Origin of the sequence: Aeromonas piscicola (assembly GCF_000820005.1) — a bacterium.
Classification (GTDB): Bacteria; Pseudomonadota; Gammaproteobacteria; order Enterobacterales; family Aeromonadaceae; genus Aeromonas; species Aeromonas piscicola.
Genome location: NZ_CDBL01000080.1, coordinates 1 through 114625, shown reverse-complemented (window position 1 = coordinate 114625; position 114625 = coordinate 1). Strand labels below are relative to the sequence as shown.

The following is a 114625-nucleotide window of genomic DNA, read 5'->3' as shown; positions in this document are numbered from 1 at the left end:
AGCTCCAACCTGAGCGATCTCATCAAGACGCCGGAGGCAGCAAAGGGCAGCGAGCCCGCGCCAAATGGCCAGAGCCAGCCCCCTGCGAGCAATGGCCAGACTTGGCAGATCAGCTTGCAGGGTGTGGTGCTGGAGCAGGCCAGCGCCCTGCTGCAGGACGATCGCGACGGCACCATTTCCCGCCTCGAACAGCTCGACCTCAACCTGGGTCAGCTGGTGGTGGATCAGTGGGTGCCTGTGACCCTGGCAGCCAGGGGCTCGCGCGGGGATCTTGCCTTCGATATCAAGGGACAGACTCAGCTCAAGCTGGCCCGGGAGGAGACAGCCAGCGAACTCAAGGAGCTCAGCCTGAGCGGCAGCCTGAGTGCGCCGACGCAGCGACTCGATGCTTTCTCCCTCAAGGCTGACCGGCTGGCACTGGGGCAGTGGAGCAGCCTCACTTTGAACCTGAGCGGCGCACAGGGGGCTGCGGATAAACCGACCCTGGCCGGCACCTTGGAGGGCACCCTCAAGGCGCGGCTCGATCAGGGGCAGCAACTGCTGGAGGTGTCGGATGCGGTATTGGCCGCCAAGCTGCAAGGCTCGGCCCTGCCGCGCCCGCAACTGGATCTCAAGCTGGCCGGCTTTGCCCGCGCCGAGCTCGACAAGCAGACCATCACCCTGAGCAAGCTGGTGCTGGATGCCGACAAGACGCTGCTGAGCGGAGAGGGGGTTGTGCGGCTTGGCGCCGTGCCCAGGGTCGCGTTCGACCTCAAAGGGGAGAAACTGGATCTCGACGCCTGGCTCGGCAAACCGGCAGCGACCCAGGCGGCAGCGTCGGCTCCTTCGGCTCCCGTGAAGGCGATGGACAAGAGCGCCGCCCCCGCCACTGTGGCCCGGGCACTCTCGGCGGTGGAGCCCGATCTGAGCGCCCTCAAGGCGTTTGATCTGGCCGGTCGGCTGCAACTGGGCAGCCTGCGGCTGAAGGGACTGGACTTGAGTGACGTGGATCTGCAGCTCACCCTGGCCGGTGGCCAGCTCACTCTCAAACAGTTCAGCGCAGGGGTGGCCGGTGGTCAGGTGACGGCGAGCGGCGTGCTTGATGCCCGTCAGCAACCTGCCCGCTACCAGGTACACAAGCAGGTGCTGGGGGTGAATGTGCGCCCGTTGCTGCAAACTCTGGCCCAGAGCGATCTGCTGGAGGGCAAGGGGGATCTCGAAGCGCAGGTACAGGGCTCGGGACTGTCTGAGCAGGCGCTGCGCAGCCTGATGCAGGGCAAGGTGAGCCTCAAGCTGAGCGATGGTGCCCTGCACGGCATCAACCTGGCGGAGATGATCCGCGAGGCGCGGGCCACCCTCACCGGCAAGGGGGTCGAGCAGGTCAAGGAGGCCCGCAAGACCGACTTCAGCGCCCTCACCGTCAGCTTCCTGATTGCCAACGGCGTGGCCCGTACCGACGATATCCAGCTGTTTGCTCCGGCCCTGCGGGTGAAAGGCGAGGGCCAGACAGCCCTGGTGCCGGAAACCCTGGATTTCCTGTTCCTCACCTCCATCGTCGAGAGCAGCAAGGGCCAGGGCGGCAAGGATGTGGATGAGCTCAAAGAGATCACCATACCGGTGCGCATCGGCGGTCACTGGCAGGCTCCCAGCTACCGGCTTGACGTGAAGGCCTTGCTCGGCAACAACAAGCTGCTGGAGGAGAAGGCCCGCAAGGAGGCCGAGCGCGGCCTGAAAAAACTGCTGGGGGACAAGGCCGACAGCGAAGGCGTCAAGGGAGTGGCGGATCAGCTGCTCAAGGGGCTGTTCAAATAGGTGACGGTTCAAATGCGCCGGCGAGAGCGGCGCCAATGCCGTTAGCGGTTGACCGGATGTCAGTGCCATTGAAAAATGGCGCTGACATTTTTTCTTGGGGCGATGCGCGCGATTGCGCCGTTGCCATCTATTGCACCTCCCCTATCCGGAGCCATGCCGAGTTGAACCCATGCGCCTGATCCTGCTGCTCTGCTCCCTGATCTGCTACGGCATGGCGTATCCCGTGCTGGCCGGGCCGCTGGCGGACAGTCTGGCTGGTGAGCTGGCCAAACAGGCACCGGAACATATGCTGCCCCTTGACAAGGTACAGCGGCTAGACCGCCGAGTGGTTGCCGCTGCTGCGGGCACTTTGCAAAGAGGGGCCTGTGCCCTCGGCCAGCTGGTTCGTTGCTCACCCCGTCTATCCGCTGGGCGGCTCCAGCGCGGCCCGCTGGCTGGCTCGTTATCCGACTGTGGAGCTCGACGATCTGCTCCATGTGCGGGAGCGGCGCGATCAGTTGGGGCTGCTTGGCGAGCTCGATGATGACAACCTCGATGTCCTGCTGCGGGGCGAACGCTGGCTGCTGCAATCCGGCCAGCTCTGGCTGCTTGCCGATGGGCAGTGGCGTCGCTATGGCGCCGGGCAGTGGCAACCGCTGGCCGAGCGGCTCGGCGTGATGCTGGAGAGCCGCGTCGATGGCTCCTGTCAGGAGCGGGTCGGCGTGCTCTGCTTCAACGAGCGCCCCACGCTGCATTGGCAGTGGCTGGCGCTGGCCAGCTTGCTTGGTTTCATCCTGCTGCTGGGGTGGGCCAGCTGGCAGCGCTGGCGCCTGCTGCGGGAGCGGCGCGTTGCGTTGCAGATGCTGACCCACGAGCTGCGTACCCCCATCATGGCGCTTTCCGGCATCAGTGAGGAGTTGCGCCACGATTTCGACCGGCTGCCCCCTTCCGCCCAGCAGAGCGTGGGACAATTGCTGGGCAGTGTCGCCCGCCTGCATCAGCTGGCGCAGGCCAGTCGCCACTATCTGGCAGCAGAGACTCTCGAGGATGAGCGGGTGGCGGTCAGCCTGGCCGAGTGGCTCACGCTGGCCTGCGAGCGGCATGGCGCCATCTTCTGCCTTGAGCGGGAGATGACTCTGGCGCTCCCCTTCTACTGGCTCGATCTCGCCCTCGACAATCTGCTGCGCAATGCCAGCCAGCATGGCCGCGCGCCGGTTCGGGTCAGCGCCCGCTGGCAGGCGGGGCGGTTGATTCTCGCAGTCAGCGATGGTGGCGAGCTGCCGAATTACCGGCTCGCCACTCTGCTGCGCCGTGGTGCCCGTGCTGACGGCCTGGGGCTGGGACTTGCCATCGTGCGCCATCTGCTGCGCCGTCTTGGCGGGCGCCTCGCCCTATCCGGCCCACCGACTACCTTCACCCTGACACTGCCCTGCCAACTCTGGAGCGACATCGAATCATGAAGACCATCTTGCTTGTCGAAGACGAGGCGCTGTTGGCGGAGAACCTGCAACGCTATCTGACCCGCGAGGGGTATCGTTGCCTCTGGTGCGACACCCTGACTGCGGCGGAGCAGCAGTGGCTGGTGGCAGATCTGGTGCTGCTTGATCGCACCATGCCGGAGGGGGATGCCCTCGACTGGCTACCCCAGTGGCTGGCGCGCAAGGCGTTGCCGGTGATCGTGCTGACCGCCCGGGTGGAGGTGAGCGATCGGGTTGCCGGGCTCGATGCGGGTGCGCGCGACTACCTGACCAAGCCCTTCTCCCACGACGAGCTGCTGGCGCGGATCCGTGCCCAGCTGCGCCAGCTGGGGGACGGCACTCAGGTGGTGGGCGGCTTGCAGCTCCATCCCGCCCGGATGCAGGCAAGCTGGCAGGATGCGGAGGTGAGCTTCACCCCCACCGAGTTTGCCCTGCTCACCCTGCTGGTGCGAATGGCGGGGCGGGTGCTGAGTCGGGAGGAGATCCTCAACCGGGTGTGGGGCTATCAGGCGTTCCCCTCCACCCGTACTGTCGATACCCATATTCTGCAACTGCGCCAGAAGTTGCCCGGGCTGGCCATCGAGACGGTGCGCGGTATCGGCTACCGGCTGGAGGTGGCGCAGTGAGTCGCGCAACGCTGGCTGTGCTGATGTTGGCTCTGAGCGGCGGCCTTCTTAACCTAGGCCTTCTGAACGTAAGCAGCGTGATGGCAACGGAGAATAGTGCGATAACAGCGCACGTCGACCCGCTGCAACCGGCCACCCTGGCGCTGTTGCAAGGCGATAACCGGCACGCCTGGCAATCTTTGCAGCAGGCGTGGCCCGCACTCAACAGCGATGCCGAGCGTCGTAGCTGGCAGGGAATGCTGGCTGCGCTAAGTGCCCGGCACTGCGGCAAGGATTTCCCCCTCACTCTGCCTGATGGGGTGAGCGAGCTGCGGCTTGAGCTGATCCAGCGCGATGCGCCGCTGCTGCGGGACTATCGGGTGCAGCTGACCGGGGAGGGGCCCATCAGCGCCGCTGAACTCATCGATCCTGCTGGCCGCAATCGGCTGGCAGGTGCCCATTGGGAGACGGAAGGGAATAAAGGGGTCAGGGTCGTGGGGGCCGATCTGCCGACGCCTTTGCCAGCCGGGCTCTATCAGTTGCGGTTGGCGGTGGCGGGCAAGCACTGGCAGGTGGCGCTGCCTTTGCCTGCGCTGCAGGATCTGGACTGGCTCTCTCGCTCGCCGCAAGCGGTGGCCAATCCCCCCGCCAACCCTGCTTCCTGTACGCCGCTCTGGCTCGATCAGGCGGTGCTGGCCCGCCCGCAATACTCCTTGCTCTGGTGGCACCGCATTGCGCCTGATGAGCCGGTGAAGTGGCCAGCCGTTACCCCCGACAGCTGGCGCACCCTCTCGCTGGTGCAGACCAGCCAGCGTGGTCAGCTGGTGTTGCAGCTGAGCCACAGTCAGGCAGGGCCAGTGGACTAATGAATGTCGTGATGGTCAGGTCCTCGCAATCCTGACATTGGCCTGACAATCGCAGGCTGTCGATCTGCTGAAATGGCGATTCCCGTGTGTTATCAGGAATCACAGACCATGACTCTTCTTCCCGAATTAGCGAGCCGGATACGCCCGCTGCTGCTGTTGGCGCCGCTGTTCTCCCTGCTCTCACTGCCTGCGGAGGCGCTGACCCTGGCCAACGAGCAGTGGCGTATCGAGCTGGATCCCGCCACTCTGGCGGCCGAGGCTGTGCTGCCATCGGGCCAGCACCTTGCCATCTCTTCCCCCGGCCCGCGCCAGCGGGTCACTGCCCTGCAGCAGGAGGGGGAGCGCGCCAGCTGGCTGACCCGTACCGATGGCGAGGTACGGGCGTTGGCCCGCCTTGAGGGCAACCGCCTGATCCTCACCCTGAGCCGCGCGACCACTGGCGAGCTGGTATGGCCGCGGGTTCCTGCAGGGGCACAGGCACTGATGCTGCCGATCCACGAGGGATTTCGCATTCCGGCTACTCACACTGCGTGGCGCAAGGCGCTGGTTGAGGAGTATCAGGGGATCAACACCACGGATAATCTGACCTTGCCGCTGGTCGGGCTGGATCATGGGGAGCAACAGCTGGCGATCCTCTTTGCCAACCCTTTCAACAACCGGCTCACCTTTGCTCCGAAGCAAGATGGCATTGCCCTCACGGCGACCCACAGCGTCAATCGCCTTAATCAGGCTGACCCCTATGAGGTGGAGGTATCGCTGCAGCCGGGCAACGACTGGCTGGCGGCGGCCAAGGCCTATCGCAGCTGGTTGCAGGCGCGGGGCGAGCTGGTCTCTCTTGAGAGCAAACTGGCGGCGGTGCCGGATGGCAAACGGCTGATCGGTGCCTCTCACCTCTACCTCTGGGGCGAGCGACTGCTGGTGCCGCAGGATGTGAAGAGCTGGCCCGAGCTGCGCCGCCTGATCCCCGCCGACTGGCTCAAGGGGGAGAGCAAAGCGGCGCTGCAAGCGCCCGATCTGGCCCGCAATCGCTACCTGCAAAATCTGGTGCTGGCCGGGGTGGCTCAGGCGCTCGCGCTGCGCCATCCGGGTCAGCAACCGGTCGATTTCACCGCCCGGCGCGCGCTGGCGGCAAGGCAACTGGGCGCTGCGCTTAACGATCCGCAAAGCTGGGGTGATGGTAGCTCGGCCAAGATGATCGCGGCCCTCAAGCAGGCAGATCTTCCCAGACTCTGGCTGGGGCTGCCCCAGTGGACGGCGGGCTTTGCCGCGCCACAGGGGATTGAACTTGCCAAACAGGCGGGCTATCTCATCGCACCTTACGACTCCTACGATACGGCGCTGCCGGAGGGTAATCGCCAGCAGAGCTGGCTCACCGCCCAGATGGGGCAAGATATCTATCTGCGTTGCGGCATCATGCAGGAGAATGGCCGGCGCAAGAGCGGCTTTCAAAACAGCGGCGTCTACACCAATCAGGCCTGCGTGCGCCCGGTGATGGAGCAGCGAGTGCCCAAGTTGCAGCAGGCGAGCCACTACAACAGCTGGTTCCTCGATGTGGCGGCGACCGGCATGGTGTTTGACGACTTCGATCCGGCCAAGCCGACCACCCAGGCGCAGGATGCGCAAAACCGGATGGCCGGGATGGCGTGGATTGCCAAGCGTCAGGGCGTGCTGGTGGGCTCCGAGGAGGGCGGGGCGGTAGCCAACCGCACCGCGGCCTTTGCCCATGGCCCCCAGACCAGCGGTTTTGGCTGGCAGGATCCCGATATGCGCCGCAACAAGCGCTCCCCCTACTATCTGGGGGCCTGGCATCCCGAGTTTCAGCCCGATTACTTCTTTCGCCAGAGCCGTCTCAAGCCCGAGTATCAGGGGCTCTACTTCGATCCGGCGCTTCGGCTACCGCTGTTCCAGAGCGTCTTTCACGACAGCATAGTGACCACCCACCACTGGACGATGGACAGCCTCAAGTTCAAGGAGAGCCGTCAGGTCACCGAACTGTTGCAGCAGCTCTACAACGTGCCGCCCCTGCTCAACCTCGGTCTGGATAGTGCCGGTACGCGCATTCCCTACCTCAAGGGGCTCGATGCCTTCTTCCGCCCGCTGCACCAGCGGCTCTACAACCACCCGCTCACCGGTTTTCGCTGGCTCGACAAGCGAGGAGAGGTGCAGCAGAGCGAGTTTGCCGATGGCACAAGATTGGTGGCCAACTTCGGCCCGGCCACCGAGCTGGCAGGGATGAAGCTGGCAGCTCAAAGCGTACTGGCGCTGCTGCCCGATGGCCGGCAGCTGCAGTTTGTTTCGCAAGCTGATGGTGCGCGTTAATCCGGGATCCTGGTTGTTATGTGTTCAGAGGATGATGCGGTAGAACTTTTCATGTATAGATGAACGTTCCGAGAAATTAATGAGAGGTAGTTCTGATGATTGAAAGCGACGTGATTATAGAGGTAAACCATCCGGCGTGGCCGCTGGTCTGGCAGATCTATGGGGAGAGTTTTCCCCGCTACGAGCAGCGCCAGTCACAGCATCAGCCGCAGAAGATGCGGGATCCTCGCTATCACTGCCAGATCTTTTATCAGGACGGCCTGCTGCTCGGCTTCATCTTCTGGTGGGCTTGCGGCGAGCAGATCTATATCGAACATCTGGCCATCAACCCGGTGCTGCGTGGCCGCAACTACGGCAGCCGTCTGCTGGCCGAATTTTGCGAACAGGCGGGAAAAACCGTCATTCTCGAGATCGATCCGCCAGAGGATGAAATTGCCATTCGCCGCTTGCGTTTCTATCAGGGGTTGGGTTTTTGCCTCAACGATTATGCTCATGTGCACCCGCCCTATCATCCTGACTATCAAGGTCATGCGCTACGGGTGTTGAGCTACCCAAATCCCATCAACCCCGCTGAGTACCAGCAGTTCAACCGGATGCTGGTGACGCGGGTGATGGATCATGGCGTGACTGCCTGACCGGCATCCTGGCTTGCCCGCTATCGGCTAGTATCGGAGACCGACAATCAGGGTGAAGAACAAGGAGGTTCAATGAACAGGAATGTGCTGATCACGGGTGGCAGCCGGGGGATAGGGGCGGCCACAGCCCGCCATCTGGCGGGGCAGGGTTATCACCTCTGCATCAACTATCGGCGTGATCGGCAGGCTGCCGAGGCGCTGGTGGCGCAGATCCGGGCCCGCTATCCGGTCGCCTGCATAGCGGTGCAGGCGGATATCAGCGTCGAGGCCGAGGTGGTGCGCCTGTTCGAGGAGATGGACGAGCGGCTCGGGGTGATCACTCATCTGGTCAACAACGCCGGTATCTTGCAGCCCCAGATGAAGGTGCTGGAGATGAGCGCCGAGCGCATCAACAAGACCCTGACCACCAATGTGACCGGCTATTTTCTCTGCTGCCGTGAGGCGGTGCGACGCATGACGGAGGGCTGCGCCATCGTCAACGTCTCCTCGGCTGCCGCTCGTCTCGGCTCGGCGGGTGAATACGTGGACTATGCCGCCTCCAAGGGGGCCATAGACGTGCTGACCAAAGGCTTGTCGCTGGAGGTGGCGGCGCAAGGGATCCGGGTTAACGGGGTGCGTCCGGGTTTTATCTACACGGAGATGCATGCCGACGGCGGTGAAGCCGACCGGGTGGAGAGGGTGAAAAGCCAGATCCCGCTACAGCGGGGCGGTCAACCAGCCGAGGTGGCTGCCGCCATTGCCTGGCTGCTGTCGGATGAAGCCTCCTACGCCACCGGCACCTTTATCGATCTTGCCGGAGGGCGATAAGCATCTGGTGCAGACTTGGTTGAGGGGGGCGGAATTAATCCGCCCCCAAACCAAGATTATTCGTAGACGGCAGTGGCCGTCAGTAACTGGTCGGCAAAGGTGAATATTTCATCGATTGAGCCGATGGGATGCCGGGTTTCTTTTTTATCGGCATCAAATAATCCAAGATATTTCTGCTTCGAATTGAAATGTAACCGGCAAAGCGGCTTGCGGTTATTATCGTCGAGCAGGATGCCAAAATAACTCTGGGTGTCTCTTGCCGCGATCCTGGTTACATCAAATTGTTGTCTCAGGATAGCTTTGACGACGTTGAAGCCTTCTACTTCCTCAATGCTGGTATCTATCTTCGATTTTTCTTCATTATTCGTCTCAGGCTCATTGTTATCGCTTGATGTGGCACTATCAAATGCAGGTTGAATGGCCGAGGCACTGACACTGCTACCAATCGCAGATTTCAATCTGGCATTGATGCTGTCATTGAGGAATTGGCTAAGAGCCTTCTTGGTGATATCGGTAAAGGACTGTTTTACCCTTGCGGTAAGTACGCCGTCATAGATCCGTGATGCAAAGAACTTAACAAAATCCTCTTCTGGCGAGCCAAACTGCTCGGCTAGCAGTCTCTTGATCTGGCTGAGATATTTTAGCTCTCCTGCTGCATCGACCACAGATTCCACATCGAAGGAGGTCTTCGTCAGCTTCAATACCTCAGGCACTATGTGTTCATCGATATCTTCCAGATCCAGCGTTAAAAATGGTTTTTCATCCATTTTGTTTGGCGCATCAAGATCGGTATAGAACTCATATTGTGCACCATTGGTCAGAATGCCGATCCGAGCATTGGTGACTGAAAAATAGCGAAAGAGTTGACCCGAGTGCTTGGCTGACAGCTTTTCACTATATTTTTTGCACTCAACCAGTATTTGCACCTGTCCATCTTTGAGAATGGCGTAGTCAACTTTCTCCCCTTTTTTGATTCCCGTATCTGCGGTGAATTCCGGAATCACTTCCGTGGGATCAAACACATCATAACCGAGTACACGGTTGAGAAATGGCATGACAAACGCGTTCTTGGTCGCTTCTTCAGTGGTGATCATAGATGACTGTTGAGCAATCTTTTTGGCGAGACTCTGTAGCTGTTCTGAAAAATCCATTTTTTCCTCTCTGCATGGAGACTGGGGCTGGCACTGTTGAGTCGATATTCATCCCCGTCATATCTGACCAGAAACAGGGTGATGACATAGACACAGGGTATCTCTGCTTATATTCAGCAAAGTGCCATACGATGCCAAGGTTGGCATGCCTGAAACAGGATCCAGCTCACCGCTATTGAGTGTTATATGAAGGAAAGCTGGGCCAGGGGCTGATATTCATATTGAAAAGGGGCGCTGAAGCGCCCTTTTCATTGCTCCGGCCAAGCCTTGCTTCACTCCGCTAACAGCCGTTGCCAGACCGCCAGCACATGGCCGCGCTCGGGCTGCAACTGGTCGTCACCCACCTTGCGGGAGATCTCCGAGAGGTTGAGGCGATGGCCCCGGTTGCGGATCTCCAGATAGGCCTGTTTCAGCCCCTCCGCCTGCTCCAGGGTCAGTACCCCCACCATGACGCACTCATCAATGATGCGCACATTATCGGACCAGCGGGTGAGGGGCTCTGGCTCGCCACTGGCGTGGGCCAGCACCAGATATTGGGCGATGAATTCGATATCCACCATGCCACCTGGGGACTGCTTGAGGTCGAACTCGCCGGCACCGGCCTTGAGCAGGTGATTCCGCATCTTGTGGCGCATCTCGCGCACCTCTTTGGCGAGCGTCGGCAGATCCCGCTCCTTGGCCAGCACGGCGCGGCGGATGCGGGCAAACTCGGCGATGACAGCTTCGTCCCCGTAGATGGGGCGGGCCCGCACCAGCGCCTGATGCTCCCAGGTCCAGGCCTCGTGCTGCTGGTACTGCTCATAGGCCGAGAGGGACGAGACCAGCAGACCCGAATCGCCGGAGGGGCGCAGCCGCATGTCGATCTCGTAGAGGATGCCGGATGGGGTGCGGGTGCTGAACAGGTGCAGGATCCGCTGGGCGAGGCGCAGGTAGAACTGGCGGCTGTCGATGGGCTTGCGCCCGTCGGTGTAGCTGTTGGGATCGCCGCCGTGCAGGAAGACGAGATCCAGATCCGAGCCGTAGCCCAGTTCTATGCCGCCCAGCTTGCCGTAGGCCACCACGGCGAAGCCGCGCTGGCCGCTCACCGCCACTTCGGGCGGCACCCCGTAGCGTTCGCTCATCTGGGCCCAGGCCTGATTGACCACCTCTTCGGCGATCGCCTCCGCCAGCCAGGTGAGGTGGTCGCTCACCTTCATCAGCGGCAGGGCGCCGGCGATGTCGGCCGCCACGATACGCAAGAGCTGCACCTGCTTGAACTGGCGCAGCGCCTCCATCTGCTGCTCCACATCCTCTTCGGGGATGCGCAGCAGGAACTGGCGCAGCTGGGGCTTGTACTGATCGAGCGGGGTCGGGTGGTAGAGGTGCTGGGGATCGAGCAGCTCGTCCAGCAAAATCGGGTAGCGGGCCAGCTGCTCGCTCACCAGATGGCTGGCGTCGCACAGCCGTACCAGCTGGCGCAGGGCGCCCGGGTTTTCCGCCAGCAGCTGCAGATAGGCGCTGCGGGTGAAGATGCGGGTCAGCAGCTCGCACACCCGCTCGAACAGGCGGGCCGGTTGCTCGCTGGCGACCACCAGCCGCAGCAGCTCAGGCATCAGCCAGTCCAGGGCGATGCGCCCCTGCGGGCCCACCTGACGACGTTTGTACTCCTCCTTGAAACGCAGCAGGGCGGCGCAGAGCGGAACCGGATCCTGGACGCCCTGCGCTATGAGCAATTTCTCCAGCTCGGCGGCATCGAGCTCGGTGCGCCAGAGATCGAGCCAGAGCTGTTCCAGATGGGCGGGTGCCTCCTTCTCTTCGCCAACAACGGCGGCAAACTCCTGATGGACGGCGGCCATCTCCTCATCCAGATGAGCCATGAAGGTAGCCCAGTCGGCAAAACCCAGAGCAGCGATCAGCCGCTGGCGATCCCGCTCCTCGGTGGGCAGGGTCTGGGTCTGCTGATCGCCGATCTCCTGCAATATGTTCTCGACCCGGCGCAGGAAGCGGTAGGCCGTCAGCAAGCGGTCGCAATGGGCGGATTCGAGGGCGCCGCACTGAGCGATGGCGGCCAGCGCCTCCGGCAGATGACGCACCCGCAGGGCGGGCTCGCGACCGCCGCGAATCAGTTGCAGCGCCTGGGCGATAAACTCCACCTCGCGGATGCCGCCGGCCCCCAGCTTGATGTTGCCCTCCAGCCCCTTGCGGCGCACCTCGGCGGCTATCATCGCCTTCATCTGGCGCAGGCCGTCGATGACGCCGAAGTCGATGTAGCGGCGAAACACGAAGGGGCGCAGCATCTCGGCGAGTTCAACTGCGTGCTCGCACTGGGGCCCCAGTACCCGCGCCTTGACCATGGCGTAGCGCTCCCAGTTGCGGCCGTGGTGCTGGTAGTAATCCTCCATGGCGGCAAAGGAGATGGCGAGCGGGCCCGCGTCGCCGAAGGGGCGCAGCCGCATGTCGACCCGGAACACCTGACCATCCTGGGTGGGTTGGTGCAGCGCATTGATCAGCCGCTGCCCCAGCTTGATGAAGAAGGGCTGGTTGGCGAGCTCGCGCCGTCCGCCTACCGTGTAGCCGTTCTCGGGGAAGGTGAAGATAAGGTCGATATCCGAGGAAAAGTTGAGCTCGCCGCCGCCGAGCTTGCCCATACCGAGGATGAGCAGCGGCTGCGGGTTGCCATCCCCGTCCATGGGGGTGCCCAGCTCGCTGCACTGTTTGGTGTAGAGCCAGTCGCGGGCGGAGCAGATGAGAGCATCCGCCAGCTTGGTGAGGTGAATAAAGCTCTCTTCCACCGCCGAGTGCCCCAACAGCTCGCGCCAGGCGATCACCAGCATGCGGCTGCGGCGGAACTGGCGCAGGGTGCGCTTGAGCGCCTCTTCATCATCCACCTCGGCGAGCAGAGCGGTCAGATCGCGCTGATAGGCGGGCCAGCGTTCTGACCGCTCAAGATCCCCCGAGGCGAGGATCTGCGTCACCAGTTCGGGCTGCTTGATGAGCGAATCGGAGACAAAATCGGAGAGGCCAAGCAGGGTCAGCAGGGTCTGGCGAATCGCATCGGGCAGGGCGCCATAATCGGGCGCCAGCTCGATCAGCCGTTGCCACTGGCGTTGGGCCTGATCCTGCAGCAAGGGCGCAAGAGAGGAGGGGAGGGAGAGAGAAGAAAAATGCTGGGCCACGGTTGCCGTCCTTGTGGTTAACGGGTCTGCAGAGTGAATGAAAACGCTGGCAGCCAATCTAGCACTGTCGCGCGGCTCGTCACAGTACGACAGAGGTCAATTAGACCAAGGGGTTCAGTGACCTGCGCCAAGGACAATCAAGTCGCGGACACCCTCATCAGGCACTGTCACGCCCCTGCGTCACAGCGCAGGGGCGTGCTGCATGGCCACGAGCCGCCTGCGTGACAGAACTCAAGGGCGCAGATAAATCTCGGGATCGTACTTTTCCATCAGGCTGGCCGGTTTGCGCGGCGGCTCGAAGCCAAAACCGGCATAGAGGCCGTGGGCATCCGAGGTCGCCAGGCTGAGGCGGCGCAGCCCCTGCAATTGCGGGTGAGCCAGAATGGCCGCCACCAGCGCCTTGCTGTGGCCCCGGCCGCGATGGGCGGGCAGCACGAATACATCCGCCAGATAGCCGAAGGTGGCCCTGTCCGTGATGACCCGGGCGAAGGCCACCTGCTGACCGGCGACGTAGCCGCCGAAACAGAGGGAGTGGTTGATGGCTCTCTGTACCGTCGCCAGCGGAATGCCGAGGCACCAGTAGGCCTCCTCGGACAAAAATCGGTGGATCAAGGGCACGTCTAGCCGCCCTTTGTCGTCGCTTATCTCAAGTTGGGAGTGATCTTGTGGCTGCTGCATCCTGGCTCCTTGCCGTGACATGAATGAGAAAGGCCCCTCGCGGGGCCTTCCAGTTTACTCAAATCGCGGTCTCAGGCCAGTTTGAAGGCAGTACTATCCAGGGGCTGGCTGTGGTGTGGTGCGCCATCCGCTCCTGTGTCCTGTCTGCGAGGTGACGCCCGTCAGGCCAGCTTGAAGGCCTGAATGATGAGTACTATCCAAGGGCTGGCTGTGGTACGCCATCCGCTCCTGTGTCCTGTCTGCGAGGTAATGCCCGTCAGGCCAGCTTGAAAGCCTGGATATGGGTATCCAGGGTCTGGCTGTGGTGCTCCACCAGCTCGGAGGCTTCCTGCAGCTCCCGCAGGACGACCACGGATCCTTCCACCACCTGCTTGACCTGCTCCAGGTTGCCGCTCATCTCCTCGGCCACCGAGCTCTGCTGCTCGGAGGCTGCGGCGATCTGGCGGTTCATGTCGGCCACCCCCTGTACCCGCTGCACTATGGTGGCGAGCTGATCACCGGCCTGGGTCACCTGCTCCACCCCCTTGTCGGCCTGCTGTACGCTCTTGGCCATCAGTTCGGCGGCCTGGCGGGCATTGCCCTGCAACTGTTCGATCATCTTCTGGATCTCGACGGTGGCGGCCTGGGCCCGGTTGGCCAGCTCGCGCACCTCGGATGCCACCACGGCAAAGCCGCGACCCGCCTCACCGGCGCGGGCGGCCTCGATGGCGGCATTGAGGGCCAGCAGGTTGGTCTGCTCCGAGATGCCGCGAATGGTATCCACGACGGATCCAATCTGTTCGACCCCCTGCTCCACCTGATTGACCACGGTGGAGGAGCGCTGGATGTTGCCGGAGAGGGTATCTATGGTGCTGACGGTGGCCGCTACGCAGCGGCTGCCCTCTTCGGCCAGCAGGCTGGTTTCGGCGGTGGCGTGGGAAGCCTGCTCCGCATGAGCGGCCACCTCGCGAATGGCGCCCACCATCTGGCTCATGGCGCTGGCCAGCTGCTCTATCTGGGTGAACTCCTCGCTGATGGCCTCGTTGGCCTCTTCCATGCAAAGGGTGACCTGGGAGGCGATGTCGTTGAGCTCCTTGCAGGCGACGCGCTGGGTGCCGAATACCTGCTTGAGATTCTCCTGGGAGTGGGCCACCGCCTTGGCGATGTCACCGAACTCGTCGCGGGACTTGAGCAGCACCTTGTGGCTCAGATCCTTGCGGGCGAAGCGTTCGAGCAGGCCTACCAGATAGTGCACCTGCTTGACCATGAGGCGGGAGCCAGTCAGCAGCAGCACCACGAAGATGACCCCCATCACGGCGGTTTCCATCACCCCGGTCCAGAGCAGGCGATCGGCAATGGCATTGGCCTTGTCGGCATCTATGCCCTCGCTCAGCAGGGTGGTTTCCAGATTGCTGGCGTCGAACCAGAGTTTGATCAGCAACAAAACAGTACTGAACACCATGAGCAGTACCACTTTGGGTACCAGCCGGATATTGCTCATTCGCCGCTCCAGCGGGTTTAACTGCATAATATTTCTCCTTTTAATGGCCGGTTTTCCTTTGTCCTCAGGACTATCGGCATTATCTTCTTTTTTATTAATTCGCACCGTGCCTAAAGTAGGAAAGTGTATGCGACATCACTTAACTCACCTGCGCGCCATGGATCTGCTGATGGCGTTTCTGTCGGTGATCTCCGTTGCGCTGGTTTGCGCCCGCTGGTGGGGCCATTCGGACTGGACCCCCCAGACCCTGCAGCTCTTCTATGACGTCGACAGTCTGATCTGCTACTTCTTCCTCGCCCACTTCGCCTATGGCTGGGTGCGGGCCCGCGACAAGCTGGCCTTCTTCAAGGCGAACTGGTTCTATCTGCCGGGCAGCCTGCCCATGGTGGAACAGCTGCGCTGGGCGCGATTGATCCAGCTGTGGCGTGTTTATCAGCTGTTGCGGGATCAGCCGGATCTGCTTGGCATGTTCCGTCGCGAGCGCAACGAGACCACCCTCTCGGGGATACTGTTCCTGTTCTTCCTGCTGCTGGGGGTGGGCTCGGGCGTCATGTATCTGATTGAATCGGGTCAGCCCGGCAGCCAGATCCAAACTCCTTACGATGCCTTCTGGTGGACCCTGGTGACCCTATCTACCGTAGGTTACGGCGATCTGGTGCCCAAGACGGAGCAGGGGCGCTTCGTCGCCAGCCTGCTGATCCTGTTCGGGGTCGGTCTGTTCGGTGCCATCAGCGGTTTCATGGCCAGCCTGTTTCTGCAGCTGGGGCGGGGGGATGGCGAACTGGAGAAGTGGCGGCATCACCAGAGTGCCCAGCAGGATCTGCTGCTGCAGGAGCTGCGAGCCCTGCGTGCCGAGGTGAAGGCGCTGAAACAGAAGTAGCCTACGGCGTCTGGAATGGTCGCGTGGGGGAGGGGACAAGTTGCGAGCCAGCTCTCAGCTCGGGGGGAGGCGTTTTTCTTTGCTTGTCCTTTGACCCGCTGGCGGCTTAACATTCGGCCAGTCACCTAACCAAATGAAGAGAATCGATCGACCATGCGCGCCCTTCTCGGGATCCTGATCTGCTTGTGTGCCCAACAGGCACTGGCCGATACCCGTTATGTCTCAGACAACATCTTTACCTTTATCCACAATGGTCCGGGTACCCAGTACCGGATCCTCGGCAGCGTCAAGGCTGGTGAACCGCTGGAAGTAAAGGCGGTGAACAACGAGGCCGGCTTCACCCAGGTGGTGGACGGTCGTGGCCGCGATGGCTGGATCAAGAACAGCGAGCTGCAGGGCGAGATCAGCCTGCGCGAGCGGCTGCCCCAAGTCCAGAAGGAGCTGGAGGAGCTCAAGGCTCGCCTGCAGAACCTCAACGGTGACAACGAGCAACGCTTCACCGAGAAGGATGGCAAGATCGCCGAGCAGAGCAAGGAGATCGCCAGCCTGAAGGCCCAGCTCGCCAGCCAGAGCGAGGAGATGGGGAACCTCAAGGAGCAGAACGACGCCCTGACCCAGAGCTATGACAATCAGGAGCACGACATGCAGATGGACTGGTTCATCCGCGGTGGTGCCATGGTGGGCGGCGGTATCCTGCTTGGTATCCTGCTCCCCATGCTGCCCCGTCGTCGCAGCCGTGGCGAACGCTGGATGAACTGATGTGCATGCTGCTATCCATGTTCAGCCCCGTCGTCGCAGCCGCGGCGAGCGCTGGATGAACTGAGCGGCATCTTGCCATCAGCATGGTGAATACAGTACAAACGGACCGTTTCTGTCGGTCGGATGAAGAAGGGTCGCAATAGCGACCCTTCTTTTTTGCTCCGCATAAAATTGTATACAAAATAAGGCGATGAAATTGCCTACCTCGCCAGCTCCCGGCTTTAACGCGCGCCAAATGAGCCAATCAGCGATATTTGTTAATGTCAGGCAACAATTTCATTTCATCTATGGGGCGATATTGTATACATTGTCGGCGTTTCGGCGGCACGGCCGCCTTCGTCGATATAGCCTGCGGGCGTACAGGAAGACCCCATATGTTCAAAGCCACTCAAGTTCTTGCAGCTGACTACCTTCCCTCCGATCTGGCCGCCCTGCGCGAAGCCATCACCCAGAATTACGTGGTGGATGAAAACGCCTATCTGGCGGAGCTATCTGCCATGTTGCCGGGGGATGGCGCTTCGCTGGAACGGGTGACCCAGCGTGCCCGTACCCTGGTGACCAAGGTACGCAAGGAGAGTGGCTCCGGCGATGGCATAGATGCCTTCCTGCAGGAGTACAGCCTGGACACCCAGGAGGGGATCATACTGATGTGCCTGGCGGAGGCGCTGCTGCGCATCCCGGATGCCGAGACCGCCGACGCCCTGATCAAGGACAAGCTCTCCGGTGCCAACTGGTCGTCCCATTTTCGCAAGAGCGACTCCACCCTGGTCAATGCCTCCACCTGGGGCCTGATGCTGACCGGCAAGATCATCAAGCTGGACAAGAAGCTGGACGGCAATCCGGCCAACATGCTGGGCCGCATGGTCAACAAGCTGGGTGAGCCTGTGGTGCGCTCCGCCATGTACGCCGCCATGAAGATCATGGGCAAGCAGTTCGTGCTGGGGCGCGACATGAAGGAGGCCCTGAAGGCGAGCCGCAAGTCCCGCGAGAAGGGTTACACCCACACCTATGACATGCTGGGGGAATCTGCCCTGACCCTGGCCGATGCGGACAAGTATTTCGGCGACTACCAGCGCGCCATCGAGGCGGTCGGCAACGAGCGGATCAGCGACGGCGGCCCGGCCCCGTCCATCTCCATCAAGCTGTCGGCGCTGCATCCGCGCTATGACGTGGCGAACCGCGAACGGGTGCTCGGCGAGATGAGCGAGCGACTGGTGGGGTTGGTGCGTCTGGCCCGTGACAAGGACGTGGCCATCAGCATAGATGCCGAGGAGATGGACCGTCTCGAGCTGTCGCTGGACCTGTTCGAGCAGCTCTATCGCTCCGAGGCCAACCGTGGCTGGGGCAAGCTCGGCATGGTGGTGCAGGCCTACTCCAAGCGTGCCCTGCCGGTGCTCTGCTGGTTGACGGGGCTGGCTCGCGAGCAGGGGGATCTGATCCCGGTGCGGCTGGTGAAAGGGGCCTACTGGGACAGCGAGCTGAAATATGCCCAGCAGGCCGGTCTGCCCGGCTACCCGCTGTTTACCCGCAAGGCGGGCACCGACATCTCCTACCTCGCCTGTGCCCGCTACCTGCTGAGCGAGCCGACCCGCGGCTTCATCTCGCCCCAGTTTGCCACCCACAACGCCAATACCGTGGTCAGCATCCTGGAGATGGCCGGCGATCGCCAGTTCGAGTTCCAGCGCCTGCACGGCATGGGGGAAGAGCTGCACAACGCTGTGCTCAGCGAATGTCCCGGCTTGCACTGCCGCATCTATGCGCCAGTCGGTGCTCACAAGGATCTGCTGCCCTACCTGGTGCGCCGCCTGCTGGAGAACGGGGCCAACACCTCCTTCGTCCACAAGCTGGTGGATCCCAACACCCCGGTGGACAGCCTGGCCGAGCACCCGCTGCGCACCCTGAAGCGCTATGGCAGCCTGGCCAATGACCGCATTCCGCAGCCGGTGAACCTGTTCACCGACCGCAAGAACTCCAGCGGCGTGAACATGAACATCGTCTCCATCCAGCGTCCCTTTTTCGCCAAGCTGAAGGAGCTGGAGAGCAAGCAGTGGCTGGCCGGCCCCATAGTCGATGGGGAGACCCTCAAGCGCAGCGAGGCCCGTACCGTGCTGAGCCCGCAGGATGTGAGCCAGCTAGTGGGCAAGATCCACTGGGCCGACGAGCAGGCGGTGGAGCAGGCGCTTGCCTCGGCTCATGCTGCCTTCCCGCGCTGGCGCGAAACCCCGGTGAGCGAGCGCGCCGCCGCGCTGGAGAAGCTGGCGGATCTGCTGGAAGCGAATCGCGAGCAGTTCATCTCCTTGTGTACCCGCGAGGCGGGCAAGCTGCTGCAGGACGGTATCGACGAGGTGCGCGAGGCGGTGGATTTTTGCCGCTACTACGCGGTGCAGGCCCGTGGCCTGATGGGGCAGGCGACCCTGCTACCCGGCTACACGGGTGAGCAGAACGAGCTGTTCCTGCAGGGCCGTGGCGTGTTCGTCTGTATCAGCCCATGGAACTTCCCGCTGGCCATCTTCCTCGGTCAAATCGCGGCGGCGCTGGCCACCGGCAACACCGTCATCGCCAAACCGGCGGAGCAGACCGGTCTCATCGCCCATCTGGCGGTGACCCTGGCCCACCAGGCCGGCATCCCGGGCGATGTGCTGCAACTGCTGCCGGGCGATGGCGCCACCGTGGGGGCCAAACTGACGGCGGATGCCCGCATCGGCGGCGTCTGCTTCACCGGCTCCACCGAGACCGCCAAGCTTATCAACATGACCCTGGCCCAGCGTGATGGCGCCATACTGCCGCTCATCGCCGAGACGGGCGGCCAGAACGCCATGATAGTCGACTCCACCGCCCTGCCGGAGCAGGTGGTGCGCGACGTGGTGAGCGCCGCCTTCCAGAGCGCCGGTCAGCGCTGCTCCGCCCTGCGGGTGCTCTACCTGCAGGAGGAGATTGCACCGCGGGTGCTGGAGATCCTGACCGGTGCGCTGCAGGAGCTGAAAGTGGGCAATCCGGCCGAACACAATACCGATGTGGGCCCGGTCATCGATGCCGAGGCCAAGGCCGGGCTGGATGCGCACCTGGTGCACATGATCCCGCGCTCACGTCTGATCGCTCAGGCGCCGATGCCAGCCGTGACCCTGGGGGGCCACTTTGTGCAGCCGACCGCGCTGGAAATCGGCTCCATCCGCGAGCTGGTGAAGGAGCAGTTCGGCCCCATCCTGCACGTGGTGCGCTACGCCGCCAAGGAGCTGGACACTGTGATCGCGGATATCAACGGCACCGGCTACGGCCTGACGCTGGGGATCCACAGCCGCAACGAATCCCATGCCGAGGAGCTGGCCAGCCGCATCAACGTGGGCAACGTCTACATCAACCGCAACCAGATAGGCGCCATGGTCGGGGTGCAGCCGTTCGGTGGGCAGGGCCTCTCCGGCACAGGCCCCAAGGCGGGCGGCCCTCATTATCTGAGCCGCTTTGTGACCGAGAAGACCCGCACCATCAACACCACTGCGGTGGGTGGCAACGCCTCCCTGCTGGCGATGGGCGATGCCTGATCGGCATTGAGAGCCCCAAAATCGAGGCCGCCTGCGGGCGGCCTTTCTATTGGCACTACCTTGCCCTTTGGGCTGCCATCTTGGGGTCGCCAGCGGGCCCGCGCGGTCGTAATATGGTCGCGACTCGTCACTTTTCACCGGGCCGCGTCCGGTGCATCATGCCGGGCAAGCCATTCTCATCTGACATCGCAACAAGAGTGTTCATCTGATGCCATTAACCGAACAGGCCCGCTGGTTCGTGCTGGGGGGCGATCACCTCGTCCTGCTGGATGAACAGGGGCGCATTCCACAAGGCCCCCGCGCCAGCTTGCCCGCCCATCTGCAATCCGCCACCTTTGAGCATTTTGATGAGTGGGACAGCCTGCCCTGTTATCTGCTGGATCTGGGGACCGAGGCCGACCCAGGTCGGCTCATGCCGTTGCGCCAGCTGATGATGGCTGGCGATGAAGAGGGTTTTCGCCTTGGGGGCCGTGCCTGGCAGCTGGCCACCTTCCGCCGCAGCCATCGCTTCTGCGGCGAGTGTGGCGCCCTCATGGCGCCCAAGAGCGGGGAGTGGGCACAGATGTGCCGGCAGGGCCACGTCGTCTACCCGCGCATCTCCCCCTGCATCATAGTGGCGGTACGCAAGGGGCCGGCGATCCTGCTGGCGGCCCATCGCCGTCACTATCAGGCGGACGATCCCATGTACACCGTGCTGGCAGGCTTCGTGGAGGCGGGTGAGAATCTCGAGCAGTGCGTGGCGCGGGAGGTGTTCGAGGAGAGCGGCATCCGGGTGCGCAACGTGCGCTACGTGGCGAGCCAGCCCTGGCCATTCCCCCACAGCCTGATGATGGGTTTCACCGCCGACTACGAGAGCGGCGAGATCCGGGTGCAGGATGAAGAGCTGGTGGCCGCCGACTTCTTCGAGGCAGACCGGCTGCCACGGCTGCCCCCGCACGGCACCATAGCGCGGCGCTTGATCGAGCAGAGTCTGGGCGAGGCTGGCTGAGGTCGGGTTGAGCTTGGCATCAGGGTAAAAACGGGGCGCTTGTTTGCGCCCCTTCACATCTTTGCACTCCGGCGGCCCTGCGGCGCGTTTGTGCCGCCCGCCGCCGCGCACAAAGTGGTATCATATCCGCCATTTTATGCTGGATATGAACTCAGGAACTGGGATGAAAGAGCTGAAGAACGATCGATACCTGCGTGCCCTGCTGCGTCAGGAAGTGGACATGACCCCGGTATGGATGATGCGCCAGGCTGGCCGTTATCTGCCGGAATACAAGGCGACCCGCGCCGTCGCGGGGGACTTCATGTCCTTGTGCCGCAACGCCGAGCTGGCCTGTGAAGTCACCCTGCAGCCGCTGCGCCGCTATCCGCTCGATGCCGCCATCCTCTTCTCCGACATCCTGACCGTGCCCGATGCCATGGGGCTGGGTCTCTACTTCGAACACGGCGAAGGCCCCCGCTTCGAGCGCCCCATCAAATCCATGGCCGACGTGCAGGCGCTGCCCATCCCGGATCCGGAAGACGAGCTGGGTTACGTGATGAACGCGGTGCGCACCATTCGCCGCGAGCTGAAGGGCGAGGTGCCGCTGATCGGCTTCTCCGGCAGCCCCTGGACTCTGGCCACCTACATGGTGGAGGGCGGCAGCTCCAAGGCGTTCACCAAGATCAAGCAGATGATGTATGCAGAGCCCATGACACTGCACCTGCTGCTCGACAAGCTGGCCGACAGCGTGATCGCCTATCTCAACGCCCAGATCAAGGCGGGTGCCCAGTCGGTCATGGTGTTCGACACCTGGGGCGGCGTGCTGACCCCACGGGATTACCGCGACTTCTCCCTGCAGTACATGCACAAGATCGTCGATGGCCTGATCCGTGAAAATGAGGGGCGCCGTGTGCCGGTCACCCTGTTCACCAAGAACGGCGGTCAGTGGCTGGAGCAGATCGCCGCCACGGGTTGCGATGCGCTGGGGCTGGACTGGACCATAGACATCGCGGATGCCAAGCGCCGGGTCGGTGACAAGGTGGCACTGCAGGGCAACATGGATCCCTCCATGCTCTACGCTGCGCCAGCGCGCATCCGCGAAGAGGTCGCCACCATACTGGCGGGCTTTGGCAGCGGTAACGGTCACGTTTTCAACCTGGGTCACGGCATCCATCAGGACGTGGATCCCGAGCACGCAGGCGTCTTCGTCAATGCGGTGCACGAGCTGTCGGCTCAGTACCACGGTCGCTGAGACCGGTAAAAAGCACAATGAGAGCGGGGCCTGCGGGCCCCGTTTTGTTATCCGGGCTGCCGTGGTTTGGGGCTGCATCCCGGCCCCGGCTCGGGTTACACTGCGCCACACTCGCGGGTAAATGAAGAGCAAGATGAGCGGTCGCAGCTGAGGCGGAAACGTAGCGTCCTCGCGGCAGAATCCTTGGTCATGGCAGGAGGCAAGATGAGCAAGAAGTCACTGGATTGGGGCATAGATCTCGGTGGTACCAAGTGTGAATGCGTGGTGCTCGATGGTGACGAGGTGCTGCTGCGCCATCGCATCCCCACCGAGCGCCAGGGCGGCTATCAGCACATGATCGGCCAGATTGCCAAACTGGTGGACGAGTGCGCCACCAGGCTGGGGCAGCGGCCGAGCGTGCTGGGCATGGGGACGCCGGGGGCGCGGGATCCCCAGACCGGGCTGATGAAGAACTGCAACACCACAGAGCTCAACGGCAAGCCGTTCAAGGAAGATCTGGAGCGCAAGCTGGGTGTGCCTGTGCTGATTGCCAACGACGCCAACTGCTTCGCCCTGGCGGAGACCCATCTCGGGGCGGTGCGTCAGCACCACCCGGATGCCAAGGTGGTGTTCGGCATCATAATGGGCACCGGGGTTGGCTCCGGCATCGTCATCAATGGCCAGATCCTCAACGGTCACCACGGTATCGCCGGGGAGTGGGGCCACAACGTGCTCTCCCCCGATGGGCCCGAGTGCTACTGCGGCAAGCGCGGCTGCGTCGAGACCTTCATCAGCGGCCCCGCGCTGGAAGCCTGGTATCAGGCCAAGGCCAAGCGTCATCTGTCGCTGGCCCAGATTACGGCGGCCAGCGCCCATGATCACGTGGCCAAGCTCACCATAGACAGACTGCACCTGTTGTTTGGTCAGGCGCTGGCCAACGTGGTCAACATTCTGGATCCGGATGTGATCGTCATCGGCGGCGGGGTCGGCAACGTGCAGAGTCTCTACAGCGCCGGGCGGCAGACAATTTTGCCCTTCCTCTTTAATCCCCGCTTCGCCACCCCCATTATTGCTCCAGCCCTGGGGGATAGCGCCGGGGTATTCGGGGCCGCACTGCTGGCCCGTGGCGTATTCCAGGATGCCCTGCTGTCGTGAGCCATCCATCTGCCCTCTTTGCCGTCGCTAAGGACACACTTTTTCCATGATCAAGATTGCCATCAATGGTTACGGGCGGATCGGCCGCAACGTGTTGCGCGCCCTCTATGAAAGCGGGCGCGATCAGAGCATCAAGATAGTTGCCATCAACGAACTGGCGGCGCCCGAAGCCATGGTGCACCTCACCCGTTTCGACACCAGCCACGGCCGCTTCCGGTATCCGGTGCAGCTGGCCGGCAGCAGCATGCTGGTGGGGGAGGATCTCATCTCCCTGTTCGCCGAGCGGGATCCCGCCAAGCTGCCATGGCGGGCGCTGGGGGTGGATGTGGTGCTGGACTGCACCGGGGTATTCGGCTCGCGGGCCGATGCCGAGCGCCACCTGGGAGCGGGGGCGGGCAAGGTATTGTTTTCCCATCCGGCGGATGCGGATGTAGATGCGACCATAGTCTACGGGGTGAACCATCAGGTGCTGACGGGAAGGGAGCGGATCGTCTCCAACGCCTCCTGTACCACCAACTGCGTGGTGCCCGTCATCGAAACATTGCATCGAGAATTCGAGATAAATTGTGGTACTATTACGACAATTCATTCGGCCATGCATGATCAGCAAGTCATCGATGCCTACCACAGCGACTTGCGTCGAACCCGTGCTGCCAGCCAGTCCATCATTCCGGTGGATACCAAGCTGGCAAAGGGGTTGGAGCGAATCCTCCCCCACTTCGCCGGCAAGTTTGAGGCGATCGCGGTACGGGTGCCGACCATCAACGTAACCGCAATGGATCTCAGTATTACTGTTCGTAAAAAAGTGACGGTTACTGACGTAAATCAAGCCCTGCAACGGGCGTCCAGAGGTACATTAAGCGGTATTCTGGATTACACGGAAGAGCCATTGGTCTCCGTAGACTTCAATCATGATGCACACTCCTGCATCATTGATGGTACCCAGACCCGGGTCAGCGATGCCAACCTCGTCAAGATGTTGATGTGGTGCGATAACGAATGGGGCTTCGCCAACCGTATGCTGGATACCACCCGGGCCATGATGGCCGCAGGCTGAGAGCCTGAACGGGCGCAAGGTTACTGTTTTTAACATTACCTGAAAATATAGAGGACTGAATATGTCTGTTATCAAGATGACCGACCTGGATCTGGCGGGTAAACGCGTTCTGATCCGTGCTGACCTGAACGTACCGGTAAAAGACGGCAAGGTCACTTCCGACGCACGTATCGTGGCGACGCTGCCGACCATCAAGCTGGCTCTGGAAAAGGGCGCCAAGCTGATGATCACCTCCCACCTGGGTCGCCCGACCGAGGGTGAATACAACGAAGAGTTCTCCCTGGCTCCGGTTGTCAACTATCTGAAAGACGCTCTGTCCTGCCCGGTCCGCCTGGCCAAGGATTACCTGGATGGCGTAGATGTTGCCGCCGGTGAGCTGGTTGTGCTGGAAAACTGCCGTTTCAACAAAGGCGAGAAGAAAAACACCGAAGAGCTGGCCAAAAAATACGCCGCCCTGTGTGACGTCTTTGTAATGGATGCATTCGGTACTGCTCACCGCGCCGAAGGTTCTACCTACGGTGTTGCTCAATTTGCCCCGATCGCCTGTGCAGGCCCCCTGCTGGCCGGTGAACTGGAAGCCCTGGGCAAAGCCATGCTCAAGCCCGAGCGTCCGATGGTTGCCATCGTGGGCGGCTCCAAGGTCTCCACCAAGCTGACCGTACTGGAATCCCTCTCCAAGATCGCTGACCAGCTGGTGGTCGGTGGTGGCATCGCCAACACCTTCATCGCAGCTGCCGGTCACAACGTCGGCAAGTCCCTGTGTGAACACGACCTGCTCGACACCGCCAAGAAACTGGCCGCCGAGACCAACATTCCGGTCACCACAGACGTGGTCGTGGGTACCGAGTTCTCCGAGTCCACTCCGGCCACCATCAAGTCCGTCTCTGACGTGACCGACGGCGACATGATCTTCGACATCGGCCCTGACTCTGCCAAGGCCCTGGCCGACATCATCATGAACGCCAAGACCATTCTGTGGAACGGCCCGGTCGGCGTGTTCGAGTTCGACCAGTTCTCCGCAGGCACCAAGGTGATCGCCGAAGCCATCGCTGCTTCTCCGGCCTTCTCCATCGCTGGCGGTGGTGACACCCTGGCCGCCATCGACAAGTTCGGCATCGCCGACAAAGTCTCCTACATCTCCACCGGCGGCGGCGCCTTCCTGGAGTTTGTAGAAGGCAAGGTACTGCCGGCTGTTGCGATGCTGGAACAGCGCGCCAAAGCCTAATTGACCCGAGACGGGGGGCAAAAGCCTCCCGTTTCGTTTATCATGTGGCCGCTGTGCCGGTTCATGATGAACCCCCCATTTTTTATTAACGGCATACGAGAACAGGACGATTAAACATGTCTAAGAAAATTTTCGACTTCGTAAAACCCGGCGTGATCACTGGTGATGACGTTCAGAAAGTATTCGCCATCGCCAAAGAGAACGGCTTCGCTCTGCCGGCCGTCAACTGCGTTGGTACCGACTCCGTTAACGCCGTGCTGGAAGCTGCCGCCAAGGTCAAAGCGCCGGTTATCGTTCAGTTCTCCAACGGTGGTGCCGTATTCACCGCCGGCAAGGGTCTGAAGCTGGAAGGCCAGAAAGCCGCCATCCTGGGTGCCATCTCCGGTGCCAAGCACGTTCACGCCGTTGCCGAAGCCTATGGCATCCCGGTTATCCTGCACACCGACCACGCTGCCAAGAAGCTGCTGCCGTGGATCGACGGTCTGCTGGAAGCGGGCGAGAAGCACTTTGCTGAAACCGGCAAGCCGCTGTTCTCCTCCCACATGCTGGATCTGTCCGAAGAGTCTCTGGAAGAGAACATCGACATCTGCTGCGAGTACCTGACCCGCATGGCCAAGATGAACATGACTCTGGAGCTGGAACTGGGTTGCACCGGTGGCGAAGAAGACGGTGTGGACAACAGCCACATGGACCAATCCGCCCTGTACACCCAGCCGGAAGACGTGGCTTATGCCTATGAGCGTCTGTCCAAGATCAGCCCGCGTTTCACCATCGCTGCCTCCTTCGGCAACGTGCACGGTGTTTACAAGCCGGGTAACGTCAAGCTGACCCCGTCCATCCTGGACGCTTCCCAGAAGTTCGTTTCCGAGAAGTTCGGTCTGCCTGCCAAGTCCCTGGACTTCGTGTTCCACGGTGGTTCAGGTTCCACTCTGGAAGAGATCCGCGAGTCCATCTCCTACGGCGTCGTGAAGATGAACATCGACACCGACACCCAGTGGGCTACTTGGGAAGGTCTGCTGCACTTCTACAAGACCAACGAAGCTTACCTGCAAGGTCAGCTGGGCAACCCGGAAGGCGCTGACAAGCCGAACAAGAAGTTCTACGATCCGCGCGTATGGCTGCGTGCCGGTCAGACTTCCATGATCGCCCGTCTGGAGAAAGCCTTCTCCGACTTGAACGCCATCAACGTACTGTAATTCGTTACCGTATTTTGATTGCTGCAAAGGCGCCCCTCGGGGCGCCTTTCGTGTTTGTGGGGGCCAGTATCAGACCCTGATCGCAGCAAAGATCCCTGCGGTATCCGGGGAAATGAGTCTGTCGATGGCCTGCCTCAAGCCACGAATGCAGCAAAAGGTGTCCTTTGGGACGCCTTTTGCATTTCTGTGATCCACGGAGGCTGGATTGGTGGCGGGGGGCTGGGTATTATCGATGACAGGTTGTTTATTTTAGTAAACGCATGGCTACCAAGGCAGGACGCTGAGTATGCAGGCAGGAAAGCACAACGGACATCAGGAACACGTGGCCTCCTATTACGCGGCCACCCGCAATGACAATCAGCAGTGGCCCGAGCTCAGCGGTGAGCTCAATGCCGACGTCTGCATCATAGGTGGCGGCTTCACCGGCCTCAACACCGCCATCAACCTGGCACAGGCGGGCTACAAGGTGGCCCTGCTGGAGGCCAATCGCATCGGCTGGGGGGCGTCCGGCCGCAACGGCGGCCAGCTCATTCGTGGCATAGGCCACGACACTGGCCAGTTTACCCGCTGGATCGGCGAGCAGGGGGCACGCGAGCTGGACCTGATGGGGCTGGAGGCGGTCCAGCTGGTGCGAGAGCGCATCGAACACTTCAACATCGACTGCGACCTCACCTGGGGCTACTGCGATCTTGCGACCCGTCAGCGTCATCTGGCCGGGTTTGAAGAGGAGGCGGCGCATCTGGCCAGCCTTGGCTATCAGCACGAGATCACGCTGGTGCCACGGGAGGAGATCCACTCAGTAGTGGGATCTGATCGCTATATTGGCGGCATGATCGACATGGGGTCGGGCCACTTGCATCCCCTCAACCTGGCGCTGGGCGAGGCGCGTGCCGCCGCCAGCCTGGGGGTTGCCCTGTTCGAGCAGTCCAGGGTGGCGCATATCGATTATGGCAAGCGGGTGCAGATCACCACGGCCCACGGACGGGTCTGCAGCGATTATCTGGTGATCGGCTGCAACGCCTATCTCAACGATCTCAATCCCGAACTGGGGGGTAGGGTGCTGCCGGCCGGCTCCTATATTCTCGCCACCGAAGTGCTGGAGAAGCGGCTGCGCCAGCGGCTACTGCCACAAAACATGGCGGTGTGCGATCAGAACGTGGCGCTCGACTACTATCGTCTCTCCGCCGACGGGCGCCTGCTGTTTGGCGGGGCCTGCAACTACTCTGGGCGCGATCCCAAGGACATAAAGGCGTTCATGCTGCCCAAGCTGCTGCGGGTCTTCCCTGAGCTGGCGGGCACCGCCATCGAGTTTCAGTGGGGGGGCATGATAGGGATAGGGGCCAACCGCCTGCCACAGATTGGCCGCTTGCAGGATCATCCCAACGTCTTCTATGCCCAGGCCTATTCCGGTCATGGCCTCAACGCTACGCACATGGCGGCCAAGCTGGTGGCCGAGGCGATCAAGGGGGAGAGCCGGGGGTTCGATCTGTTCAGTAGCGTGCCCCACATGACCTTCCCCGGTGGCCCGGCGCTGCGCTCGCCCCTGCTGGCGCTCGGGATGCTGTGGCACCGGATGAAGGATCTGCTGTAAGGAGAGAGAAAACCGTCGAAGAGGCGTTGCCTTGGCCGGGAGCTGTGGGTCGGCGTTTACTGAGGGGGCTCGGCCAGGCGCCAGCCCTGTTCGGTTTTTATCATCCAGACGTCGGCCTGCTGTGGCAGCACCTGGCCCGCTTCGAACTCGCCGTATTTGCGCTCCAGCTCCATCAGTCCCATCTCCTGCTGGAAGGGGCCGACCCTGTCATAGACCAGGTCCTCGTCGTGCTGCACCCGCAACTGATCCAGCCCTTTCTTGAAATGGAGCTGGTAGCTCACCTTGATCAGATAGACACCCTCCATGCGCTCCTCCTTGTCGATAAGGGTGAAGTCGCTGATCTCGAACAGATGGGTATCTGTCTCTGCCTGCAGTTTGGCGGTCACCTGGGACTGGATCGCCTCTTCACCGGGGCCTGCGTAACAGCCATATAGCCAGAGGGCCAGCAGGGGGATGAACCACTTTTTCATCAAAACTCCGGACGAACGAGACGGGAAAGGGCAAATTCTGCCACGGCGCCTGTCATATACAAGGGATTGCCAGAAAAATCAGCGGTTAACCGTTGGGCCCTGGCGTCAGACCGGGCCTGCCGCCTTCAACGCAACTTGTCGAGCTGACCCAAAAACTCGGCGGGGCCCATGAAGCCGGTCACCCGCTGGCCGCTCACCTCGTTGCCGGCACGGTCGAAGAAGATCAGGGTCGGCAGCCCCAGCACGTTGAGGCCGTTGAGCAGCTCCACATCGGCATCGTCGTTGGCGGTGACGTCCGCCTGCAACAATACCATCTGGCCGAAGCGCTCACGCACGGCGGGATCGCTGAAGGTCTTGTGCTCGAACTCCTTGCAGGCAACGCACCAGTCGGCATAGAGGTCCAGCAGCACCGGCTTGCCGCGGGCGGCGGCCAGCTGCATCTTGAGATCATCCAGCGTCTTGATGCGGATGAACTGGGGCGCCTGGACGTCGGCGTTGGCCTTGACGCCGGGTTCGGGCAGCAGCAGGTCCTTGCCCACCACCACGGCGCTGATCATCGCCAGCAGCAGCACGAAGCCGCGCAGGCTGCGGGCCACCGAGTGACTCTGATGCTGGTTGTGGTGATAGAGATAGCCGCACAGCACCAATCCCCAACCCAGCCAGGCCAGGGTGGCCGTCTGATCGCTCCACAGCCGTGACAGCAGCAGTATGGGCACCGCCAATAGCGCAAAACCAAAGAGTTGCTTGATCACGTCCATCCAGGCGCCGGCCCTGGGCAGCAGCTTGCCGCCCGAGGTGCCAAGCAGCAGCAGCGGCAGCCCCATCCCCAGCGACATGGCATAGAGGGCCGCGCCGCCGAGCCAGAGATCGCCGCTCTGGGCCACGTAGATGAGCGCGCCGGAGAGCGGGGCCGTGGTGCAGGGGGAGCAGACCAGGCCGGAGATCATCCCCATGATGCCGACCCCGAGCACTGAGCCGCCCTGCTGGCGGTTGGAGAGACCGGACAGCCGGGTTTGCAGGCTGCTCGGCAGTTGCAGGGTGTAGAGCCCGAACATGGAGAGCGCCAGCAGCACGAACATGACGGAGAGCCCGATCAGTACATAGGGGTGCTGCAGCGCCGCCTGGAATTTCAGGCCCGCTGACGCCACTACCAGCCCGAGCAGGGTATAGGTCACCGCCATTCCCTGCACATAGACGAAGGAGAGCAGGAAGGCACGACGGGTGGAAAGATGATGGCCCGCCCCGGCTATGATGCCGGTCAGTATGGGGTACATGGGGAAGACGCAGGGAGTGAAGGCGAGGCCGAGCCCCAGCGCAAAGAAGGCGGCTATGCTGAGCCAGAATCCCTGGCTGCCGAGGGCGGCGGCCAGCTGATCCTGCTGGCTGCTGGCCGTGGTGTCGGCGGCTGCATCCATGCTGGCCTGCGCGACATCGCCGGTGCTGGCCACCATGGGCTGCACCGCAATCTGCTTGTCGGTGGGCGGGTAGCAGAGGCCGTCGGTACAGCCCTGATAGCTGACGGTGAGGCTGGCCTGCTGGCCCGCCTCGGTCAGGGTGACGGGGATCTGCACCTCCCGGTAGTAGACCCGGGTCTTGCCGAAGAAGTCATCCTGATGCTCGTCACCTGCGGGCAAGACGGGTTCGCTGAAGGCGAGGTTCTCGCCCTTGAAGCGGAAGCTGTGGCGGTAGAGGTAGTAGTCATCGGCGATGCGCAGGGTCAGCAGCAACTGCTTGCCCTGCTGTTCACTCTCAAGCACGAAGGCGTCGTCGACTTTCAGAAACTTGGGTTGGGCGTTGGCCTCGATGCCGAGAGCACTCAGCAGACTGTCACTGCCGGCCTGAACCGGCGTCGCACTCAGGGTGGACAGCAGCAGGGCGGAGAGCACAAGCAGGGGGGAGAGCAGGCGAGACAGCGTCATGAGGTTTCCTGTGTTAACCAGTCGAGATAGGGCTGATGGCCCTGGCTTGTCGGGAGTGCCAGGATCTCCGGCACCTCATAGGGGTGATGGCTGAGAATGCATTGGCGCAAGGGTTCGAACAGGGAGGACCGCGACTTGATGATGAGCTGGATCTCCCGTGCCCGCTCGATCTTCCCCTGCCAGCGATAGACGGAGGTAAGACCGGGCAGTTGATTGATGCAGGCCGCCAGCCGCTGGTTCAGCAGTTGTTCGCTGATGAGGTCGGCACTGGCCTCATCCGGACAGGTGCATAGCACCAGAATGGCATCTGTCATGGTGAAATATCTCGTCCGTGCTGGGCGGCCAGGCGCCCGTAAACCAGTGGCTACTATACCTAGCGACGGGGCAAATAGCATCTGGCGGCCTTTATCGGCTCGACATGAAAATAAGTGGGGGGCATGAGATAGACGCTATCAAAGGGACAGGGCAGAATGAGCGGGCTTGTTCCCACTCGACGTAAGGAAATGTATGACCCAACAGAATGAGCAGCAGAGAAACCGTATGTTGAGCCTGTTGCGCGAAGGTGAGCGCCGTATGTTGGTACAACTGGCCGGTCTGCTGCGTACCAGTGCCGATGAAATCAATGCCGAACTGGAAAAAGAGGAGCTGCTGGCTGCCCTGGAGCAACCCGTCACGGTGGAGTATCTCAACGGCGTGGTGCAACACCATCTGTTCGAGCGTCTGCACAAGGGTGACATGGTGGCGGCCCAGCGCCTGCTGAATCAGTACCAGAGCGACCTTGAGGCCATGTTGACCCAGGAGTCGGCAGAGGCGGATGCCCCGACCGAAGAGCTGAAGGCGCAAGCCTGAACGCTGCGGCAGGCCCGACTGGCTTGCCTTCCTCCAGCACCATCATGCCAGTCGCATGATGGTGCCTCGTTATTCCTGCCCTGTTTTCCTGTCTCCTAACCCAGTGCGTTCTGCTGCACCTGACCCGGTATCGGGAACACCTTGTCATAGCTCCAGTTGTAGATGAAGGCGTAGACCAGGTAGAACAGCACGAAGCCCAGATCCAGCACCAGCGCCTCCAGCATGCTGATCTCGAGCCACCAGGCCATCACCGGCAGGGCGACAAACAGCAGGCCTCCTTCAAAGCCCATGGCATGCCATACCCGCTGCCACAGCGTCTTGTGGGTGTGACCCTGATACTTGAGCAGCAGTTTGTCCACGCCGATGTTGTAGACGTAGTTCCAGACGGTGGCGAGCACCGAGAAGAACAACGCCAGCGGCCCCATATGGTTGAGTCCTACGCCAGTGATCCAGCTTGCCAGGGGGGCGGCGATCAGCAGGCCAATCAGTTCGAAGCCAATGGCATGGCGCAGGCGGTCACGGGTATTACGCATGGTCTGTCTCTCTATCTATCTGTGTCTGAGTGTCTATGACGGCCAATTTATCGCGAATTTCTGATAGGTTCACGTTGGTATCTATCGCTAAAATAGATGGATTGGCGTGCGGCCAAGTCATGACAGGAGCAACCGGATGAACCCCTCGCTGGAACAACTCAAGGCGCTGCTGGCGGCGGCAGAGACCGGCTCCTTCTCGGCGGCGGCTCGCAAGCTGGGCAAGGCGCAGTCCGTGGTCAGCACCGCCATCGCCAACCTGGAGATAGATCTCGGTCTGGAGCTGTTTGATCGCTCGGCCCGCTATCCCGTGCTGACGGAGGCGGGCACCCGCATCCACCAGGAAGCCTGCATCTTGCTGGCCCAAAGCGAGCGATTGCAGGCGATCGCCGGGGAGCTGGCCGCAGGCATAGAGTCGCGACTCACCCTGGCCATCGACGATGATTCCCACCTGCCCTGGCTCGGCTCCCTGCTGGAGGAGTTCGCCACCCGTTACCCTGGCGTCGAACTGGAGCTGCTGTTTCCCCTGATGGAGGATGTGACCGAACTGCTCAAGAGCGGTCGGGCCCAGCTTGGCATCAGTTACCAGAAGGAGCAGCCGGAGCGGGAGATAGCCTCCCGTTCGCTGGGCTCCGTCGGTATGCCGCTGGTGGTCTCCCCCGATCATCCGCTGGCCCACAGGACGCCGCTGCGAGAGAGCGATCTGCAAGGAGCCCGTCAGCTGATGGTGACGGGGCGACGGGAGGGCACGGAGCGCCACCGCTTCCGCCTCTCGGCGCAGGTGTGGTGGGTGGAGGGAGATCTGGGCATTCTGGAGCTGGTCAAATTAGGGCTGGGGTGGGCGGCGATCCCCGATTTTCTGCTGCATCGGCCGCTGGCGCGGGGGGAGGTGGTGGTGCTCAACCCCGATTTCATCGCCAAGGCCGAACTGGAGCTGGAGTTGCAGTGGCATCGCGCCCGCCCGCTCGGGCAGGCGGGGCGCTGGCTTAAAGAAGCACTGCTGGCGCGGGTGCCTCGTTAGCTGACCTCACTCGGTCAGCGAGTAGGGCAGGGCTTGCAGAGCGAGGCTGGAGGCCTCCTCCTGCTTGAAACGAAAACGGGCATCGGTCTCTGTATCCTTGGGCAGCACGGCCGTGATCCACACCTGACCAGCCTGTTGCCAGACGTTGAGCACCATGCCGCTGCGCCGCCAGTTGTCACCGAGCTGGATCTCCAGGGCATCGCCACAGGCGACGGGCTCGCTGGCGGTGCCGGCCAGCACGAACAGGGCACGGTTGTTGGCACCGCGATACTTGGCGCGGGCGACTGTCTCCTGCCCCATGTAGCAGCCCTTGGTGAAGCTGATGCCATCCAGCGCCTGCAGGTTCAACATCTGGGGTATGTACTCCCCCTGATGCACGGCTTCCAGATGGGGGATGCCAGCCTTGATATCCAGTCCCCACCAGAGTGATTCGCTGCCGGCAGGCAGATCCAGCACCAGCGGCTGCTCGCTCACCAGCAGCCAGCGATCCGCTTCGACCCGTACCGCCATGCCGCCCTCGATGAGCCCGCTCTCGGTCAGGCCGAAGCGGGTGGCGATCCAGCCATCCGAACCCTGACCGGCCACGCCGACTGCCTGGCCATGATTCTCGCCTATCTCGACCTTGGCAAATACCGCAAACTTCTTGAGCTCGGGCAACTGACGCGCCAGCACGGAGGGCTTGGTCAGCAGCAGCAGTCGATCGTTCAGGCAGAGCAGACGGAAGTCGCTCCACAGCTTGCCCTTGGCATCGCAGTGGCCGCCCAGCGTGCTTTGGCCCGGTTGCAGGGCAGTGACGTCGCAGGTGACCTGGCCTTGCAGATACTTGACGCGATCCGCACCGGTCAGGCTGGTGATGGCGAGATCGGTCAGGGGGAAAAGGGTTGGCTCGGCAGGAAAAACAGGCGTTTGCAGGCTCACGATGGTATTCCAGAGACAGAAAGTATGTGACCTGCATGGTAAAGACGTAAGGAATGTTTGTCAGCCGGAAAATCCAGCTGTTACCATCCCCGGGTCTTTGTAAGGAGAGTTCCATGTTGAGCCCAATTGAAAAATCCCGCCTGAAGTGGGCCTGCCGTCGTGGCATGCTCGAGCTGGATGTGATCTTTATGCCGTTCTTTGAACACGAGTTCGACAGCCTGAACGATGAGCAGCAGCAGACCTTCATCCGTCTGCTGGAGAGCGATGACCCTGACCTGTTCAAGTGGTGCATGGGCCACGGCGTTCCGGCTGACCCCGCCTTTGCCGCCATGATCCCGCTGATCCTGGAGCGCAATCAGGCGCGCCACGACAGCTTGAGCTGATCCCTGATGCGGGTGGTCATGCCCGTCATGCCTTCCCGGCAGCAGCGCGTTCTGCTGCTGATCCTGTTTTTGCTGTTGTGGTGGCCGGTTGCCAGTCTGATCCATGGCTGGCAGTGGGCTCTGTGGTTGCCCTGCTGGCTGATAGGGGGCTGGCTGACCTGGCGCAGCACCCGTCGCAGTGCCGGTTTGCTGGCGTGGGATGGGCAGTGGCTGGAGTGGCAGGGTTATCGCTATCAGCTGGGGGCGCGCAGCCGCATCCTGCCAGGGGCACTCTGGTTGCAACTGGTGGCAAGGGATGGGCTCTATGCCCGTCTCTGGCTCTTCTCCGACGCGCTCGCGCCGGAGCATTACAGGGCGCTGGCCCGCGCCATCAAACTAACGCTACCCGCCCGTTAATCGTCCCGTCTGTTTCTCCCCTTCTCCCTCATAGCAAATGACCCCGCCGGGGCGAGGTCATCTGGGTGACGGCTAGCGGGTGATTACTCCCGCTCCGGGGTCAGCACCGTGGGTTTGGAGTCTGATTGCATGTCCGGTAGTCCGGGATGCAGGTTGCGTATCTCCCTTGGCTCATCACTGGTGCAGTATCAGTCCCGCTCCGGGGTCAGCACCGTCGGCTTGGAGTCTGGCTGCATATCCGGATAATCCACGTTGTAGTGCAGGCCGCGTGACTCCTTGCGCTGCAATGCGCAGTTGACGATGAGCTCGGCCACCTGCAGCAGGTTGCGCAGTTCCAGCAGGTTGTTGGAAACGCGGAAGTTGGCGTAGTACTCCTGCACTTCCTGTTTGAGCAGATCGATGCGGCGCTTGGCGCGGGCCAGGCGTTTGTTGGTACGCACTATCCCCACATAGTCCCACATCATCAGCCGCAGCTCGTGCCAGTTGTGCTGGATAACGACCTGTTCGTCCGAGTCGTCCACCTTGCTCTCATCCCAGGCGGGCAGATGGGGCGGTTCCACGCTCATGGGCAGCTTGGCCATGATGTCGGCTCCCGCCTGATGGGCATAGACCACGCACTCGAGCAGGGAGTTGGAGGCCATGCGGTTGGCGCCGTGCAGCCCCGTATAGGTCACTTCACCGATGGCATAGAGACCGGGTATGTCGGTCTGGCCGTTGTTGTCGATCATCACGCCGCCACAGGTGTAGTGGGCCGCCGGGACTATGGGCATCGGCTCCTTGGTGATGTCGATGCCGACCGCGAGGCAGCGCTCGTGGATGGTCGGGAAGTGCTTGATGATGAAGTCCGCTGGTTTGTGGCTGATGTCCAGATACATGCAGTCGGCACCGAGGCGTTTCATCTCGTGGTCGATGGCGCGGGCGACTATGTCCCGCGGGGCCAGCTCGGCCCGCTCGTCGAACTCCAGCATGAAGCGGCTGCCGTCGGGACGGCGCAGATAGGCGCCTTCCCCGCGCAGGGCTTCGGTCAGCAGGAAGTTGGGGTCATCGGGGTGGAACAGGCTGGTGGGGTGGAACTGGTTGAACTCCAGGTTCGCCACCCGGCAGCCGGCGCGCCATGCCATGGCAATGCCGTCACCCGAACTCACGTCCGGGTTGGAGGTGTACTGATACACCTTGGAGGCGCCGCCGGTGGCCAGCGCCACGAAGCGGGCGCGGATCACCTCGACCTGCTCGGCGTTGCGATTCCAGACGTAGGCGCCCAGCACCTTGTTGCCCGGCAGGTTGAGCTTGCGGGTGGTGATGAGGTCGACTGCGTTGAAGCGCTCCATCAGCTGGATATTGGGGTGGGAGCGCACCTGATCGATCAGGGTGAGCTGCACCGCCTTGCCGGTGGCATCGGCCGCGTGGAAGATGCGGCGATGGCTGTGGCCCCCTTCGCGGGTCAGGTGATAGTGGGACTCGCCCTCGGCGTCCTCCTCCTGATCGAAGGGCACCCCCTGCTGGATCAGCCACTGGATGGATTCGCGGGCGTTGCGGGCGGTGAACTCCACCACTGCCGGGTCACACAACCCGGCACCGGCGTTGAGCGTGTCGCTCACGTGGGATTCGATGCTGTCGGTTTCGTCGAAAACGGCAGCGATGCCTCCTTGCGCATAGAGAGTGGCCCCCTCACTGATGGGCCCCTTGCTCAGAACCAGGACTTTGGCCTGGTCTGCCAACCGCAACGCGAGGGACAGACCAGCGGCACCGCTGCCAATGATCAGTACATCGCAAAGGTATTCAACACTTGCTTTCATAAGTATCATTGGCCTGGATTAAGAACTGGCACCATGGTAGCCCAAGCGAGGGCGGTGATGCAGCCTGCGTCACATTTTTTTCAATGTAACCGAACTTTCCCTGATTCCTCCTGTCTGAACTTGTGCGCTTAGGAAGGGCCGGAAAAGAAAAACGATAACCTGATGGGGGTTTTACGGCTCTGATGAGCGACCAGAATCTACTGGACGAACAGCTGGTTGAACGGGTCCAGCGTGGCGATAAAAATGCATTCAACCTGTTGGTAAAAAAATACCAGCATAAAGTGGTCAACCTGGTTGCCAGGTATGTCAACAATCCGGGCGATGTGCCGGATGTAGCGCAGGAGGCATTTATCAAAGCCTACCGGGCGTTGCCGACATTCCGTGGCGAGAGCGCGTTTTACACCTGGTTGTACCGAATCGCCGTGAATACGGCCAAAAATTATCTGACCTCTCAGGGGCGCAGGCCGCCCAGCAGTGATGTAGAGGCGGACGAGGCAGAATACTATGGTGGTGGCGAAGCCTTGCAAGAGGTCGCAACACCGGAAAACCTGGCGCTGACCGACGAGATCAAGCGCACCGTGTTTTCCGCCATAGAAGCTTTGCCTGAAGACTTGAGGACAGCCATCACCCTTCGTGAACTGGAAGGGCTGAGCTATGAAGAGATTGCCGAAATCATGGATTGCCCTGTGGGTACGGTGAGATCCCGTATTTTCCGGGCGAGGGAAGCAATCGATAAAAAGCTGAAACCTCTGATCGAGAATTAACTGGGGAAAGACAGGTTAACTTATGGCAACTAAAGAGCAACTCTCGGCCCTGATGGATGGTGACTTGAGCGATGTTGAGGTTCTGAGCGAGCTGGGAATGGATCCGGCGCAGCAAGATACCTGGTCTCGTTACCACTTGATCGGTGATGCCATGCGGGGGGACCTGCCGGTCAATCTGCAGCTGGATCTCAGTGACAGCATAATGGCTGCGCTGGAAGATGAGCCCACCATACTGGCGCCCAAGCCGGTGGAGAGCAAGCCAGCTGCGCCGCAGGTTCATACCGGTGCCAAGGTGGTTCCGCTGTTTCGTCGGGTCGGTCAACAGGTGGGGCAATACGCCATCGCCGCGTCGGTCGCCGCCGCCGTCATCTTCGGGGTGCAGCAGTATCAGGGTCATGACGGCATACCGACCAACCCTGTGCTCAACACCATTCCTGTCGGTGGCAGTGCCTCGCCGGTGAGCGTGCACTACCCGCAGGATGGCAACCGGGCGACCGCCCGCCAGCAAGGGTTGAGTGAGCAACAGATGCAGGAGCAGCGTGAGCGCATCAATGCCTTCCTGCGTGACCATCAGTTGCAACAGCGTCTGCTGCAAGACAAGCAGATTCAGGAATAACGCATTTTTAGGGATCAGATCGTGCGCCAGTCCAGCCGTATTTTGCTGGCCTCTCTCCTGCTGATTTGTGCCAAGGCCTCGGCCGACGATAAGTCGGCCGAGGCCTTGTTGCAGCAGATGCAGAGTGCCGTCTCGCAACAGAATTTCGAATTATCCATGGTCAAGGCCCGTCAGGGGCGCCTCGAACCCATACGTTTCAGTCATGGGGTGATCGATGGCAAGGAGGTGGCTCACCTGAGTTACCTGGACGGCAAGACCATAGAGTACCTGCAGCGTCAGGACGAGTTCACCTTCTTCGAAAATACCCACGAACCCTACACCCTCAAGGGCGCCCGCTTCCCCGGTGTCTGGGCCACTCTGGTGAAGATGCCGCTGCCCCGGGTGCTGGAAAGCTATGACCCCGTGCTGGCCGGCCGCAGCCGGGTCGCCGGTCTGGTGGCGCAGGTAGTCAGGCTGGTGCCCAAAGAGGCGGACAAGTATGGCTTCGTGCTCTGGGTCGATGAGCAGAGCCAGCTGTTGTTGCGGGTGGACATGGTGGATCGGGAAGGCAACCTGGTTGAGCAGGTGCTGGGCGTGGATCTGGACAGGCAGAGCGCCCCCGCGCCCTGGCTGGTGAAGCTGGCGGGCAGCAAGCTGCCCCAGGCGCTGGCGCTGGAGGATGCCTACCCGGCGCCGCAGCAGACGCTGAACTGGCATCTCACCTGGTTGCCTGATGGTTTCAAGGTATTGTCTCAGGACCGGCACCAGCTGGTGACCACCAGCTTGCCGGTGGATTACATGATGCTCTCTGATGGTCTGGTGGATCTCTCCGTCTATGTGGCCAGGGTCGATCCCAAGCAGGCGGTGCGCCAGCAGTTGATCCGCCAGGGGGCGACCTCGCTGGTGAGCTACGTCAACGACGTGGGGGTCGAGATTACGGTCGTGGGCGAAGTGCCGGCCGAAACGGCGAAACGCATCGCCGAGTCGGTGCAGCCTCTGGCCCGCAATGAGACTGTGCAGTAGTCGTATTTGCACTCCCGCTTGCTCAAGCGGGGCAGTCATGTTCAGATTGGGTCAATCTGTCCCTCGTTATTGTGGAAACGTCTTGTGAGTGAAATGAGCGAAGAGCTGGCGACCGTAGTGGCCATTGATGGGCAACATGCCTGGGTGGAGTGCGAACGGCGCTCCGCCTGCAGCGGTTGTCATCAACAGTCCAACTGCGGTACCGGTACGGTTGCCAAGGCGTTTCCGATGAAGCAGCAACGGCTGCGGGTTGCCCTTACCGCAGAGGTGAGCGTCGGTCAGCAAGTGAGGCTCGGCATTCCCCAGGCGAGCATACTGCGGGGCGCAGCACTGGTATATGTGTTGCCGCTGTTCTGTCTGCTGGCTGGCGCCCTGCTTGGTCAGCTCTGGTTGGCACCCTTGTTGGCGGGCGGTGAGGGGATCACCATCCTCAGCTGCCTGCTGGGTGGCCTCATCGGATTTTCACTGGTTCGTTACTTTTCCACTCGACTCGATCAGGGGGCATATGGCCCTCGCATGCTGGGCGTGGTACTCCACACCCGCAACCTCTCCTGACTGTGCAGGCCTGTATTTCTGGTGCTCCGTCGACTAAAGATTGGCCGTCGACCGGGTTATCCAGTAAAATCCTGCCTCCATATCCGGCCCTAACCTAATTTTGAGTGATTCTTGCTCGATGAAACACATTCGTAACTTTTCGATTATTGCGCACATCGACCACGGTAAATCGACCCTGTCGGACCGTCTGATCCAGACTTGCGGTGGCCTGTCCTCCCGCGAGATGCAGGCTCAGGTGCTTGACTCCATGGACCTGGAGCGCGAGCGCGGCATTACCATCAAAGCACAGAGTGTGACCCTGAACTACCAGGCACAAGACGGTAACACCTACCAGCTGAACTTTATCGACACCCCAGGCCACGTAGATTTCTCCTACGAAGTCTCCCGCTCATTGGCGGCCTGTGAAGGGGCGCTGCTGGTGGTAGATGCCGGCCAGGGGGTTGAGGCACAGACTCTGGCCAACTGCTACACCGCCATGGAAATGGAGCTGGAAGTGGTGCCGGTGCTGAACAAGATCGATCTGCCGGCCGCAGAGCCCGAGCGGGTTGCCGAGGAGATCGAAGACATCGTCGGCATCGACGCCATCGATGCTGTCCGTTGCTCCGCCAAGACCGGCCTGGGCGTTGACCTTGTGCTGGAAGAGATAGTGGCTCGCATCCCGGCGCCGGTCGGTGATCCTGATGCACCGCTGCAAGCGCTGATCATCGACTCCTGGTTTGACTCCTATCTGGGCGTCGTCTCTCTGGTGCGGATCAAGAACGGCTCCCTCAAGAAAAACGACAAGATCAAGGTGATGAGCACCGGTCAGGTGTGGGGTGTCGATCGTATCGGTATCTTCACGCCCAAGCAGGTGGATACTCAGGGCCTGGGTTGTGGCGAGGTAGGTTGGGTCGTCTGCGGCATCAAGGACATCCACGGCGCCCCTGTCGGCGATACCCTGACTCAGGCCAAGAACGGCGCCGAAAAAGCGCTGGCGGGTTTCAAGAAGGTGAAGCCACAGGTGTATGCGGGGCTGTTCCCCATCTCTAGCGATGACTATGAGTCGTTCCGTGATGCCCTCGACAAACTGTCCCTGAACGATGCCTCCCTGTTCTTCGAACCTGAGAGTTCCACCGCGCTGGGCTTCGGTTTCCGTTGCGGCTTCCTCGGCATGCTGCACATGGAGATCATCCAGGAGCGTCTGGAGCGGGAATACGATCTGGATCTCATCACCACGGCGCCGACCGTGGTCTATGAGATTGAGCTCAATGATGGCTCAACCATTCATATCGACAGCCCGTCAGCCATGCCTCCGGTCAACAATATCAAGGAGATGCGTGAGCCTATCGCTGAGTGCAACATTCTGTTGCCGCAGGAGTACATGGGCAACGTCATCACCCTCTGCATCGAGAAGCGTGGCGTGCAGACCAACATGGTCTATCACGGCAACCAGGTCGCACTGACCTATGAAATCCCGATGGCGGAAGTGGTGCTCGATTTCTTCGACCGTCTGAAATCTACCAGTCGTGGTTACGCCTCGCTGGATTACGGCTTCAAGCGCTTTGAAACCTCCGAGATGGTCCGTCTGGATATCATGATCAACGGTGAGCGTGTCGATGCGCTGGCCATCATCACCCACAAGGAGAACGCCCAGTATCGCGGTCGCCAGGTGGTGGAGAAGATGCGTGAGCTGATCCCGCGCCAGATGTTTGATATCGCCATTCAGGCATCCATTGGCAACCAGATCATCGCCCGCAGCACCGTCAAGGCGCTGCGTAAAGACGTGACTGCCAAGTGTTATGGCGGTGACGTGAGCCGGAAGAAAAAGCTGCTGAACAAGCAGAAAGAAGGCAAGAAGCGGATGAAGTCCCTGGGCCGTGTCGACGTGCCGCAGGAAGCCTTCCTCGCAATTCTCCATGTAGGAAAGGATTAATCGATGGCAAGCACGTTTTCCCTGATCCTGGTGGTGGTCTGCGTGATCACCGGTATTATCTGGTGTCTGGACAAGATGATCTGGTCCAAGCAGCGGGCCGCCAAGATTGCCGTGGCCCGTGCCCATGGCGGCGCCCATCTGGATGAGAAAACCTTGGCCAAGGTTGCCCCCATGCCGGTCTGGATCGAACAGACCGCAGGTGTGTTTCCGGTCATTACCCTGGTGCTGATACTGCGCTCCTTCCTGTTTGAGCCGTTCCAGATCCCGTCTGGCTCCATGATGCCCACCCTGCTGGTGGGCGACTTCATCCTGGTGCAGAAGTTTGCCTATGGCCTCAAGGATCCGGTGACCAACACCAAGTTCCTCGAGACTGGCGAACCCAAGCGCGGCGATGTGGTGGTGTTCAAGTATCCGCTGGATACCCGGGTGGACTACATCAAGCGGGTGGTCGGCATGCCGGGGGATCGGGTCATCTATCGCAACAAGGAGCTGATGATCCGGCCCAAGTGCGAGGAGCAGGAAGGGAAAACGTGCCCGGGCTTCCAGAAGCTCGACGTCAAGTTTGAACAAAGGGGTGAATTTACCCAGATGGGGATCCCGCTTGACCGCTATACCGAGCAGCTGGGTGAGGTGTCTCACGAGACCCTGCGCAACCCGCTGATGCCCGATATGGTCGGCCGTTACTATCGCCAGCCCGGCACCTACCCCGACGAGTGGGTGGTGCCGGAAGGTCAGTACTTCGTGATGGGTGATAACCGTGACAACAGTACCGACAGTCGTTTCTGGGGCTTTGTGCCCGAGCAGAATCTGGTGGGCAAGGCGGTCGCTATCTGGATAAGTTTTGAATTTGAGCGTGAAGAAGGCTCCCTGCTGCCAAGCTGGGTACCGACAGGTGTGCGCTTCAACCGCATTGGCGGAATCAAGTAAATGAATATCAAAATGAACAGACTGCAGTCCCGTCTCGGGCATGTCTTTCGCGATCAGGAATTGTTGACCCGGGCGCTGACTCACCGTAGCGCCGGTTCCCGTCACAATGAGCGACTGGAATTTTTGGGAGACTCCATTTTGAGTCTGGTGATTGCCGATGCTCTGTTCCACCGCTTCCCGCAAGCGGCGGAAGGGGATCTCAGCCGGATGCGCGCCACCTTGGTGCGCGAGAAGACCCTGGCCGAACTGGGCCGGGAGTTTGACCTAGGGGATCACCTGATCCTCGGGCCCGGCGAACTCAAGAGCGGCGGTTTCCGCCGTGAATCCATTCTGGCCGACACGGTCGAGGCGGTGATCGGCGCCGTCTATCTGGATACTGATCTTGAGGCGGTGCGGGTGCTGCTGCTGAACTGGTATGCCAGTCGTCTGGACGAAATCAAGCCAGGCATAGAGCAGAAGGATCCCAAAACCCGCCTGCAAGAAATTTTGCAGGGAAGCCGCAAATCCCTGCCGACCTACACGGTGACCAACGTCAAGGGCGAGGCCCACAACCAGGAATTCACCGTCCAGTGCGACGTGGAAGGCCTGGATGGTCCGCTGGTCGGGGTCGGTACCAGTCGTCGCAAGGCCGAACAGGCGGCGGCGCAGCAAGCATTGGAAAGACTGTCATGACAGATACAGATACCACCTATTGCGGCTTTGTCGCCATCGTGGGCCGCCCCAACGTGGGCAAGTCCACCCTGCTCAACAAGCTGCTCGGCCAGAAGGTCAGCATCACCTCGAAGAAACCCCAGACTACCCGTCACCGGATTTTGGGGATCGACACCGAGGAGAACTACCAGACCATCTATGTGGATACCCCGGGTCTGCACATCGAAGAGAAGCGGGCCATCAACCGCCTGATGAACCGTGCCGCCACCAGTTCGCTGGGGGATGTGGCCATGGTGGTGTTCGTGGTCGACGGCACTCACTGGACCAAGGATGACGAGATGGTGCTCGGCAAGTTGCGCCATCTGCCTTGTCCCGTGGTGCTGGCGGTCAACAAGATCGACAACGTCAAGGACAAGGAAGACCTGTTGCCCCATCTGGAGTGGCTGGGCCAGCAGATGAAGTTCTCCCATATCCTGCCCATCAGTGCCGAGAAGGGCACCAACGTGGAGAAGATCCGCGAGTGGTCCAAGGATCTGCTGCCAGAGAACAACTTCTTCTTCCCGGAAGACTACGTGACCGACCGCTCTTCCCGCTTCATGGCCTCCGAGATCATCCGCGAGAAGCTGATGCGTTTCACCGGTGAGGAGCTGCCTTACTCTGTGACCGTGGAGATAGAGCGCTTCAAGGTGGAAGAGAGCGGCATCTATCACATCAACGCCCTGATCCTGGTGGAGCGCGATGGCCAGAAGAAGATGGTCATCGGCAACAAGGGCGAGAAGATCAAGACCATAGGCACAGAGGCGCGCATCGACATGGAGCGCCTGTTCCAGAACAAGGTGTTCCTTGAGCTGTGGGTCAAGGTCAAGGCAGGCTGGGCCGACGACGAGCGCGCCCTGCGCAGTCTCGGCTATGGCGATGACTGATTGCTGAGCCCGGCTTTCGTCATCCACAGTCGGCCCTATCGGGAGACCAGTCAGCTGGTCGAGGTGTTTACCCAGGATAGTGGCCGATTTACCCTGGTGGCTCGCGGTTCTCGCGGGCCACGCTCCCCTCTGAAGGGGCTGCTTCAACCTTTTTCCCTGCTCACCATCAGCTGGCGCGGCAAGGGGGATCTCAAGAATCTCGCCCAGGTCGAATGTCCGGATCACTCCTTGCGACTCGGTGGCGATCGCCTCTTCTACGGCCTCTACCTCAACGAGCTGGTCTACTACCTGCTGGAAGCCCACACCCCCTTTCCCGAGGTGTTTGACGCCTATGCCCGTGCCCTGATGGCGCTGGCGGATGGCGAGACGCCTGAGCTGCCGTTGCGCCGCTTCGAGTTCCTCTTGCTGCAGGCGCTCGGCTATGCGGTGGACTTCGAATACGCCGCCGACGACGAGTCCGCGATCCAGCCCGAGCTGCTCTACGGCTTCGAGCGCGAATTGGGCTTTGTCGCTTGCGAGCGGGCGCCGGATCCCCGTACCCTGTTTCTCGGTGCCCACCTGCTGGCCTTCGCCGAGGGGCGATTCGATACGCCTCCCTTGCTGCAGGCGGCCAAGCGTTTCAGCCGGCTGGCGCTGCAGCCCTATCTGGGAAAACGCCAGTTAAAGAGCCGGGAGCTGTTCTTGAAGCGCAAAGCCAGCACACAGTGACATATGGATATCCGCGCTGGCGCCAAGGCGGCAGCCGCACAGTTAACAGATGAAGTGTTTCAAGGAGTCATCAATGAGCGAAATCTATCTGGGTGTGAACATCGATCATATCGCCACCCTGCGCAATGCCCGTGGCACTCAGTATCCTGATCCTGTGCAGGCCGCCTTCGTGGCCGAGCAGGCCGGTGCCGACGGCATTACCATCCACCTGCGGGAAGACCGCCGCCACATCACTGACCGTGATGTCGAGGTGCTGCGCCAGACCATACAGACCAGGATGAACCTGGAGATGGCGGTGACCGAGGAGATGATCGGCATCGCCTGTCGCATCAAGCCCCACTTCGTCTGCCTGGTGCCGGAGAAGCGCACCGAGGTGACCACAGAGGGTGGTCTGGACGTGGCCGGTCAGCTTGACAAAATTACGGATGCGGTCACGCGTCTCTCGGCCATCGGCGCCCAGGTGTCGCTGTTTATCGATGCCGATCCGCACCAGATCGATGCGGCCGCCGAGAGTGGCGCCCCCTTCATCGAGATCCACACCGGCCGTTACGCCGATGCCAGCACGGATGCCGAGCGCAACGCCGAGTTCAAGCGCATCGCCGCCGGCGCCTCCTATGCCGCCGGCAAGGGGCTCAAGGTCAATGCCGGTCACGGCCTGCACTACCACAACGTCAAGGCCATCGCCGCCATCCCCGAGCTCTATGAGCTCAACATTGGCCACGCTATCATAGGCCGCGCCGCCTTCGACGGCCTGACCAAGGCGGTCAGCGACATGCGCCTGCTGATGCAGGAAGCCCGTCAGGGGATCTGACAGACCTGGGTTGATGAGAGATGAAAAAGGGACGCCGCGGCGTCCCTTTTGTATGGCATCAGCCACCGGCTGATTGGATCCATGCTTATTTGATGGGCGTCAGCTCCAGGGTGATGAGCTCCAGTGGCGCCAGCTTGATGACCATCCCATCGCTGATTGACGTCGGCACGGTTTTGTTGTCGCCATATAGTGGCTTGATATTAAAGCCTTTCGCCTCTGTGGTTGGCACTTCAAGCTGGCGAGTCGGTTCCAGGAAGAACTGTTGAGGCTGGTTCGAAGGATTGCGCAGGGTAATGAAAGACTTTGCTGGGCTCCACGCCGCCCAGCCATAGACGGCCAGCAGGGTGGGGTCGCCGCCAATCCAGTGGCTGTCAAACAGCACGGCCTGGTTCTGCTGCGACCAGAGCGCAGCCTTGGCCAGAAGATCCCAGTTCTCGCCGCTCAGCAGCTCCGGGGTGATATAGAGCTCCTGCAGCTGGGTGCCGGTGGCAAAGTAGCTCCAGGCCTGATCGGCAAAATCTTGTGGCGACTGCTGATCCAGATGTTTGGCCTGCTTGGCATAGACAAGCCCGTGCAGCATCAGGGAGTTGAGCGGGAACAGCGGGCCTTGCTTGACGATGGAGCGGTAGGTCTCCGCATCCCGGTAGGTGATCCACTGCTGGACCCTGGAGCCGGGGCCATAGAAGTTGATGTCATCACCACCGCGCCAGATGGAGTCGGCGAAGAAGAGCCAGGAGGGGGAGGACGTGGTGCCCGTGGTCAGGTTGATGAAGACCTCCTTGTTGGCGGCGCGGGCATCCGAGATCAGGTGGATGGCGGCATCGAAGTCGCTGGTGAACTGGCTGCCCTTGATCTGCTTGTTGGCGTTGCCTGTGCCATCGAACTTGAAGTGGGTGACACCCTGATCCTGGATGAGCGACATCACCTTCTGATGGAAATTTTTGTAGTAGACGGGGCCCGAGAGGGCGAACTTGCCATCGCTCAGCTCGTAGCCGAATTCGGCGGCATGGGAGACCCGTTCATCCCTCGGCTTGTTGTAGCCACCCCAGGGAGAGAACCAGATGCCGAGCTGGGCGTGATACTGCTCGGCCGCGGTTTTGAGCTTGCGAAAGCCGTCCGGGAAGTCCTTGCTGAAGCCCCAGTTGCCCTTGCGATCGTCCCAGCCATCGTCGAACAGGAAGCCGCTCATGGTCACGCCGCGCCGGGTGACCAGCGCCTCGCCAAACTGCTTGATGCGGGTCAGGGCGTCGGCTTCGGTGTAGGGGTTGAAGAAGCCGATGTCGAGCCAGGAGTTGTAGTGCAGATAGGGGGCGTAGGGTCTGTCGCGGGCGTCGTTGATGAACTCGTTGAAGTCACGTCTGAGCTGACCCTCGTCGAAGGTGCCGACATAGGTGCGATAGGTGAGCGGCTTGCCCTGCTCCAGCGGCAGCGTGAGCGGGATCAGCTGGCTGACGCCCCCCTCGTAGGCGCGGGTGTTGACCAGCGGATTCTGCGGCGTGATGAAGAAGCTGTCGCTGACGATGGGCGAGCTGTTGATGGCGCCGTAGACAAAGGGTGCCTGGGAGTGGAACGGCAGCATGGAGAAGCCGTTGATCCGCTTGCCATTCTTGAGGGTGTCTAGGGAGAAGTCGATGCTGGCGTAGCGCTTGTCTTTGGCCAGCCGGATCTCGCTCTTGATCAGGAAGTCGGCGTTGCTCAGTGCGATGTCAATGTGGTCCTGCTCTTTGGCAAACGCATCTACAGTGAAGTCGGCCGACGAGGTCAGCCTGTCATCCAGCCCCTTGATATCGAACAGGGTATTCGAGCGGATGACATCCCCGTTCGCCCTGTTGGTGAAGGTGATCTCCTGGAATTTTCCGGCATCCGTTTTGACGCTGATCTGGTACTGGTTGCCCTGCAGCGACATCACCTCGGCCCGGGCGAGGGCGGGCAGGGTCAGCAGGACCAGCAGCGTCATGGCGGTACGTGCGTTCATATTTATCTCCGTATAGATGATGAATGGCGGTGTGACTGGGGTGATGGGGCTTGGCGTCCTCCTGAGGCTGGCGGATTTGCGGGATCTGGTGCGGGCTCACCAGGCTGGCGAGCCCGCAGGCCGGTTACAGCTTGCCGTCGCTCATGCACATGCGGATCTTGGCGGCGACCACCTCCTCCATGGCGGCCATGGCGGGCACCAGATACTGGCGCGGATCGCTGGCATCCGGGTGGGTGGCGAGGAAGGCCTTCATGGCGTCGGAGAAGGCGATCTTCAGCTCGGTGGCCACGTTGACCTTGCAGACCCCGAGCTCGATGCAGCGGCGCACGTCCCGGTCTGGAATGCCGGAGGCGCCATGCAGCACCAGCGGAATGGAGACTCGGTCCCGGATGGCGGCGAGGCGATCGAAGTCGAGGCGCGGCTCCTCTTTGTAGAGGCCGTGAGCCGTGCCGATAGCCACGGCGAGGGAGTCGATGCCGGTGCGCGCCACGAACTCGGCCGCCTTGTCCGGATCGGTCAGGTGGGCGTTGGCGGCGTCCACTATCAGGTCATCCTCCTGCCCGCCAAGCTGGCCCAGCTCGGCCTCCACGCTCGCCCCCATGCGGTGGCAGAAGGTGACGACCCGCTGCACTTTGGCGACGTTCTCCTCGAACGAGAGGTGGGAAGCGTCGATCATGGCGGAGTGGATGCCGGATTCGACCTTGAAGTGGATATCCTGTTCATCCTCGTGGTGGTCCAGGTGCAGCACCAGCGGGATGCGGTACTGGTGGGCTGCCGAGGCGCAGATGGAGACCAGATATTCGACCCCCGCATGGCGATAGGTGCCCGGTGTGGCGGCCAGGATGACGGGGGATCTCAGCTGGGCGGCGGTGTGGGCCACCACCTCGACGGTTTCCAGGTTGTGGATGTTGAAGGCCGGTACCGCATACCCGCGGCGCTGGGCATCCTTGAGCATTTCGTGGGACGAGATCAGATACATGAGGACTCCTTGGCGCCTTGAGTGGCGTCTTGTTCAGAGAAAGAGGCGGGGGCGCTGGCGGGAGTTATCTCCCTGCCGGCGACCCAGATATGTTGCTGGTAGAGTGCTGGTGTGAGGGCGAGCAGGTTGGCCCGTTTGCCGACGGCCAGCGAGCCGAGTTGGTCATCAATGCCGAGCATGCGAGCGGGAGCCAGCGACGCCATCTGGATCGCGTCTGCAAGGGGCACCCCGGCCAGATGCACCATGTTGCGCACGGCCCCGATCAGGGTGAGGGTACTGCCCGCCAGGCCGCCAGTGGCGGTGCGTACCACCCCATTTTTCATCTCCACCCGGTAGTCACCGAGCAGGTAGTGGCCGTCCGGCATGCCGGCGGCGCGCATGGCATCCGTGATGAGCAGCAGGCGATCCCCGGCGCAGCAGTGGCACAGCTTGAGTACGGTCGGATGCACATGATGGCCGTCGGCGATGAGCTCCAGCCAGGCGGTGGGATGCACCAGACCGGCCCCCACCATGCCGGGTTCCCTGTGGTGCAGTCCGCGCATGCCGTTGAAACAGTGCACCAGGCCGCTCGCACCGGCCGTCAGTGCCGCCTGTGTAGTGTCGTGGTCGGCGGCGGAGTGACCCAGCATGACCCGGATGCCGGCCGCCTTGAGGTGGCAGATGGCCGCCAGGGCATTGGCTTTCTCGGGGGCGAGGGCGACAACCTTCAGGGTGCCACGCGCCTGACGCTGCAACTGTGCCAGCTCCGCCAGGTCGAGTTCCCGGAACAGCGCCGGATCGTGGGCGCCCTTGTTGTCGGGGGTGAAGTAGGGCCCCTCCAGGTAGCTGCCGAGCAGCTGGGCGCCCGGCATGCCGCTCTCCATGGCATCGGCGACCCTATTCAGGGCGCGTGCTATGGCGGGTAGCGGAGCGGTAACCGTGGTGGCGAGGAAGGCACCGACCCCTTCCGCCGCCTTGGCGAGAGAAAGCCTGGCCAGCACGCCGGCCTCCTCGTCCATCACATCGACACCGGCCCCGCCGTGAACGTGGCCATCGATGAGGGCGGGCACCAGCAACTCGACCTCCCGCACCGGATCGTCAGCCGGTATGGGGGCTATGGCGGTGATGATGCCGCCCTCATGGGTAAGCACTTGATGTTCGAGCCAACCCTGCTCGGTCAGCAGGCGACGGGCACGGATCCGTGTTGCCATCTAGATACCCTCCTCGACCCGCGCTTCGGCCCGCTCGCGCGCCAGCTCGTCCACCAGACTGGTGAGGCCGCGATGACCGCAGCACAGGGCTTGCTCGCGAAACTGGGACGGGGTCAGCTCGCCGCGATCCATGGTCATCTCCAGCAGCAGCTGCAGATTGGTGCCGGTCACGACTTCCCGGTCTGGCTGGCGCAGCGCCAGGGTAGAGGCGACCCGAAACGGGGTGCCGCCCAGCAGATCGGTCAGAAAGACCACGCCGTCGCCACGGTCGACCCAGGCCAGCGCTGCCTCGCACTGGCTCTGCAGCAGGGCCGTGGTGGAGGACTCGGGAAAGTCGATGGCGACTACCGCCTCCTGCTCGCCGAGGATCTGGATCATGGCCTGCTCCATGCCGCTGGCAAAGCCGCCATGACCGCAAATGATGATGCCCAACATAAGGTGTTCCTTTACTGCAAAGGGGGCCGGCCTGTCGCCGGCACCGGATTAGAGGAAGCCTGCAAACTTGCCGACGATACCGAGAACGACCGTGATGACGATGAGGCGCAGCGGACTCCAGCCGCGGCGGATCAGCGCATACATGGCCAGGGTGTAGATCAGCGGCAGGAAGGCCGGCATCAGCTTGTCGAGCACGTCCGCCTGCAGTTTCACCACCGCATCACCGGCGGTGATCTCCAGGGTGGTGTCGAGCCGCACATAGGTGGCGACCAGGGCGCCGATCACCGTCATGCCGACGATGGAGGCGGCATGCCCCACCTTGCGGGTGTTGGCCTTGATGAGCGGAATGGCGGCGACCCCCATGCGGTAGGCGTAGTGCGCCAGCCCGAAGCGCAGGCCGAAGTGCACCACATTGAACAGCAGGAAGAAGAACACGGCGCCCATGATGGAGCCCTGCAATGCCAGATCGGCACCGATACCGCCGCAGATGGGCAGCAGGGTGAGCCAGAACATGGCATCCCCGATCCCGCCCAGCGGTGCGCCGACCGCAATCTTGGTGCTCTGTATGCTGTTGACGTTCTGCTTTGAGCGCTCCATCGCCAGCACTATGCCCATCACGAAAGTGACCAGGAAAGGGTGGGTGTTGAAGAAGCCCATGTGCCCCTTCATGGCCCGGGAGAGATCATTGGGGTTGGTGTGGATCTTCTGCAGCGCCGGCAGCAGGCCGTAGAGCCAGCCGGAAGCCTGCATCCGCTCGTAGTTGAAGGAGGCTTGCAACAGCAGGGAGCGCAAGGCGAAGCGATTGATGTCCTGGCGGGTCAGCTCGGCCCCCAGTTGCTGATCTTCGTAGACGTCGTCGGAGACGGCGCGGGTCGGTTGTTGCTCGGCCGCCGGGGCGATCTGCCGGGCTGTGTTGTTAGATACCATCTTCAGTTTCCTCCTGGGTGGGGCGGGCTTGCGGCGCCGGGTCCTTGCGCATGAAGTCGATCAGGGCCATGGCCAGAGCGGCTGCGGCTATGGCCAGCACAGGCAGCTTGAGCCAGGCGGCGGCGACGAAGCCGAGGATGAAGTAGGGGATGTAGACGTTCTTCATCATGATCTTGAGCAGCACGGCGAAGCCGATGGCGGGCATGATGCCGCCGGCGACCCCGAGGCCGTCGATGAGGCGGGCGGGCAGCACGTCGATGGCGGTCTTGGCGTGTTCTGCCCCGAAGTAGGTGGGCATGAAGGCGCACAGGAAGTAGAAGGTGCCGAGCGCCAGCAGGGCAAGGTAGTTGACCCGCTCTATGCCACGGGTATCGCCTGCCTCCGCCATACGGTCACAGCGGGACATGACCCCCGACATCACCGAGAAGAGGAAGGTGATCCCCATCTGGACCGCGACCGCGAAGGGGACTGCGACCCCGACCGCCACATCCGGCTTGACCCCTGTGGTGATGGCGAAGGTGGCACCGACTATGGTGCCTATGATGACGTTGGGCGGTTGCGCCCCCGCCAGCGGCGCCAGCCCCATCCAGACCAGCTCCAGGGTGCCGCCCACCAGTATGCCGGTGGGTAGGTCGCCGAGGATCAGGCCCACCAGCGGACCCAGTACCACGGGCCTGTGGAAGTGAGTCAGGCCGTTGAACAGGTCAAGTCCGGCGAAGAACGCCAGAATGCCCAGCAAGAGCCCTTGCAATAAACTGATTTCCATCACAATTGTCCTTAATCAGATCAGGTTGAAAATGTCCTGTGCCGGTTCGGTCGGCACTCCCTGGACAAAGCACTCGACGTGGGCGTCCTGCAGGGCGCGAAACGCCGCTATGTCCGTCTCATCCACGGATACCGTCTTGTGGATCTGACGCTTGCCGTCGGCGTAGTGCATGTTGCCGACGTTGATGCGGGGGATGGGCACGCCCCCCGCGACCAGGGTGCGAAAATCCGTCGGGTTCTTGCACACCAGCAATATCTTCTGGCGATCGGCGGCCTTGCCTATGTTGTCGATCACCTTCTGCAGTGGCCAGAAGCGCACCGCTATCCCCTCCGCCAGCACCATCTCCATCAGGTTCTGCTGTATGGGGTCTTCCGCCACCTCGTCATTGGCCACCAGCACCAGGTTGGCGCCGGCAAACCCGACCCATTGCACCCCGACCTGACCGTGGATCAGCCGCTCGTCGATACGGCTCAGCACTATGTTGGGCATCAGACGCCTCCTTGCTGGTTGAACGGATAGATGTTGACGCCCTGCACGACCCGGTTGACCCGGCCGCTCGGGCAGGGGTTGTCAGGTGTAATGCCTAACAATAGCGCGGTGTGGAAGGCGTAAAACTGGGCGTAGAGCAGGTAGCAGAGCGCCAGTTCGGCATCGTCGCCGTTGAGGGGGGTGGGCAGATAGATGTGCTCGCCGGCCGCGATGAGCGGATCCGGCCGATCGGCCAGGGCGACGACCCGGGCGGCGTGGCCGTCCTGGCGCAGCTCGGTGAGCAGGTCCAGATCGTACTGGCGAGTGTAGGGATCGTTGGAGATCATCAGCACTATCAGGGTCTGGCGGTTGACGGCCGACTTGGGCCCGTGGCGAAAGCCGGTGGGGGAGTCGTACATGGCCATCAGCTGACCCGCGGTGAGCTCAAGCAGCTTGAGTGCCGCCTCCTGGGCCACCCCCTGCAGGCTGCCGCTGCCGAGGTAGATGACCCGCTCTGGCAGTGGTTGATTCCATTCGGGAACCCGTAGCTCAGCCTGGGGCAAAATGGCTTCCCCCAGGGCGATGAGCGGCTGGCAGGCGGCAGGATTGAACTGGCGCGGCAGGAACACCGCCAGGCAGCTCAGCATCATGCTGGTCAGGCTGCTGGTCATGGCAAAGCTGCGGTCGTGGGTCTGGGGTGGCATCAGCAGCGCCAGGGAGCGGGCATCTTTCTGGCAACGACGATAGAGTTCCCCTTCGCCGTTGCAGGTGAGCACCAGGTGGTGGCATTCGCTCAGCAGCTGGCTGGCCAGTTCGACGGCGGCCACGCTCTCCGGGCTGTTGCCGGAGCGGGCGAAGGAGATGAGCAGGGTCGGGCAATCCTGCGCCAGGTATTCGCCAGGGTCTGTGACTATGTCGGTGGTGGCGATTGCCTCGAAGCGGCCATTGAGTCTGGCGCAGAGGTAGGGCGCCAGAGCCCGGCCGGCAAAGGCGGAGGTGCCGGCGCCGGTCAGGATCACCCGCAGGTTGCCCCGCGACAGCAGGGGCAGCAGGAAGTGTTCTATGGTGGCGCGGCACTCCTCCACCATGGTGAGAGTCTCCCGCCAGGCGGCGGGTTGCTGCCGGATTTCGCGGGCGGTGGCCAGGCCGTTGGCCCTGCGCAGTGTCTCTTCTGGATAACCGAGGATCATCTCTACAACTCCTTATGCAACCGGGGTGAGCCGGGAATGACTGGCGGGGGTGGTGCCACAGGCCTGGGCGTATTGGCGCAGCACCTCCTGCACTTGATCGAGAATGAGGTCGTGGGCCTTGGCCGACAGCGTGCCCTGGCGTACCTTGCGGTATTGCAGCGGCAGATGCTGGCTGAGCAGCGGCAGGGGAATGGGCTCGGCGGCCAGGTTGGCGATCAGCCGGGCGTAGCAGTCGTCGACCCGGCTGTCGGGCCAGTAGTAGCGAATGCGGTCGGAATAGCTGTAACCGCGGGCCAGCCGGCACTCGTTGGCATTGCCCTGATAGTGACTGCGCCAGAAGTCGGGGCGATCCAGCATTGTCTCCTCCAGCACCTGGCGCAGGCCCGAGCAGGCACGGGCAACCACCAGCTCCTCCTCGATGGCGGCGAGGGCGAACAGCGCCTCCCGCAGGGCGAAGGTGAGGGCCGGGCCGACCTTGAGGATGGCGAAGTGATCGCGCACCAGCTGGCAGTAGGCTTGCGGGGTCTGGTAGTCGGTGGAGTGCGCCTCGAACACCAGATGGGGATAGGCTTCGATCATCCGGCTGAGGGGGGCGGCCTTGTCGGATCGATAGTCGATGACATGGGTGTGGTCGAACTCCACCCCGGGTTGCACCACCAGGCCGATCACCCGTGGCCAGATGGCGTCGAGTCCGATCCTGGCAAAGGCTTGCTGGTGAGTGCTCAAGGTATGGCGGGCGGCTTCCGGTGTGGTCACGGCCAGCTCGGCCAGCGTCTCATGGGCGCCGCCCGGTACCGGTACCTCTGTGCCTATCACATAGACCAGGTCGCAGCAGCCAAACTCGGCCTGGCAGGTCTGCTCGGCGACCAGGGCCAGCCGCGCGGCTCGCTCGGCGACCAGCTCATCGGGGAGCGGCACTGGATCCCCCAGGCAGGACATGCTGCAATCGAGGTGGATCTTCTTGAAGCCGGCGGCGACATAGCTGGCGATCAGCACCTCGGCGTGTTCCATGGCTTGCTCGGCTGGCTCCCCCTGCCAGCGGTTGGGGCCCAGGTGATCCCCCCCCAATACCAGTCGTTGCAGGGGAAAATTGCACTCGGCGGCGAGTCGATGCAGGCGATCGCGAAAATCCACCGGCGTCATGCCGGTATAGCCGCCGAATTGATCCACCTGATTGGAGGTGGCCTCGACCAGCAGCAGATCATCCCCTTGTACCGCCAGCCGCAGGGCGGCCTCCAGCACCAGCGGGTGGGCAGAGCAGACGGCATAGATCCCGACTGCTTCCCCCTGCTTGTGTCGTGCGATCAGTGCCAGCATTGATTTCATTTCCCTCTTCCTTATGGCTGAATGCGATCTTTATCTTTCGATTTCTTTCTTTACCCTAGGCATCTCGCCCCTTAAACGAAACAAAAGCGTGCTCATATCTTGAGCAAGATCACAAAAAGAAATGAATAGAAAGGTTTTTGGCATTCAAGAAGAGTCTTGTGAGGCTTTTAAAATCAATGAAAGCTTGATTTGGCATAAAGGCTGAGTGTTAATAGGCAAACGTAACGAAGTGAAAGGCTAGGTTTTCATCACAGCACTCCGGCAGAGAAATTATGCAAACAACCGAAAAAAACGTGCTTGGCACCAGCGAGCGGCGGGAACGCATCATTCAGCAACTACGCAGCAATGGCAGTGTCCAGGTCAACGAGCTGGCCAGTCACTATCAGGTATCCACAGTCACTATTCGCAACGATCTGGCGTTTCTGGAGAAACAGGGGGTGGCAGTACGCGCCTATGGTGGTGCCCTCTTGTGCGAACCGAATCAGGCGATGCCCGAGCGCACCATAGCCGACAAGAGCATGCTCAATACCCCGGTCAAGCAGCGTATCGGTGCCATGGCGGCGAGCCTGGTGCAGGCCGGGAGTCGGCTCATTCTCGATTCGGGAACTACCACTCTGGAGGTGGCGCGTCACCTGCGCGAGCACCAGGAGATAGTGGTGATGACCAACGGCATGAACGTGGCAAATGCCCTGCTGGAAGCTGAGGGGGTGGAGTTGCTGATGACGGGGGGGCACCTGCGCCGCAAGTCGCTCTCTTTCTACGGCGCCCAGGCGGATCTGTCCCTGCAGAACTACCACTTCGATCTGCTGTTTCTCGGGGTGGATGGCATCGATCTGGAGCGCGGCGTCAGCACCCATCATGAGGATGAGGCGCGCCTCAACCGCTGTATGTGCCACGTGGCCGAGCGCATCATAGTGGTGACCGATTCCAGCAAGTTTGGTCGGTTGAGTCTGCACAAGATCGTCGACACCCGGCGGATCCACACCCTGATCACCGATGATGCCATTGCGGCCGAAACCCTGGCCGGGCTGCGCCAGGCGGGGATAGAGGTGTTGCTGGTTGCGGCCTGAACCTGCTGCAAACAGAGAGTGCGAAAGAGGGACGCCATGGCGTCCCTCTTTCGTTGTCAGGAGAGATGCTCAGCCCGGCTCGGGGAAGTAACGTTCCAGCAGGGCAGTGAGGATGGCCTGGCTCTGCTCGTCGGGCTCGCCGCTGACCAGGGCCGGACGGAAATGGAGCTGGAAGGCGCGCAGGGCGGCGCGGCTCTGCTCGTCCCAGGCGCCGCTTGGGGTGACCCCATAGCCGTAACGGGCGAGTTGCTGCTGCCAGGTGAGGGCATCCCAGGCGGGGGCCGGTTGTTGGCGCAGGGCTGTGACTCTGGCCTCGTCGGGCCAGGCGCCGACCCCGTAGTCCAGGGCGAGCTCGCGCCAGGGGAAGTGGGGGCCGGGATCTTGCTTGCGTTCGGGGGCGACATCGCTGTGCGCCAGCACCTGGGTTGGCGGTATTTGATAGCGCAGCACCAGCTTCTGAGTGAGGGCGCCGATGGCGGCGATCTGCGCCTGGGTGTAGGGCTGCCAGCGCCGCTGGTGGGCGGGTAGCAGCTCATCTTCCGGCGGATAGCCCAGATTGACGATTTCGATGCCGAGGGAGCTGGCGTTGAGCCCCGCATACTGGTGCCAGCGACTGCGGCCCGCATGCCAGGCACGCTGGCTGTCGGGTACCAGCTGGTAGACGGGTAGCGGTGTCTGGTCGGTGTCGCGGGGGATCAGGTAGTGAGCGCTCACCTGATGGGCCGGTTCGGTCAGCAGGCGCAGTGAGTGGGCGTCGTCCTCATCCGTGTAGTGCAGGATCAGAAAGGCGATGCGTTCATTCTGGTTGGCGCTGGGGTAACGGGAAGAGAGCTGATAGGGGGCAGGCTGGCAGGCGCTCAGCAGCAGTATGAGGCAGAGTGGCCACAACCGCAGCCACCTGGCCCCGTTCAGACCCGAATCGGGAAGGCGCGACGGCCAGCGCCACCCTCTGGCCAGCGAGAGGTGGGCTGACAGTGAGCGGAAACGCTGGCCCATGACTCAGGCGCGGTACTTGGCGGTGAGGCCGATGAGGAAGTTGCGCAGGATCTGATCCCCGCAATCCTGGTAGTGCTTGTGATCCTTGGAGCGGAACAGGGCACTCAGTTCGGACTTGGAGAGGTTGAAATCGGCGAGCTTGAGCGTGCCGAGCATGTCCTCTTCCTTGTAGTTCAGGCCGATGCGCAGCTTGCGCAGTATCATGTTGTTGTTGATCCGGTTCGGGATCACCTGGGCCGGGGCATCTTCCCGCACGCCACGGCGCGCTATGATGAAGCCGTCGAGGAACTGGCTCAGGGCTGCATCGGGACAGGCGACATAGCCCGCTTCTTGCTCTTCCCCTTCAGCCGCCTCTTTCATCAGCCAGCTGTGCAACTGGGCGTGAGTGACCGTCAGATTGCCTTTGGCAAACATCTCGACCATCTGGTCATTGCTGATGGTGAGCGCGTAGCGCAGACGGCGCAGAATATCGTTGTTGGTCATGTTGACTCCTGTAGAAACGGCGCAACTTTATCATTTGGCGGGCCCCGCGTCAGAAAAAGCGGGGTTGGCCCTGTCAGGAAAAGGGTGCAAGGGGTCGCAGCCAATGGCGGGCTGCCCTGCATCCCGCTCATTCAGGCGAGGTAGCGTGGCGTCTCCTGACGCACCTGCTCCATCGCATCCTGCAACTCCAGCAATTCGGGCTCCAGCTCGCTGACCGGCACCCCGTCGCGCAGCTGCTGCTCCAGCTGGGAAAGCAGCCGTTGCAGGCCGGGCACCCCGGAATAGGCGCAGCCGCCGTTGAGGCGATGCAGCTGGGCCAGTACCTCGGCATCCTCCACCTGACCGGTGAGGGCCGCCTCCAGCACGGGATCCACCTCGTCGAAACTGGCCATCAGCATGGTCAGCATCTCTTTGGCAAGATCCAGTTTGCCGGCCGCCTGGCGCACCGCCAGCGCCCAATCTATTTGCTGATCCGCGTGGTTCTGGTGGCGCCTATGGGCGAAGTCGGTGATGAGCTGGGCCAGCATGCTCTCGTCGATGGGCTTGGCCAGATAGTCATCCATCCCCTGCCGGATCAGGCGCTCCCGCTCGCCGGGAATGGCGTGGGCGGTCACCGCCACGATCGGCGTCTCGGTGTTGAGGGACTGGCTGCGTATCGCCTGGGTGGCGCTGATGCCATCCATAATCGGCATCTGTATATCCATGAAGATGATGTCGAATGGCTGGCTCTGGGCCAGTCTGACCGCCTCCTTGCCGTTCTTGCACACCACCACCTGGCTCACCATCTCCTTTAGCATGGCGGCGATCAGCTTGAGATTGGCCGCATTGTCGTCCACCGCCAGCACCTTGATCGCCTGCACACTGCGCGGGGAGGGGGCGGGCAGCGGCGCGCTCTTGGCTGCCTCGGGGGAGAGCAAGGCGTGCAGCAGCTTGCGGTGGTTGGTGGGCTTGGAGAGACAGTGCTGGGCGCCGTGGGCCAGCATGGCGTCATAGAGCGCGGGCTCGTGGCTGCTGAGCAACACTATGGTGTTCTGCTGGCCGTCCAGCGCGTCGAGGCGGGCGATCACCTGCTGCGGAGTGTGCAGTGTGCTGCTGCCGATGATCACCATGTCCTGATTGCTCATCTCGGGCCAGATGGTGTCGATGGCGAGAGATTGCACATCCAGCTGCCATTCGGCCAGCAGAGCACACAGGGAAGAGTGGCTGAAGGGATCCGGCTCCAGCAGCCAGACCCGCTTGCCCTGAATGCGATCCAGCGGCAGCTTCTCGGTCTGGGGCAGGGGAGAGACGTCCAAATCCAGGCTGAAGGAGAAGACGGAGCCCTTGCCCAGCTCGGATTCGAAACGGATCTGGCCCCCCATCTGCTGTACCAGCTTCTGGGTGATGACCAGACCCAGGCCCGTGCCGCCATAACGGCGCGAGATGGAGGAGTCGGCCTGATTGAAGGCCTGGAACAACTGGCGCTGCTGCTCTTCCGAGATGCCAATACCGGTATCGCGGATCAGTACGTTGAGCCGCACCTTGTTGCCGTTGCTGCTGCCGGTTTGCTCGATGTGCACATCCACGTTGCCGCGCTCGGTGAACTTGATGGCGTTGCCGGCGAGGTTGGTCAGCACCTGCTGCAGGCGCATGGGATCGCCAGTGAGATAGTCCGGCACCTCGGCATCTACTTGCAGGGATAGTTCGAGCTGCTTGTCGTGAGCACTGGGGCCGAGCAGGTGCATGGTCTCGTTGAGGGTGTCGCGCAGGCTGAACGGGATATGCTCCAGCTGCAGCTTGCCCGCCTCCAGCTTGGAGAAGTCGAGGATGTCGTTGATGATGCCAAGCAGGTTGCGGGCTGACTTCTCTATGGTCTGCATGTAGTCGGTCTGGCTCGGTGTCAGCGCCGTCTTGAGCAGCTGGCGGGTGAAGCCGATGACGCCATTGAGCGGGGTGCGCAGCTCGTGGGACATGTTGGCGAGGAACTCGGACTTGACCCGCGCCGCCTCCTGCGCCCGCTTCTTGGCCATGTCGAGCTCGACGTTCTGGATCTCTATCTGTTCAAGTGTCTCCCGCAGATCCGATGTCGCCTGATCGATGTTCTGCTGCATCTCCTCGTGATATTCCGAGAGCGCCTTGGCCATGGCGTTGATGCCGTTTTTCAGCATGTCCAGCTCGCCGGTAAGCTGGCCGCTGACCCGGGTGTCGAGCCGCCCCTCCCTGATCTTGTGCACCGCCTGCACCATGTCGGTGATGGGCTGGGTCACGCTCTTGACCAGCCTGAAGCCGAACAGGGTGCTGACGGCGATGCCGATGAGCACCATGATCACCGCGAAGAAGGTGTCGCGATACTGCAGGATCATGGCCCTGTCTGTGGTCATCTGCATGGAGATGTAGCCGATCATGGGCGGCTCCACGTCGCTGGGCAGCGGGAAGCCATCCATGCTGGTCTCGGCCTGGATCGGGGTGCGCAATATGATGTCGTCGCCGTACAGGGTGACGCTGGTCAGCTCGGGGATCTGGCTGCCATCGGGCAACCGCAGCCGGGTGAAGTCCCTGTGATAGTTGGACGTCACGAACAGCTGGTTGTCCTGGGTGAAGACGGCGATGGACTTGATGAGCGGCGAATTCTTGCGGTGGGTCAGACCAATCAGCCGCTTGAGCGACTCCCGGCTGTGCTGGGTCATGCCGTATTCACTGGCGATGGCCAGCGGTTCTATGATGTTGATGCCCTGATCAATCAGGTTGTTTTCCAGCTGCTGGTAGCGGTGGAAGGTGAAATAGCCGGCCATCAGGCCGCCAATGATCAGGGTCGGCAATATGGTAAAGGCCAGCACGCGGGCTCGAAGGCCGTACTTGGTCATGCGGATAGTCCCCCGAAGAGCAGGGCGGGCAAGATTGTCAATGACAGGGCATGAGCGCGCAGGCCGGATTGGGTCATGCGGATAGCCCCCCGATCATCAGGGTTGGCAATAGGGCAAACGACAGTGGGCGGGCCCGCAGGCCGGATTTGGTCATACTATTATTCTTGTGGGACAATAGCCTGCTGCAGATTCCATAATCATGACATAGCCACCTATAGGCACCAAGTTTTATGGCCCAGTTTTTCAAGCCCCAAAAGAAATCCACCCAGCCCCAACGTATTGAATTTACGGTAGACAGTCTGGATCACCACTGCGTCGGTATCGGCCGTCATCAGGGCAAGGCGATCTTCATCGAAGGGGCACTGCCCGGCGAGCAGGTCAAGGCCCGTATCCTTGAAGACAAGAAGCAGTATGCTCACGCCGCCTTGCAACAGATAGTGACCCCGGTGGCGAACCGCATTGCCCCCTTCTGCAACCACTACCGCGAGTGCGGTGGCTGCAATGCCCAGCACCTCGGCGAAGCGGATCAGCAGGCCGCCAAAGAGGCCGGGCTGGTCAGCCTGTTCGAACGACTGGGGCAGATCAAGGCGCCAGTGCTGGAGCCCGTGCTGACAGGGGAGTCTCGCGCCTATCGCCGGGTCTGCCGGCTGGCCATCAAGTTTGACAAGAATGGCCGCTGCACGCGGGTCGGTTTTCGTCGTCGCCAATCCAACGACCTGGTGGAGATTGAGGGTTGCCCCGTGCTGGCCGAGCCGCTCTCTGCCCTCATAGTGCCGCTGCGCGAATGCCTCAATCGCCTCAAGAGCCAGCGTGAGCTGGGCCATGCGGAGCTTATCCAGGCAGAGCAGGGGATCATGATGCTGCTGCGCCACACGGGTCGTCCCAACGAAGCGGATCGCGCCCTGTTGGTGGCGTTTGCGCAGGCGCAGGGAATAGACCTTTACCTGCAGGCGGCCGATGAACGCATCGAGCCGTTGCATCAAGTATTCCAGCCATCCTATTCACTGGATGGCCTGTCTCTTGCATTCGCTCCCGGTGATTTCATTCAGGTCAATGGCCCCATCAACCAGAGCATGGTGGCCCAGGCGCTGGCGTGGCTCGGGGCGAGCAAGGATGACAAGGTGCTGGATCTGTTCTGCGGCATCGGCAACTTCACCCTGCCACTAGCCCGTCAGGCCCGTGAAGTGGTGGGTGTCGAAGGGGATCTGGCCATGGTGGCCCGCGCCGAGGAGAACGCCCGTCGCAATGGCATCGACAATGCCCGTTTCTACAAGGCGGACTTGAGCGGTGACATAGTCGGGATGTCCTGGGCGCGGGAAGGGTTCGATCTGGTGCTGCTGGATCCGGCTCGCCCCGGTGCGCTGGAGGTGATGGGTCACGTCGTGAAACTTTCACCCAAGCGAGTGGTCTACGTTTCCTGTAACCCGGTCACCCTGGCCCGTGACAGTCAGGTACTGGTGAAAGGGGGCTACCGACTGGTGCGCCTGGGGATGCTCGACATGTTCCCGCACACGGGGCATCTCGAGTCAATGGCGCTGTTTGAGCGGGGCTAAGCAGAGGATGTCCGGATGTTCCGTCGCTGCGGCCATCTGGACGCCATTGCGCTGTTTGAGCAGTAATGATTGAGGTAATCTAGACCCTCGTAAATCGGCAGGGCCTGTTGGAGAACTCTATTGTCTTTATTGACAATATGCCTTGAAAAGTTCTCCAGATATCCCCATTTGAGGCAGTCTCATCAGGTGAGGGGGAGGAAGCGGCAGCTTTCGGCCCAATAATTTAAAGGATTGATACCATGGTTGCGGTTCGCGATATTCATTTGAAAGACAACTTCACCCTGGAAGAGTGGGTCAGCTCGCTCTCCTTAAGTGACAGTGACAAGGATCAGTTGCGAACCGTCTACCAGTACTGTCTGACGCTCGGTGACGAGGCGCTCACCAACCGTCTGCTGGTGCGTGGTGTCGAGATGGCGGGTATTCTGCTGATGCTCAGCATGGATCTCGGCACCCTCAAGGCCGCCATCATCTACCCCTTCGTCGAAGCCGGCCTCATCAGCCAGGAGCGGATGGACGAAGACTTCGGTCCCAAGATCGCCAAGCTGGTGGAAGGGGTGCTGGAGATGGAAGCCATCCGCTCCCTGCAGACCCTGCACCGCAGCGAGACTTCGCCGGAGCAGGTCGACAATGTGCGGCGCATGCTGCTCGCCATGGTCGAGGATGTGCGCGCAGTTGTCATCAAGCTGGCGGAGCGTATCGCCTGCCTGCGGGAAGCGAAGAAGGCGGATGAAGAGACCCGGGTGCTGATGGCCCAGGAGATCACCAACATCTATGCGCCGCTCGCCAACCGGCTCGGCATAGGTCAGCTCAAATGGGAGCTGGAAGATCTCGCCTTCCGTTACCTGCACCCGGACACCTACAAGCAGATCGCCAAGCAGCTGGACGAGAAGCGCCTCGACCGGGAGCGCTACATCCGCGAGTTCGTGCAGTCTCTGCGCGACGGGCTGAAAGAGGCGGGGGTCGAGGCCGAGGTTTACGGGCGTCCGAAACACATCTACAGCATCTGGCGCAAGATGCAGAAGAAGCACCTCGAATTCAACGAACTGTTCGACGTGCGTGCCGTGCGTGTGGTGACCAAGCGGCTGCAGGATTGCTACGCGGCGCTCGGCATAGTCCATACCCATTTCCACCATATTCCCCGCGAGTTTGACGACTATGTCGCCAACCCGAAACCCAATGGTTACCAGTCCATCCACACTGTCGTGGTGGGGCCAGAGGGCAAGACGGTGGAGATACAGATCCGTACCGACCAGATGCATCAGGATGCCGAGCTGGGCGTGGCTGCTCACTGGCGTTACAAGGAAGGGGCGCAGGCCGCCAACAAGGCCAACAACTTTGAAGACAAGATCGAGTGGCTGCGCAAGCTGCTCGCCTGGCAGGAAGATCTCTCCGAAAGCGGATCCCTGCTCGAAGATCTGCGCAGTCAGGTATTCGAGGACAGGGTCTATGTGTTCACCCCGAAAGGGGATGTCATCGACCTGCCGGCGGGGGCCACCCCACTCGATTTTGCCTATCACGTCCACAGCATGATCGGCCACCGCTGCATCGGTGCCAAGATTGACGGCCGCATAGTGCCGTTCACCTACGCGCTGCAGACCGGCGATCAGGTGGAGGTGATCACCCAGAAGGAGCCGAACCCGAGCCGCGACTGGATGAACCCCAACTCCGGCTTCCTGCGTTCCAGCCGCGCACGGGCCAAGGTGGCCACCTGGTTCAGAAAGCTGGATCGGGACAAGAACATAGCCGCCGGCAAGGAGCTGTTGGAGAAGGAGCTGGACAGGCACAACCTGACCCTCTCCAAGGTGGACAAGGTGGTGCTCGAGCGTTTCCACGCCGAGGAGCTGGAAGACCTGCTGGCCGGTATCGGCAGCGGCGACATCCGCATCAACCAGCTGCTCAACTACCTGGACACCCGTTACAACAAGCCGACGGCTGAGGAAGAAGATCGCCGTGTGCTGGAAAGGCTGGAGCAGAAGGCCAATACCCCGTTCCGGCCCAAGCCCAAGGATCACATAGTGGTGGAAGGGGTCGGCAATCTGATGACCCACATCGCCCGCTGCTGCCAGCCCATTCCGGGCGACACCATTCAGGGCTTCATCACCATGGGGCGCGGGGTGTCCATCCACAGAGATGATTGCGAGCAGCTCAAGGAGCTCTCCCGTCGCAACCCGGAGCGACTGATCGATGCTGTGTGGGGGGAGAACTACTCGGGTGGTTATGGCCTCACCATTCGCATCCTCTCCAACGATCGCTCGGGTCTGCTGCGGGACATCACCACAGTGCTGGCCAACGAGAAGATCAACGTGATGGGAGTGCGCTCGCGCTCCAACGTGCGCGAGCAGACTGCCGAGATCGACATGGAGCTGGAGATTTACAACATCAACGCCTTCAACCGGGCGTTGGCCAAGCTCAGCCAGCTCAACGACGTGATCAGCGCCAAGCGCCTCTGATGCTCAGCGACCGGCCCTGGGTGGCCGGTCGCTTTTCCCCTGTTTGAACGACTTGAAAGCGAATCTCCCATGTCCCAACGTTACGACCTGCCTCAACTGCTCGATATCATGTCTCGCCTGCGCGACCCGCAAGAGGGTTGCCCCTGGGATCTCAAGCAGAGCTTCCAGACCATAGTGCCGCACACGCTGGAAGAGGCTTATGAGGTTGCCGATGCCATCGAAACCCGCGATTGGCAGGGATTGAAGGGGGAACTCGGCGATTTGCTGTTCCAGGTGGTCTTCTACGCCCAGCTTGGCAAGGAGCAGGGGCTGTTCGATTTCGCCGATATCGTGGATACGGTGAGCGAGAAGCTCATTCGCCGTCATCCCCATGTGTTTTCCGATGCTGATCTCGGTGACGAGCAGGCGGTGAAGGTGAACTGGGAGGCCGAGAAGGCCAGGGAGCGGGCCGCGCTCGACAAGGAAAGCGTGCTGGATGACATTCCGCTCGCGCTGCCGGCCCTGACCCGCGCCGCCAAGATCCAGAAACGCTGCGCCACCGTCGGTTTTGACTGGAAAACCCTGGGGCCTGTGGTGGACAAGATCCACGAAGAGATCGACGAAGTGATGGAAGAGGCGCTGATGGCCGACGTGGACGAGGCGCGGGTGAGCGATGAGCTTGGCGATCTCTTGTTTGCCACCGTCAATCTGGTGCGTCACTTGGGCAAGGATCCGGAGCAGGTGCTGCGGGGCGCCAACGCCAAGTTCGAACGTCGCTTTCGTCAGGTTGAGCAGTTTATCGCCGCGGAAGGGCTGAAAATGACCGATTGCTCACTGGAAAAGCTGGACGCAGCCTGGGACAAGGCCAAGGAAACCGAACAAAGTTGATTTGGCGCAAGATGAGGGAGCGGTGAGCCTGATAGATTTTTGTTCATTGTTTGGGAGAGGGGGTTTTGGTATACTGTTTCCCCGTCCTGCTTCATCCCCGAAGCACCCCTTAAATTCCCTAAACTTCTTTCAGGTTCAGCATGACGACAAAATATATTTTTGTAACTGGTGGCGTTGTTTCATCCCTCGGCAAAGGCATTGCCGCAGCTTCTCTGGCAGCCATTCTGGAAGCCCGTGGTCTGGATGTGACCATCATGAAACTGGACCCCTATATCAACGTGGATCCGGGCACCATGAGCCCGACCCAGCACGGTGAAGTATTCGTAACCGAGGACGGGGCCGAAACCGATCTGGATCTGGGCCACTACGAGCGTTTCATCCGCACCAAGATGACTCGCCGCAACAACTTTACCACTGGCCGCATTTACGCCGACGTGCTGCGCAAAGAGCGCCGTGGCGACTATCTGGGCGCCACCATTCAGGTCATCCCGCACATCACCAACGCCATCAAGGAGCGGGTGATTGCCGGTGCCGAAGGCCATCAGGTTGCGATCGTCGAAGTGGGCGGTACCGTGGGCGACATCGAGTCCCTGCCGTTCCTCGAGGCCATTCGTCAGCTGGCTGCCGAAGTGGGCCGTAACAGCGCCATGTTCATGCACCTGACCCTGGTGCCTTACCTGGCCGCCGCCGGCGAGGTGAAGACCAAGCCGACCCAGCACTCCGTGAAAGAGCTGCTCTCCATCGGGATCCAGCCGGATGTGCTGATCTGCCGCTCCGACCGTGCCATTCCGGCCAATGAGCGTGCCAAGATTGCCCTGTTCTGCAACGTGCCTGAGCGCGCCGTCATCTCCATGAAAGACGTCGACTCCATCTACAAGATCCCGGCCCTGCTCAAGTCCCAGAATCTGGATTCCTACTTCACCGAGCGTTTCGGTCTGGAGTGCAAGGAGGCTGACCTGTCCGAGTGGGAGCAGGTGGTCTTTGAAGAGGCCAACCCGACTGCGGAAGTGACCATCGGCATGGTCGGCAAGTATGTCTCCCTGCCGGATGCCTACAAGTCCGTCAACGAGGCGCTCAAGCACGGTGGCCTCAAGACCCGTCTCTCCGTCACCATCAAGTACATCGACTCCCAGGACATCGAGACCCGTGGTTCCGAGCTGCTGGAAGGCCTGGATGCGATCCTGGTACCAGGTGGCTTCGGTGAGCGCGGCGTGGAAGGCAAGATCCAGGCGGCCCAGTATGCCCGTGAGAACAAGATCCCTTATCTGGGTATCTGCCTCGGCATGCAGGTTGCCATGATCGAATTTGCGCGCAACGTGGCGGGCATGACAGGGGCTCACTCCTCCGAATTCAAGAAAGATTGCGCCTATCCGGTCGTCGGTCTCATCACCGAGTGGGTGGATGACGAAGGCAACGTCGAGACTCGTACCGAGAAGTCCGATCTGGGCGGCACCATGCGTCTTGGCTCCCAGCTCTGCCATCTGGTCGAAGGTTCCAAGGTGCGTCAGATGTACGGCAGCCCGACCATTTACGAGCGCCACCGTCACCGTTATGAAGTGAACAACAAGCTGCTGCCGCAGATTGAAGCGGCAGGTCTGAAAGTGACCGGTCTCTCCGCCGACAAGAAACTGGTGGAAATTATCGAGATCCCGGATCACCCTTGGTTCGTGGCGGCGCAGTTCCACCCGGAGTTCACCTCGACTCCTCGTGATGGCCATGCCCTGTTCGCCGGTTTTGTGAAGGCGGCAGGCGAGTATCAGAAGCGTAATCTGAAGTAATTGAAAATAAATGCGGTTGAGGCTCTGTGCCACAGCCGCTTTTTTTGGCATATTTTTGTTGTTTTTTTACGAAACCTGAGGAAATACACATGTCCAAGATCGTTAAAGTGATCGGTCGTGAAATCATCGACTCCCGTGGTAACCCGACCGTTGAGGCCGAAGTTCACCTAGAAGGTGGTTTTGTTGGTATGGCAGCCGCTCCGTCTGGCGCGTCCACCGGTTCCCGCGAAGCGCTGGAACTGCGTGACGGCGACAAGAGCCGTTTCCTGGGTAAAGGCGTTCTGAAAGCCCTCGCCGCCGTCAACGGCCCGATCGCTCAAGCTCTGCTGGGTAAAGATGCCAAGGACCAGGCTGCTATCGACCAGATCATGATCGACCTCGACGGCACCGAGAACAAATCCAAGTTTGGCGCTAACGCCATCTTGGCTGTTTCCCTGGCCAACGCCAAAGCCGCCGCTGCTGCCAAAGGCCTGCCGCTGTACGCTCACATCGCCGAGCTGAACGGTACTGCCGGTGTTTACTCCATGCCGCTGCCGATGATGAACATCATCAACGGTGGTGAGCACGCCGACAACAACGTCGACATCCAGGAGTTCATGATCCAGCCGGTTGGCGCCAAGACCCTGAAAGAAGCCGTTCGCATGGGTGCCGAAGTGTTCCACAACCTGGCCAAAGTGCTGAAGTCCAAGGGCTACAACACTGCAGTGGGTGACGAAGGTGGTTTCGCTCCCAACCTGAAATCCAACGCCGAAGCGCTGGAAGTGATCGCCGAAGCCGTTGCCGCTGCTGGTTATGTACTGGGTAAAGACATCACCCTGGCCATGGACTGCGCTGCTTCCGAGTTCTACGACGCCGAGAAGAAAGAGTACAACCTGAAGGGCGAAGGTCGTATCTTCACCTCCAACGAGTTCTCCGACTACCTGGCTGACCTGACCACCAAGTTCCCGATCGTCTCCATCGAAGATGGCCTGGACGAATCTGACTGGGACGGTTTCGCTTACCAGACCAAAGAGCTGGGCAAAAAGATCCAGATCGTGGGTGACGACCTGTTCGTAACCAACACCAAGATCCTGAAGCGCGGCATCGACAACGGCATCGCCAACTCCATCCTGATCAAGTTCAACCAGATCGGTTCCCTGACCGAAACTCTGGCTGCCATCAAGATGGCCAAAGACGCTGGCTACACTGCCGTCATCTCCCACCGTTCCGGTGAGACTGAAGACGCGACCATCGCCGACCTGGCCGTGGGTACCGCAGCTGGCCAGATCAAGACCGGTTCCATGAGCCGTTCTGACCGTGTTGCCAAGTACAACCAGCTGATCCGTATCGAAGAAGCTCTAGGTGCCAAAGCTCCTTTCAACGGTCTGAAAGAAGTGAAAGGTCAGGCTTAATTCCAGCTCGCCCTTAATCTGCTCAAAGCCCCGCCAATCTGGCGGGGTTTTTTCGTTTCCGTCATCGCCGGGGGCGGTTTCTGCATTTTTTATTCCGGCCCACCCGATCCGGGACACAGGCTTCCTTTTGTCTTGCCTGCGAATATGGGAAACTAGGCCGCTTGAAGGAGACTCAGTGCATGCGGCTACTCACTCTTATCCTGCTCTTCCTGTTGGGAGGGCTTCAATATGACCTCTGGTTGGGGAAGAATGGCCTGTCCGATTATCACGAATTGTCCGACGCCATCTCCCGGCAGCAACAGGACAATCTGGTACTCAAGGATCGCAACAACCTGATTTATCGCGAGATTGACGATCTGACCTCGGGCCTCGAGGCCATAGAGGAGCTGTCGCGCAACGATCTCGGCTACATCAAGCAGGGCGAGACCTTCTACCGGATCATCCCCAAGGATAAGGACAAGGGCTCCAGCTCGGGAGACGCAGCCTACGATGACTGATCGCCAGACCGGGCTGACCGCCATAGTCCCCGCCGCCGGGATTGGCAGCCGGATGGGCGCCGATTGTCCGAAACAGTATCTGCAACTGGCGGGACAGACCATTCTCGAGCATACCCTCGGCGCCCTGCTGTCACACCCGGCCATCGCTCGGGTGATAGTGGCGCTGGCGCCCCACGATCGCTGGTTTGATGCCCTGCCCGTTGCGACCGACCCGCGTGTCCTACGGGTAGAGGGGGGCGCCGAGCGCGCCTTTTCCGTTGTCAATGCGCTGCATGTGGCAGAGGGGGGGTGGGTGCTGGTGCACGATGCCGCCCGTCCCTGTCTGACCCACGGCGATCTCGACCGGCTCATCGCCACCGCCATCCCGTGTGGTGGCGCCATTCTCGGCAGCCGGGTACGTGACACCATGAAGCGTTCAGACGCCATGGGCAACATACTCGGCACCGTTGATCGCGAGCAGCTCTGGCATGCCCTGACGCCGCAGATGTTCCCCACCCATACTCTGCTGCGGGCGCTGGAGGAGGGGTTGGCCTTGGGGGCCACCATTACCGACGAGGCCTCCGCCATGGAGCGTGCCGGTTTCACCGTGCGCATGGTGGAAGGGCGTGCCGACAACATCAAGGTGACCCGGCCGGAAGATCTTTCTCTGGCGGGGCTGTTTTTAAGCCAGCAGGCATAAGTCGATACACCCAGACAAGGAGCGAGCATGATCCGGATGGGACATGCAGTTGAGGTGCACAAGGTTTGGGTGGATGAGTCTCCTGCCTGTTTGGAGGATGTCAGGCCGATCTTGAGGTGAACAAGGTTTAGGCGGAGAAGTTTCCTGCGTGTTTGGAGGATGTCAGGCGTGATACGAATTGGACATGGTTTTGATGTACACAAATTTGGTGGGGTTGGTCCCTGCATGCTGGGTGGCGTCGCCGTGCCGTATGAACAGGGCCTGCTGGCCCACTCCGACGGTGATGTGGTACTGCACGCGGTGAGCGATGCCCTGCTTGGCGCCATAGGCGCCGGTGACATAGGCCGCCACTTTCCGGATACCGCGGCGCAATTCAAGGGGATCGACAGCCGGATCCTGCTGCGGGACGTGTTTGCCAGAGTAAAAAAGGCGGGTTATGCCATCGGCAATCTGGACGTGACCATCATAGCCCAGGCCCCCAAGATGGCGCCCCATATCGATGCCATGTGCGCCGTGCTGGCCGCCGACCTGATGTGTGATTTGAACCGGGTGAATGTCAAGGCGACTACCACAGAACAACTCGGGTTTACGGGGCGCAAGGAAGGGATCGCCACCGAAGCCGTCGTCTTACTGGTGAAACAATAATGTTGGAACAACTCAGTTATCTGCACGGAGCGCCCGTCGCCCGTGGCATCCTCAAGGCCGAGGCCAGTGATTTCGTGGTGGTTGAGGATCTCGGCTTCGAGCCCTGCGGCGAGGGCGAACACATTTTCGTGCGGGTGCGCAAAACCGGCGAGAACACCGCCTGGGTGGCGGGCCTGCTGGCCGATGCGGCCGGGGTCAATCGCAATGCTGTGACTTGGGCTGGCCTCAAGGATCGCCATGCCGTGACCGAGCAGTGGTTCGGCATTCACCTGCCGGGCAAGAGCGAGCCGGATCTCTCGGTCATCCAGAGCGACAGCATCCAGATCTTGCAAGCCAGGCGTCACAACCGGAAATTGCGGGTTGGTTACCTCAAGGGCAACCACTTCACCCTGCGTCTGACCGGGCTGGAACAGACCGAGGGACTGGCGTCACGCCTGCAGGCCATCGCCAGTCAGGGAGTGCCGAACTATTACGGCGAGCAGCGTTTTGGTCGTGGTGGCAACAACCTGGAAGCGGCCAAGGCGATGTTTGCCGGCAAGCGGATCAATGATCGCAACAAGCGCTCCCTCTACCTCTCCGCCGCCCGCAGCATGCTGTTCAATGCCATCGTCAGCGCCCGTATCGAGCAGGGGCTGGCTCATCAGCTGCTGGCCGGTGATTGCGTGATGCTCAAGGGCAGCCACTCCATCTTCAGCGAAGAGTTGCTGACCCCGGAGCTGGAGGCGCGTCTCGCCTCCGGTGACGTGCAGCTGACTGCCCCCCAGTGGGGCCGTGGCCGGCTGGCGAGCCAGGGGACGGCGGCCGAGTTCGAGCAGGGAGTGCTTGCCGCTTACCCTGAATGGTGCGCAGGTCTGGAGAAGGCCGGGCTGGATCAGGACCGCCGCCCGCTCCTGCTCAAGCCGGAACAGATGAGCTGGCAACTGGACGGCGATGTCTTGACCCTGTCGTTCTTCCTGCCGGCCGGTGCCTTTGCTACCAGCGTGGTACGCGAATTAATGCAGGCCGAAGAGGCCGATCATGGTTTCAGGAATCAGTCCGATGCGAATTCTGGTCAGTAATGACGATGGCGTGCATGCCGAGGGGATCCGAGCCCTCAGCGCTGCGCTGACGGCCTGTGGCGAAGTCATAGTGGTGGCGCCGGATCGCAACCGCAGCGGCGCGAGTCACTCCCTGACGCTGGAGGTGCCGTTGCGGGTTACCCGTCTCAGCGAAACCGGTTTTAATGGGATCGAGAGCTATGCGGTGAAGGGGACGCCGACCGACTGCGTGCATCTGGCGGTCAACGAACTGGTGCGCCCTGAACCCGACATGGTGGTGGCTGGCATCAACCACGGTGCCAACCTGGGGGATGATGTCATCTACTCGGGCACGGTCGCGGCGGCTACCGAAGGGCGTCACCTCGGCTTTCCCTCGCTGGCCATCTCGCTGGTAGGCAAGACCCATTTCGCCAGCGCGGCCCACTATGCGGCCCTGCTGGTGAAGGGCATGATGGTGCACCCGCTGCCTGCCGATCAGATCCTCAACGTCAACGTGCCGGACCTGCCCCTCGATCAGATCAAGGGGATCAGGGTGACTCGCCTTGGCAACCGTCATCGGGCGGAATCTGTGATCTGCAGCGAGGATCCCCGTGGTCAGCCCATCTACTGGATCGGCCCCCCCGGCAGCCAGCAGGATGCGGGAGAAGGCACGGATTTCGCCGCCATCGAGCAGGGCTACGTCTCGATCACCCCCCTGACCATCGATATGACTGCCTACAGCAGTCTGGCGGGTCTGGGGGCTTGGTTAGACCTGCAGGGATGAAGGTGTGATAGTACAGCGCCTGTTAAACCAGCTGATCGCACAGGACATTCGTGATTTCCGCGTACTCGCGGCGATTGCGAAAGTGCCGCGCCAGCTGTTTGTGGATGAAGCCATGGCCCACAAGGCCTGGGACAACACGGCGTTGCCCATCGGCCACGGTCAGACCATCTCCCAGCCTTATATGGTGGCGCGGATGACCGAGTTGCTGATCCAGAATGATCCGGCCCACGTGCTGGAGATCGGCACTGGCTCCGGTTATCAGACGGCGGTGCTGGCCCATCTGGTGGAGCATGTCTACACGGTGGAACGGATCAAGTTGCTGCAGTTTCAGGCAAGACGCCGGCTGCGGCAGCTCGATCTGCACAATGTCTCCGCCAAGCACGGCAACGGCTGGCTGGGTTGGCCCAACAAGGGGCCGTTTGATGCGATCCTGGTGACGGCGGCGGCCAGCGAGGTGCCCACAGCCCTCACCGATCAACTGGCCGATGGCGGCCGTCTGGTACTGCCGGTGGGAGACAGCCAGCAGACGCTGCAGCTGATCGAGCGATCCGGCTCCCAGCTGACCAGCAAGATCCTGGAGCCGGTGCGGTTTGTTCCCCTGATCGACGGAGATGTTGAGTGACCTTGTTTTCTCGTCTGTACGTGTTGGTGATGCAGTGGCCCGCCACAAGTACGCCCCTTATTATCTGGCGATCACCGCCTTTGTCGAGTCGGTGTTCTGGCCGATCCCGGTGGACGTGATGCTGGCGCCCATGGCGCTGGCCAGGCCGTACAAGGCGTGGCACTACGCCGGGTTGGCAACGACCTTCTCCGTATTGGGGGCGCTGTTTGGCTATGTACTCGGCTATGCCCTGTGGGAGCCCGTGGTGCAGCCGCTGGTTGCCTCGGTGGGATACGAAGACAAGATTGGTCTGGCCCGGCAGTGGTTCGAGCAGTGGGGCATCTGGGTGATTTTTATTGCCAGCTTCACGCCGATCCCCTACAAGGTGTTTACCGTCACGGCAGGCCTGCTGCAAATGGCGCTGTTGCCCTTCATCGTGACCTCGTTGATCGGCCGTGGCATGCGCTTCTTTTTGGTCGCGGGGCTGATGCGCTGGGGCGGTGAGAAGATGGAGCGCAAGCTGATGCACTATGTGGACGTGCTGGGCTGGCTCTGTATTGGTTTGGCCGTTGTGGCCTATTTCTGGTTTAGTCGTTAAGGATCCACTATGCGTTCGCGTGTTTGGCAAGGAAGCAGTATCGTCGTGTTGTCATGGCTGCTGCTCGCTTGCTCTTCCAGCAAGACTGCTGCTCCGGTACAGGGATTGGGCAATGATCGCCTCGTTTCCACCGTACCGACTCGTCAGGGGTCGGCTCAACCGGCCATTCAGGGCAACAGCTACACGGTGAAAAAAGGGGATACCCTCTACTCCATCGCTTTCAACTCGGGCAATGATGTGCCGTCTCTGGCCAGCCTCAACGGTATCAGCCCCCCCTATAACATCTATCCAGGGCAACAGATCCGGTTCGATTCATCCGCCGGCAGTCAGACGGTTGCACGCAGTGCCGGCACCTATCAGGTTCGGCGTGGTGATACCCTGAGCAGCATAGGCCGTCAGTTTGGCATGTCGAATCAGACGCTGGCACAGAGCAACAGCCTGCAGGCGCCCTATGCACTCCACGTTGGCCAGGTGTTGAATGTGCAGTCTGCCAGCACTGGAGGCAGTCAGATGGTTGCCGTAACCCGTCCGGTTACGACGCAAAGTACAGGCCCCAAACCCCTGGCGACAGCACCATCAGGTACGACCACGCCATTTATCAAACAGAAAACGATTGCTCAGCCATCTTCAAAGGAATACGCTCAGGTCAAAGAACAAAAAACAGACAACAAGCCTCAGTCGAGACTTTCTTGGCACTGGCCGACACAAGGCCGGATTGTTGAGGGTTTCTCCGTTGCAGAACAGGGAAACAAGGGCATAGACATCGCTGGTCAGAAGGGGCAACCCGTCTATGCAGCGAGTGGCGGCAAGGTCGTCTATGCGGGTAGCGCACTAAGAGGTTATGGCAAGCTGATCATACTCAAGCATGATGATGATTACCTCTCTGCCTACGCTCACAATGATGAGTTGCGGGTCAGGGAAGGGGATAGCGTCAAGGGCGGAGCAGTCATTGCCAACATGGGTAGCACGGACGCCCCGGATGTGCGATTGCACTTTGAAATCCGGTATCGAGGCAAATCGATAAACCCGATGAGCCATTTGCCAAAGCGTTAACCCAGAGAGTTAAGTCTTACTCTGGTTCAGGTCAGGGAGACACGCCATGAGCCAAGAACAACTGGTTATGCAGGATGCAGAGTTAGAGTTCGACGAGGAGCTGGAGACCCACGAGGAGGAAGAGGTTCGGGAAGTAGCAGCCGAGGTCGAAGAGACTATTTCCGACGAACTGATGGCACCGGAACTGAACAAGGTGATGGATGCCACCCAGCTCTATCTGGGGGAGATTGGTTTCTCCCCCCTGCTCACCGCCGAAGAAGAAGTTTATTATGCTCGTCGTGCCTTGCGAGGTGATAAAGCCGCCCGCAAGCGCATGATTGAGTCCAATCTGCGATTGGTGGTTAAAATCGCCCGTCGTTACAACAACCGCGGCCTGGTGCTGCTGGATCTCATCGAAGAGGGTAACCTCGGCCTCATCCGCGCGGTAGAGAAATTCGACCCGGAGCGCGGCTTCCGTTTCTCGACCTATGCCACCTGGTGGATCCGCCAGACCATAGAGCGGGCCATCATGAATCAGACTCGCACCATCCGTCTGCCGATCCATGTGGTCAAGGAGCTGAACGTCTATCTGCGTACCGCTCGTGAACTCTCTCATCGCCTCGATCATGAACCGACCGCAGAGGACATCGCCTTTGCGCTGGATCGCTCGGTAGACGACGTGAATCGCATGCTCAAGCTCAACGAGAAGATCACCTCTGTGGATACCCCCATAGGTGGCGATCGCGACAAGGCGCTGCTGGATGTCCTTTCTGATGAACGTGGCATGGGGCCCGAGCTGGAGTCGCAGGATGACGACATGCGTGCCAGCATAGTGCACTGGCTGGAGGAGCTTAATCCCAAGCAGCGCGAGGTACTGGCTCGTCGTTTTGGCCTGCTCGGTTATGAACCGGCCACACTGGAAGACGTGGGGTCCGAGATCGGTTTGACCCGGGAGCGGGTACGCCAGATCCAGGTTGAAGGACTGCGTCGCCTGCGGGAGATCCTGCTGGGGCAGGGGCTCTCCATCGAGGCACTGTTTCGCACCAATTAGCGAGTACCAATCAGGGCGCATTGGTGCTGCTGATAGCAACAAAAAAGGGGCCATGAGCCCCTTTTTCATTGCAACAGGATCCGCAGGATCACACCGGATCCAGGGTGTCCAGCGGCCAGCGCGGCACGGCCTTGACTACCAGTGGCTCGAATACACCCGCCTTCAGGCGCTGCATGCCTGCATAGGCAATCATGGCACCGTTATCGGTGCAATATTCGGTGCGCGGATAGAACACCTCGCCTTTGAGACTTTCCATCAGCTCGGCCAGCTGGGCACGCAGGTGACGGTTGGCGCTGACGCCACCGGCTACCACCAGCCGTTTGAGGCCGGTCTCCTTCAAGGCGCGACGGCACTTGATGGCCAGGGTATCGACCACTGCATCTTCAAACGCACGGGCGATATCGGCGCGGGTCTGTTCATCGTCGTTGTTGGCGGCAATGGTGTTGGCAGCAAAGGTCTTGAGACCGGAGAAACTCATGTCGAGTCCGGGCCTGTCCGTCATGGGACGGGGAAAGTTGAACCGACCGCTGGCGCCCTTCTCGGCTAGACGAGAGAGCAACGGGCCACCCGGGTAGTCCAGCCCCATCAGCTTGGCAGTCTTGTCAAAGGCTTCGCCAGCCGCGTCGTCGATGGATTCACCCAACAGCTGATAGCTGCCGATACCGTCGACCCGCACCAGCATGGAGTGACCACCGGAGACCAGCAGCGCCACGAAGGGAAACTCGGGGGCTCTCTCTTCCAGCATGGGAGCCAGCAGGTGGCCTTCCATATGATGCACGGCGATGGCCGGTTTGTTCCACGCCATCGCCAGCGAGCGGCCTATGGTGGCCCCTACCAGAATGGCGCCAACCAGCCCTGGACCCGCGGTATAGGCGATGCCGTCTATGTCATCTTTACCCAGTCCCGCCTCTTGCAATGCGGCCTGGATCAAGGGGATCGTCTTGCGAACATGATCCCGGCTTGCGAGCTCGGGGACGACGCCCCCGTAGTCCGCATGTAGCTTGACCTGGCTGTATAACTGATGGGAAAGGATCCCTTTTTGATCGTCGAAGATCGCGATCCCGGTTTCGTCACAGGATGTCTCTATGCCCAATACACGCATTGCTAAAAAATTTCACTGCTAAAATGAGACGGCTATGGTAACCTTCGCGGGTTTTTTAAACCAGAGCGATCTCTGCGGGTTTACTTTCATTCCCTGTCCAGAGTATAATTTCGCACCATTTTAAGACATGCTGATCGACTGATGGTCAGCTAACAATATATCACTGAGGTGAAAGGCACATGCCAGTAATCAAAGTCCGTGAAAATGAGCCGTTTGACGTTGCTCTGCGTCGCTTCAAGCGTTCTTGCGAAAAGGCCGGTATCCTGTCTGAAGTTCGTAGCCGTGAGTTCTACGAGAAGCCGACTACTATTCGTAAGCGCGCCAAAGCGTCTGCTGTAAAGCGTCACGCCAAGAAGCTGTCTCGCGAAAACGCACGTCGTATCCGCCTGTACTAATCGGGAGATAATGCCGTGTCTCTGAAGGATCAACTCAAGGATCAACAAAAACTCGCCATGCTTGCCAGAGATAAGGCTCGCTTGGGGGCGATCCGTTTGTTGATGGCAGAAATCAAGCAACGTGAAGTTGATTCCCGTATCGAGCTCAATGATGAGGATATCCTCGCTGTCGTGACCAAAATGGTCAAACAGCGCCGCGATTCCATCAGCCAATTTGAAGCTGCCGGTCGCCAGGATCTCGCCGACAAAGAGTCCGCTGAGATCGTTGTGCTGCAGGAATTCCTGCCACAACAGCTGACCGCAGACGAAATTGCCGCACTGATTGAGCAAGCCATCACTGAAAGTGGTGCTGCCGTCATGGCTGATATGGGCAAGGTCATGGCTGTCTTGAAGCCGAAAATTCAGGGGCGTGCCGATGTCGGCGCCGTCAGTGCTCAGGTGAAAACCAGCTTGGCGTAACAGGCAACTCTCTTGTTTGGTCGAAGAAGCCGTGCTTCCATAGGAATGCGCGGCTTTTTTATTTTCTACGCAATGAAACAGGACGGTTATGGCAGGCAGGATCCCACAATCCTTTATCGATGATCTGCTCGTACGCACAGACATAGTCGAGCTGATCGACTCGCGAGTGCGGCTGAAAAAAGCCGGTAAGAACTACCAGGCTTGCTGCCCTTTTCATAACGAAAAAAGTCCCTCTTTTACCGTCAGTCAGGAGAAACAGTTCTATCACTGCTTCGGCTGTGGCGCCCACGGCAATGCCATCGGCTTTGTTATGGAGTACGACGGTCTCGAATTCCCCGATGCCATTGAAGAGCTCGCCAGCATGCAGGGCATGCAGGTGCCTCGCGAGCAGAGTATTGGCGGCTCGAGCAATAGCCAACCGGCCGTCAGCAAGGATCTCTATGAGCTGATGAACCAGATCGCCCGTTTCTACGAGAGCAATCTCAAGAGCGCACCCCAGGCGGTGGAATACTTGAAGGGGCGCGGCCTGACTGGTGAAGTGGTCAAGCGTTTCAATATTGGTTATGCCCCTGCAGATTGGGATCAGGTGAGACGCCGTTTTGGCGCTAGCCGCGATCACGAGCAGTTGCTCGTCTCGGGTGGCATGTTGATCACTCGTGACAGCGGTGCCGGCAGCTATGATCGTTTCCGCGATCGCATCATGTTTCCGATCCGGGACAAGCGCGGCCGAGTCATAGGTTTTGGTGGCCGGGTGCTGGGTGATGGCACGCCCAAGTACCTCAACTCGCCTGAAACCCCGATCTTCCACAAGGGGCGAGAGCTGTTCGGCCTCTACGAGGTAAAGCAGGCCCACAAGGATCCTCGCCGGATCCTGGTAGTCGAAGGCTACATGGATGTGGTGGCGCTCGGTCAATACGACATCGATTATGCGGTGGCTGCACTGGGTACTGCTACCACCACCGACCATATTCACACCCTGTTTCGCACCACGGCCGAGGTGGTTTGCTGCTACGACGGTGACAATGCCGGTCGTGAAGCGGCCTGGCGAGCGCTGGATAATGCACTGTCCCATCTGCAGGATGGTCGTGAACTCAAGTTCGTGTTCTTGCCCGATGGAGAAGATCCGGATTCGCTGGTGCGTCAGATTGGCAAGGAAGGTTTTGAGGCCTTGCTGGATCAAGCTCAGCCTTTCGCCGACTTCATGTTTGAGCGTCTGGGGCGGGATGCGGCCCTCTCCGGTGAGGCGGGCAAGTTCGAGGTGGCCAACAAGGCTGCCGAACTGATCCGCCGGGTACCGGAGGGATTTACCCGCGAGGGGCTGATCACCCGTCTTTCCAGCATGATGCGCTGGGGTGAGAACAAGCAGCGCATCGCCGAACTGTTCGCCCGCAATAGCCAGCCCAAGGCCGAGCTCACCAAACCCAAGGCCGCCAAGCTGACGCCGCTACGTCGGGCATTGGCCCTGATGGTGCAATATCCGGCGGTGACGGCCGAGCTGCCGGCCATGCCTGAACTGGCCGGGCTGCGGGTACAAGGAATCAAGTTCCTGCTGCAGCTGCATCAGCAGATCCTGGCGCAGCCCAGGATCACCACGGGCATCTTGCTGGAGCACTGGCGCGGCACCAAAGAGGGCGAAATCCTCGCCCAGCTGGCGATGCACGACTTGTTTGAAGAGATCAAGCTCGACCAGGAGCCGGATATTCTGGGAGAACTACAGGATACCTTCGTCGGTTTCATCAACCAGTTTCTGAAGCAACGAATTGAAGAATTGCAGGCCAAGGTAGCTCAGGAAGGGCTAAGCTCTGAGGAAACGCAGGAGCTAATGATGTTGATCAGAGAGGTACAGATTGAGAAAAGAAATGAGAGTGGGGCTTGATATTTGAGTGATTAGTCCCAATATAAATACCGTTGCCCGAATCGACGGGATTAAAAGCAAAAATTTTATAACCGCCTGGCCCCGACAATACTGCGGGCAGGGGTTTCTCATGACCGACGCCGCAACCAGACATAGCATGTCTGGCGGTTTTCTATTAGAATTGGCTATTTGCGCAGCAGCGCACTGTACGCGCAACCTAGCAACACCAACCGGATGAGTTCTATGGAGCAAACCCCGCAGTCTCAGCTTAAACTCCTCGTTGCCAAAGGTAAAGAACAGGGCTACCTGACCTATGCCGAGGTGAACGATCACCTCCCGCAAGACATTGTCGACTCTGACCAGATCGAAGACATCATCCAGATGATCAACGATATGGGTATTCAGGTGGTTGAAAACGCCCCGGATGCCGATGACCTTATCATGGCTGAAGGCGGTACCGCCGATGAGGACGCTGCCGAAGCAGCTGCCCAGGCACTGGCATCTGTTGAATCTGAGATTGGTCGTACGACCGATCCTGTCCGCATGTACATGCGGGAAATGGGTACCGTCGAACTGCTGACCCGTGAAGGCGAAATCGACATCGCCAAGCGGATCGAAGACGGTATCAACCAGGTACAAAGCTCCGTTGCCGAGTACCCGGAAGCGATTACCTATCTGCTTGAGCAGTATGATAAATACGAAGCTGAACAGCTGCGTCTGTCCGACATCATCTCGGGTTTCATCGATCCTAACGAGGCCGATGACGTCGCGCCGACCGCGACTCACATTGGTTCTGAACTCGGTGAAGACGATCTGGCCGACGAAGACGAAGATGAAGACGAAGATGAAGACGACGACGGCGAAAGCTCGGACGACGACGGTGACGGTGGTCCAGATCCGGAAGTTGCTCGCGAGAAATTTGGCGAGCTGCGTGCCCAGTATGAGGTAACGCGTCTCTCCATTCAGAAGAATGGCCGCGCGCATGAAGATACCCAGGCTGCGATTGCCCTGCTGGCTGATGTGTTCCGTCAATTCCGCCTGATGCCCAAGCAGTTCGATCGCTTGGTCAACAACATGCGCGAGATGATGGAGCGAGTCCGCGTACAGGAACGCATCATCATGAAACTCTGCGTTGAGCAGGCCAAGATGCCGAAGAAAACCTTCGTCGCTGCCTTCACCAACAATGAGTGTGAAACTGCCTGGTTTGAATACCAGAAACAGGCTGGCAAAGCTTGGTCTCCACGTCTGGTCGATATGGACGAAGAAGTGCTGCGTTCCATCGGCAAGCTGCAGCAAATTGAAGAAGAGACCGGTCTGTCCATTGCCCAGATCAAGGATATCAACCGCCGCATGAGCATCGGTGAGGCCAAGGCCCGCCGTGCGAAGAAAGAGATGGTCGAGGCCAACTTGCGTCTGGTTATCTCCATCGCCAAGAAGTACACCAACCGTGGTCTGCAATTCCTGGATCTGATCCAGGAGGGCAACATAGGTCTGATGAAGGCGGTAGACAAGTTTGAATACCGTCGTGGCTACAAGTTCTCGACTTACGCTACCTGGTGGATCCGTCAGGCCATTACCCGCTCCATCGCGGATCAGGCCCGTACCATCCGTATCCCGGTACACATGATCGAGACCATCAACAAGCTCAACCGTATCTCCCGTCAGATGCTGCAGGAGATGGGTCGTGAACCGAACCCGGAAGAGCTGGCCATGCGCATGGGCATGCCGGAAGATAAGATCCGCAAGGTATTGAAGATCGCCAAGGAGCCCATCTCCATGGAGACGCCCATCGGTGATGATGAAGACTCCCACTTGGGCGATTTCATCGAAGATACCACCCTGGCTCTGCCGGCGGATGCGGCGACCAGCGAAAGCCTGCGCAACGCGACGCGCGAAGTGCTGGCCGGCCTGACTGCCCGCGAAGCCAAGGTGCTGCGGATGCGTTTCGGGATCGACATGAACACTGACCACACCCTGGAGGAAGTGGGCAAGCAGTTCGACGTCACCCGTGAGCGTATTCGTCAGATCGAAGCCAAGGCACTGCGCAAATTGCGCCACCCGAGCCGCTCAGAAGTACTGCGCAGCTTCCTGGACGAATAGTCCCAGGTATGTGCCCAGAGCAGTCGTCTCAAAAGCCCCGCCATGCGGGGCTTTGTTTTATTTATGGAACGTGAGCAGGTTGGCAGGAATATTGGCAGGAAAGTGGACAAAATGTCGCCAAGTGGTTGATCTACCTATAGACTGGCTTCTCTACATCCCCTATAATCCACGCCGCAAAACCAACAATCTGGCCCCTTAGCTCAGTTGGTTAGAGCAGTCGACTCATAATCGATTGGTCGCCCGTTCAAGTCGGGCAGGGGCCACCAAATTCCGTAAAAAGGCCGCTCATCATGAGCGGCCTTTTTGTTTCTGGCTATTTACTCGCGTCGATCCTGATTGGCGGCATAGAGGGCGATGGCGTGCCGGTAAGGAGCCAGAGCCGGACCTGTCGCCGTCTCTGCCAGTACCGCCAGCAGGCTCTCCATTCCCTCCTTGTTGCGCCCCAGGTTGTAGCAAACCATGGCGAAAAACACCTTGAACTCATTGGCATCGGGGAAGCGGGCTAACCCCTGCTCGAAGGCGGCCAGCGCCTCCGGGTATTGCTCGGTCGTGCGACAAGAGCTGCCAAGGTCGAGCCCGGCGCCACTCAGCGCCTCACCGGTCAGCCCCACAGTGCGATGGCCTGGCGGTAGAGGGGAATGGCCTGTGCCTCTCGTCCCAGGTTATCGCGCAGGCAGGCTACTTCGTAATGCCGCCCGGCATGTCGTGGATGCTCGATGAGTTGTTGCAGGCAGTGCTGGCGAGCCTCTTCTATCCTGCCCTCTGTCTTGAGGGTTCATGGGGGCTCCTGCATAGAAATAGGGTGCAAGCATGCCTGCGAGGCCAGGGTGGGAGAGCTGTGGGTCAACAAGGGACAGACCCGGCCAGGGGCGTGGGTCTGTCTGACATGTCAGGAGTGCTGATCCTGACGAGCCTGTGCTTGCTTCGGGCGTGCGCCGCGTACCGCAGGCAACATGCGCACCACTAGGTTGCTGCGCTGGCGCCAGGAGGTAAATGCGAGGGCCGTCAGGTGCAGCGCTATCATGCCCTGCAGGGCCCAGGTGCACCAGACGTGCCAGTCGTCGGCCCCCAGTTCGAAACCCAGCTCTGTATTCTGGAACCAGCCGCTACCGGCGGTGGCCAGTACGGTCAGCCAGAGCGCCCATACCGCCAGCTTGCCGCTGCCGTGATGGCCGGGGGTTGCCGGAGCACGTTCCCGCAGCTCCACGGCCTGCTGGCGAAAATCTGCCCGGCTCGGGATCAGGGCTCGCAGCCGGGCATGGCCCCTGGCGAAAGAGAGCCCCCACACCAGGCGCAGGCTGATCAGTGCCATGGCGGCATACCCCAGCCATTCGTGCCACTCTTCCCCGGCCTCGTTGAGCCAGAGGTTGCCGATACAGGCGGCCGCCACACCCCAGTGGGTGAGGCGGACCAGACTATCCCAGTGAAAGGGCTCAGCCTTTTTGCTTGGCATATTTGTGGTACTCCTTCTTCAGGTCATTGACCTTGGCCAGGTGCTCGCGCGCCTTGGCTTCATCACCCGCCTTGAGGGCTGCCAGGCTGGCATCCAGCTCGGTCTGCACCTCGTTCATGCCTTCCAGAAACTTCTCTTTCTTGGCGGCCGGCATGTTCTTCTGCTTGGCGACATCGAGCTGAGCCTTCATCTCGTTGATGTGTTTCTCCATGGAGGCTGCGTCGCCGGCCTTGACGGCCTGCTTGTAGTTGAAGCCGATCTTCTTCATCGGCTGTTCCAGATCACCGGCCATGGCGGGCAGGGTCATCAGGCCAAACATCAGGGGCAGCAACAGGGGGCGAACAGTTTTCAACATGGGATTTCCTTATTTAACGACATGCTTATCAATTTAGATTGGTTTCTTATGAACCCTTATTTGGCGTTCATGACAGGCATGATGCCATGAGCCACCGTGAACTGTTTGTGAAAATTGCTGTTTTTTGTCACAAATGGTAACGCCAGAGGGGAAAATGTGAGGGAGATGGCGAGGGATCCCCCTGGGGCAAGGGCGATAGCCGTTAACAAATCCAGCCGGTCGCACCATATGAAAAAGGGCCCGCAGGCCCTGATGATCATGATGGTACCGAAGGCGGAGATTACTGCGCCTGCTCGCGCTCTATGGCACGCCAGCCGATGTCCTTGCGGTAGAAGAGGCCATCCCACTTGATGCGAGCCGCCAGCTGATAGGCTCGCTGCTGGGCTTCGGCGACGGTATGGCCAAGGGCGGTGGCGCACAGCACGCGGCCACCCTGGGTCAGGCTGGTATCCCCTTCCAGCCGGGTGCCGGCATGGAATACCTTCTCACCGGCTACTTCATCCACCGGCAGTCCGCTGATGGGGCGATTGCTGCAGTAGTCACCGGGATAACCACCCGCTGCCAACACCACACCGATGGCGGCGCGGGGGTCATAGATGGCCTCCTTCTGATCAAGCTTGCCTGCGCAGGCGGCCAGGCAGAGTTCCACCAGATCGGATTGCATCCGCAGCATGATGGGCTGGGTCTCTGGGTCGCCGAAGCGGCAGTTGAATTCGATCACCTTGGGATTACCTAGGCCATCTATCATCAGGCCTGCGTAGAGGAAGCCGGTGTAAACATTGCCTTCGGCCGCCATGCCACGCACGGTCGGCATGATCACCTGCTCCATCACCTTCTTGTGCACCGCATCGGTGACCACGGGGGCCGGGGAATAAGCCCCCATGCCGCCTGTGTTGGGGCCTGTGTCGCCATCGCCGACCCGTTTGTGATCCTGACTGGTGGCCATGGGCAGCACATGCTCGCCATCCACCATGACGATGAAGCTCGCCTCTTCCCCGTCCAGAAACTCTTCGATCACCACACGGGCACCGGCATCGCCAAATGCATTGCCGGAGAGCATGTCACGCACTGCGTCTTCCGCTTCTTGCAGGGTCATGGCGACGATCACGCCCTTGCCCGCCGCCAGACCATCGGCCTTGATGACGATGGGGGCGCCCTTCTCACGCAGGTAGGCCAGTGCCGGCTCCACCTCGGTGAAGTTCTGGTAGTCGGCGGTCGGAATGGCGTGACGGGCCAGGAAATCCTTGGTGAAGGCCTTGGAGCCTTCCAGTTGGGCGGCGGCGGCGGTTGGGCCGAAGATGGGCTGACCGGCAGCGCGGAAGGCATCGACCACCCCTTTCACCAGCGGCGCTTCCGGCCCGACTATGGTGAGACCTATCTGTTTTTCCTTGGCGAAGGCCAGCAGCCCCTCGATGTCGGTCGCCTCAATGGCGACGTTCTCGACGCCCGGCTCCAGCTGGGTGCCCGCATTGCCCGGCGCCACGAAGACGTGGTGTACCAGTGGGGAGTGTTTGGCCTTCCAGGCCAGGGCATGTTCACGACCGCCGTTGCCAATGATCAGTACTTTCATCGTATCGCTCGCTTCTATTCGTGGTAACCGGCTCGGCCCGCAGATGGTGCGTCGCCGGTTGAAAATAGTCAGTTGAAAAGAGACAACAAAAGGGCCGCCAGCGGCGACCCTGACTCATCAGTGACGGAAATGGCGCATGTTGGTGAACACCATTGTCATGCCGTGTTCGTCGGCGGCGTCGATTACCTCCTGATCGCGTATCGAGCCACCCGGCTGGATGACACAGGCGATACCGGCGGCCGCGGCGGCATCTATGCCATCGCGGAACGGGAAGAAGGCATCGGAGGCCATGACGGAGCCTGCCACCGTCAGCCCTTCATCCTCGGCCTTGATGCCGGCGATCTTGGCGGAGTAGACCCGGCTCATCTGGCCGGCGCCGACGCCTATGGTCTGACCCTCTTTGGCGTAGACGATGGCGTTGGATTTGACGAACTTGGCCACTTTCCAGCAGAACAGCAGATCTTTCAGTTCGGCCTCGGTCGGCTGGCGCTTGCTGACCACTTTCAGGTCGCCCTGAGTCACCATGCCAAGATCCCGCTCCTGCACCAGCAGGCCGCCGTTGACCCGCTTGAGGTCAAAGCCCTGAGCCGGCGCAGTCCATTGGCCGCACTCGAGCAGGCGTACGTTCTGCTTGCTGGCAACGGCGTCACGGGCTGCCTGGCTCACGCTCGGGGCAATGATCACTTCCACGAACTGGCGTGCGACTATGGCGGCTGCGGTGGCCCCATCCAGTTCGCGGTTGAAGGCGATGATGCCGCCAAAGGCGGAAGTAGGGTCGGTCTGGTAGGCGCGATCGTAGGCAGTCAGCAGGTCAGCGCCGATGGCCACGCCACAGGGATTGGCATGTTTGACGATGACGCAGGCCGGCTCGTTGAACTCTTTCACGCACTCCAGCGCCGCGTCGGTATCGGCGATGTTGTTGTAGGAGAGCGCCTTGCCCTGCAACTGGATGGCGCTGGAGACAGAGCCCGGTGCGGCCTGCTCCTCGGCATAGAAGGCGGCAGCCTGATGGCTGTTCTCGCCATAGCGCATGTCCTGCTTCTTGATGAACTGGCTGTTGAAGGTGCGCGGAAAACGGGACTCGGCGTCGCCTTCCTTGTTGTCTCCATAGCTCGGCACCATGGTGCCGAAGTAGTTGGCGATCATGCCGTCATAGGCGGCAGTGTGCTCGAAGGCGGCGATGGCAAGGTCAAAACGGGTAGCCAGTTGCAGGCTGTTGCCGTTGGCATCCATCTCGGCGATCACGCGCGCGTAGTCGGCTGCCTTGACGACGATGGCCACGTCTTTGTGGTTTTTGGCGGCGGAACGCACCATGGTCGGGCCGCCGATGTCGATGTTCTCGACCGCATCGGCCAGGGTGCAACCCGCTTTGGCCACTGTCGCGGCAAAGGGGTAGAGGTTGACGACAACCATGTCGATGGGGGAGATAGCGTGTTGGGCCATGATGGCGTCATCCCGATCGCGACGACCGAGAATGCCGCCGTGGACCTTGGGATGCAGGGTCTTGACCCGGCCATCCATCATCTCGGGGAAACCCGTGTAGTCGGAGACCTCGGTCACCGGCAGACCCGCGTCTGCGAGCAACTTGGCGGTGCCGCCGGTGGAGAGCAAGGCCACGCCACGTTCGTTGAGTGCCTTGGCAAATTCCAGGATGCCAGTCTTGTCAGACACACTCAGCAGTGCACGGCGAATGGGTCGAGCTTGTTCCATCACACTATCGTCCTCAGCATAACGGGGACTGTTCCATGGGAGGCGAGGCTCAACACAGAGAGTCCCCAAATAAATGGAAGTGGGGGATTTCGCAAATCACTCTCGCCAAAAAAATCTGCTGTTGGCAAACGTGTTTTAGGAAATGCCCGCTTTGACGCGACGCTCTCTTGTGGGCGCATATTCTACACAAAAAATGTGACCTGTGGTGGATTTTTTAAAGTGACAAAGCCTTGTCTGGTGAGGTGTTAAACGTTTTCTGGTGGTTTTTGTGAAACGTTTGTCTTTTCAGTGTTTTGATGAAAAAAAGCGGCGGGATCACCTTTTGCTTGTCCCTTTCCTGCCCCTGGCTGGCAATCAATGGGCAAAGGGGCGATAGTAGGTTCCGGTTTTTTCGAGTGGCAAACCAGAAGGGAGACAGGGCATGTATCGGATCGGGGAACTGGCCAAAGCGTGTGGGGTAAAGGCGGATACCCTGCGTTTTTACGAGAAGAATGGCCTCATCTCGCCTGGGATCCGGAACGAGTCCGGCTACCGCCTCTACGGCGAGCAGGACAGGCGGCGACTGGAGTTCATCATACGTGCCAAGTCGGTGGGATTCTCCCTTGCCGACATCGGTGAGCTGCTCGACCTCGATACCAACAAAGCCAAGGTGACCTGTCAGGAGGTGAAAGCGGTGGCCGACACCAAGCTGGCCCAGGTGGAGCAGAAGATCATGGAGTTGACCCGCTTTCGTGAGAACCTGCGCGAGCTCTCCAACATCTGCTGCGGCGGCCCGCGCTCGGCGGAGCACTGCGCCATCCTGGAGGTGCTCGAATCTGGCGCCCCCGCCCAGCATGAGCATCACGCCCACGCTCATGAATAAACCCATTGACCCGACAGCGGTTGCTGGTGGCGAGCATCCAAATAGCGCCCTATCAGCCGTTTGCGCACAGAGACAAACATCATGATGACAAGACCCGAAGTCACCGTCTTCCTGGCGCTTTCCCTTGATGGCTTCATCGCAGGGGAGGCCCACTCACTCGACTGGTTGACGCCTTATTCCTCCGATCCCCCCGATGAAACCGGGTTCAATGCGCTGATGGAACATAGCGATACGCTGCTGATGGGGCGCAATACCTATGATGCCATCATGGGGTTCGGCGTCTGGCCCTACGAAGGACTGAGAGTCAGGGTGATGACGCACAATCCCGTCGAGCCCCGCTATCAGGAACAATTTGTCAGTGGTGAACTGAGGCAGGTACTGGCCGGGCTGTGGGATCAAGGGGCCCGCCATGTCTATCTGGATGGTGGCAACCTGGTGCGCCAGGCTCTGCAGGCCGAGCTGGTCGATACGCTGACGCTGTCCAGCGTCCCGGTGCTGCTTGGCAAAGGCATTCCGCTGTTCGGAACTGATATCCCGGTGAGTCACTGGTATCCAGCTCAGGTGAAGACGCTGCCAAGCGGGATTGTTCAGGTGAGTTACCAGCGCAAGCAAAAGGGCTGATCAGTTTGCCAGGATGCTATTGTGACGGCGGCGATTTGGTGACAAAATCGCTGCGTTTTTGACCTGGGCCACAGGGCCTGCAGAGAAAACCGCAATACAGCCAATAACGAGAGAGAAGAGAAGGAGCCACTATGGCCAAGAGAAGGGTTGATGAGCCCGTCATCGTGCAGGATATCGCCGCTCAGGCAGGCTATGCCCACAGGCGCGGGGAGATAAAGGATAACCACTTGCAAGCCCTGCTCACGGATCCGCTGTTTCGCAGCCGGGTCGAGCAAAACAAGAAGGGCAAGGGGAGTTACCAGCGCAAGGCCAAATATGGCAAGCGGTGGGAGCCCGGCCAACAGCAGATGGGATGCGTCTGCTGCTGAGCGGGTTTCTGCCGCAAGGCATGACTGACACAATGAGGGCGCCATGGGCGCCCTCATTGTGTTGGCAGTGAAGCCGGACCTTGCCATGCCCCATCGGCTTATTCGTCCATAAAGAGCTCGAGCAGCACGTTCAGGTAGCGATGGCCGAGGGCGGTGAGCTGCCAGCAATCACCCAGGTCTTCGATCAGCTCCTTGGTCTGGGCAATCGCGAGCATAGTCTCCACCCGCTCCAGGCCCAAGCCGGTGTAAGCCTCGAACTCCGCCTTGGGGGCCGGCTCGAATAATCTGAACCGGTTCATGAAGTACTCCAGCGGCAGTTCGTCCTCGGTCACCTGCCACTGCTTGTCCAGGTAGGGGCGGGCGGGATCCAGATAGCCTTTCGGGTGCTTCACCTTGGCGCTGCGCAGTATCTGGCCGCTGGCGAGAGCCGTCATCTTGCCGTGGGCGCCGCAACCAATTCCAAGATAATCGCCGAAACGCCAGTAGTTGAGGTTGTGGCGGCACTGATAGCCCGCTTTGGCATAGGCCGAGATCTCGTACTGATGGTAGCCCTGGGCGGTAAGCATGGCGTGGCCCTGCTCGTAGATGTCCCACAGGGTGTCATCCTCCGGCAGCCGTGGCGGCTTGGAGGCGAACGCCGTGTTCGGCTCTATGGTGAGCTGATACCAGGAGAGATGCGGCGGCGCGCAGTCGATGGCCTGTTGCAGATCATAGAGGGCATCGTTCAGGCTCTGATCTGGCAGGCCGTGCATCAGGTCCAGGTTGAAGGTGGGCAGCGCGATGGCGTGGGCCAGTTCGGCAGCCTTGCGAGCCTCTTCGGGGCCGTGGATGCGGCCGAGCCGGGTCAATTTTTCTTGCTGGAAGCTCTGCACCCCGATGGAGATGCGGTTGATGCCCGCCCGCTGGAAGCCGGCGAACTTGTCCGCCTCCACAGTGCCCGGGTTGGCCTCCATGGTGATTTCGCAATCCGGCGTCAGGGCGATGCGGGCGCGTACCCCGTCCAGCAGGGTCTGCATGGCCTCTACCGTCAGCAGGCTGGGTGTTCCCCCGCCGATGAAGATGGAGGAGAGTGGACGCCCCTGGGCCCACTTCAGATCCTGATCCAGATCCTCCAGCAGGGCGGCCACGTACTCGAGATGAGGCAGCTCCCCTTTCTGGGCGTGGGAGTTGAAGTCGCAGTAGGGACACTTCTGGACGCACCAAGGCACATGGATATAGAGGGAGAGGGGCGGCAGTTGCAGCATGGGGCTTCCAATAATCAAACATAAAAACGTGGGCTGACGGCCCCCCATTGTAGATGAAATGCGTGCCGGCGTATGGTCCGGACTCAGTGAGTCGCCGCCAGGGCCTCTTTCAGCCTGGCCAACGCCTGGCCGCGATGGCTGAGCTGGTTTTTCAGCTCGCTCGGCATCTGGGCCGAGGTGCAGTCATGGTCGGGAACGAAGAACACGGGATCATAGCCAAAGCCGTGTTGACCGCGGGGTTCGTCAATAATCATTCCCTCCCAGCTCGCCTGGCAGATGATGGGGGTGGGATCGTCGGCGTGACGCATGTAGACCAGCACGCACCAGAAGCGGGCGCTCTTGAGGTAATCGGGGGCTCCTTTGAGCTCGGCCAGCAGCTTGTCGATGTTGTCCTTGTCGCTGGCATGCTCGCCGGCGAAGCGGGCTGAGTAGACGCCGGGGCGGCCGTGCAGCAGATCCACTTCCAGACCCGAGTCGTCGGCGACGGCGGGCAGACCGGTAATGCGGGCGGCGTGGCGGGCCTTGATGATGGCATTCTCGACGAAGGTGGTGCCAGTCTCTTCGGCATCAGGCACAGCAAACTCGCTCTGTGGGATCACCTGGATCTTCATATCGGCCAGCATGGCGGCCAATTCCTTCACCTTTTTCTGGTTACCTGTTGCCAGGACAAGCTTGTTCATCGAGCACCTCCGCAAAAATAATCTGCGCATTCTATGCGGGGCACGCCTTGAGTAAAAGCGCCAATTGCCCTCAATACCGCCCTGGCTTGCCGCTAGTGTGACCCCGGTGGAGATGCGAATAACATACATGTTTCCGTATAGGAATAACCAAAGTGATTAAATACCATTTCAATTCATTACTGTGAGTCAGTAGACTCGCGCCCCAATCGATTTTCCCTTACGGCTTGAGGTGACTGATGCCATTGATTCTTCTGCTTGTACTCCTGGTGCTGTTCAGTCCGCTGGCCATCGACATCTACCTGCCCGCCATCCCGCAGATGGCCGAGCAGCTCGGTGCCGAGGTGACCCTGATGCAGGGCACCATCACCTGGTTCCTGTTCAGCATGGGACTGGGGCAACTGCTGGTGGGGCCGCTCGCCGACCGTTATGGCCGCAAGCCCATCGCTCTGGGCGGCGTGCTGCTTTACGGCCTGAGCGCACTGGCGGCCGGTTTTGCCGCCAGCCTGGGTGAGCTGATGCTGGCGCGGGTGCTGCAAGGCTTCGGTGCCTGTGCCACCTCGGTCGCCGCCTTCTCGGTGGTGCGTGACAGCTATGGCCCCAAGAAGAGCGGCCAGATGATCTCCTACCTGAACGGCGCCATCTGCTTCATTCCGGCGCTGGCGCCGCTGCTCGGGGGCTGGCTCACCGCCAAGGCGGGCTGGTCTGCCAACTTCTGGTTCATGGCAGGCTATGCGGCCGTCGTCGGCAGCTGGCTGCTGTGGCGCATGCCGGAGACCCGTCCGGACGAGACCAGCAGCAGTGGTCCGCTCATCAGCTGGTCCCGCTACAGCCCTGTGCTGCGCTCCCCGAGTTTTCTGTTCAATGCCAGCCTCTGCATGCTGGCGATGGCTGTGATCCTGGCGTATGTCACGGCGGCGCCGGTGCAGCTGATGGTGAAGCTGGGACTGGACATGAGCGGTTTCAGCTACTGGTTCACCGCCAATGCGGCGCTGAACATACTGGCCTGCTTCCTGGCGCCCCGCTTCATCGCCAGAGTGGGGCCGAGACGCACGCTGCGCATCGGCCTGCTGGTGATCACGCTGTCCGCCATGGCACTGACCCTGGTGCAACACGTCGAGCATCCGCTGGCGATGATGGGGCCCGTGTTCTTCTCCAGCATCGGCTTTGCCATGGTGCTGGGGGCGGCAGCCGGCATGGCGTTGGCCCCCTTCGGCCACTGCGCCGGGACGGCAGCGGCCCTGCTCGGTCTGTTCCAGATGAGCGGCTCTGGCGCTCTGGTGGGGATCACGGGTTGGCTGATGCCGGATCCGCTCAATCAGCTGGCGCTGCACATGTGGCTGCTGTTGCCGCCCTTGTTGCTGCTGTTGACCCGGCAGGGCAGGCGCTTGTGTTTGCAATAAATCCTGTGCTCTGATGGGCACACTCAGGGGGCCATGAGCCCCCTTCTCTTTTGCAGGCGATACCTCGCCTGACCCTCATGACAGACCCGTGGAGAAAACCGGATGAGCCAGACTCTCAACGCCGCCCTGGTGGGCTATGGCTTCGCAGGCCAGACCTTTCACGCCCCCTTCCTGACCAGTACCCCGGGGCTCTCCCTCAGCTGGGTAGTGAGCCGGGATGCCGCCAAGGTGCAGGCCGATCTGCCCGGTTGCCGGGTCGGCTCGCTGGCAGAGGTGTTGGCCGATCCTTCGGTGGATCTGGTGGTGATCGCCACGCCGAACGATACCCATGCCCCCATAGCCCGCCAGGCGCTGCTGGCGGGCAAGCACGTGGTGATCGACAAGCCGTTCGCGCTGGATCTGGCCGAGGCGAAGGCCCTGGTGGAGCTGGCCGGGAAGCAGCAGCGGCTGCTCAGCATCTTCCACAATCGGCGCTGGGACGGGGATTTCCTCACTGTGCGCCGTCTGCTGGCAGAAGGTGCCCTGGGGCAGATCGCCCAATTTGAATCCCACTTCGACCGCTATCGCCCCGAAGTGCGCCAGCGCTGGCGCGAAGCGGGCGGCCCCGGTTCGGGACTCTGGTTCGATCTCGGCCCCCACATTCTGGATCAGGCGCTGCAACTGTTCGGCCAACCGGACTGGCTGCAGGCGGATTTGGCGCAGCAGCGCCCAGGCGCCCTGGCGGATGACTACTTCCATCTGGTGCTGGGCTATGGGGAGCTGAGAGTGATATTGCATGGCAGCTGTCTGGTGTCGGCCACCATGCCCCGCTTCGTCATCCACGGCAGCGAAGGCTCGTTTATCAAGTTCGGCATGGATGTGCAGGAAGAGCAGCTCAAGCTCGGCAAGCGGCCACCGGCGGCGGACTGGGGCCTCGACAGCGAACCCGGCCAGCTCAGCCGCATTCGGGATGGTCAGCTCCAGCAACAGACAGTGGTCGGTGAGTCGGGGAATTACGGCGCCTACTATCGTGGCGTCTGCGCCGCCATCAAGGGGGAGGGAGAGAATCCGGTTCCGGCCAGCGAGGCATTGGCGGTGATGGCGCTGCTGGATCTGGCCCGTGACAGCCACCAGCAAGGGAAACGGCTGGCTTGTCAGAATTTGTCTGACTGACATGCATATCTCGCCTCTCACCTGAATGGGGTGCATCGCTGTTTATCGCCAGTAATCACGTCAGTTGCGGTGTTTTATTGTACAGGTTGACTGAATGGTGAGTGTTTTGTATTAATGTTTGTCGTTGTAGCAGTTCTTTTCATCCAGCCAACGAGAAAATATCATTGTGATACTCGTTTTCATTGGGCGTGTATGGGGATATATTTCGCGCGCCTCTTGGCTCCCGGCCTATGGGTTTCTAACCGGGTGAAAGGACGCACTGTGATGGTTGAACGAACCATCTCTCCATATTTTTTTGAGGGTATGCACATGAACAAAGTACTGGTAGCCGGTATCCTGGGTCTGATGTTGACCGCTTGTGGTCAGAAAGAAGAAGCCGCCGCTCCGGCAGCTACTCCGGCCGCCGACGTTGCTGCAACTGTTGAGAAAGCCGCTAGCGAAGCCACCTCTACCGTAGAGAAGGCTGCTTCCGAAGCGACTGCAACCGTCGAGAAAGCTGCCTCCAAGGCTGAAGCCGCAGTGAGCGATGCCAAGGCCAACTAAGCCTGCACCTCTTCTGAAGACGGGTCCGGAGCCAAGCTCCGGACCCGTTTTTTTATGCCTGACATGCAACTCGCCCGCGGTTGGCGAGCCCCTTCCTGCCTGGATCGCCGGGTTGAGCCGGGCGGTGAGAACATGATCCTCCCAGCGGCCGTTGATCATCAGATAGTCCCGTGCCAGGCCCTCCCGCTCGAAACCGAGGCGCTCGAGCAGGGCGGCGCTGCGCTGCGCAGGGTGATTGACTGGCATATGGCTGGCCTTAATGCAGTGAGCTTTCTGGCACCTAGACTGCCGGGTTGAGCCGTGCGGTGAGAACATGATCCTCCCAGCGGCCGTTGATCATCAGATAGTCCCGTGCCAGGCCCTCCCGCTCGAAACCGAGGCGCTCGAGCAGGGCAGCGCTACGCAGATTGGTTGGCATATAGCTGGCCATGACGCGGTGCAGGCCGTGCTCCCGAAACAGGTACTCGATGCCAGCCTCGACCACCTCCTGCATCAGGCCCTGGCCTTCATGGGCCTGATCGATGGCATAGCCAAGATGGCAGGCCTTGAACATGCCCATCAGTATGTGGGTGAAGTTGCAGGTGGCGATCACCTGCTCGCCCTGGGGGTCGAGCGCCACCAGATGAACGGCGCTGCCGTTGAAGAACTGGCCATAGCTGTCGCGCAGGCGGCCATGCCAGTGGCTCAGGGTATAGAAGCTCTCGTCCCGGCTGGGTTCCCAGGGGGTGAGGTGAGCGCGATTGCGCAGATAGAAATCCAGCATCAGGTCGGCCCGCTCGGGCGGCAATACGGTGAGCCGGGTACGGGCCGTGCTGAGGTGCGGTAGTGCCATCAAGGTTCCCTCTGTGGATTCATAAGCATGGTGCTGACCGCCGGGTTGCCCCAGCCATCAGTGATCTCGTTGCCTTAGCCACTCATCGCGCAGCAGGCCGTAGTGGACGTGATCCACCACCCGATCCGCCAGCCGTTCGGCCCGCCGGCTGATCCCCTCCTGCTGCATGCCGAGTCGCTCGCACACCGCCCGGCTGGGCTCGTTCTCCACCGCCGCGCTGATCTCGACCTTCTCCATCCCCATCTCCTCGAAGGCGTGATGGATCAGGGCCTGACAGGCGCGGGTGATGATGCCATTGCCCTGCCAGCGCTCCGCCAGCCAGTAGCCTATGGTGACCTTGGCCAGCGCCTGATCGATCTGGTTGTAGCCGATGACGCCGACCACCTCGCCCTGATACTCGATGGCCGTGGTCAGCCCCTCGCCACGGGCAAACTTCTCGATGGCGTGGCGGATGAAGGTGGTGCTGTCGGCTGGCTGCTGTATGTAGGGGGGCCAGGGCAGCGATTGGGTCAGGTAGTCGCGGTTCTCCCGGCACAGGCCAAAGAGTTCGCTGGCCATGTCGGGCTGCAGGAACAGCAGCGCCAATTCATCGTCCAGTTGCCATGAAAACATCCTTAACTCCCTGCCGCTTCTTGGCCCGGTACGGGCCGCCAAACAGCCAATGTAGCCAATCAACCCCTTGTGCGCCAAGGACTTTCAGTCTCTCGCCTGCGTTCGCCATCCCCATATGGAGGGGCCTGTTTTGGGGGCTGTACGGGGCCTTGTCATTCTCCCCCCTTTTTTAGCGTCATTCACTGCCTTTGATTCTGTTTGCGCTACCAAACATATGAAACAGCAGATCCTGCTACCGATTCGTGCTGCGCTGTCACATATGACAGGCAGCAATTTCGATCGTGCGAACTAGTGTAGGAACGCCGGGCAACGGACCCGGCGTGCAATCTTCATCGACTTAAGGAAAGACGAGATGAACAAAGTCTATTTGGCCGTGGTATTGGCCTGCTGGGGAAGCGCAGCCTTGGCTGCAGAACAGGTTGACGTACATCAGGTGGCGGGCATTCAGGGGGCACCGAGCGGCGCCGCGGGTGTGAGCGCACTGGCTGGGGATGGTGAATTTCGTCAGGTGCGGGCGGTCAAGCTGCCCAATGGCCAGCAGCGGGTTCGCTATGAGCAGACCTGGCACGGCATCCCGGTCTGGGGCCAGGTGCTGGTGGCCGAACAGTCCCTCGGTGGTCAGATAAGCCAGGTCTCCGGCCAGATCCTGCGCCAGATCGATGCCGACGTGGCCAGCCCGACAGCCGCCCTGTCACCAGCCGATGCCGCTGGCAAGGCCCGTGCCGGGGCCAAGGGCAGCAACGAGCAGGTCAAGCTGTTCGTGATGCAGGATGAGGCCGGTCAGGCCCGTCTGGTCTATCTGGTCTCCTGGCTGGCCGCAAGCGAGCAGCCGAGCCGTCCCTTTGTGGTGATCGATGCCCAGAGCGGGGCCGAGCTCAAGCGCTGGGAGGGGATCAACCACAAGGACGCCACAGGCCCGGGTGGCAACGTCAAGACTGGCAAGTACTTCTATGGCTCCGACTTCGGCCCCCTGCTGGTGGACGACAGCTGCCGCATGACCAGCCCGAACGTGGACACGGTCAACATGAATCACGCCACCACGGGTGGTGCCGTGCACCAGTTCACCTGCCCGGAGAACACGGTCAAGGAGATCAACGGTGCCTACTCGCCGCTCAACGATGCTCACTACTTCGGCAACGTGGTGTTCGACATGTACCGCAACTGGTACAACACGGCGCCGCTCAGCTTCAAGCTGAAGATGCGGGTACACTACAGCCGCAACTACGAGAATGCCTTCTGGGACGGCAGCCAGATGACCTTCGGTGACGGTGCCACTACCTTCTACCCGCTGGTGAGTCTGGATGTGGCCGCCCACGAGGTGAGCCACGGTTTCACCGAGCAGAACTCTGGGCTGGTCTACTCGGGTCAATCGGGCGGCATCAACGAGGCCTTCTCCGACATGGCGGGGGAAGCAGCTGAGAACTACATGAAGGGCAGCAACGACTGGCTGGTGGGGGCCCAGATCTTCAAGGGCAACGGCTCGCTGCGCTACTTCGAGGATCCGACCCGTGATGGCAGCTCCATCGGTCATGCCAGCGATTACTACGATGGCATCGATGTGCACCACAGCTCGGGCGTCTACAACCGTGCTTTCTACCTGCTGGCCAACACCAGTGGCTGGAATACCCGCAAGGCCTTTGAAGTGTTCGTACTGGCCAACCGCCTCTACTGGGGCGCCAATACCACCTACGATCAGGGCGCCTGCGGCGTGACCAAGGCGGCCACCGATCTGGGCTACAGCCTGACTGACGTGGCAGCAGCCTTTACCACTGTCGGGGTCAATGCCTCCTGCGGTACCACGCCGCCGCCGAGCGGCAGTGTGCTGCAAAACGGGGTACCCGTGACCGGGCTCTCCGCCGCCAAGGGTGGCAAGGTGAACTTCACTATCGACGTGCCGGCCGGCAAGAGCAAGCTGGTGGTTGCCAGCAGTGGCGGCACAGGTGATGCGGATCTCTACGTGAAGTTCGGGGCGCTGCCCACCAGCACCAGCTATGACTGCCGTCCTTACAAGGGGGGTAATGCAGAGACCTGTACCCTGAACTCGCCCAAGGCGGGTACCTGGTATGTACAGCTGAGCGGTTTCAGTGCCTTCTCCGGGGTGACTCTCAAGGCGACCTACTGATCCCGGGTTGATGTGATTTAGCATGTAGCGCCGGACTTGTCCGGCGCTTTTTTATGCGGATTTGCCTGACCAGCGCCGGGCAAGGGCTCTGGCTGCCTCCAGCACCCGCTCCTTGGCCGGGTTGGGCCGCTTGCCGCTACGCCAGGCCATCATGACATCCCAGTGATCCTGCGGCAGGTCTACCACATCCAGCTGGACCAGGCGGCCAAACTCCAGGTCCCGGCTGATGGCGAGCGCCGGCATCAGGGTGATGAAGCCGTGCTCCAGCGCCAGTTCCCGCGCCGCGCTGGCGGGCTGAATGGCGTGCAGCGGGCTCGCCACCTGGCGCAGCAGTCGCAGCTGCAGGATCAGCTCATCGCAGCCTGTGCCCCACTGCTGGGGGGCCAGCCGCTCGTTGGCGATATCCTGCAGGGTCAAACCTTGTCTTCTTGCCAGCGGATGGGTGGCGCAGGCCACCGCTATGATGGGGGAGCGGTAGAGCAGCTCGAGCTGGATACCCGCTATGGCGGGGCATTTGAGGATGAAGCCGACGTCTGTCTCACCGGTCAGCAGCTCCTGCATTATGATGCCGGAGTGATCCGTGTTGCAGCGGATCTCGAACGCTTCATCCACCAGCGCCAGCAGCAGGGGGCCAAACACCACTGTCGTCAGGGAGGGCAGGCAGGAGAGCTTGATGCGGGGCAGGGCCGGTGCTCCCTGCATCGCCAGGCGTCCCCCTTCCAGTGCACTCAGGGCCGCCGCCGCCGCAGGCAGAAACTGCTCGCAGGCTGGAGTGGGGGTGGCGCCGCGTCTGTGGCGGCGAAACAGGGGTTGTCCCAGCGCCTGTTCCAGCACGGCGATCCGCTGGCTGACCATGGGTTGTGACCAGCCGCGAATGGCCGCCGCCTTGCTGAAGCTGCCGCGATTGACCACATCCAGTAGTAATTGCAAGTCATCCAGGGTCATAGCCATAACGTAATCCAATATGAAATATAGCCAGTTGTCGGCTACCACTATATCTGGCGCCCTTCCAGAATAGCAGTATCAATCGTTGTGCATTGGCATATTGCCATGCCGGGTCAGAGGGTTGCAGTCACCCTTGACCCGGTTTGGCGACGGCGTCATCCGGGCGATGAGACGAGCGAGTTGGATGTCATTAGCAAAGCAGGGGTCAGGCAGTCATGGTGGAGCGGGCGAGGCGGTTGGGGCGGTGGTTTTTGGCGTTGGATTCCCTCTTGGTGATCCTGGGTTTTTTCGTGGTGATGCCCATGATCAGCCTGCGCTTCGTGGATCAGCTTGGCTGGGCGGCTGGGGTGGTCGGTCTGGCGCTGGGGCTGCGTCAGCTGACCCAGCAGGGATTGGGGGTGCTGGGGGGATCGCTGGCAGACAAGTTTGGCGCCCGGCCACTCATAGTGGGCGGCATGTTGTTGAGGGCCGCGGGCTTTGCCAGTCTGGCCTATGCCCAGAGCGGGCTTGAACTGATCCTCTCCTGCATCATCTCGGGGCTGGGCGGTTGTCTGTTCGACCCACCCCGGGCCGCGCTGGTGATCAAGTTCACCCGTCCGCGTCAGCGGGGTCGCTACATATCCTTGCTGATGATGCTGGAGAGCGCCGGTGCCGTGGTGGGGGCCCTGCTTGGCAGCTGGCTGCTCAACTTCGACTTTGAGTATGTCTGCCTGCTGGGGGCGGGTCTGTTTGTCTGTGCGGCCCTGTGCAACCTGCTGATCCTGCCCCCCTACAAGCTCTCGCAGCGGCCGACTCCGATCCGGGCCGGCCTCGGCCAGGTGCTGGCGGACAAGGCCTTCTGCCGGCTGGTGCTGATCCTGAGCGGCTACTATGCGCTCTGGGTGCAGGTGATGCTGATCTTCCCCATCCTGGTGAAACAGATGGCGGGCAGCACCACGGCGGTGGGCTGGATGTATACCCTGGAGACTGCCATCTCGCTGGCGCTGCTCTACCCTCTCGCCCGTTATGGCGAGAAGCACTTCAAGCTGGAGAGCCGACTGATGGCGGGCGTGTTGCTGATGACGGCCGGTATCGGGCTGGTGGCGTTTGCGACCACGCTGCCCGCCGTCTTCATGCTGCTGGCCTGTTTCTATCTGGGGATTGTCATCGCCGAGCCAGCGCGGGAGACCCTCATGACCAGGCTGGCGCAGCCGGGCGCACGTGGCAGTTACATGGGTTTCAGCCGGCTGGGGCTGGCGCTCGGTGGCATGACGGGATACGTGGGGGGCGGGGCCCTGCATGATTACGCCAATGCCCAGGGGCAGCCCTGGCTACCCTGGCTGGTGCTGGGGACGGTCGGCGTGACGACCTTGCTGCTGCTGGTGAACTGCTTTCACCGCGAGCCGAGTCTGGCGCGGGTCAACATCTGACAGGCAATAAAAAACCGGCCGCAGGGCGGCCGGAAGTAATTCAAACAGTAGACATTGGTATCACAGGGTATAACTGACTTCCAATTACTTAGAAGTTGTACTGCAGGGCCACGGCGACCACGTCGTCGGTGTTCTTGCCCAGCGAGTTGGTGTGGGTACCATTGACGTTGTCCAACAGGTTGATCTTGTAATCAACATAGGCGTTGAAGTTGTCGGTGAAGTTGTACCAGGCACCGATGGAAACATATTCGGTGGCGGTGTCATCGATACCGTGAGCGCTGTCCTTCACATCGGTACGCAGGTAGGCCAGAGACGGCTTGAACTTGCCGATGGTGTACTGGGCCACGGCTTCGTAGCCATCCATCTTCTCGGCATAGCCGTTGACGGTGCTGACGTACATGTGGTCTTCACCGTGGGAGTAAGTCGCGGCCAGGTAGAGGTCACCGACTGCGTACTTGGCACCCACACCGTACAGCTTGGCATCGCTGTCGCCACCGAAAGCGGCGTTGGATGCCTGCTCGTCGGTCTTGCCAGCCTGGTTGTAGGCGGTACCCAGGCTCAGGCCCATGTCGAAGTCATAGTTGGCGGACACGGCGAAACCTTCGGAAGAACCCTTCGGATTCCAAGTGCTGTTCGGGCCAACGCGGTTGGAGCGATCAGAGTTCTGCGGGTCGTTGTTGCCAGTGAACTGGGCACCCAGGGTCAGGCCCTGATAGGTGTAGATGTACTGGGCCAGACCGTTGGTGCGGCCGGTGCCGAACACTTCGGTGTCTTTACCCAGGCCGTCACCGCCCCACTCAGGCAGCACGTCTGTGTAGTTGTTCACGGCTTTGGTGAACAGACCATCCTGACGGCCATAGCTGAAGGCACCGAAGCGATCGTGCTTGATGCCGGCGTAGGCATAACGCAGTTCGTCGTTGTCAGAACCGGAAACCGGCAGGTTGTACTCGGCAAAGCCGAACGCTTTCAATTCGGCATCGATCTTGGTTTCGCCAGCAACGTGCAGACGGAAGTAGCTCTGATCACCTTCGGAGCCGTTGTCATCGGTACCGTAGTACATGCCTTGAGCACGGCCACCGATCTCGAGTTTGGTGTCGTTCTGGTCATAGACGGTAGCGGCTTGCGCACCACCGGCCAGCAGCACGCTGGAGATGGCCATAGTCAATGCGGTCTTTTTCATTGTTCATTCCTCTGGTGTAAACACTGTCGGACCTGTGCTCGGCCCTGTTGATCGGTCTCTGTTCCGATGCCCCAGAGTAGATCTGCGAACCTTGATAGAAACTGAAGCGGATGAGGATTAATTAATGATTTGACGTAAAAACGAGGCATAAAAAACGGCCCAGAGCGGGCCGTTTGAAGGTTTATGGCATGAAATGCTGATCAGAGTATCAGACCGCCAAAGAAGAAGCCCAGTGCCACGGCGAAAGCGATGGTCGCAGTGCCGGGGATGAAGAAGGGGTGGTTGAACACGGCCTTGCCGATCCGGGTCGAGCCGGTGTCGTCCATCTCTACCGCGGCCAGCAGGGTCGGGTAGGTCGGCAGCACGAACAGGGCGCTCACGGCTGCGAAGGAGGCAATCGCGGTCAGCGGGCTGACACCCAGTGCCAGTGCGGCCGGCATCAGGGCCTTGGTGGTGGCGCCTTGTGAGTAGAGCAGCATGGCTGCGAAGAACAGCACCACGGCCAGCAGCCAGGAGTACTGGTTCAGCAGGTCGCCGGCGATCAGCTGGATGGTGTCCATGTTGCCTTTCACGAAGACGTTGCCCAGCCAGGCCACACCCAGTACGCAGATACAGGCGGACATACCGGACTTGAAGGTCGGCATGTTGGTCACTTGAGTGGCGTCCAGTTTGCAGACCAGGGTCATGATGGTGGCAGCAGCCAGCATGATGCCCATGATGGCACCGTCACGGGGGATCGGCGGATTGGCAATCAGGCCCACTTTGCCCGAGATGGCGGTGGCATAGGCCATGACGGCCACGATGGCGGCGATGAAGATCCAGACAGAAACCTTGGCGTAAGGCTTCAGCTCCAGCTTGGTGGTGCCACGCAGCTTGATCAGCCCCTTGGCTTTACGCTCCAGATAGACTTCATCCAGCTCCAGCGGTTTGCCCATCATGTTGGCAATGAAGGCGCCCAAGATACAGGCGAGGAAGGTGGATGGAATGCAGATGGCCAGCAGGGTCAGGTAGTCGACACCGAACGGCTCCAGCATGCCGGAGAAGGCAACCACGGCCGCGGAGATCGGGGAGGCTGTGATGGCGATCTGGGAGGCGACAACCGCGATGGAGAGCGGACGGGAAGGACGAATGCCCTGCTCCTTGGCCACTTCGGCGATCACCGGCAGGGTGGAGAAGGCGGTGTGACCGGTACCGGCCAGCATGGTCATCAGATAGGTGACGATGGGGGCGGCGAAGGTGATGTACTTGGGATTCTTGCGCAAGGCCTTTTCTGCCAGCGACACCAGGTAGTCCATGCCACCGGCCAGTTGCATACAGGCAATGGCACAGATGACGGACGCGATGATCATGATCACGTCCCAGGGGATGAAGGTGACCAGCTGGTCGCTCGGAATTTGTACCCCCAGGCCCCAGGTCAGTACCAGCACACCCAGACCACCGGCAAAGCCGATACCGATACTGCCTATCCGGGCTCCCAGATAGATAGCGGCGAGCACGACAAGTAACTCGATAACAATCATAGCGAACACTCCATTTTCCAGTTTTTTTTAGGTTTTATTTGGCAGAAAAGCCAATTCCCGATGGGGCTGGGCAAGACCGATCGGGAACTGACTTTATGGGCCGGGATAAACCCGGCCCATTTGCTCGCTTATACGGTGGCTTCGCGGGTGTAGCGCTTGGCTTTGTATTGCGGGTTCATCAGGTTCTCGATGGAGAGGATTTCATCCAGCTGTTCGGCGGTCAGCAGGCCGCGTTCCAGCACGACTTCACGGACGTTCTTGCCGGTCTGGGCGCAGATTTTGCCGACGATGTCACCTTCGTGGTGGCCGATGAAGGGGTTCAGGTAGGTCACGATACCGATGGAGTTCAGCACGTGGTTCATGCAGATTTCCGGGTTGGCAGTGATGCCTTCGACGCACTTCTCACGCAGGGAGATGCAGGCTTTTTCCATCAGGCTCAGGGATTCGAACATGGCCTGACCAATCACCGGCTCCATGACGTTCAGCTGCAGCTGACCGGCTTCGGCGGCGAAGGTGATGGTGACGTCGTTACCGAATACCTTGAAGCAGCTCTGGTTGACCACTTCCGGGATAACCGGGTTGACCTTGGCTGGCATGATGGAGGAACCCGCCTGCATTTCCGGCAGGTTGATCTCTTTGAGTGCAGTGCGCGGGCCGGAGGAGAGCAGACGCAGATCGTTACAGATCTTGGACATTTTCATGGCCAGACGCTTGATGGCGCCGTGCAGCATCACGTAGGCGCCGCAGTCGGAGGTCGCTTCGATCAGATCTTCAGCCGGCACATAGGCACGACCCGTGATCTCGGCCAGGCGCTTGATGGCCAGGGCTGAGTACTCGGGCGGGGTGTTCAGGCCGGTACCGATGGCGGTCGCGCCCAGGTTCACTTCCAGCAGCAGCTCCTGGCAACGCTTGATGGACTTGATCTCTTCACGCAGGGTGACGGCGAAGGCGTGGAATTCCTGACCCAGGGTCATGGGAACCGCGTCCTGCAGCTGGGTACGACCCATCTTCAGGATGCTCTTGAACTCCTTGGCCTTGGCATCGAAGGCGGCGATCAGCGCTTCCAGCGCGTGCAGCGTGGTGTCAGTGCTGTTCACCACGGCAACGCGGAAACCGGTTGGGTAGGCGTCGTTGGTGGATTGGCACTTGTTGACGTGGTCGTTCGGGTTGATGACGTCGTAGCGGCCTTTCGCCAGACCCATGATCTCGAGGGCTATGTTGGCCAGTACTTCGTTGGTGTTCATGTTGACGGAGGTGCCGGCACCACCCTGATAAACGTCGACCGGGAACTGGTCGAAGCATTTGCCGGTGTTCAGCATCAGGTCGCAGGCTTCTACGATCTTGTCAGCAATCTCAGGACGGATGGTGCCCAGTTCGCCGTTCGCCATGGCGGCGGCCTTCTTGGTCAGTACCATGCCGCGGACGAATTCCGGAACGTCAGAAATCTTCTGAGAGCTGATCTTGAAGTTCTCGACAGCGCGCAGGGTGTGCACACCGTAGTAGAAATGATTGGAAACTTCTTTGGTGCCCAGCAGGTCTTCTTCAATGCGGACGTTCTTGATGTCGCTCATTGTAATGCCTCAGAAATCAGATAAATGGAAACGATCCTCACCGAGTGGTCGCGAGTTCCTTACGCACGGCTCATCCTGAAGCACCACACATCGAGTGGGGCAGTTGGGGGCTTTTTGCTCCCTTAATTACTGGCGTCGATATTACCTCAATTGAGGTATCTGATATTAGACCTGGATCACTAAATTTGAGACAACCTCAAATAACTTGTGGTCATTAAACAGATATTGCAATCGAACGATTTACTTTGACAGAACAAGGACTTCAATCACAGTCCAGCAGGCCGTTTTTTTGAATATCCGGTGTGCTATCACCCTTGAGACTTGAAAAACGAGGGGGTACCCCCATTTTAATTATCAAGGACCTATATCATGGTGGGTTGGCAGCAACATTATTTCGGTGGCTGCAACAGACCTGAGATTCATTCAAATTCACCCGCACTGAGGTTGTTATGGGCAAGTTATTTCTGTTGTTGGTCGGTCTGGTGCTGCTCGAGCTAACCGTGATGATCGAGGTGGGCTCAGTGATTGGCGCCTTGCCAACCGTCGGCTTGCTGGTGCTGACCGCCGTGATCGGGTCATCGCTGGTGCGCAGTGAAGGCATCAAGACCCTGCTCAATGCGCAGCAAAAGATGCAGCAGGGTGAGATGCCGGGCCGCGAGGTGATTGGGGGCATGATGCTGGCGCTGGCCGGATTGCTGCTGATCATCCCGGGGTTTGTGACCGATATCTTCGGTATCCTGCTGTTGCAGCCCTGGCTGCGCAACAGGCTGGCCGACAAGCTGGTGGGCAGCGGCCAGTTCAGGATGCAAATGGGCGGTTTTCAGGCGCAGCAGCCTCCGTTCGAGGCGCGTCCCGGTGAGGAACAACCGGGTGGGGTCAATCGTGGCGGGACCACCATAGAAGGCGAATTTGAACGTAAAGAATAAACCGCAGTATTGAGACTGTGCCTGTCAGGGCTTGCCCTGATGGCACAGCCGCTCGAAGCGGTGGCGGGCATACCACCAGGCCAGTGTGCCCGCCGCCAGATTGGCCAGCAGTATCCCCAGATAGACCCCCTGTTCCCCGCCCAGTTCAGCCCCCAGCCAGGCCCCTGGCAGCAAGAAGACAAACAGTCGCAATCCGTTGAACAGAAACGAGACGCTCGAGGCCCTGACACCGTTGAGCGCCGAGGCCAGCAGCATCACCATGCCCTGGAAGCCGTAACCTATGGGCACCAGATGCAGATAAAGGATGATGAGACGCACCACCTGCGGGTGATCGCTGAACAGGTTGGCGATGAGCGGTGCCAGCAGCCAGGTCAGACCGTAGACGCCGAGCTGGAACAGCAGGGCGAAGCGCATGCAGAACTGCAGCGCCGCCTTGGCGCGAGCCGGGTTGCCCGCTCCGCAGTTTTGAGAAATGAAGGGTGCCAGGACAGAAGAGAGCGCCATCATCACGATAAGCAGCAAGGCTTCTACTCTCGATGCGGCGCCATAGGCGGCCACCACCTCAGTGCCCAACCCGGCGAAGATGGTCATCAGTACGGCATTGGCCAGCGGGTTGAGTATGTTGGTAAACGAGGCCGGTACTGCCACGTGCAGCAAGGCGCGCCAGTGAGCCAGCAGTCTTGGCCGGGGTGAAAGACGCCACAGCAGCAAGCCTTCCCGATGGCGCAATATATGGAGGCTGACCAGCATGGCCATCAACCAGGAGATCGAAGTGGCAATGGCCGCCCCGCGGATCCCCCATTCGGGAAAAGGGCCTATGCCGAAGATGAGCAGGGGATCCAGCACACCGTTGACCAGTCCGGCCACCCCCATCACCAGGCTAGGGGTCTTGGTATCCCCGGTGGCGCGGATGGCGGCATTGCCTACCATGGGCAGCACCAACATAGGCACGGTGAGATACCAGATCAGCATGTAGTCGTAGATGAGCCCGATCAGCGGGTCGCTGGCACCGAGCAGCCGAAACAGGGGTTGTATGGTGAGGGCGCCCAGCACAGAGAGCAGAGTGACCAGCACCACGGCCAGAAACAGGCTGTCGGTGGTGATGTGGGCGGCTTCGTCATGCCTGCCCTGGCCGAGTGCGTGACCAATCACGGCCGAGAGCCCGGCCCCCAGCCCCATCGCCAGCGAGGTGACCACGAAAGTCACCGGAAACGTGAAGCTGATGGCAGCCAGTGCCTGGGTGCCCAGCATGCCGATGAAGAAGGTGTCGACCAGGTTGAACGCCAGTATGGCGACTATGCCGAGTATCATGGGGCCCGTCATGCGCAACAACACTGAGGTCATGGGGGCGGTCAGCATGGGATTGGGTCGGGTCACGGGCTCGTCTCTTGCATCTGGCGAAGTGCGTTCTGGCTGCGGGCAGCGCAAATCCGGTTTCCTGACCGGGACACGGGCGATCCATCGAAGATATTCATAGTACGTGAAAATATTTTTTTTGTATTTGCCCTTGAAGGGTTAACAAAAACGCCCCACATCAGAGGCATATCTAATTTGGCCAGGAATGGCCATTCCTCAAAGCAACACAGAGACTCATTTTGGGAGAGTTATCGATGAAAATTCGTCCACTGCACGACCGCGTCATCATCAAGCGCATCGAAGCTGAAGCCAAATCCGCTGGCGGCATTGTCTTGACTGGTACTGCGGCCCAGAAGTCCACCCGTGGTGAAGTACTTGCCGTGGGGACTGGCCGAATTCTGGACAATGGCGACGTCAAAGCCCTCGCCGTCAAGGTGGGTGACAAGGTGATCTTCAACGAAGGCTACGGTGTTAAGACCGAGAAGCTGGATGGTCAGGATGTACTGATCCTGTCCGAGACCGACATCCTGGCGATTGTCGAAGCGTAATTCACCCTTTTCCCCGAATTGATTTAAGGATTGAAGAAAATGGCAGCTAAAGAAGTCAAGTTTGGCAACGAAGCCCGCATCAAAATGCTGGAAGGCGTAAACATCCTGGCCGATGCCGTCAAGGTTACTCTGGGCCCGAAAGGCCGCAACGTGGTGCTGGACAAGTCCTTCGGTGCCCCGACCATCACCAAGGATGGCGTCTCCGTTGCTCGCGAAATCGAGCTGGAAGACAAGTTCCAGAACATGGGCGCCCAGATGGTCAAGGAAGTTGCTTCCAAGGCCAACGACGCCGCCGGTGACGGTACCACCACTGCGACCGTACTGGCTCAGGCCATCGTCAACGAAGGCCTGAAGGCTGTTGCCGCCGGCATGAACCCGATGGATCTGAAGCGCGGTATCGACAAGGCCGTTATCGCTGCCGTTGCCGAGCTGCAAGTGCTGTCCCAGCCGTGTGCCGACAACAATGCCATCGCTCAGGTGGGTACTATCTCCGCCAACTCCGATGAGAAAGTGGGTAAGCTGATTGCCGAAGCCATGGACAAAGTCGGTCGTGATGGCGTCATCACGGTTGAAGATGGTCAGGGCCTGGATGACGAGCTGGCTGTAGTAGAAGGCATGCAGTTCGATCGCGGCTACCTCTCTCCGTACTTTGTCAACAAGCCGGAAACCGGTTCTGTCGAGCTGGATGATCCTTTCATCCTGCTGGTTGACAAGAAAGTGTCCAATATCCGCGAGATGCTGCCGGTGCTGGAAGGCGTTGCCAAAGCCGGCAAGCCGCTGCTGATCGTTGCCGAAGACGTGGAAGGCGAAGCGCTGGCGACCCTGGTGGTCAACACCATGCGTGGTATCGTGAAAGTCGCTGCCGTCAAGGCTCCGGGCTTTGGTGACCGTCGCAAGGCCATGCTGCAGGATATCGCCATGCTGACCGGTGGTACCGTGATCTCCGAAGAAGTGGGGATGGAGCTGGAAAAAGCGACCCTGGAAGACCTGGGCCGTGCCAAGCGCATCGTCATCACCAAAGAGAACACCACCATCATCGATGGCGTGGGTGATGCTGCCCTGATCGAGAGCCGTGTGGCCCAGATCCGTCAGCAGATCGAAGATACCTCTTCCGATTACGACCGTGAGAAGCTGCAAGAGCGCGTAGCCAAATTGGCTGGCGGCGTTGCCGTGATCAAGGTCGGTGCTGCCACCGAAGTCGAGATGAAAGAGAAGAAAGCCCGCGTTGACGATGCCCTGCACGCAACTCGCGCTGCCGTGGAAGAAGGCGTGGTTGCCGGTGGTGGTGTCGCGCTGGTGCGCGTTGCTGCCAAGCTGGCCAATCTGCGCGGTGACAACGAAGACCAGAACGTGGGTATCAAGGTTGCCTTGCGCGCCATGGAAGCACCGCTGCGTCAGATCGTCATCAACGCCGGTGAAGAAGCCTCCGTCATTGCCAACGCCGTGAAGAATGGTGAAGGCAACTTCGGTTACAACGCTTACACCGAACAGTACGGTGACATGCTGGCCATGGGTATCCTGGATCCGACCAAGGTGACCCGTTCTGCGCTGCAGTTCGCCTCTTCCATCGCCGGTCTGATGATCACCACAGAGTGCATGATCACCGAGCTGCCGAAGAAAGATACCCCTGCCATGCCTGACATGGGCGGCATGGGTGGCATGGGCATGATGTAATTCAGTCCTGGTTACCAAACGGCTCGCTTTTGCGAGCCGTTTTTTTTATGGCGACTAAACTGAGTCTATCGTTGGCAACTTTATGTGAGGTGAATATGCGTGTACTGGGTTTGATTACATTACTGTTTTCTCTGGCAATGCCAGCTATGGCACTGGAGGCGCCGCAGGGACCCGTTATCTTGAAGGTGACAGGCAATGTGATGCCCGCCGAGGCGACTGAGGGGGCCGTTGCCTTCGATCTCGCCATGCTCAAGGCGCTGCCACAGCACGAGATAGTGACGGGCAACCCCTGGGTCGACAAACCGCACAAGTATGTGGGGCCCAAGCTGGCGGACGTGCTGGCTGCCGTCGGGGCGAATGGCAAGGCCATAACCCTGACCGCCCTGAACAGTTTCCAGATCCGGATCAACTGGGATAAGGTCAAACAATATGATCCCATTCTGGCCTGGCAGGATGACGGGGTCACCATGCGGGTACGGAATAAGGGGCCGCTTTGGTTTATCCTACCGCTGGATCAGTATCCTGAGCTGAAACGATCAGAGTTTACCGACATGATGATCTGGCAACTGAGTTCGGTTGATATCCAGCATTGATGCAATGGTTTGCGGGAGTGCGGGTGAAAGCAAAGACCAAGGCGTGGCCTTTACTTGTGGTGCTTTATCTATCCATCCTGTTGTTCACGGGAAGTACCCTGTATTGCCTCGCGCAGATACAGAATGCGACCAGGGTGATGGAGAAATATACCTATGATGTCTCCTGGGCCCTGATGCAGCTGCAGCTGGAGTTGGGGCGCTTCCTCAACTCCGTCGAGATCTACCATTATGGCGGTATCGATCACGATACTCTGATGCTGCGTTACGACATCCTCTGGAGCCGCACGCCCATTCTGCTCAGTGGCCAGTTGCGCCAGAGCATGAAGGACAAGCAGAAGACGTTGCGGCTGGTGCAGCTGATCGAAAGCAATATCCGCGAGATGGAGTCCAACATCACCCGCCTGAAGTCGGGCACGCCGGACTATCAGCAGATCATGATGCGACTGGCCCCCCTGCAGGAACCCCTCTCTTACTCCCTTGCATCTGTCATGCAGAAGAACATCAACGTCTATTCGGGCAATGACAAGCGTTTCGGCCAGCTGCGCAATGCCCTGCTGTTCATGGTATCCGGCCTGGTGCTGTCGGTGATGCTGCTCAGTGGCCTGCTGATCCGCGAGGCTCGCCGGCACTTCCGTGCGGCACGGGTCGATCCCCTGACCGGGCTGGCCAACCGGCTGGCATTGCTGGAGAAGATGGAGTCCTACGCGACCAAGGAGACGCCATTTGGCCTGGTGCTGGTCGATATCAATGATTTTCGCGATATCAACAGCAAGTTCGGCTACAACACCGGTGACTTCCTGCTGCAGGAGCTGGCAAAGCGGATCCGCAGTCTGTGTGAAAATGGCGAGTGGGTCGCGCGCCTGGGGGGCGATCAGTTTGCCATGATCCAGCGCGAGAGCAGTGACCTGCGGCAGGTAAGGGAGTTGGTGGCCCGCCTGCTCCATGCGCTCAAGCAGGACATCATCATCGACAATTATCCGTTCCGGCTGGAAGTGGGGATTGGTATCGCTTTCTTCCCGATGGACAGCAAGCTGACGCAGGAGTTGCTCAGCCGGGCCGAGCAGGCGCTGTTCCACAGTCGCAAGACCCATGTCCCTTATGTCATCTATGACAATTCGCTGCTCAATGAGACTGCGCGCCGCAAGCATCTGGCAAGCGACATGATAATGGCGCTGGAACACAATGCGCTCGAGCTCTATTACCAACCCATCGTCAATCTCGAAAGTGGCCGCTGCGAGGCGGTTGAAGCCTTGCTGCGCTGGCGCCACCCTGAATTGGGCTTCATTCCGCCCAATGAGGTGATTCAGGTGGCGGAAGAGTTTCAGCTGGCCGAGAAACTGGGCAGCTGGGTGCTGAATACCGCCTGTGAGCAGCTCTACCAGTGGCAGCAGCTCGGGCTGGTCGATTTGCAGATGTGCGTGAATATCTCGCCTGGCATGTACCAGCGCAACTTGTTGAAGCTGGTGGCCAAGGCCTTGATGGAGCACCACATCCCGGCTGCCAGCCTGGTACTGGAAGTGACGGAAGACACCACCATGCGCGAGGTGAAAAACTCCTTGCAGCTGATGCAGGATCTCAATCAGCAGGGGGTACAGCTGGCACTGGATGACTTCGGGACCGGCTACTCCTCTCTCAGTTATCTGCAGAAACTGCCGGTCAGCAAGGTGAAGATAGATCGCTCCTTCATTCAGGGGATAGATACCTCGATAGAGGCCTCAGAACTGGTCGCCAACATTTGCCGCATGGGCTCCATGCTGGGCAAGAGCCTAGTGTGTGAGGGGATTGAAACCCAGGCCCAGCTCGATGTGCTGCGCACCCTCACCGACATTCATCTTTACGGACAAGGCTATCTGTTCAGTCGTCCCGAGCAGGCAGAGAAGGTCTATCAGACTCTGCTGGAGATGGAAGAGCAGTGGCTGGCGCGACGTCAACCCAACAAGACGTATTTAATTTAGCCAAAATGATTCATGTCTGGCACAAGATGGCCGATAGTCTTAGGGCAGGAGGTACACCATGGATATATCTAGTTCTGCATCAACGTCATTTGGTTCTGCTTTGCTGACAGCCAGTCTGGCCAAGAAACAGCAAACCCAGGATGGTGAAGCCGCATTGAAACTGCTCCAGACGGCTGCTCAATCAGCCCCGACCGCAGCGACATCGGCCAGCTCCACACTGGGAAGTAAAATCGATATTCGCGTCTGATCCTAATGAAAAAGCCCCCATCAGTTGATGGGGGCTTTTTTTATGTCCACGATCTGGCCTATAGCGGAAAAGGTGCGGGAGCTTCAAAGGTCATCCGCTCCCCACTGCGCGGGTGGCTGATGGTCAGCATGGCCGCGTGCAGGTAGAGATGTGGGGCCGCCGCCAGTGCGTCCGGATGGGCATAGAGGTTGTCACCCAATATGGGATGCCCCAGCTCCAGCATATGGACGCGCAGCTGGTGGGAGCGACCCGTGATGGGGGTCAGCTTGATCAGGCTGTTGCCGTTTTCCACCTTCAGTTTTTCCCACAGGGTCAGGGCGTGACGCCCCTCCTCAAAGTCAACCTTCTGTTTCGGACGGTTGGGCCAGTCGACGCAGAGCGGCAGGTCGACCTGACCCGAGTCCGCTTCCGGCTCGCCCCACACCCAAGCAAGGTAGTGCTTCTCGGTCTCCCGCTCGCGAAATTGCCGGCTCAATTCCCGATGGGCATTGGGAGTGAGAGGGATGACAATCACGCCCGTGGTGGACATGTCGAGGCGATGGGCTGCCGCCGCCTTGGGGTGCTGCTGCTTCACCCGATGCAGGACGCTGTCTTCATTCTCGGGGCCGCGCCCGGGGACGCTCAGCAGGCCAGTGGGCTTGTTGACCACCATGATGTCCTTGTCCTTGAACAGGATATCGAGCCAGGGTTCCAGAGGCGGTGAGTATTCAAACATAAAGGTCTCGCATCAGAAGGTGGGGGCAAGCCCCCATCGGTTATGGGTAACCACAATCATAAAGTGCATGGCATCCAGCATGAGCCGGTCATGTCTCTTCAGTATCGAGTCAGTTATGGGTGACAACGATAAAGCGGATGGCATCCAGCTTGAGTTGGGTCTGATCGATCAGGTGGTGCAATTCTGCCTGCAGATTGCGCAGATAATCCAGTTCGCTGTCGCGCACGTTCGGATTGACCGCCTTGAGTGCTTCGAGACGATCCAGGTCCTGCTGCAGGGTCTGCGCCATCTGGGCGCGCGCCTTGTCGACAATCCTGGCTTTCAGCTCTTCGGCAATCGGCTGGCCTTTGCCAATCAGGCCGTGGATCACCGGCTGGGAAGCTGTCACCAGCTTGCTGCCTAGGTGGCGGTTGACCGGGGTCAGCTGGCGGTTGAAGGCATCGAACGCCACCTTCTCACCCAAGTTTTGGCCATTTTTGTCCATCAACAGGCGGATCGGGGTCGGCGGCATGAAGCGGTAGAGCTGGGGATGAGCCGCAGACTCGGCCACGAAGATGAGCTCAAGCAAGATGGAGCCGACCGGCAGCGCCTTGTTCTTGAGCAGGGCCACCGAGGTGGCGCCGATCTCGGAACCCAGGATGAGGTCGATGCCACCGCGCATCATGGGGTGATCCCAGGAGAGCAGCGCCATGTCATCCCGCGACAGGGCGGTCGGACGATCGAAGGTGATGGTCATGCCATCCTGGGGCAGACCTGGGAAGCTGGAGACCAGCATGTGATCTCCCGGCGTCAGCACCAGTGCATTCTCGCCACGGTCATCCTGATTGACGCCGATCTCGTCGAACATCTTGAGCGCGAAGGAGATCATGCCGGTGTCGTCATCTTCGGCGGTCAGCTTGTCGACCAGCTGCTGCGCAGCCACGCCACCGCTGGAGTGGATCTCCAGCAGGCGATCGCGCCCCTGCTCCATGCGGGATTTGAGCGGCTCGTGGATCTCCCGTGTCCTGGCCAGCAGGGCATCCAGAGCCGCTTGATCACCCGTATTGGCGGCAAGCAGTTCGAACAGCTCGTCACGCACGGCTTCAAATACCGGGCGGGCGGTCGGACAGGTCTGCTCGAATGCATCCAGCCCGTTGTGGTACCAGAGCTGCAAGGCACGCTGGGCTGTCCCTTCCAGATAAGGTACATGGATCTCGACGGTATTTTGCTGACCGATGCGATCCAGACGGCCGATGCGCTGTTCCAGCAGATCCGGATTGAGGGGCAGATCGAACAGCACCAGATGACTGGCAAACTGGAAGTTGCGACCCTCTGAACCTATCTCGGAACAGAGCAACACCTGAGCACCGCTCTCTTGCTGGGCGAAATAGGCGGAGGCCTTGTCCCGCTCCAGAATGGACATTCCTTCGTGGAATACTGTGCCGCGGATCCCTTCACGGGTGCGCAGCGCCTCTTCCAGTGCGATGGCGGTAGCCGCTTCCGAGCAGATCACCAGTACCTTCTGTTGGCGGGCAGAGAGCAGCAGCTCCAGCAGCCAGTCAACGCGGGGGTCGAACTGGGTCCAGGTTGCGTTCTCACCTTCAAATTGCTGGAAGATCTTCTCCGGATATAGGTAGCGCAGGGCGCGAGTCTGCAGCTCGCCGCCGTTGCCACCCATCATGCCCATCACCTTGATGGCGGTCTTGTACTGCTCCGGCAGCGGCATGGGGTAGACGTTGAGGTGACGCTCCGGGAAGCCCTGAATATTGGCGCGGCTGTTGCGAAACAGCACCCGGCCGGTGCCGTGCTGATCCAGCAGCGTGGCGACTGCCTGCTGGCGGGCGGCGGCATCGCTCAGATCCAGCCCTTCCAGCTGGCTGGCGAGGATCTGTTTCGCTTCGTCACTCAGGCTCTCGCCATCCAGCAGCTCTTGCGCTGCGCTGGCGACCTGGCCATAGGCTTGCTCCTCGGCGAGGAAGGCGTCGTAGTCGTAGAAACGCTCGGGATCGAGCAGGCGCAGACGGGCGAAGTGGCTCTGGTGGCCCAGCTGATCCGGGGTCGCGGTCAACAGCAGTACGCCCGGCACCTGTTCGGCCAACGCTTCGACCATCTCGTAGGCGCGGCTTGGTGCCTCCTCGCTCCACTCCAGGTGGTGCGCTTCGTCGACAACCAGCAGATCCCACTCGGCTTCCAGCACCTGTTCGAAGCGACGACGCTTCTTGCGCAGGAAGTCGAGGCTGCAGATCACCAGCTGTTCGGTCTCAAAGGGGTTTTCCGCATCGGCGAACGCCTCGATGCAGCGCTCCTCGTCAAACAGGGAGAAGTGCAGGTTGAAACGGCGCAGCATCTCGACCAACCACTGGTGCTGGAGCGTTTCGGGCAGCAGGATCAGCACCCGATGGGCACGGCCGGAGAGCAGCTGCTGATGGATGATCATGCCCGCTTCGATGGTCTTGCCCAGGCCCACCTCATCCGCCAGCAGTACGCGCGGGGCGTAGCGATGACCCACTTCATGGGCGATATAAAGCTGGTGCGGGATCAGACTGACCCGGCCGCCGGCCAGACCGCGGGTCGGGTTGCGCCGCCGCTGGTGCTGGTTGATCAGGGCTTCATAGCGCAGGGTAAAACGCGACATACGGTCAATCTGACCGGCGAACAGGCGATCCTGCGGCTTGTTGAACTTGATGAAGTTGTTGAGAAACACTTCCTTGAGGGCAACGGGCTCATCATTGTCGGTGCGTACACCTACATATATAAGCAGACCGTTTTTCTCCTGCACTTCTTCGACCGTCATGGTCCAGTCTTCATGACTGGCTATCTGATCGCCCACATTGAAGCTGACCCGGGTGACCGGCGCTTCTTCTTTGGCATACATGCGGTTTTCACCGGTAGCCGGAAACAACAGGGTCACCATGCGTCCTTCAACAGCAACGACAGTCCCCAACCCCAGATCCGTCTCTGTATCACTAATCCAACGCTGGCCAAGTGCAAAAGGCATTAAACTCTCCAAAGCCCAAGAGTGTGTGAATCGCAAAGGGGCGCTATGTTACCCGAAGGCGTGACCTCGATCACCATGCATATAGATGTGGTGACACCAAATCACCACAACCTTGATCTGCAACCGGCAAGGCATCACTGAAGACAGGTCGATATCGTCAAATGAGCGTCTTATTGCGGGATAAACAGTCTTTTTGGTGGATTGGTGAGCGGTTGAGCTAACAATTCGAATTTAATTCGAAACACCCCTTGCAAGCGTGATCCAGATCCCTATAATGCGCCACATCGAC

The 114625-nt window shown here is 60.6% G+C and carries 103 protein-coding genes, 1 tRNA gene and 2 pseudogenes (1 of these 106 cut by a window edge); 65 read left to right on the top strand and 41 right to left on the bottom strand.

The features are described from left to right. The 7 genes from BN1128_RS21865 to BN1128_RS21835 form a co-directional block, all read left to right on the top strand. On the top strand, positions 1–1791 hold the 3' portion of the coding sequence (locus BN1128_RS21865) for an AsmA family protein (RefSeq protein WP_042872785.1). 363 nt of this gene lie to the left of the window's left edge; 1791 of the gene's 2154 nt are visible here — the last part of the coding sequence; its start codon lies off the left edge, out of view; it ends in the stop codon at positions 1789–1791. Positions 1792–2156: 365 nt separating this feature from the next. After that, positions 2157–3230 carry an ATP-binding protein gene (locus tag BN1128_RS21860; protein WP_244464644.1) on the top strand — a complete coding sequence of 358 codons (1074 nt, stop codon included), beginning with the start codon at positions 2157–2159 and terminating at the stop codon, positions 3228–3230. Further along, entirely contained in the window at positions 3227–3874 is a 648-nt protein-coding gene (locus BN1128_RS21855; RefSeq protein ID WP_042872783.1) for a response regulator transcription factor, read from the top strand. The genes BN1128_RS21860 and BN1128_RS21855 overlap by 4 nt, the downstream gene beginning before the upstream one ends. Positions 3875–3954: 80 nt before the next feature. Next, entirely contained in the window at positions 3955–4719 is a 765-nt protein-coding gene (locus tag BN1128_RS21850; protein WP_244464643.1) for a DUF2861 family protein, read from the top strand. A gap of 108 nt (positions 4720–4827) precedes the next feature. Beyond that, complete coding sequence (locus tag BN1128_RS21845; RefSeq protein WP_042872778.1) at positions 4828–7038, top strand: glycoside hydrolase; 2211 nt, start codon at positions 4828–4830, stop codon at positions 7036–7038. A 95-nt stretch (positions 7039–7133) separates the two neighbouring features. Next, positions 7134–7673 (top strand): GNAT family N-acetyltransferase, encoded by a 540-nt coding sequence (locus BN1128_RS21840; RefSeq protein ID WP_042872775.1) that lies wholly within the window; start codon positions 7134–7136, stop codon positions 7671–7673. A 72-nt stretch (positions 7674–7745) separates the two neighbouring features. Next, complete coding sequence (locus tag BN1128_RS21835) at positions 7746–8480, top strand: SDR family oxidoreductase (protein ID WP_042872773.1); 735 nt, start codon at positions 7746–7748, stop codon at positions 8478–8480. Positions 8481–8536: 56 nt separating this feature from the next. On the opposite strand, the gene BN1128_RS21830 is transcribed toward BN1128_RS21835, so the two are convergent. The 4 genes from BN1128_RS21830 to BN1128_RS21815 all read right to left on the bottom strand — a co-directional run bounded on the left by BN1128_RS21830 (position 8537) and on the right by BN1128_RS21815 (position 14971). Continuing rightward, positions 8537–9631 (bottom strand): type I restriction endonuclease, encoded by a 1095-nt coding sequence (locus tag BN1128_RS21830; protein ID WP_042872771.1) that lies wholly within the window; start codon positions 9629–9631, stop codon positions 8537–8539. 272 nt (positions 9632–9903) lie between these two features. Next, the gene (gene glnE / locus BN1128_RS21825; protein ID WP_042872769.1) at positions 9904–12786 is read right to left on the bottom strand and encodes a bifunctional [glutamate--ammonia ligase]-adenylyl-L-tyrosine phosphorylase/[glutamate--ammonia-ligase] adenylyltransferase; all 2883 of its coding nucleotides are present in this window, start codon (positions 12784–12786) and stop codon (positions 9904–9906) included. Positions 12787–13017: 231 nt separating this feature from the next. Continuing rightward, positions 13018–13464 (bottom strand): GNAT family N-acetyltransferase, encoded by a 447-nt coding sequence (locus tag BN1128_RS21820; RefSeq protein WP_042872768.1) that lies wholly within the window; start codon positions 13462–13464, stop codon positions 13018–13020. Between the two features lie 256 nt (positions 13465–13720). Beyond that, complete coding sequence (locus BN1128_RS21815) at positions 13721–14971, bottom strand: methyl-accepting chemotaxis protein (protein ID WP_042872766.1); 1251 nt, start codon at positions 14969–14971, stop codon at positions 13721–13723. Positions 14972–15002: 31 nt separating this feature from the next. Here BN1128_RS21815 and BN1128_RS21810 point away from each other — a divergent pair, with 31 nt between their 5' ends. From BN1128_RS21810 to BN1128_RS21765, 10 genes are all read left to right on the top strand, one after another. Next, the gene (locus BN1128_RS21810) at positions 15003–15824 is read left to right on the top strand and encodes a potassium channel family protein (RefSeq protein WP_156140600.1); all 822 of its coding nucleotides are present in this window, start codon (positions 15003–15005) and stop codon (positions 15822–15824) included. 153 nt (positions 15825–15977) lie between these two features. Beyond that, positions 15978–16583 (top strand): TIGR04211 family SH3 domain-containing protein, encoded by a 606-nt coding sequence (locus BN1128_RS21805; protein WP_042872762.1) that lies wholly within the window; start codon positions 15978–15980, stop codon positions 16581–16583. A 374-nt stretch (positions 16584–16957) separates the two neighbouring features. Further along, a complete protein-coding gene (gene putA / locus BN1128_RS21800; protein ID WP_042872760.1) occupies positions 16958–20122 on the top strand; it encodes a bifunctional proline dehydrogenase/L-glutamate gamma-semialdehyde dehydrogenase PutA in 3165 nt (1054 codons plus the stop codon). A 208-nt stretch (positions 20123–20330) separates the two neighbouring features. Continuing rightward, positions 20331–21110: an NAD(+) diphosphatase gene (gene nudC, locus BN1128_RS21795; protein WP_042872757.1), complete on the top strand. Its 780-nt coding sequence runs from the start codon at positions 20331–20333 to the stop codon at positions 21108–21110. A 163-nt stretch (positions 21111–21273) separates the two neighbouring features. Beyond that, positions 21274–22341, top strand: coding sequence for a uroporphyrinogen decarboxylase (gene hemE, locus BN1128_RS21790; protein ID WP_042872755.1), 1068 nt, complete (start codon positions 21274–21276; stop codon positions 22339–22341). Between the two features lie 204 nt (positions 22342–22545). Beyond that, a complete protein-coding gene (locus BN1128_RS21785) occupies positions 22546–23475 on the top strand; it encodes an ROK family protein (protein WP_042872752.1) in 930 nt (309 codons plus the stop codon). 46 nt (positions 23476–23521) lie between these two features. Further along, positions 23522–24532: an erythrose-4-phosphate dehydrogenase gene (epd, locus tag BN1128_RS21780; protein WP_042872750.1), complete on the top strand. Its 1011-nt coding sequence runs from the start codon at positions 23522–23524 to the stop codon at positions 24530–24532. 61 nt (positions 24533–24593) lie between these two features. Then, positions 24594–25757: a phosphoglycerate kinase gene (locus tag BN1128_RS21775; protein WP_005318809.1), complete on the top strand. Its 1164-nt coding sequence runs from the start codon at positions 24594–24596 to the stop codon at positions 25755–25757. Between the two features lie 116 nt (positions 25758–25873). Further along, the gene (gene fbaA, locus BN1128_RS21770; RefSeq protein ID WP_042872748.1) at positions 25874–26953 is read left to right on the top strand and encodes a class II fructose-bisphosphate aldolase; all 1080 of its coding nucleotides are present in this window, start codon (positions 25874–25876) and stop codon (positions 26951–26953) included. 286 nt (positions 26954–27239) lie between these two features. Then, positions 27240–28544: an NAD(P)/FAD-dependent oxidoreductase gene (locus tag BN1128_RS21765; RefSeq protein WP_042872747.1), complete on the top strand. Its 1305-nt coding sequence runs from the start codon at positions 27240–27242 to the stop codon at positions 28542–28544. 56 nt (positions 28545–28600) lie between these two features. Here BN1128_RS21765 and BN1128_RS21760 read toward each other — a convergent pair whose 3' ends face one another. The 3 genes from BN1128_RS21760 to cutA all read right to left on the bottom strand — a co-directional run bounded on the left by BN1128_RS21760 (position 28601) and on the right by cutA (position 31247). After that, the gene (locus tag BN1128_RS21760; protein WP_042872744.1) at positions 28601–29014 is read right to left on the bottom strand and encodes a hypothetical protein; all 414 of its coding nucleotides are present in this window, start codon (positions 29012–29014) and stop codon (positions 28601–28603) included. Positions 29015–29139: 125 nt separating this feature from the next. Further along, complete coding sequence (locus BN1128_RS21755; protein ID WP_042872743.1) at positions 29140–30933, bottom strand: protein-disulfide reductase DsbD; 1794 nt, start codon at positions 30931–30933, stop codon at positions 29140–29142. Next, positions 30930–31247 (bottom strand): divalent-cation tolerance protein CutA, encoded by a 318-nt coding sequence (cutA, locus tag BN1128_RS21750; RefSeq protein WP_042872740.1) that lies wholly within the window; start codon positions 31245–31247, stop codon positions 30930–30932. The genes BN1128_RS21755 and cutA overlap by 4 nt, the downstream gene beginning before the upstream one ends. Positions 31248–31440: 193 nt before the next feature. On the opposite strand from cutA, the gene BN1128_RS21745 reads away from it, so the two are divergent. Then, positions 31441–31782 carry a hypothetical protein gene (locus BN1128_RS21745; protein WP_042872738.1) on the top strand — a complete coding sequence of 114 codons (342 nt, stop codon included), beginning with the start codon at positions 31441–31443 and terminating at the stop codon, positions 31780–31782. Positions 31783–31877: 95 nt separating this feature from the next. Here BN1128_RS21745 and BN1128_RS21740 read toward each other — a convergent pair whose 3' ends face one another. Then, the gene (locus BN1128_RS21740) at positions 31878–32315 is read right to left on the bottom strand and encodes a PACE efflux transporter (protein ID WP_042872736.1); all 438 of its coding nucleotides are present in this window, start codon (positions 32313–32315) and stop codon (positions 31878–31880) included. A 136-nt stretch (positions 32316–32451) separates the two neighbouring features. On the opposite strand from BN1128_RS21740, the gene BN1128_RS21735 reads away from it, so the two are divergent. After that, on the top strand, positions 32452–33333 hold the full coding sequence (locus tag BN1128_RS21735) for a LysR family transcriptional regulator (protein WP_042872733.1): 882 nt from the start codon (positions 32452–32454) through the stop codon (positions 33331–33333). A 6-nt stretch (positions 33334–33339) separates the two neighbouring features. Here BN1128_RS21735 and ygfZ read toward each other — a convergent pair whose 3' ends face one another. Then, positions 33340–34251 (bottom strand): tRNA-modifying protein YgfZ, encoded by a 912-nt coding sequence (gene ygfZ / locus BN1128_RS21730; RefSeq protein WP_042872731.1) that lies wholly within the window; start codon positions 34249–34251, stop codon positions 33340–33342. Positions 34252–34364: 113 nt separating this feature from the next. Here ygfZ and sdhE point away from each other — a divergent pair, with 113 nt between their 5' ends. Then, on the top strand, positions 34365–34634 hold the full coding sequence (sdhE, locus tag BN1128_RS21725; protein WP_042872728.1) for an FAD assembly factor SdhE: 270 nt from the start codon (positions 34365–34367) through the stop codon (positions 34632–34634). An 18-nt stretch (positions 34635–34652) separates the two neighbouring features. Continuing rightward, positions 34653–35030 carry a protein YgfX gene (locus tag BN1128_RS21720; protein ID WP_209428598.1) on the top strand — a complete coding sequence of 126 codons (378 nt, stop codon included), beginning with the start codon at positions 34653–34655 and terminating at the stop codon, positions 35028–35030. Positions 35031–35218: 188 nt separating this feature from the next. Here the strand turns inward: BN1128_RS21720 and nadB are convergent, their stop codons facing one another. Next, positions 35219–36826: an L-aspartate oxidase gene (gene nadB, locus BN1128_RS21715; RefSeq protein WP_042872724.1), complete on the bottom strand. Its 1608-nt coding sequence runs from the start codon at positions 36824–36826 to the stop codon at positions 35219–35221. A gap of 182 nt (positions 36827–37008) precedes the next feature. Here nadB and rpoE point away from each other — a divergent pair, with 182 nt between their 5' ends. The 10 genes from rpoE (at position 37009) to pdxJ (ending at position 45695) form a co-directional block, all read left to right on the top strand. After that, the gene (gene rpoE / locus BN1128_RS21710) at positions 37009–37590 is read left to right on the top strand and encodes an RNA polymerase sigma factor RpoE (RefSeq protein ID WP_042033782.1); all 582 of its coding nucleotides are present in this window, start codon (positions 37009–37011) and stop codon (positions 37588–37590) included. Between the two features lie 22 nt (positions 37591–37612). After that, a complete protein-coding gene (locus tag BN1128_RS21705; protein ID WP_042872721.1) occupies positions 37613–38206 on the top strand; it encodes an RseA family anti-sigma factor in 594 nt (197 codons plus the stop codon). Between the two features lie 21 nt (positions 38207–38227). Beyond that, the gene (locus BN1128_RS21700) at positions 38228–39208 is read left to right on the top strand and encodes a MucB/RseB C-terminal domain-containing protein (protein ID WP_042872719.1); all 981 of its coding nucleotides are present in this window, start codon (positions 38228–38230) and stop codon (positions 39206–39208) included. Between the two features lie 93 nt (positions 39209–39301). Further along, positions 39302–39763, top strand: a complete 462-nt coding sequence (locus BN1128_RS21695) for a SoxR reducing system RseC family protein (RefSeq protein ID WP_042872716.1) — start codon at positions 39302–39304, stop codon at positions 39761–39763. Positions 39764–39881: 118 nt separating this feature from the next. Next, on the top strand, positions 39882–41675 hold the full coding sequence (gene lepA, locus BN1128_RS21690) for a translation elongation factor 4 (RefSeq protein ID WP_005318848.1): 1794 nt from the start codon (positions 39882–39884) through the stop codon (positions 41673–41675). A gap of 3 nt (positions 41676–41678) precedes the next feature. Then, complete coding sequence (lepB, locus tag BN1128_RS21685; RefSeq protein ID WP_042872713.1) at positions 41679–42602, top strand: signal peptidase I; 924 nt, start codon at positions 41679–41681, stop codon at positions 42600–42602. Further along, positions 42603–43274 carry a ribonuclease III gene (rnc, locus tag BN1128_RS21680; protein WP_042872711.1) on the top strand — a complete coding sequence of 224 codons (672 nt, stop codon included), beginning with the start codon at positions 42603–42605 and terminating at the stop codon, positions 43272–43274. Further along, positions 43271–44176: a GTPase Era gene (gene era, locus BN1128_RS21675; RefSeq protein WP_042872708.1), complete on the top strand. Its 906-nt coding sequence runs from the start codon at positions 43271–43273 to the stop codon at positions 44174–44176. The genes rnc and era overlap by 4 nt, the downstream gene beginning before the upstream one ends. Continuing rightward, a complete protein-coding gene (gene recO, locus BN1128_RS21670; RefSeq protein WP_042872706.1) occupies positions 44177–44884 on the top strand; it encodes a DNA repair protein RecO in 708 nt (235 codons plus the stop codon). A gap of 73 nt (positions 44885–44957) precedes the next feature. Continuing rightward, complete coding sequence (gene pdxJ, locus BN1128_RS21665) at positions 44958–45695, top strand: pyridoxine 5'-phosphate synthase (protein ID WP_042872703.1); 738 nt, start codon at positions 44958–44960, stop codon at positions 45693–45695. Positions 45696–45780: 85 nt separating this feature from the next. On the opposite strand, the gene BN1128_RS21660 is transcribed toward pdxJ, so the two are convergent. From BN1128_RS21660 to kbaZ, 9 genes are all read right to left on the bottom strand, one after another. Next, positions 45781–47670: an alpha-amylase family protein gene (locus BN1128_RS21660; protein ID WP_042872701.1), complete on the bottom strand. Its 1890-nt coding sequence runs from the start codon at positions 47668–47670 to the stop codon at positions 45781–45783. A gap of 124 nt (positions 47671–47794) precedes the next feature. Further along, positions 47795–48649: a tagatose bisphosphate family class II aldolase gene (locus BN1128_RS21655; protein ID WP_042872699.1), complete on the bottom strand. Its 855-nt coding sequence runs from the start codon at positions 48647–48649 to the stop codon at positions 47795–47797. Further along, complete coding sequence (nagA, locus tag BN1128_RS21650; protein ID WP_042872697.1) at positions 48640–49839, bottom strand: N-acetylglucosamine-6-phosphate deacetylase; 1200 nt, start codon at positions 49837–49839, stop codon at positions 48640–48642. Before nagA ends, BN1128_RS21655 begins: the two co-directional genes overlap by 10 nt. Then, positions 49840–50274: a PTS galactosamine/N-acetylgalactosamine transporter subunit IIA gene (gene agaF / locus BN1128_RS21645; protein ID WP_042872695.1), complete on the bottom strand. Its 435-nt coding sequence runs from the start codon at positions 50272–50274 to the stop codon at positions 49840–49842. It abuts the gene before it with no gap. 48 nt (positions 50275–50322) lie between these two features. Then, positions 50323–51201 (bottom strand): PTS N-acetylgalactosamine transporter subunit IID, encoded by an 879-nt coding sequence (gene agaE, locus BN1128_RS21640; RefSeq protein ID WP_042872692.1) that lies wholly within the window; start codon positions 51199–51201, stop codon positions 50323–50325. Continuing rightward, entirely contained in the window at positions 51191–51967 is a 777-nt protein-coding gene (gene agaW / locus BN1128_RS21635; protein WP_042872690.1) for a PTS N-acetylgalactosamine transporter subunit IIC, read from the bottom strand. Before agaW ends, agaE begins: the two co-directional genes overlap by 11 nt. Positions 51968–51982: 15 nt before the next feature. Then, on the bottom strand, positions 51983–52456 hold the full coding sequence (gene agaV, locus BN1128_RS21630) for a PTS N-acetylgalactosamine transporter subunit IIB (RefSeq protein WP_042872688.1): 474 nt from the start codon (positions 52454–52456) through the stop codon (positions 51983–51985). Continuing rightward, positions 52456–53625: an SIS domain-containing protein gene (locus BN1128_RS21625; RefSeq protein WP_042872685.1), complete on the bottom strand. Its 1170-nt coding sequence runs from the start codon at positions 53623–53625 to the stop codon at positions 52456–52458. The genes agaV and BN1128_RS21625 overlap by 1 nt, the downstream gene beginning before the upstream one ends. Before the next feature lie 12 nt (positions 53626–53637). Further along, positions 53638–54951, bottom strand: a complete 1314-nt coding sequence (gene kbaZ / locus BN1128_RS21620) for a tagatose-bisphosphate aldolase subunit KbaZ (RefSeq protein WP_042872683.1) — start codon at positions 54949–54951, stop codon at positions 53638–53640. Positions 54952–55223: 272 nt separating this feature from the next. On the opposite strand from kbaZ, the gene BN1128_RS21615 reads away from it, so the two are divergent. After that, positions 55224–56021, top strand: coding sequence for a DeoR family transcriptional regulator (locus BN1128_RS21615; RefSeq protein WP_042872681.1), 798 nt, complete (start codon positions 55224–55226; stop codon positions 56019–56021). A 69-nt stretch (positions 56022–56090) separates the two neighbouring features. Here the strand turns inward: BN1128_RS21615 and BN1128_RS21610 are convergent, their stop codons facing one another. The 3 genes from BN1128_RS21610 to barA all read right to left on the bottom strand — a co-directional run bounded on the left by BN1128_RS21610 (position 56091) and on the right by barA (position 60343). After that, complete coding sequence (locus tag BN1128_RS21610; protein WP_156140596.1) at positions 56091–57017, bottom strand: N-acetylmuramoyl-L-alanine amidase; 927 nt, start codon at positions 57015–57017, stop codon at positions 56091–56093. Positions 57018–57020: 3 nt separating this feature from the next. Further along, the gene (locus BN1128_RS21605; RefSeq protein ID WP_005318863.1) at positions 57021–57500 is read right to left on the bottom strand and encodes a YehS family protein; all 480 of its coding nucleotides are present in this window, start codon (positions 57498–57500) and stop codon (positions 57021–57023) included. 131 nt (positions 57501–57631) lie between these two features. Continuing rightward, positions 57632–60343 carry a two-component sensor histidine kinase BarA gene (gene barA / locus BN1128_RS21600; RefSeq protein ID WP_042872678.1) on the bottom strand — a complete coding sequence of 904 codons (2712 nt, stop codon included), beginning with the start codon at positions 60341–60343 and terminating at the stop codon, positions 57632–57634. 230 nt (positions 60344–60573) lie between these two features. On the opposite strand from barA, the gene rlmD reads away from it, so the two are divergent. The 14 genes and pseudogenes from rlmD (at position 60574) to rpoS (ending at position 75285) form a co-directional block, all read left to right on the top strand. Then, the gene (rlmD, locus tag BN1128_RS21595; protein ID WP_042872675.1) at positions 60574–61896 is read left to right on the top strand and encodes a 23S rRNA (uracil(1939)-C(5))-methyltransferase RlmD; all 1323 of its coding nucleotides are present in this window, start codon (positions 60574–60576) and stop codon (positions 61894–61896) included. Between the two features lie 239 nt (positions 61897–62135). After that, a complete protein-coding gene (relA, locus tag BN1128_RS21590; RefSeq protein WP_042872673.1) occupies positions 62136–64346 on the top strand; it encodes a GTP diphosphokinase in 2211 nt (736 codons plus the stop codon). A gap of 69 nt (positions 64347–64415) precedes the next feature. Further along, the gene (gene mazG / locus BN1128_RS21585) at positions 64416–65213 is read left to right on the top strand and encodes a nucleoside triphosphate pyrophosphohydrolase (protein WP_042872672.1); all 798 of its coding nucleotides are present in this window, start codon (positions 64416–64418) and stop codon (positions 65211–65213) included. Positions 65214–65353: 140 nt separating this feature from the next. Further along, on the top strand, positions 65354–66991 hold the full coding sequence (pyrG, locus tag BN1128_RS21580; RefSeq protein WP_042872670.1) for a glutamine hydrolyzing CTP synthase: 1638 nt from the start codon (positions 65354–65356) through the stop codon (positions 66989–66991). A gap of 89 nt (positions 66992–67080) precedes the next feature. After that, positions 67081–68382, top strand: a complete 1302-nt coding sequence (gene eno, locus BN1128_RS21575) for a phosphopyruvate hydratase (protein ID WP_042033763.1) — start codon at positions 67081–67083, stop codon at positions 68380–68382. A 179-nt stretch (positions 68383–68561) separates the two neighbouring features. Then, positions 68562–68879 (top strand): cell division protein FtsB, encoded by a 318-nt coding sequence (gene ftsB / locus BN1128_RS21570; RefSeq protein WP_042872668.1) that lies wholly within the window; start codon positions 68562–68564, stop codon positions 68877–68879. Continuing rightward, a complete protein-coding gene (gene ispD / locus BN1128_RS21565; RefSeq protein WP_042872665.1) occupies positions 68872–69558 on the top strand; it encodes a 2-C-methyl-D-erythritol 4-phosphate cytidylyltransferase in 687 nt (228 codons plus the stop codon). The genes ftsB and ispD overlap by 8 nt, the downstream gene beginning before the upstream one ends. Before the next feature lie 168 nt (positions 69559–69726). After that, positions 69727–70203: a 2-C-methyl-D-erythritol 2,4-cyclodiphosphate synthase gene (gene ispF, locus BN1128_RS21560; protein WP_042872662.1), complete on the top strand. Its 477-nt coding sequence runs from the start codon at positions 69727–69729 to the stop codon at positions 70201–70203. Further along, positions 70203–71261 (top strand): tRNA pseudouridine(13) synthase TruD, encoded by a 1059-nt coding sequence (truD, locus tag BN1128_RS21555; protein ID WP_042872661.1) that lies wholly within the window; start codon positions 70203–70205, stop codon positions 71259–71261. Before ispF ends, truD begins: the two co-directional genes overlap by 1 nt. Then, the gene (surE, locus tag BN1128_RS21550) at positions 71242–72003 is read left to right on the top strand and encodes a 5'/3'-nucleotidase SurE (RefSeq protein WP_042872659.1); all 762 of its coding nucleotides are present in this window, start codon (positions 71242–71244) and stop codon (positions 72001–72003) included. The genes truD and surE overlap by 20 nt, the downstream gene beginning before the upstream one ends. Before the next feature lie 4 nt (positions 72004–72007). Next, positions 72008–72625, top strand: a complete 618-nt coding sequence (locus tag BN1128_RS21545; protein ID WP_042872657.1) for a protein-L-isoaspartate(D-aspartate) O-methyltransferase — start codon at positions 72008–72010, stop codon at positions 72623–72625. After that, positions 72622–73202 (top strand): annotated as a pseudogene (locus BN1128_RS21540) (YqaA family protein). Before BN1128_RS21545 ends, BN1128_RS21540 begins: the two are co-directional and overlap by 4 nt. 9 nt (positions 73203–73211) lie before the next feature. Beyond that, complete coding sequence (locus BN1128_RS21535) at positions 73212–74255, top strand: peptidoglycan DD-metalloendopeptidase family protein (RefSeq protein ID WP_042872655.1); 1044 nt, start codon at positions 73212–73214, stop codon at positions 74253–74255. A gap of 46 nt (positions 74256–74301) precedes the next feature. Next, a complete protein-coding gene (gene rpoS / locus BN1128_RS21530) occupies positions 74302–75285 on the top strand; it encodes an RNA polymerase sigma factor RpoS (RefSeq protein ID WP_042872653.1) in 984 nt (327 codons plus the stop codon). 88 nt (positions 75286–75373) lie between these two features. Here the strand turns inward: rpoS and tsaD are convergent, their stop codons facing one another. Next, the gene (tsaD, locus tag BN1128_RS21525) at positions 75374–76387 is read right to left on the bottom strand and encodes a tRNA (adenosine(37)-N6)-threonylcarbamoyltransferase complex transferase subunit TsaD (protein WP_042872652.1); all 1014 of its coding nucleotides are present in this window, start codon (positions 76385–76387) and stop codon (positions 75374–75376) included. A 179-nt stretch (positions 76388–76566) separates the two neighbouring features. On the opposite strand from tsaD, the gene rpsU reads away from it, so the two are divergent. The 5 genes from rpsU to BN1128_RS21500 all read left to right on the top strand — a co-directional run bounded on the left by rpsU (position 76567) and on the right by BN1128_RS21500 (position 81462). Then, positions 76567–76782: a 30S ribosomal protein S21 gene (rpsU, locus tag BN1128_RS24985; RefSeq protein WP_005309452.1), complete on the top strand. Its 216-nt coding sequence runs from the start codon at positions 76567–76569 to the stop codon at positions 76780–76782. A gap of 15 nt (positions 76783–76797) precedes the next feature. Further along, entirely contained in the window at positions 76798–77241 is a 444-nt protein-coding gene (locus BN1128_RS21515) for a GatB/YqeY domain-containing protein (RefSeq protein ID WP_042872650.1), read from the top strand. An 88-nt stretch (positions 77242–77329) separates the two neighbouring features. Beyond that, positions 77330–79117 (top strand): DNA primase, encoded by a 1788-nt coding sequence (gene dnaG, locus BN1128_RS21510; protein WP_042872649.1) that lies wholly within the window; start codon positions 77330–77332, stop codon positions 79115–79117. Positions 79118–79300: 183 nt separating this feature from the next. Continuing rightward, positions 79301–81196, top strand: a complete 1896-nt coding sequence (rpoD, locus tag BN1128_RS21505; RefSeq protein WP_290042644.1) for an RNA polymerase sigma factor RpoD — start codon at positions 79301–79303, stop codon at positions 81194–81196. Positions 81197–81385: 189 nt separating this feature from the next. After that, positions 81386–81462: transfer RNA gene (locus tag BN1128_RS21500), tRNA-Ile, on the top strand. Positions 81463–81513: 51 nt separating this feature from the next. On the opposite strand, the gene BN1128_RS21495 is transcribed toward BN1128_RS21500, so the two are convergent. The 6 genes from BN1128_RS21495 to purH form a co-directional block, all read right to left on the bottom strand. Beyond that, on the bottom strand, positions 81514–81807 hold the full coding sequence (locus tag BN1128_RS21495; RefSeq protein ID WP_244464642.1) for a tetratricopeptide repeat protein: 294 nt from the start codon (positions 81805–81807) through the stop codon (positions 81514–81516). Then, positions 81798–81857, bottom strand: a complete 60-nt coding sequence (locus tag BN1128_RS26385) for a hypothetical protein (protein WP_244464649.1) — start codon at positions 81855–81857, stop codon at positions 81798–81800. The genes BN1128_RS21495 and BN1128_RS26385 overlap by 10 nt, the downstream gene beginning before the upstream one ends. A gap of 228 nt (positions 81858–82085) precedes the next feature. Then, entirely contained in the window at positions 82086–82649 is a 564-nt protein-coding gene (locus tag BN1128_RS21490) for a cytochrome b/b6 domain-containing protein (RefSeq protein WP_042872645.1), read from the bottom strand. Next, entirely contained in the window at positions 82630–83004 is a 375-nt protein-coding gene (locus tag BN1128_RS21485) for a cytochrome b562 (RefSeq protein WP_042872643.1), read from the bottom strand. Before BN1128_RS21485 ends, BN1128_RS21490 begins: the two co-directional genes overlap by 20 nt. Positions 83005–83284: 280 nt before the next feature. Then, the gene (gene purD, locus BN1128_RS21475; protein WP_042872639.1) at positions 83285–84574 is read right to left on the bottom strand and encodes a phosphoribosylamine--glycine ligase; all 1290 of its coding nucleotides are present in this window, start codon (positions 84572–84574) and stop codon (positions 83285–83287) included. A 117-nt stretch (positions 84575–84691) separates the two neighbouring features. Continuing rightward, a complete protein-coding gene (purH, locus tag BN1128_RS21470; RefSeq protein WP_042872637.1) occupies positions 84692–86284 on the bottom strand; it encodes a bifunctional phosphoribosylaminoimidazolecarboxamide formyltransferase/IMP cyclohydrolase in 1593 nt (530 codons plus the stop codon). 421 nt (positions 86285–86705) lie between these two features. On the opposite strand from purH, the gene zntR reads away from it, so the two are divergent. The 3 genes from zntR (at position 86706) to BN1128_RS21455 (ending at position 88135) form a co-directional block, all read left to right on the top strand. Beyond that, positions 86706–87146 (top strand): Zn(2+)-responsive transcriptional regulator, encoded by a 441-nt coding sequence (zntR, locus tag BN1128_RS21465; protein ID WP_042872635.1) that lies wholly within the window; start codon positions 86706–86708, stop codon positions 87144–87146. An 81-nt stretch (positions 87147–87227) separates the two neighbouring features. Then, entirely contained in the window at positions 87228–87767 is a 540-nt protein-coding gene (locus tag BN1128_RS21460; RefSeq protein WP_042872633.1) for a dihydrofolate reductase family protein, read from the top strand. A 131-nt stretch (positions 87768–87898) separates the two neighbouring features. After that, the gene (locus BN1128_RS21455; RefSeq protein WP_042033731.1) at positions 87899–88135 is read left to right on the top strand and encodes an alternative ribosome-rescue factor A; all 237 of its coding nucleotides are present in this window, start codon (positions 87899–87901) and stop codon (positions 88133–88135) included. Positions 88136–88233: 98 nt separating this feature from the next. On the opposite strand, the gene hemW is transcribed toward BN1128_RS21455, so the two are convergent. Further along, positions 88234–89379, bottom strand: coding sequence for a radical SAM family heme chaperone HemW (gene hemW / locus BN1128_RS21450; RefSeq protein ID WP_042872628.1), 1146 nt, complete (start codon positions 89377–89379; stop codon positions 88234–88236). A gap of 83 nt (positions 89380–89462) precedes the next feature. Continuing rightward, on the bottom strand, positions 89463–90059 hold the full coding sequence (locus BN1128_RS21445; RefSeq protein ID WP_042872625.1) for an XTP/dITP diphosphatase: 597 nt from the start codon (positions 90057–90059) through the stop codon (positions 89463–89465). Positions 90060–90295: 236 nt separating this feature from the next. Between BN1128_RS21445 and BN1128_RS21440 the strand changes: the two genes are divergently transcribed. The 3 genes from BN1128_RS21440 to BN1128_RS21430 all read left to right on the top strand — a co-directional run bounded on the left by BN1128_RS21440 (position 90296) and on the right by BN1128_RS21430 (position 93154). Further along, positions 90296–91459, top strand: coding sequence for a multidrug effflux MFS transporter (locus tag BN1128_RS21440; RefSeq protein WP_042872623.1), 1164 nt, complete (start codon positions 90296–90298; stop codon positions 91457–91459). Between the two features lie 102 nt (positions 91460–91561). Further along, complete coding sequence (locus BN1128_RS21435) at positions 91562–92611, top strand: oxidoreductase (protein WP_042872621.1); 1050 nt, start codon at positions 91562–91564, stop codon at positions 92609–92611. Positions 92612–92920: 309 nt separating this feature from the next. Next, positions 92921–93154 carry a hypothetical protein gene (locus BN1128_RS21430; RefSeq protein ID WP_042872803.1) on the top strand — a complete coding sequence of 78 codons (234 nt, stop codon included), beginning with the start codon at positions 92921–92923 and terminating at the stop codon, positions 93152–93154. A gap of 105 nt (positions 93155–93259) precedes the next feature. On the opposite strand, the pseudogene BN1128_RS26380 reads toward BN1128_RS21430, so the two are convergent. From BN1128_RS26380 to BN1128_RS21415, 3 genes and pseudogenes are all read right to left on the bottom strand, one after another. After that, positions 93260–93421, bottom strand: a pseudogene (locus BN1128_RS26380) (30S ribosomal protein S5 alanine N-acetyltransferase); the annotation flags it as partial. A gap of 13 nt (positions 93422–93434) precedes the next feature. Further along, on the bottom strand, positions 93435–93986 hold the full coding sequence (locus BN1128_RS21420) for a GNAT family N-acetyltransferase (protein WP_042872616.1): 552 nt from the start codon (positions 93984–93986) through the stop codon (positions 93435–93437). A gap of 57 nt (positions 93987–94043) precedes the next feature. Continuing rightward, positions 94044–94598 (bottom strand): GNAT family N-acetyltransferase, encoded by a 555-nt coding sequence (locus BN1128_RS21415; protein WP_042872614.1) that lies wholly within the window; start codon positions 94596–94598, stop codon positions 94044–94046. A 352-nt stretch (positions 94599–94950) separates the two neighbouring features. Here BN1128_RS21415 and BN1128_RS21410 point away from each other — a divergent pair, with 352 nt between their 5' ends. Continuing rightward, entirely contained in the window at positions 94951–96720 is a 1770-nt protein-coding gene (locus BN1128_RS21410) for a M4 family metallopeptidase (RefSeq protein ID WP_042872612.1), read from the top strand. A gap of 51 nt (positions 96721–96771) precedes the next feature. On the opposite strand, the gene BN1128_RS21405 is transcribed toward BN1128_RS21410, so the two are convergent. Further along, entirely contained in the window at positions 96772–97671 is a 900-nt protein-coding gene (locus BN1128_RS21405) for a LysR family transcriptional regulator (RefSeq protein WP_042872610.1), read from the bottom strand. Between the two features lie 209 nt (positions 97672–97880). Between BN1128_RS21405 and mdtH the strand changes: the two genes are divergently transcribed. Then, entirely contained in the window at positions 97881–99074 is a 1194-nt protein-coding gene (gene mdtH, locus BN1128_RS21400) for a multidrug efflux MFS transporter MdtH (RefSeq protein ID WP_042872607.1), read from the top strand. A gap of 88 nt (positions 99075–99162) precedes the next feature. Here mdtH and BN1128_RS21395 read toward each other — a convergent pair whose 3' ends face one another. From BN1128_RS21395 to aspA, 3 genes are all read right to left on the bottom strand, one after another. Further along, positions 99163–100254 carry a porin gene (locus tag BN1128_RS21395; RefSeq protein ID WP_042872606.1) on the bottom strand — a complete coding sequence of 364 codons (1092 nt, stop codon included), beginning with the start codon at positions 100252–100254 and terminating at the stop codon, positions 99163–99165. 200 nt (positions 100255–100454) lie between these two features. Continuing rightward, positions 100455–101774 carry an anaerobic C4-dicarboxylate transporter gene (locus BN1128_RS21390; protein ID WP_042872604.1) on the bottom strand — a complete coding sequence of 440 codons (1320 nt, stop codon included), beginning with the start codon at positions 101772–101774 and terminating at the stop codon, positions 100455–100457. 128 nt (positions 101775–101902) lie between these two features. After that, a complete protein-coding gene (gene aspA / locus BN1128_RS21385; protein WP_042872601.1) occupies positions 101903–103345 on the bottom strand; it encodes an aspartate ammonia-lyase in 1443 nt (480 codons plus the stop codon). Between the two features lie 449 nt (positions 103346–103794). Here aspA and BN1128_RS21380 point away from each other — a divergent pair, with 449 nt between their 5' ends. Next, positions 103795–104271, top strand: a complete 477-nt coding sequence (locus BN1128_RS21380) for an FxsA family protein (protein ID WP_042872599.1) — start codon at positions 103795–103797, stop codon at positions 104269–104271. 24 nt (positions 104272–104295) lie between these two features. On the opposite strand, the gene BN1128_RS21375 is transcribed toward BN1128_RS21380, so the two are convergent. Further along, positions 104296–105699 carry an MATE family efflux transporter gene (locus BN1128_RS21375; protein ID WP_370464962.1) on the bottom strand — a complete coding sequence of 468 codons (1404 nt, stop codon included), beginning with the start codon at positions 105697–105699 and terminating at the stop codon, positions 104296–104298. Positions 105700–105881: 182 nt separating this feature from the next. On the opposite strand from BN1128_RS21375, the gene BN1128_RS21370 reads away from it, so the two are divergent. The 5 genes from BN1128_RS21370 to BN1128_RS24975 all read left to right on the top strand — a co-directional run bounded on the left by BN1128_RS21370 (position 105882) and on the right by BN1128_RS24975 (position 110644). Then, a complete protein-coding gene (locus BN1128_RS21370; protein WP_005318973.1) occupies positions 105882–106175 on the top strand; it encodes a co-chaperone GroES in 294 nt (97 codons plus the stop codon). 39 nt (positions 106176–106214) lie between these two features. Continuing rightward, positions 106215–107849 (top strand): chaperonin GroEL, encoded by a 1635-nt coding sequence (groL, locus tag BN1128_RS21365; RefSeq protein WP_042872595.1) that lies wholly within the window; start codon positions 106215–106217, stop codon positions 107847–107849. 95 nt (positions 107850–107944) lie between these two features. After that, positions 107945–108442, top strand: a complete 498-nt coding sequence (locus BN1128_RS21360) for a putative pterin-binding protein (RefSeq protein WP_042872593.1) — start codon at positions 107945–107947, stop codon at positions 108440–108442. A 23-nt stretch (positions 108443–108465) separates the two neighbouring features. Next, entirely contained in the window at positions 108466–110397 is a 1932-nt protein-coding gene (locus BN1128_RS21355; protein WP_042872801.1) for a putative bifunctional diguanylate cyclase/phosphodiesterase, read from the top strand. Positions 110398–110455: 58 nt separating this feature from the next. Beyond that, complete coding sequence (locus BN1128_RS24975; RefSeq protein WP_080741189.1) at positions 110456–110644, top strand: hypothetical protein; 189 nt, start codon at positions 110456–110458, stop codon at positions 110642–110644. Between the two features lie 58 nt (positions 110645–110702). Here BN1128_RS24975 and rluA read toward each other — a convergent pair whose 3' ends face one another. Next, positions 110703–111359, bottom strand: a complete 657-nt coding sequence (gene rluA, locus BN1128_RS21350; protein ID WP_042872591.1) for a bifunctional tRNA pseudouridine(32) synthase/23S rRNA pseudouridine(746) synthase RluA — start codon at positions 111357–111359, stop codon at positions 110703–110705. 109 nt (positions 111360–111468) lie between these two features. Beyond that, positions 111469–114336 carry an RNA polymerase-associated protein RapA gene (rapA, locus tag BN1128_RS21345; protein WP_042872590.1) on the bottom strand — a complete coding sequence of 956 codons (2868 nt, stop codon included), beginning with the start codon at positions 114334–114336 and terminating at the stop codon, positions 111469–111471. Positions 114337–114625 lie beyond the last annotated feature (289 nt).

What these genes read in the sequence shown, in the direction of transcription:
- BN1128_RS21855 (WP_042872783.1), top strand. Translation starts at nt 3,227, where the DNA reads ATGAAGACCATCTTGCTTGTCGAAGACGAGGCGCTGTTGGCGGAGAAC.
- BN1128_RS21850 (WP_244464643.1), top strand. Translation starts at nt 3,955, where the DNA reads ATGGCAACGGAGAATAGTGCGATAACAGCGCACGTCGACCCGCTGCAA.
- BN1128_RS21845 (WP_042872778.1), top strand. Translation starts at nt 4,828, where the DNA reads ATGACTCTTCTTCCCGAATTAGCGAGCCGGATACGCCCGCTGCTGCTG.
- BN1128_RS21840 (WP_042872775.1), top strand. Translation starts at nt 7,134, where the DNA reads ATGATTGAAAGCGACGTGATTATAGAGGTAAACCATCCGGCGTGGCCG.
- BN1128_RS21835 (WP_042872773.1), top strand. Translation starts at nt 7,746, where the DNA reads ATGAACAGGAATGTGCTGATCACGGGTGGCAGCCGGGGGATAGGGGCG.
- BN1128_RS21830 (WP_042872771.1), bottom strand. Translation starts at nt 9,631, where the DNA reads ATGGATTTTTCAGAACAGCTACAGAGTCTCGCCAAAAAGATTGCTCAA.
- BN1128_RS21820 (WP_042872768.1), bottom strand. Translation starts at nt 13,464, where the DNA reads ATGCAGCAGCCACAAGATCACTCCCAACTTGAGATAAGCGACGACAAA.
- BN1128_RS21815 (WP_042872766.1), bottom strand. Translation starts at nt 14,971, where the DNA reads ATGCAGTTAAACCCGCTGGAGCGGCGAATGAGCAATATCCGGCTGGTA.
- BN1128_RS21805 (WP_042872762.1), top strand. Translation starts at nt 15,978, where the DNA reads ATGCGCGCCCTTCTCGGGATCCTGATCTGCTTGTGTGCCCAACAGGCA.
- putA (WP_042872760.1), top strand. Translation starts at nt 16,958, where the DNA reads ATGTTCAAAGCCACTCAAGTTCTTGCAGCTGACTACCTTCCCTCCGAT.
- nudC (WP_042872757.1), top strand. Translation starts at nt 20,331, where the DNA reads ATGCCATTAACCGAACAGGCCCGCTGGTTCGTGCTGGGGGGCGATCAC.
- hemE (WP_042872755.1), top strand. Translation starts at nt 21,274, where the DNA reads ATGAAAGAGCTGAAGAACGATCGATACCTGCGTGCCCTGCTGCGTCAG.
- BN1128_RS21785 (WP_042872752.1), top strand. Translation starts at nt 22,546, where the DNA reads ATGAGCAAGAAGTCACTGGATTGGGGCATAGATCTCGGTGGTACCAAG.
- epd (WP_042872750.1), top strand. Translation starts at nt 23,522, where the DNA reads ATGATCAAGATTGCCATCAATGGTTACGGGCGGATCGGCCGCAACGTG.
- BN1128_RS21775 (WP_005318809.1), top strand. Translation starts at nt 24,594, where the DNA reads ATGTCTGTTATCAAGATGACCGACCTGGATCTGGCGGGTAAACGCGTT.
- fbaA (WP_042872748.1), top strand. Translation starts at nt 25,874, where the DNA reads ATGTCTAAGAAAATTTTCGACTTCGTAAAACCCGGCGTGATCACTGGT.
- BN1128_RS21765 (WP_042872747.1), top strand. Translation starts at nt 27,240, where the DNA reads ATGCAGGCAGGAAAGCACAACGGACATCAGGAACACGTGGCCTCCTAT.
- BN1128_RS21760 (WP_042872744.1), bottom strand. Translation starts at nt 29,014, where the DNA reads ATGAAAAAGTGGTTCATCCCCCTGCTGGCCCTCTGGCTATATGGCTGT.
- BN1128_RS21755 (WP_042872743.1), bottom strand. Translation starts at nt 30,933, where the DNA reads ATGACGCTGTCTCGCCTGCTCTCCCCCCTGCTTGTGCTCTCCGCCCTG.
- cutA (WP_042872740.1), bottom strand. Translation starts at nt 31,247, where the DNA reads ATGACAGATGCCATTCTGGTGCTATGCACCTGTCCGGATGAGGCCAGT.
- BN1128_RS21745 (WP_042872738.1), top strand. Translation starts at nt 31,441, where the DNA reads ATGACCCAACAGAATGAGCAGCAGAGAAACCGTATGTTGAGCCTGTTG.
- BN1128_RS21740 (WP_042872736.1), bottom strand. Translation starts at nt 32,315, where the DNA reads ATGCGTAATACCCGTGACCGCCTGCGCCATGCCATTGGCTTCGAACTG.
- BN1128_RS21735 (WP_042872733.1), top strand. Translation starts at nt 32,452, where the DNA reads ATGAACCCCTCGCTGGAACAACTCAAGGCGCTGCTGGCGGCGGCAGAG.
- sdhE (WP_042872728.1), top strand. Translation starts at nt 34,365, where the DNA reads ATGTTGAGCCCAATTGAAAAATCCCGCCTGAAGTGGGCCTGCCGTCGT.
- BN1128_RS21720 (WP_209428598.1), top strand. Translation starts at nt 34,653, where the DNA reads ATGCCCGTCATGCCTTCCCGGCAGCAGCGCGTTCTGCTGCTGATCCTG.
- nadB (WP_042872724.1), bottom strand. Translation starts at nt 36,826, where the DNA reads ATGAAAGCAAGTGTTGAATACCTTTGCGATGTACTGATCATTGGCAGC.
- rpoE (WP_042033782.1), top strand. Translation starts at nt 37,009, where the DNA reads ATGAGCGACCAGAATCTACTGGACGAACAGCTGGTTGAACGGGTCCAG.
- BN1128_RS21705 (WP_042872721.1), top strand. Translation starts at nt 37,613, where the DNA reads ATGGCAACTAAAGAGCAACTCTCGGCCCTGATGGATGGTGACTTGAGC.
- BN1128_RS21695 (WP_042872716.1), top strand. Translation starts at nt 39,302, where the DNA reads ATGAGCGAAGAGCTGGCGACCGTAGTGGCCATTGATGGGCAACATGCC.
- lepA (WP_005318848.1), top strand. Translation starts at nt 39,882, where the DNA reads ATGAAACACATTCGTAACTTTTCGATTATTGCGCACATCGACCACGGT.
- lepB (WP_042872713.1), top strand. Translation starts at nt 41,679, where the DNA reads ATGGCAAGCACGTTTTCCCTGATCCTGGTGGTGGTCTGCGTGATCACC.
- rnc (WP_042872711.1), top strand. Translation starts at nt 42,603, where the DNA reads ATGAATATCAAAATGAACAGACTGCAGTCCCGTCTCGGGCATGTCTTT.
- era (WP_042872708.1), top strand. Translation starts at nt 43,271, where the DNA reads ATGACAGATACAGATACCACCTATTGCGGCTTTGTCGCCATCGTGGGC.
- pdxJ (WP_042872703.1), top strand. Translation starts at nt 44,958, where the DNA reads ATGAGCGAAATCTATCTGGGTGTGAACATCGATCATATCGCCACCCTG.
- BN1128_RS21660 (WP_042872701.1), bottom strand. Translation starts at nt 47,670, where the DNA reads ATGAACGCACGTACCGCCATGACGCTGCTGGTCCTGCTGACCCTGCCC.
- BN1128_RS21655 (WP_042872699.1), bottom strand. Translation starts at nt 48,649, where the DNA reads ATGTATCTGATCTCGTCCCACGAAATGCTCAAGGATGCCCAGCGCCGC.
- nagA (WP_042872697.1), bottom strand. Translation starts at nt 49,839, where the DNA reads ATGGCAACACGGATCCGTGCCCGTCGCCTGCTGACCGAGCAGGGTTGG.
- agaF (WP_042872695.1), bottom strand. Translation starts at nt 50,274, where the DNA reads ATGTTGGGCATCATCATTTGCGGTCATGGCGGCTTTGCCAGCGGCATG.
- agaE (WP_042872692.1), bottom strand. Translation starts at nt 51,201, where the DNA reads ATGGTATCTAACAACACAGCCCGGCAGATCGCCCCGGCGGCCGAGCAA.
- agaW (WP_042872690.1), bottom strand. Translation starts at nt 51,967, where the DNA reads ATGGAAATCAGTTTATTGCAAGGGCTCTTGCTGGGCATTCTGGCGTTC.
- agaV (WP_042872688.1), bottom strand. Translation starts at nt 52,456, where the DNA reads ATGCCCAACATAGTGCTGAGCCGTATCGACGAGCGGCTGATCCACGGT.
- BN1128_RS21625 (WP_042872685.1), bottom strand. Translation starts at nt 53,625, where the DNA reads ATGATCCTCGGTTATCCAGAAGAGACACTGCGCAGGGCCAACGGCCTG.
- kbaZ (WP_042872683.1), bottom strand. Translation starts at nt 54,951, where the DNA reads ATGAAATCAATGCTGGCACTGATCGCACGACACAAGCAGGGGGAAGCA.
- BN1128_RS21615 (WP_042872681.1), top strand. Translation starts at nt 55,224, where the DNA reads ATGCAAACAACCGAAAAAAACGTGCTTGGCACCAGCGAGCGGCGGGAA.
- BN1128_RS21610 (WP_156140596.1), bottom strand. Translation starts at nt 57,017, where the DNA reads ATGGGCCAGCGTTTCCGCTCACTGTCAGCCCACCTCTCGCTGGCCAGA.
- BN1128_RS21605 (WP_005318863.1), bottom strand. Translation starts at nt 57,500, where the DNA reads ATGACCAACAACGATATTCTGCGCCGTCTGCGCTACGCGCTCACCATC.
- barA (WP_042872678.1), bottom strand. Translation starts at nt 60,343, where the DNA reads ATGACCAAGTACGGCCTTCGAGCCCGCGTGCTGGCCTTTACCATATTG.
- rlmD (WP_042872675.1), top strand. Translation starts at nt 60,574, where the DNA reads ATGGCCCAGTTTTTCAAGCCCCAAAAGAAATCCACCCAGCCCCAACGT.
- relA (WP_042872673.1), top strand. Translation starts at nt 62,136, where the DNA reads ATGGTTGCGGTTCGCGATATTCATTTGAAAGACAACTTCACCCTGGAA.
- mazG (WP_042872672.1), top strand. Translation starts at nt 64,416, where the DNA reads ATGTCCCAACGTTACGACCTGCCTCAACTGCTCGATATCATGTCTCGC.
- pyrG (WP_042872670.1), top strand. Translation starts at nt 65,354, where the DNA reads ATGACGACAAAATATATTTTTGTAACTGGTGGCGTTGTTTCATCCCTC.
- eno (WP_042033763.1), top strand. Translation starts at nt 67,081, where the DNA reads ATGTCCAAGATCGTTAAAGTGATCGGTCGTGAAATCATCGACTCCCGT.
- ftsB (WP_042872668.1), top strand. Translation starts at nt 68,562, where the DNA reads ATGCGGCTACTCACTCTTATCCTGCTCTTCCTGTTGGGAGGGCTTCAA.
- ispD (WP_042872665.1), top strand. Translation starts at nt 68,872, where the DNA reads ATGACTGATCGCCAGACCGGGCTGACCGCCATAGTCCCCGCCGCCGGG.
- truD (WP_042872661.1), top strand. Translation starts at nt 70,203, where the DNA reads ATGTTGGAACAACTCAGTTATCTGCACGGAGCGCCCGTCGCCCGTGGC.
- surE (WP_042872659.1), top strand. Translation starts at nt 71,242, where the DNA reads ATGCGAATTCTGGTCAGTAATGACGATGGCGTGCATGCCGAGGGGATC.
- BN1128_RS21535 (WP_042872655.1), top strand. Translation starts at nt 73,212, where the DNA reads ATGCGTTCGCGTGTTTGGCAAGGAAGCAGTATCGTCGTGTTGTCATGG.
- rpoS (WP_042872653.1), top strand. Translation starts at nt 74,302, where the DNA reads ATGAGCCAAGAACAACTGGTTATGCAGGATGCAGAGTTAGAGTTCGAC.
- tsaD (WP_042872652.1), bottom strand. Translation starts at nt 76,387, where the DNA reads ATGCGTGTATTGGGCATAGAGACATCCTGTGACGAAACCGGGATCGCG.
- rpsU (WP_005309452.1), top strand. Translation starts at nt 76,567, where the DNA reads ATGCCAGTAATCAAAGTCCGTGAAAATGAGCCGTTTGACGTTGCTCTG.
- dnaG (WP_042872649.1), top strand. Translation starts at nt 77,330, where the DNA reads ATGGCAGGCAGGATCCCACAATCCTTTATCGATGATCTGCTCGTACGC.
- BN1128_RS21490 (WP_042872645.1), bottom strand. Translation starts at nt 82,649, where the DNA reads ATGCCAAGCAAAAAGGCTGAGCCCTTTCACTGGGATAGTCTGGTCCGC.
- BN1128_RS21485 (WP_042872643.1), bottom strand. Translation starts at nt 83,004, where the DNA reads ATGTTGAAAACTGTTCGCCCCCTGTTGCTGCCCCTGATGTTTGGCCTG.
- purD (WP_042872639.1), bottom strand. Translation starts at nt 84,574, where the DNA reads ATGAAAGTACTGATCATTGGCAACGGCGGTCGTGAACATGCCCTGGCC.
- purH (WP_042872637.1), bottom strand. Translation starts at nt 86,284, where the DNA reads ATGGAACAAGCTCGACCCATTCGCCGTGCACTGCTGAGTGTGTCTGAC.
- zntR (WP_042872635.1), top strand. Translation starts at nt 86,706, where the DNA reads ATGTATCGGATCGGGGAACTGGCCAAAGCGTGTGGGGTAAAGGCGGAT.
- BN1128_RS21460 (WP_042872633.1), top strand. Translation starts at nt 87,228, where the DNA reads ATGATGACAAGACCCGAAGTCACCGTCTTCCTGGCGCTTTCCCTTGAT.
- BN1128_RS21455 (WP_042033731.1), top strand. Translation starts at nt 87,899, where the DNA reads ATGGCCAAGAGAAGGGTTGATGAGCCCGTCATCGTGCAGGATATCGCC.
- hemW (WP_042872628.1), bottom strand. Translation starts at nt 89,379, where the DNA reads ATGCTGCAACTGCCGCCCCTCTCCCTCTATATCCATGTGCCTTGGTGC.
- BN1128_RS21445 (WP_042872625.1), bottom strand. Translation starts at nt 90,059, where the DNA reads ATGAACAAGCTTGTCCTGGCAACAGGTAACCAGAAAAAGGTGAAGGAA.
- BN1128_RS21440 (WP_042872623.1), top strand. Translation starts at nt 90,296, where the DNA reads ATGCCATTGATTCTTCTGCTTGTACTCCTGGTGCTGTTCAGTCCGCTG.
- BN1128_RS21435 (WP_042872621.1), top strand. Translation starts at nt 91,562, where the DNA reads ATGAGCCAGACTCTCAACGCCGCCCTGGTGGGCTATGGCTTCGCAGGC.
- BN1128_RS21430 (WP_042872803.1), top strand. Translation starts at nt 92,921, where the DNA reads ATGAACAAAGTACTGGTAGCCGGTATCCTGGGTCTGATGTTGACCGCT.
- BN1128_RS21420 (WP_042872616.1), bottom strand. Translation starts at nt 93,986, where the DNA reads ATGGCACTACCGCACCTCAGCACGGCCCGTACCCGGCTCACCGTATTG.
- BN1128_RS21415 (WP_042872614.1), bottom strand. Translation starts at nt 94,598, where the DNA reads ATGTTTTCATGGCAACTGGACGATGAATTGGCGCTGCTGTTCCTGCAG.
- BN1128_RS21410 (WP_042872612.1), top strand. Translation starts at nt 94,951, where the DNA reads ATGAACAAAGTCTATTTGGCCGTGGTATTGGCCTGCTGGGGAAGCGCA.
- BN1128_RS21405 (WP_042872610.1), bottom strand. Translation starts at nt 97,671, where the DNA reads ATGGCTATGACCCTGGATGACTTGCAATTACTACTGGATGTGGTCAAT.
- mdtH (WP_042872607.1), top strand. Translation starts at nt 97,881, where the DNA reads ATGGTGGAGCGGGCGAGGCGGTTGGGGCGGTGGTTTTTGGCGTTGGAT.
- BN1128_RS21395 (WP_042872606.1), bottom strand. Translation starts at nt 100,254, where the DNA reads ATGAAAAAGACCGCATTGACTATGGCCATCTCCAGCGTGCTGCTGGCC.
- BN1128_RS21390 (WP_042872604.1), bottom strand. Translation starts at nt 101,774, where the DNA reads ATGATTGTTATCGAGTTACTTGTCGTGCTCGCCGCTATCTATCTGGGA.
- aspA (WP_042872601.1), bottom strand. Translation starts at nt 103,345, where the DNA reads ATGAGCGACATCAAGAACGTCCGCATTGAAGAAGACCTGCTGGGCACC.
- BN1128_RS21380 (WP_042872599.1), top strand. Translation starts at nt 103,795, where the DNA reads ATGGGCAAGTTATTTCTGTTGTTGGTCGGTCTGGTGCTGCTCGAGCTA.
- BN1128_RS21370 (WP_005318973.1), top strand. Translation starts at nt 105,882, where the DNA reads ATGAAAATTCGTCCACTGCACGACCGCGTCATCATCAAGCGCATCGAA.
- groL (WP_042872595.1), top strand. Translation starts at nt 106,215, where the DNA reads ATGGCAGCTAAAGAAGTCAAGTTTGGCAACGAAGCCCGCATCAAAATG.
- BN1128_RS21360 (WP_042872593.1), top strand. Translation starts at nt 107,945, where the DNA reads ATGCGTGTACTGGGTTTGATTACATTACTGTTTTCTCTGGCAATGCCA.
- BN1128_RS24975 (WP_080741189.1), top strand. Translation starts at nt 110,456, where the DNA reads ATGGATATATCTAGTTCTGCATCAACGTCATTTGGTTCTGCTTTGCTG.
- rluA (WP_042872591.1), bottom strand. Translation starts at nt 111,359, where the DNA reads ATGTTTGAATACTCACCGCCTCTGGAACCCTGGCTCGATATCCTGTTC.
- rapA (WP_042872590.1), bottom strand. Translation starts at nt 114,336, where the DNA reads ATGCCTTTTGCACTTGGCCAGCGTTGGATTAGTGATACAGAGACGGAT.